The following is a 110019-nucleotide window of genomic DNA, read 5'->3' as shown; positions in this document are numbered from 1 at the left end:
CGGTTTCGCCGACATCCTGCCGTCCGGCTGCACGCTGCTTGCCGAATCGGCGGTTCATGTGAACGACATCGACCGCGCCGACCTTGCCCGCCGCATCCAGGACGCCAAGGAAGACGCCGCCGACGCCAAGGACGACGTGGCGCGCAGCCGCGCCGAGCAGTTCCTGAGCCAGCTCACCACGCTGGAAGGCGCGCTGCTGCCGGGCTGATTGCGGCATCTGACATGAGATTGAGAAAGCGGGGCTTGCCCCGCTTTTTTGTTTGCCCGCTTTTCCCGTTTGCGTGACAGTCCGCCCGGCCTGTCAGAGCGGTTAGCCGTTTAGCCGCTCCTTCTTCTCGTTCGGCAAGGCGGTGCGCCTGTTCTGGAATTCGAACGAAGTCGACCATGCCGCGCGGCAGGTCGTGAACGGTTCGGCCGGCGAGTAATGTGAAGTCGCGCCAACCCGCTTTTTGACGAATGCCAGGCGGAAAACCGCTATTCGGCCGTTCCGCTCTTGTTGCCGATACCGAGCGCGGCGAACGCAAGCGCTGGACCGCCCTGCTTGAAATGGACGAGGTGAGCCGCCACAAAGTCGATCAGTTCCTGTCGCTCCGGATGATCCTTGGCAAAGCCGGCGAGATCGAACACGGTCGCCGCCATCTCTGCCGCCGGCAGGTTGCGGCCGAACAGGTCGCTGAGGGTGGCATCGAGCGGATCGGTGAAGTGGCCCTCTGGCAAGGTTCTGCCACGCGCGGCGCATGCGGCAATCCAGGCGGCGATAACCAGCGACAAATGTTCCGGCAGCAGGCCCGCCTCCAGCCGGGCGAGGGCGGAGGCTATGACGCGTTGTGGTAGCTTCTGGCTGCCGTCATTGGCGATCTGCGCCGTGCGGTGGGCAAGTGCGGTGTTGGAAAAGCGCGCGGCGAGCTCGACCGTGTAGGCGCTTGTGTCGAGCCCGGCATCCTGCGGCAGCGTTGGAATGGCCTCGGCCCACAGCCGGTCCACGAATTGTCTTATCGCCGGGTCGGCAAAGGCGCGGTCGACGGTGGCGTGGCTGCTGAGTAGGCCGAGATAGGCGATGCCCGAATGCGCGCCGTTGAGCAGTCTGAGCTTCATGTCCTCGAACGGCCGCACATCCTCGACCATGGTGACGCCGAATTTCTCCCAGGCCGGCCGCCCCTCCGGAAAGCGGTCCTCGATCACCCATTGCCGGAACGGCTCGGTCATCACCGGCCAGGCGTCCTTGATCCCGAGCTGTTGCGCAACACGCGCCCGGTCGGCATCCGTGGTCGCCGGCACGATGCGGTCGACCATGCTCGATGGGAAAGCCACATCGTCGGCGACATAGCCGGCTAATGGCGGATCGCCTGCTTTGGCATAGGCGGCATCGCCCTGGCGGGCGGCCTCGCCATCGCCCTGGTGGGCGAGCCCACCATCATCCTTGCGGATGAGCCGTTGATCGCGCAGCTTCGCGAACTCGATCAGCAGCCGGTGCAGGGTGGCGCCGTTGGCCGGCAGATTATCGCAGCAAAGCACGGTGAAAGGCGGCGTGCCGGCCGCGCGTCGGCGCGCGAGCGCTTCGACAAGAAATCCATGCGCCGTCTTCGGCGATGCGTGGTTGGCGAGGTCGTGGGCGATATCGGGGTGTGCGCTGTCGAGTGTGCCATCGGCGGCCCGCAGATAAGCCTTTTCCGTAATTGTCAGCGTGACGATGCGGATGCGCGGATCGGTCAGCGCAGCGAGCACCGCGCCGGGGTCCTCCGGCGCCACCAGCAGCGACAGGATCGAGCCGACGACCTGCAATCGTTCGCCGGCGCTGTCCCTGATTGCCAGCGTGTAGAGCCCGTCCTGCGGCGCCAGCGCATCACGCGTGTCGGGGCTGCGCAGCGAGACGCCGACGATGCCCCAGTCGGTCTCGCCATCCGTCAGGCAGGCGTCGACATAGTCGGCCTGGTGGGCGCGGTGAAAGGCGCCGACCCCGAGATGGACGATGCCGGGCGTGACCGCGCCGCGGTCATAGCGCGGCGCCGAAACTTCACCCGGCAAGTTCGTGACGGTGGCGTTGGACAGGCGGCCGCTCATTGTAGGCAAGGTCTCCGATCAAGCCGCCCGTCGATCACGGGCAAGGGACAGTCACCCGGGCGTAGCACCCCGGCGCCACCACAGACAATGGCCGTGCTGGGTTCAAAAGTCATCATACAACTAGATAATTTTTGTATGTTGACTTTATCTCCGGTCGATCTACCAATAGCGCAGCCTGGGAGGAGCCAAGTGGCATTGACCGATCCGGACCTGCTGTTCGCGCCGGAAACGCGATCCTTGGCGCGCGCCCTTCATGCGAGTGTGAAGGATCTGCCGATCGTCAGCCCGCACGGCCATACCGACCCGCGCTGGTATGCGCTGAACGAGCCTTTCCCCGATCCGGCGCAATTGCTGATCGTGCCGGACCATTACATTTTGCGCATGCTGTTCAGCCAGGGCGTGCGGCTGGAAGAACTCGGCGTGCCGACACTCGCCGATCCCACCTTTGATCGGGCGCCGGCCGAAACCGATGGCCGAACGATCTGGCGGCGCTTCGCCGAGCATTATTATCTGTTTCGCGGCACGCCGACGCGGCTCTGGCTCGATCATGTGTTCGAGCACCTGTTCGGCATCGGCGAGCCGCTCAATGCCAAAACGGCCGATGCCCACTACGACACCATCGCCACGCTGCTCCAGCGCGACGACTATCGCCCGCGGGCGCTGTTCGAGCGCTTCAACATCGAGGTGATCGCCACCACCGAAGGCGCGCTCGACGACCTCAAATGGCACCGGGCGATCCGCGACAGCGGCTGGAACGGCCGGGTCGTCACCGCCTACCGGCCGGATGCCGTGGTCGATCCCGATTTCGAAGGTTTCTCGGCCAATCTCGATCGCCTCGGCGAAATCACCGGATGCGATACCGGCACATGGGCCGGCTATCTCGACGCGCATCGAAAGCGGCGCGCCTATTTCAAGGAGTTTGGCGCGACATCATCCGACCATGGCCATCCGACCGCCGAGACCGCCAATCTGTCGGACGCGGCGGCGCAAGAGTTGTTCAACCGCATCCGCGCCGGCTCCGACGAGGAGCGCGAACGGCGCATGTTCCGCGCCCAGATGCTGACCGAGATGGCCAAGATGAGCCGCGACGACGGCCTGGTGCTGCAGATCCATCCGGGCTCCTGGCGCAATCATTCGCCGGCTGTCTTTCGACGTTTCGGCCGTGACAAGGGTTTCGATATCCCGACCAGGACCGACTATGTGACGGCGCTGAAGCCGCTGCTCGATTGCGTCGGGCTGGAGCGCGATCTCACAATCATCCTGTTCACGCTCGACGAGACGAGCTACGCGCGCGAGCTGGCGCCGCTCGCCGGCGTCTATCCGGCGCTGAAGCTCGGGCCGGCCTGGTGGTTCCACGACAGCCCGGAAGGCATGCGCCGCTTCCGTGAGATGACCACCGAGACGGCGGGCTTCTACAACACCGTCGGCTTCAACGACGACACACGCGCTTTCCCGTCGATACCGGCACGCTACGACGTCGCGCGCCGCGTCGACTGCGCGTTCCTGGCGCGGCTGGTCGCCGAGCATCGCCTCCGGGAGGAGGAGGCGCATGAGCTGGCGCGCGAGCTTGCCTACACACTTGCCAAGAAGGCGTACCGGCTCTGAGCCGGGCGCCATGATTTTAAAAGGGAGGAAGTCATGTTGCGTATTTCGAAATTGATCGCGGCGACATTCGCCGTCGGATCCCTGATGGCGGGTGCGGCCACGGCCGAAACCGTGCTGCGGTCGTCGGACACTCATCCCGACGGCTATCCGACCGTCGAGGCGGTCAAATATATGGGCGAGCTGATCAAGCAGCGGACCAGTGGCCGCTATTCGGTCGAGGTCTATCACTCGGCGCAGCTCGGCGAAGAGAAGGACACGATCGAGCAGACGCAGTCCGGCGTCATCGATCTCGACCGGGTGTCGATGGGACCGTTCAACGGCATCGTGCCGGAGACGGCCGTGCCGTCGCTGCCTTACATGTTCCGCTCGGTCGACCATATGCGCCATGTCATGGACGGGCCGATAGGCGACCAGATACTCAAGGCGTTCGGGGCGCATGACCTCGTTGGCCTCGCCTTCTACGATTCCGGCGCGCGCTCCTTCTACAACACCAAGAAAGACATCACCTCGATGGCCGACATGAAGGGCATGAAGTTCCGCGTCATCCAGTCGGACGTGTTCGTCGACATGGTCAACGCGCTCGGCGCCAACGCCACGCCCATGGCCTATGGCGAGGTCTATTCCGCCTTGCAGACCGGGGTCATCGACGGTGCCGAGAACAACTGGCCAAGCTTCGAATCCGCCAAGCACTACGAAGTCGCCAAGCATTATACCCTGGATCAGCACCAGATCGTGCCGGAGGTGCTGGTGATGTCGAAGGCGAGCTGGGACAAGCTGTCGCCGGAAGACCAGGCGATCGTGCGCCAGGCGGCCAAGGACAGCGTCGTCAAGATGCGCGAGCTCTGGGACGCGCAGGAGAAGAAGTCGCGCGACATCGTCGAGACGGCCGGCGTCAAGGTCAGCGAGATCGACAAGCAGCCGCTGATCGACGCCATGAAGCCGGTCTACGAGAAGTATCTATCGACGCCGGAGCTCAAGGATCTGGCGGCGCGGATACAGGCCACGAAATGACCGGAACGGGCAGTACACCTGGCGGCGCGGGGACTTCCGCGCTGCCTTCGGGGCAATCGGCTTCGACGCGGTTCTGGCTGGGCGTGGAACGGCTGCTCTCGGGCGTCGCCCGCCTGGCGTTGTGGGTCAGCGGCGCCGGGCTGACATTGATGACGATCATCATCGCCTGGCAAGTGTTCTCGCGTTATGTGCTCAACCGCTCGCCAAGCTGGACCGAAGCCTCCGCCGTGCTGCTGATGGGCTGGTTCATCTTTCTCGGAGCCGCGGTCGGCGTGCGCGAGCGCACGCATCTCGGGTTCGACGTGCTGCTCTATTTTCTACCGAAGCCGGCCAAGGCGGTGCTGCGGACAATTTCCGATATCGTCGTGCTCGCTTTTGGCGGCGGGATGATCGTCTACGGGATCCAGCTCGCGAGGCTGACCTGGAAGACGGTCATGCCCTCGCTGCTTCTGCCCGGCGGCGTGAGCTTCCTGCCGGTCATCCTGGGCGGCGCGCTGGTCTGCCTGTTCTCACTCGAGCGGCTTGCGGGGCGCTTTGCCGGGCTGCCCGTCGATGCCGACATCCATGCAACCGGCGAGGAGATGTGAGCCGTGGCGCTGACCGTTCTTTTCGGCACCTTCGTCTTCTTGCTGATCATCGGCACGCCAATTGCTTTCTGTCTTGGCGTGGCGAGCTTTGCGACGATCATCGCGCTTGGCTTGCCGCCGTTGGTCGTGTTCCAGCGGCTCAACTCGGGCGTTAGCGTCTTTTCGCTCATGGCCATCCCGTTCTTCATCTTCGCCGGCGACCTGATGGTGCGCGGCGGCATCGCCGCCCGCCTGGTGGCGCTTGCCGGATCGTTGGTCGGGCATCTGCGCGGCGGGCTCGGGCAGGTCAACATCGCGGCATCGACCATGTTCGGCGGCATCTCCGGCTCGGCCGTGGCCGATGCATCCGCCGTCGGCGGGCTGATGATCCCGCAGATGAAGGCGCGCGGCTACGGCATCGACTATGCCGTCAACATCACCTCGGTCGGCGCCATCATCGCGCTCTTGATACCGCCCTCGCACAACATGATCATCTATTCGATCTCGGCCGGTGGCCGTATCTCGATCGCCGACCTTTTCACCGCCGGCGTCATACCTGGCCTGCTCCTGGCGCTCGCGCTGATGATCACCGCCTATTGGGTGGCGAGCCGGCGCGGCTATCCGACGGAGCCCTTTGCCGGCTTCGGGCGGGCGCTGCAACTGCTCGTCGCCGCCATTCCCGGCCTCATCCTGATCGCCATCATCTTCGGCGGCGTGCGCTCCGGCATCTTCACCGCCACGGAAAGCTCCTGCATCGCCATCGTCTACGCGTTCCTGGTGACGCTCATCATCTACCGGTCGATGAGCTGGAACGACTTCGTCGCAGCCACCACCGCCGCGGTACGCACGACGGCGATGGTGCTTATGATCATCGGCTGTGCGGCGGCCTTCGGCTGGCTGCTTGCCTATCTGCGCGTGCCGGCGGCGCTGGTCGCTTTCCTGCAGGCGATCTCCAGCGACAAGCTCGTCATCCTGCTGCTGATCAATGTGGTGCTTTTGATCCTCGGCACGTTCATGGACATGTCGCCGCTCATCATCATCACCACGCCCATCTTCCTGCCGGTGGTGATGGCTTACGGCGTCGATCCGGTGCATTTCGGCGTCATCCTGATCCTCAACCTCGGCATCGGCCTTTGCACGCCGCCGGTGGGAGCGGTGCTGTTCGTCAGCTGTGCCATCGGCCGCATTCCGATCTGGACCGCAATGCGCTCTATCTGGCCATTCTACGGCGCGGCTTTCGCGGTGCTGATGCTTGTCACCTACGTGCCGGAAATTTCGCTGTGGCTGCCAAGCCTGTTCCACTAGGAGGTCACACCAGGTGTCCGATACCGCAAACGACCTCAGGGTCGAGAGAAAACCCAAGCTGTCGGAAACTGTCGTGGTGGCAATCCGCAGGCAGCTTCAGGCGGGCGAGATCATGCCCGGGCACAAACTGCCGACCGAGGGCCAGCTGACCGAAACCTTCGGCGTCAGCCGCACGGTCATCCGCGAGGCGCTGGCCAAGCTTGCCGCCGACGGCCTGGTCGAGCCCCGGCAAGGCGCCGGGGTCTTCGTCATCGAGCACATCTCGACCATGTTCGGAGCCCTTGCCGCCGACATGGGCAGCAAGGATTCCATCGCGCTCAACGTGCTCGAGGTGCGGCTCGCCATCGAGATCGAATCGGCCGGGCTTGCCGCCATCCGCCGCAACGCGGCGCAGGAGGCGGCGATCCAGGAGGCTTTCTTCGAGTTCGAGCGGCTTCTGCTCGCCAGTCAGCCGACCGGACCGGCCGACCTCGCCTTCCACCGGGCGATCGCCAGCGCCACCAACAACCCCTTCTATGTCGAGATGCTCGACGTGCTTGGACGCCGCGCCATTCCCTGCGACGTGACCTCGCCCTGGTCGACCGAGCTCGTCCAGTCGGACGACTACCAGCGCGGGCTGCAGCGAGAGCATCTCGTCATCCTCAATGCGATTTCGGCCGGAGATGCCGGTGCCGCGCGCGAGGCGATGCGCGCGCATCTGACCCGCAGCCAGCAGCGCTATCGCGAGCGGCTGCAGGCAAGGCAGGCCTACTATGCCAATTCGCTGAAAGCCGCATCGACCGACTGACCATTTGGGCAAGGGCAGAAATGGACCAGAGACATACCGAGTTTTCGTCGCGCTTCGCCATCGATCCGGCTGCTGCCGCGGCCATGGGAACTGATGAGCTGCGCCATCATTTCCATATCGAGGGGCTTTTCCAGCCCGGCCTCGTCAGCCTGACCTACACGCATTACGACCGCATGATCGTCGGCGGCGCCATGCCGGTCGACAAAATCCTGCCGCTCGAAGCAATCAAGCCGACCGGCACCAACGCATTCCTCGACCGCCGCGAGCTGATCGCCGTCAATGTCGGCGGTGCCGGAACCGTTGCGGCCGACGGCCTGCCCTATGAGATGGCGGCGCGCGACATGGTCTATCTCGGCATGGGCACGCAGGAAGTGTCGTTCGCCTCGGCGGACCCCGATAAGCCGGCGAAGTTCTACCTGCTGAGCGCGCCGGCGCATCGGACCTATCCCAGTCAGCTGATCCGCATCGGCGACGCCCGGCGGCTCGATCTCGGCAGCCAGGCGACAAGCAACGAGCGTTCGATCTTCCAGTTCATCCATGCCGATGGCGTCAAGACCTGCCAGCTCGTCGTCGGCATGACGCAGCTCGCGCCCGGATCGGTGTGGAACACCATGCCTTGCCATGTGCATGACCGGCGCATGGAAGCCTATCTCTATTTCGACCTGGCCGAGGGCCAGCGGGTCTTCCATTTCATGGGCGAGCCGGACGAGACGCGCCACATCGTCATGCGCACGGAGGAGGCGGTACTGTCGCCGGGCTGGTCGATCCATTCCGGCGCCGGCACATCGAACTACGCCTTCATCTGGGCGATGGCCGGCGACAATGTCGACTATACCGACGTCGACCAGGTGACGATGGATCAGTTGAGGTGAGCGATCTTTCCGCCTTCAGCCTCGCGGGCAAGCGCATCCTCGTCACCGGCGCCAACACGGGCATCGGCCAGGGCATCGCCGTATCGGTCGCGCGCGCCGGCGGCATGGTCATCGGCGTCGGCCGTTCGGCGATGGATGACACGGTACGGAAAGTCGCGGCCGTGGGCGGCAGCTTCGAGGCGGTCAAGGCCGATCTCGGCGATCCGGCCGGGGCCGCCGCCATGCTCGACCGGGCCTGGGAGGAGAGCGGCCCGCTCGATGGACTGGTCAACAATGCCGGCATCATCCGGCGCGCTGACGCGGTCGATCTTACCGAAGCCGATTGGGACGAGGTGATGGACATCAACCTGAAGACGGTCTTTCGCCTCTGCCAGGGTTTTGCAAGACGCGTGCTTGCGGAACCGGAACGGCGCGGCAAGATCGTCAACATCGGCTCGGTGCTCAGCTTCCAGGGCGGCATCCGCGTCGCCTCCTATACGGCCTCGAAGCATGGCGTGCTCGGCCTCACCCGGCTGCTCGCCTGCGAGTGGGCGGCGAAAGGCATCAACGTCAACGGCATCGCGCCGGGCTATATCGAGACCAACAACACCGAAGCCCTGCGCGCCGACCCCGACCGCAGCGCCGCCATCCTCGGACGCATCCCCGCGGCGCGCTGGGGCCGGCCTGACGATATAGGCGACGCAGCCGTGTTCCTGCTGGCGCCGGCGTCGGACTATATGCATGGCGCGGTGGTGCCGGTCGATGGCGGCTGGCTGGCGCGGTGACCTTTCTGCCAATTTCGAACGGAAGCTGAGCGATGAGCGATATCTTTTCCCATGCGGGCGAAAAAGCCTGGGAGCCGACGGCGGACGGCAACAGGCGACGCGTGCTGGTGCACACCGACGAACTGATGATGGTCGAGTTCGCCTTCGACAAGGGCGGCGTCGGCGCGCTGCATTCGCATCCCCACGTCCAGGCAACTATGTCGCCGAGGGCCGCTTCGAGGTCACCATCGACGGCCGGTCGGAGGTCCTCGAGACAGGAGGCAGCTTCATCGTGCCGGCCAATCTCGTGCATGGCGTCAAGGCGCTGGAGGCCGGGCGGCTGGTCGACAGCTTTGCGCCTTGCCGGGCGGATTTCCTCGGCTAGTTGCCCAGCACAGGGACTTTGACCGGTCGGCCCTGTTTGCGTTGGCAGGTGGCATGCCTTGGAGATTGGCCGAAACGCCCACCCCGTCGTCATTCTAGGGCGGAGCGTGAAGCGAAGCGTACCGCGTAGACCCTAGAATCCATGCCGTGGCCTTGATCGAAGGCGCTGCGGAGCAGAATTCTGCACCGCAGCAACGCTTCCAAGTCACGGCATGGATTCTATGGTCTGCGCGCGTCGCTTCGCTCCTTGCTCCGCCATAGAATGACGACGTTGCGGCGGCTTCAACCAATCTCCGGCGTTTGCGCTGATTTCACGGAAATAAACGGAAAATCCTGCATGGCAACCTTTCAAAATCCCTGTGTCAGGGAACTAGGTCAATTTCAGAAAAAGTGCGTAGCGGTTTCCCGTCCGGAATTGCGCAAAAACAAAATGAGATAGGGCAAGTTCACCGTTTCCATGAAACGGTGAACTGCCATAAGGATCAGCTATTCAAAGGAAAACCCGCGCCGTTAAGCGCGGGTTTGTTGCCTGGGCGCTCATCGCGCCGCCGCGGTACTCAAACATCGCCGCAGAAGGGCAACGGTGCCGCAGCAGGGTAAAGATAGGTTTAACATGCCCTCGGAGCCTCCTCTTGCGCCAGCCGCTGTTATAGCACCGGAGAAGGCGCTGGCGGAACTCTGTGGTCGCTGCGTTGCAACGACCGGAATTTTTGCAGTTAGGATTGAGGTCGCCGCAACCGGATTCCTGCAGAGCGCGGTTGTCGTCGGATGACGGCTGCGCTACTCCAGAGCCTCAGTCGGAGAGTCGCTTGACCGGTTTCCACATCCTCTCCAATCCGCAAAGAGGCGCTTCCCGCGCGGTGTCTGCTTGATGCCGGCACAGGCGGCCAGCCTGCGGGCCGATGATCATAAGCGGCGCGTCCTGAAGGACGTGTTCGGTTTCGACGATTTTCGACCCGGACAGGCCACCGTCATCGAGGCGTTGCTGGCCGGGCGCCATGTGCTGGCAGTCATGCCGACGGGTGCGGGCAAGTCGCTCTGCTATCAGGTTCCGGCGCTGGTCAAAGGCGGGCTCACCATCGTGGTTTCGCCGCTGGTGGCGCTGATGCAGGATCAGGTCGCCGCCTTGCGCCTTGCCGGGGTCGCCGCCGATACGATCAATTCCTCGCTCGAGCGCGAGGCTAATGTCGCGGCCTGGCGCCGCGTGGCGTCCGGGCAGACGCGGCTGCTCTATCTGGCGCCGGAGCGGCTGATGACGGAGCGGATGCTCGATGCGCTGTCCCGGCTCGATGTCGGCCTGATCGCCATCGACGAGGCGCATTGCATCTCGCAATGGGGCCCGGCCTTCCGGCGCGAATATGAGGACCTGTCGCGGCTGCGCGGACTGTTTCCCGAAGTGCCCATCATCGCGCTGACGGCGACGGCGGACGAGGCCACGCGCGCCGATATCGAAGCGCGGCTGTTTGCCGGGCGCGCCGAAACCCTGGTGCTGGGCTTCGATCGGCCCAACATCAAGCTGGCAATAGAGGCCAAGCAGGACAGCAAGCGCCAGCTGCTACGCTTCATCGAACGCCACCAGGGCAAGAGCGGCATCATCTACTGCCTGTCGCGCCGCAAGACCGAGGAAATGGCGGCTTTCCTGGAAAAGAACGGCGTGCGGGCGCTCGCCTACCATGCCGGCATGAGCAAGGAGACGCGTGAAGCCAACCAGAACGCGTTCATGAGCCTGTCCGGCGTCGTCATGGTCGCGACGATCGCTTTCGGCATGGGCATCGACAAGCCTGATGTGGCCTATGTCTTTCACACCGATCTGCCCGGCAGCCTGGAGGCCTATTACCAGGAGATCGGCCGTGCCGGGCGCGACGGACGGTCGGCGGAAGCGCACATGCTCTACGGCCTCGGCGACATCCGCACGCGCCGGATGTTCATCGACGACGAGGATACGTCGACCGAGCACAAAAGACGGGCGCATCGCCGGCTCGACACGCTGATCGGCTATTGCGAGACGGCGCAGTGCCGGCGCCAGGTGCTGCTCGGCTATTTCGGCGAGGACGCTCAAGCCTGCGGCAATTGCGACAACTGCCTCGACCAGGCGCCGCGCGCCGATGGCGGGACGGAGGCGCGGATCATCCTGGCGGCGATGGCCCAAAGCGGCGAGCGCTTCGGCGCAGCCCATGTCATCGATATCCTGCTTGGCCATGAGACCGAAAAGGTGCTGGCGCGCAATCATCAGAAGCTCGCCAGTTTCAGGACCGGCATCGCGCACAGGAAGACGGTCTGGATGTCGCTGATCCGGCAACTTGTCGCCGGCGGCTTCCTGGTGCCGGATCCGGACGGCCATGGCGGCCTCGCCATCTCGGAAAGCGGCCGTGCGCTTGGCCGTGGCGAGGTTTCCTTCCAGTACCGCGTCGAGACGCGGGATCCCCTGGCGCGCGGCAGGAAGCGCGCCGCGCAAGGCTCCGCCGCGGGCGGCGATGGCGTGGACGCTTCCTTGCTGGCGGCGCTCAAGACGCTGCGGCTGCGGCTCGCCAAGGAACGCCAGGTGCCGGCCTATGTGGTGTTCTCCGACCGCACCCTGATCGACATGGCCGAGCGCCCGCCGCGCGACCTGGACGAGTTTGCCGAGGTGAATGGCGTTGGTGCCGCGAAGCTCAAGGAGTTCGGCGAGGTTTTTCTGGGCGCGATTGCTGCGCATCGCGCGCAGGATCGGTCGAATACAGTCTCGTTGCCGGACTGAGCAGTGCTGACCAGCAAGGGAAAGGCGGATCAAGGACGTGGCTCGACGCAAACAATGGGTCAGCGCTACGGCAAGACCGGGTATGGTGGACGAGCTGGAGCAAAAGACAATTGTCGCTGCTTGCGAGAAGCTTATCGAGGGCTTCCTGAAGCCCAGGTTCCTGTCCGAGATCCGCCCGACCCAGTGGAACTATACGGTCGATATCCGAGGCGCGTGGGCCGGTGGACGATACCGGTTCATACAGCGCTACCGGTCAGGCATGGACCACAATCGTGGTGAGGAGTTCGACGCGCCCTTCGCCAGGCTCGATCGGATCGGACCAGATCGGTTTGACATCTACTGGATGCGGCATACGGGCAAGTGGTGGCGGCTCCACACGGACGTAACTCTCGCCAAAGCCCTGCGAATCCTTGAAACTGACGGACACCTGCATCCGGTATGAGCGGCAATGAGCGAATATCAATACTATGAATTCCAAGCGATCGACCGGCCGCTTGGCGACACGGATCGCCGGGCTCTGCGCGAGCTGTCGTCACGGGCGCGGATCACGGCCACCAGCTTCACCAATTCCTACGAGTGGGGCGATTTCAAAGGCGATCCGGACGAACTCATGGAGCGCTGGTTCGATCTCCATCTCTATCTGGCGAACTGGGGCTCGCGCCGCCTGATGATGAAGCTGCCGACCCGGTTGGTCGACAGGGATCGCCTCGGTGCATTCCTCGGGAACAACGACTGTTCCATGTTCAGGATCGTTGGTGGGAACGTCATCTTGAGCATCTGGCGCGAGGAGTTGGAGCCCGGCGACTGGGATGACGGCGAGAGTTGGCTGGCGATCCTTTCGCAGCTTCGGACCGACGTGCTGGCGGGCGACCTCAGGTTGTTTTATCTGATATGGCTCATGGACGTCGAAGCCGAAGCGATCGAGCCGGGCGAAACGGAGCCGCTGCCCGGAATCGGACCGTTGACCGACGCGCTCGCAGCCTTCGCCGAATTCTTCTGCATCGACCAGAATCTTCTCCGGGCGGCGGCGGAACGAAGCGCGGCAACGGACGAGGCGCTTCCGGAGATGCCTGGGCGGGTCATCGGGGCGATGAGTGATGCTGAGAAAAGCAACCTGCTTGTGCGGGTTTTCAACGGCGAACCGCATGTGTCTGCCGAGTTGCGGGCCTTGGTTCGGTCGCGCTCCGAGCCCCGGATGGCAACCTCGCCCGTCGCTCCGCGCACAGCTGCCGATCTGCTGACCCGCGCCCGTGAGATCCGCCTTGCCCGGGAGCGCGCCGAGGCGGAACTGGCGGAAGCGCGGCGGCGACTGGAGGCGGAAGCGGCCGAGAAGGCACGTGAAGTACGGCTCGAGGACATTCGCCGACGGGGCGAAAGCGTCTGGACAGACATCGAGGATGAAATCGGGCGGCGCAATCCCGCCGGATATGGCAAGGCGGCGGCCCTCCTTGCCGATCTCCTGGCGCTCGCCGAAAAACAGGATACTGTCGAGATGTTTCGCTTTCGGCTTCAAGCCATTCGGGAGCGTCATGCCGGTAAAGCGCGCTTCATCGAACGTCTAGGCCTGCTGGGATAGAGCGCGCTATCTCGCGGCCGAAGAGTTCCTCAAAGTCGGCGCAGTCGCACTGAAATTTTTACCTTGTCCCCGCCGCCACGGCGAAATTCCGACAAAGCGCGTGCTCGAGAGGCTGTAGGCACGATGCTTCCGGGACTCAGCCCGGATGGACTCCACGAATGACGATAATCATCGACAATGCCGCAAGCTGGCGTGACATCGCGCGCGTTGGCGACGGCGAAATGTTGGCGCTGACCGATGCCGCCTGGGATCGCATCGCGCACGCGAATCGCATCGTGGCAAGCCTCGTCGAAAAGGGTATCCGCGCCTATGGCGTGAACACCGGGGTCGGGGCGCTTGCAAGCCAGGTGGTGGCGCCGGCCTTGCAGGAGAAGCTGTCGCGCAACATCATTCTCAGCCACGCTTGCGGCGTCGGCGAGCTGGTGCCCGAGCGCAGTATCCGCGCCGTCATTGCCGTGCAGGTGGCGAATTTCGCGCATGGCCATTCGGGCGTGCGGCCTCAGATCGTCAGCAACCTGCTCACCTTCCTCGAGCGGGGCTGCATTCCGGATGTTCCGTCCCGGGGATCGGCCGGTTATCTCACGCACAACGCCCATATCGCGCTGGTGCTGATCGGCGAAGGGAGGGCAAGGGTCGCAGGGCGCAGGATGAGCGGCCGCGAGGCGCTGGCCGAGATCGGCCTGGAGCCGCTGGTGCTGGGCGCCAAGGAGGGCTTGAGCCTGGTCAACGGCACGGCATGCGCTACCGGTCTGACGAGCATCGCGCTGGTTCGCGCCGAGCGTCTGCTGTGCTGGGCCGATGCTGCGGCGGCGCTCACGCTGGAAGCCGCCGGCGGGCAGATGGCGGCTTTCGACGAAACCGTTCTGGCCATGCGGCCGTCGCCCGGCATCGCCGCGGTGGGTGCTGCGCTGCGGCGCCTGCTCGACGGCAGCGGGCTGATCGCGGCGGCGCAGGGCAGCCGCACGCAGGATGCGCTCAGCCTTCGCGCGGTGCCGCATGTGCATGGCGCGGCGCGCGAGGTGCTGGAGCGCTCCGCGCAACTGGTCGACCGTGAATTGGCATCGGTAACCGACAATCCCGCCGTGGCCGGCACGCCCGATGAGCCGCAGGTATTTTCGCAGGCGCATCCGGTCGCGCCCGCGCTCGGGCAGACCGCCGACGCCTTGACGATCGCGCTCGCACAGGTCGCGGCCATGAGCGAACGTCGCATCGATCGCCTAGTCAATCCGCTGGTCAACAATCTGCCGGCATTCCTCGCCGCCGAAGGCGGCTGCAATTCGGGCTTCATGATCGCCCAGTACACCGCGACTTCGCTCAGCAACGTCAACCGGCGCCTTGCCGCCCCGGCGGCAACAGACGGCGGTGTCACATCCGGCTTGCAGGAGGATTTCCTCGCTCACCCGACCGTGGCGGCCAACAAGCTTTTGGCCGTCATCGACAACGCCGAATATATTTTGGCAATCGAGCTCATGGCAGCCGCGCAGGCGCATGATTTCCTGGCCGGCAAGGCCGCGCGGGCGCCTGGCACGGACGCCATCTACCGCGCGGTGCGCCAACGCGTCGCGCATTACAGCGACGACCGCCCGCTGTCCTGGGACATGGAAATACTGCGCGATTTCATCCGCGAGGCGGATGCGGGGCGGTGACTGGCGCGATCCTTTCGTCGAATGCTCAGGGTGCGCCGACACTGCTTTGCCAATCCGACCTGTTTTGATCCCTAAGCCAACAAGGCGTTTTGACAAAGATTGCCAAAATATGTCATATCCCTCTTGTATGGAGGTCGATATGGCGACGATGAACGTATCCTTGCCCAAGCCGATGAAGGAGTGGGTGGAGGCGCAAACCGAAACGGGGCGCTACGCCAATGCGAGTGATTATGTACGCGATCTGATCCGCAAGGATCAGGAGCGCAACGACAAGATCGCGGCCATGCAGCGGTTTGTCGATGAGGGCCTTGCAAGCGGCATAAGCAATCGCGGCATGGATGAAATTCTTGCTGATGCGCGCACGGGCTGAAAAGCAAAGCCCAAGCCGGTGACCTACCGGCTATCCCGTGAAGCTGAGACATTGTGCGCATCTACGTCGAGGGTGTGCGCCGCTTCGGGTATGCGCAAGCCGAGACCTATCACGAAGAACTCAAATCCCGTTTCGAGCTTCTGGCGGATAATCCGCGAATAGCCCGGGAGCGGTTTGAGTTGTTGCCGCCGATGCGTATTCATCCGTTCAAGGCGCATCTCATCATATATCGAGTCGAGGAAGGCGGAGATGTCTTCATTGTCCGGGTGCGCCACGGGCACGAGGATTGGGCGGGAACTGCCGCTTAATGCTTCGGAGCGGGCATCCTGCTTCGCGAAGGCGACCAGCCTACTCACCGCTCGATCCGCTTGGAATCGCTCCTGCAATCGCCTTGAGCCGGCTAATGCCAAAGGCACACTCGGACGTCCTTCCCAACATAGCATGCTCCTTCGCGGCGAAGGTCTTCCCATCTTTCGTCGCCGTGGGTTTCGTCAATAGCCGCGTTCGAATAGCCCGCCCAGGAATCACCGTCCTTATAGACAACTGCCCAGTAATCCTTGGACATTTCACCAGCCCCGCTATGAGGGTCGGGATAGTCGATCCCTGCGAAAACCTGGTGAGGTCCCTGGATATTGAAATCGCCGCCCTTCTCGATCTGATAGGAGCATCTTCCGGATATGCGGGTCCCACCCTGAACGACAAGCAGGCAACGGCCCCATTTATAACCGCTCGGTAGACGATGCGGTGCCGCGTGCGAAGGCGAAAAGGAAAATGCAATTGCAAGGACAACCGCAATGGTTCGCCCGGTCAACAGCCAATCCAAAGTGCGGCCGGACACTATTGGATTCTGCCCAGAGTGCATGTCGAATGGCCCTCCGCAGATTGATCCCCTGAGATCATATGACTATCGACCGTGGCAGCGTTTTTGTCACGTAACATGCGGCGGGCCACTCGCTGAAATAGGCCGCCTACGCAGCCACACCGGTGCCTGCGTTTATTGCTGGGGCAGAGGCGACCTTTGTCGCTACGTCCGCTGCGAACATATGACAAGCCTCAAGGCGGACGCTTACTCCGGCGAAGATCGCGAGAAAGAACGAAAACGCCGTGAAGCAGAACGCAAAGCTGCTTCGCGGCCACCGCAGAAACCAAAGGGCGGCAGTTAATAGCTATTCTGGGGCACCGGCACGGGCGTCACCCCTCGAGGATCCGCTAAAAGGGTTTTCTTTTCAGAGGCTTATGGCGCATTCAGATAGCTATGGCGGAGAGGGAGGGATTCGAACCCCCGATACCCTTGCGAGTATGCCGCATTTCGAGTGCGGTGCATTCGACCACTCTGCCACCTCTCCGCGAGGTCATGGTCGGCCGTTGCCGGCGCGGCGCACTAGATAACGGCTGACTGCTCCGGTTACAAGGCCCTATTCGACCGATTTCCGGCTTCTTCGAAAAGGGCCTGCGGCGCGACGGCCAGGCCTCGCCTGCGTGGAGCATAACCGCGATCCTGCCACTCATCGGCGCAATGCCAGCGGACGACCAATGTCGCCGCCTCGCAGGTGGCGCGGTTCGCGACGCACCAACAACAGCTCAGGCAACAGCGCTTGTCTTGACTCCAACGCAACCTTCGGTTAGGGACAGCCCGCATTCGGCGTGGAGGCTCTTCCGCGCCGCTTGTTTTTTGAACCCGCAGACTGACAAAAAGACGGCCGAACCGCCTGACGCGGTTCATCGAGGCCGACCGAACAGCGAAAGGCAAAAAATGTTCGCAGTCATTAAAACGGGCGGCAAGCAGTATCGCGTCGCCGCCAACGATCTCCTGAAGATCGAAAAAGTCGAAGCCAAGGTCGGCGATATCGTCGAGATCGGCAATGTGCTCGCGCATGGCGAGGGCGAGAATGTCACCTTCGGCGCGCCGTTCGTCGATGGCGCTCTGGTCACGGCGGAAGTCGTCGAGCAGGGCAAGAACCGCACCGTCATCGCTTTCAAGAAGCGCCGCCGCCAGAATTCGCGCCGCAAGATCGGCCACCGCCAGCTTTTGACCACCGTCAGGATCGCCGAGATCCTGCTGGGTGGCGCCAAGCCGTCGAAGAGGGCGGCCGCGAAGCCGGAAGCCAAGGCTGAGGCAAAGGCGCCCGAAGCCAAGGCGGAAGTCGCCGCCGAGGCGAAGGCCGAGACCGCTCCGAAGGAGCCCAAGGCCAAGAAGGAAACCAAGGCAGAGGCCGCTGCCGCCGAAGAGGCGAAGGCTGCGCCGCTGTTCAAGGCGCCGAAGGGCGAAGCGGATGACCTGACCGTGATCAAGGGCATCGGCCCGGTCGCGGCGAAGGATCTCGCCGAGCAGGGCATCATCACCTTCGCGCAGCTCGCCAAGCTCAGCGACAAGGATGTCGCCAAGATCGACGAGCACATGCCGTTCAGCGCCGACCAGATCAAGGACTGGCGCGAGCAGGCCAAGGAACTGGCGAAGAAGTAATTCGAGCCGACGCAAACGTCGCCGGATCAGACTTGAAACGGAACGCGAACGCGTTCATAAGACCATTCAAGCGCCCCCAGGGCGCATCGGAGTTAGTTAGATGGCACACAAGAAAGCTGGCGGTTCGTCGCGCAACGGTCGCGATTCGCACTCCAAGCGTCTCGGCGTGAAGAAGTTCGGCGGCGAAGCCGTCATTGCCGGCAACATCATCATCCGTCAACGCGGCACGACCTGGCATCCGGGCACCAATGTTGGCATGGGCACGGACCACACCCTTTTTGCGCTCGAAGCCGGCGCAGTCACCTTCAACAAAAAAGCCAACGGCCGAACCTACGTATCGGTGAACCCGATTACCAAAGCAGCGGAGTAGCCGGTTCCGCACCATAACACCGGCGCCCATCTCGGGAACCGGTGTCTGGCCAGGCCAGGAAAAGGATCAGGAGAGATGGGCTTGCCCTCTCTCCTTTTTCATTTTTTCTTGCCCTGGAGGACTAAAATGGTTGCCGAAGCGGAAGATACCGACGACGAAAGTTACGCGATCGATTGCCCGGTGCTCGCCACCGAGCGGCTGGTCATGCGCGCCCCGCGCGACAGCGATCTCGAGCAGCTCGTTGCTCTGGCCGACAACCGACATGTCGCCGAAATGCTGGCCCGCATGCCGCATCCCTACGGCGAAACCGAGGGCCGCGCCTTCCTCGCCATGGCGGCTTCGCGCCGCGCCGGCATCGTCTATGCGCTCACCCTTGCCGGCACCGGCACCTTCGTCGGCTGCGCCGGCCTGAACACCACCGATCGCGGGCTGGAGCTCGGCTACTGGATCGGCGAGCCATACTGGAAGCGCGGCTATGCCACCGAGGCGGCGCACGCCCTTGTCGACCTCGCCTTCCAGAACACCTCGATCCAGGTGCTGCATGCCTCGACCAGGGTGATCAATCCGGCCTCGCGCCGCGTCATCCACAAATGCGGCTTCCAGTATGCCGGCCAAGGCATGCTGAACTCGATCGTCGCCGGCCAGGTGCCGGTCGAGCGCTACCGGTTGGATAGGAAGACGTGGACGAGTCTCAGGAACTGGGTGCATTTTTGACGACTGCTTCCGAGGAAGCGCCCCCTCACCCGGATTGCCGACCGAATTGCGAAGAGCAATTCGGGGCAATCCGACCTCTCCCCGAGGGGAGAGGAGCTCGTCAGCGCCGACGCCAAGCTCTTCTCCCCTCGGGGAGAAGGTGGCCGCGAAGCGGCCGGATGAGGGGGCCTCCTAAAGCGAGGACTCAGCTCAGCTCAGCCCAGAGCGGAAGGTGGTCGGAGCCGACAGCCTGGCGGTCGGACCACAGGCGCTGCAGCGACCTGGCAAGCGAAGCGCTGGTGAAGATGTAGTCGATGCATTTGTAGCGGCTTTTGTTTTCGGGGCGGTCGGGATCGACCCAGGTGACCAGATCGGCGACGGCGAGACGCTGGGCGATATCGACGGCGAGATCGGCGGTCAGCGGCATGCCGAACTCATGGTCCGGGCGGCCGGCGAGTTCGACATATTCGGGTGAGCCCGGCAGCATGTTGAAGTCGCCCATGACGATAAAGGCTTCCGGATAAGGCAGGTCCGGCAGGCCGATTTCGGGAATGCCCGACAGGCCGCCGCCTTCCAGCGTGTAATTCAGAAGGCGCTGGCGCAGGAAACGGATCTGGTTTTGGCGCTCGACCGGGCTGCGGTGGTCGAGATGGGTGGAATAGAAGCGGATGAAGCCGAGCGGCGTCTCGATCAGCGCTTCGAGCGCGCCGCGCTGGAAGTTCATCGTCTCGAGGCTGCGGCTGCGCGGCAAAAGGAGATTGCGCGACAAATGAATGGGCGTCTTCGACAGCACCATGTTGCCGAGTTGGAAACTGGTCGAGATGGCGCGGCCGTTCTCCAGGCGCGAGCCGATGTTGACCTCGAAATTACTGCCATAGGCGGCAAAATAGTCGGGCAGCGCCTCGCCGATCTCGGCGACCATGTCGCGACCGCCATTCCTCGGATTGTTGCGGGTCACCTCCTGCAGCGCGATCACATCGGCGCCGCGCACGGCATCGGCGATACGGCCGACATCATATTTGCCGTCGAGGCCGATGCCATATTGGATGTTGTAGGAAACGATCTTCATTACGCGCCCCTCCAGTCACGTCCCCGTAACAGTGCTACCGCGTCCTCGGCAAAAGGGCATCCGGCGCTTTAGTCGCAAATCGGCCTCGCCCTAGGCCCCGCCTTGGTTTAAGGCATGTCGGGATTCAGGTGATGCCGGTCTGCAAATGCCGATCTCCTGCGCTTCTCAACATGCCTTAAAGCAATCGCTCAAGGCCATCGGCAGAAACTCGAAACGACGATGAAATTCCTCGACCAGGCCAAGGTTTATATCCGCTCCGGCGACGGCGGCGCCGGTTCGGTGTCGTTCCGGCGCGAGAAATTCATTGAGTTCGGCGGTCCGGATGGCGGCGACGGCGGCCGCGGCGGCGATGTCTGGGCCGAAGCGGTCGACGGGCTGAACACGCTGATCGACTACCGCTACCAGCAGCATTTCAAGGCCAAGACCGGCATGCACGGCATGGGCCGCAACATGACCGGCGCCAAGGGCGCCGACATCACGCTGAAAGTGCCGGCCGGCACCCAGATCTTTGCCGAGGACAATGAGACGCTGATCTGCGACCTGACAATTGTCGGCCAGCGCTTCCTGCTTGCCAAGGGCGGCAATGGCGGGTTCGGCAACCAGCATTTCAAGACCTCGACCAACCAGGCGCCGCGGCGCGCCAATCCCGGCCTGCCGGGCGAGGAGCTGAGCATCTGGCTGAGATTGAAGCTGATCGCGGATGCCGGTCTGGTCGGGCTGCCCAATGCCGGCAAGTCGACCTTCCTTGCCGCCGTGACCGCCGCCAAGCCGAAGATCGCCGATTATCCGTTCACGACGCTCTATCCGGGTCTCGGCGTTGCCCGCATCGACGGCCGCGAATTCGTGCTTGCCGACATACCCGGCCTGATCGAGGGCGCGCATGAGGGGGTGGGCATCGGGGACCGCTTCCTCGGTCATGTCGAGCGCACGCGCGTGCTGCTGCATCTGGTCTCGGCGCAGGAGGAAAATCCGGGCAAGGCCTACAAGACCGTGCGTGCCGAATTGGACGCCTATGGCAATGGGCTGACCGACAAGGTCGAGATCGTCGCGCTCAGCCAGATCGACATCCTCGACGCGGATCAGCGCAAGAAGAAGGCCGCTTCGCTGAAGCGTGCCGCCGGCCGCGCGCCGATGCTGGTGTCGGCCGTCACCGGTGAAGGCGTGGAAGCCGTGCAGCGCGCGCTGATGGCGGTGGTGGCTGAAGCCCGCGATGCCGTGCCCGCTCCTGTCGAGACGCGTTGGCAGCAATGACGACTTCGCTGAAATCATACCGGCGCATCACCGTGAAGATCGGCTCGGCGCTGCTCGTCGATCGCGCGACCGGCCTGAAACGCGACTGGCTGAGCTCTCTGGCCGACGACATCGCGATGCTCGCCAATGCCGGTGCCGAAGTGCTGGTCGTATCTTCGGGCGCCATCGCGCTCGGCCGTACTATCCTCGGCCTCGGCAAGCGCGCGCTGAAGCTCGAGGAAAGCCAGGCGGCGGCGGCCGTCGGCCAGATCGCGCTCGCCGGCGCCTGGTCGGACGCGCTCGGCAAGGACGGGCTGAAATCCGGCCAGATCCTTTTGACACTTGGCGATACCGAGGAACGCCGCCGCTACCTCAATGCCCGCGCGACGATCTCGACCCTGCTCAAGATGAAGGCGGTGCCGGTCATCAACGAGAACGACACGGTGGCGACGTCGGAAATCCGCTATGGCGACAATGACCGGCTGGCGGCGCGGGTGGCGACGATGATGGGCGCCGATCTTCTGGTGCTGCTCTCCGACATCGACGGACTCTATACGGCGCCGCCGGCCAAGGACCCGCAGGCCAAGTTCATCCCGGTGGTCGACCGCATCACGCCCGACATCGAGGCGATGGCGGGGGCGGCGGCTTCAGAGCTGTCGCGCGGCGGCATGCGCACGAAGCTCGATGCCGGCAAGATCGCCAACGCCGCAGGCACCGCCATGATCATCACGTCGGGCACCAGGCTCTCGCCGCTGATGGCGATCGAACGCGGCGAACGCGCGACCTTCTTCAAGCCCAGCGCCAGTCCGGTGAAGGGTTACAAGACCTGGATCGCCGGGCAGCTCGAGCCGGCCGGTCGGCTCACCGTCGATGCCGGCGCCATCGGGGCGCTGAAATCGGGCAAGTCGCTGCTGCCGGCCGGCGTCAAGTTGGTCAGCGGCAATTTCTCGCGCGGCGACACTGTGGCGATCCTGTCGCCCGAAGGCCGCGAGATCGCGCGTGGCCTTGTTGCCTATGATGCCGCCGATGCCGTAAGGATCGCTGGCCTGAAGACGGCCGAGATCGAAAATGTGCTCGGCTACGAGGCGCGCTCGGCGATGATCCATCGCGACGACCTTGTGGTAAGCGTCGCCGGCGACCAAGTATTGGCCGACGGCTAGAGTATTGGCCGACGACTAAGCGGAGGATGACCATGCTGAAGCTGCATGAAAGATCCGGGGAAGACATGGTGGCGCTGATGGCCGATATCGGCCGCCGCGCCCGCGCTGCCGCCCGACCGCTTGCCGTCGCTTCCACCAAAGCCAAGAACGACGCTTTGGCCGCCATGGCCGACGCCATCCTGCGCAACGAGCAGGCCATCCTCGACGCCAATGCCATCGACATGTCGAACGGCGAGGAAACCGGTTTGTCAGGCTCTTTCATGGATCGGCTGAAGCTTGACGCGTCGCGGATCAAGGCGATGGCCGACGGCATTCGCGAGATCGCCGCGCTTAAGGACCCGGTCGGCGATGTCATTGCCGCATGGGACAGGCCGAACGGCCTCAATATCGAGCGTGTGCGCACGCCGCTCGGCATCATTGGCGTCATCTACGAAAGCCGGCCGAATGTAACGGCGGACGCCGGCGCGCTTTGCCTGAAAGCGGGTAATCCGGTGATCCTGCGCGGCGGCTCGGATTCGATCAATTCATCATCGGCGATCCATGCCTGCATGGTCGAAGGGCTGAAGGCGGCCGGCCTGCCGCCGGATGCCATCCAGCTGGTGCCGACCACCGACCGCGCCGCTGTCGGCGAGATGCTGAAAGGGCTTGGCGGCAATCTCGACGTCATCATTCCGCGCGGCGGCAAAAGCCTGGTCGGGCGCGTGCAGACCGAGGCGCGGGTGCCGGTCTTCGCGCATCTCGAAGGCATCTGCCATCTCTATGTCGACCGCTCGGCAAAGCTCGACATGGCGGTGGCGATCGCCGTCAACGCCAAGATGCGGCGCACCGGCGTCTGCGGTGCCGCCGAGACCTTGCTGATCGACCGCGCGGTCGCCGCCACGCATCTGGTGCCGATCCTGGAGGCGCTGCGCGCTGCCGGCTGTGAAATCCATGCCGACGCCGAGGTGATGAAAGCTTTCACCGACGCCAGCCCGGCGACCGATGCCGACTGGGTGACGGAATATCTCGACGCCATCATCGCGGTGAGGCTGGTCGACGGCGTCACCGGGGCGATCGAGCATATCGAGAGGTTTTCCTCGCACCATACCGAGGCGATCATCGCGGAGGATGCGAGGGCGGTTGAGCGCTTCTTCAACGAGATCGATTCGGCGATCCTCCTGCACAACGCCTCGACACAATTCGCCGATGGCGGCGAGTTCGGCATGGGCGCCGAGATCGGCATCGCCACCGGCAAGATGCATGCGCGCGGGCCGGTCGGCGTCGAGCAGCTCACCTCGTTCAAATACCGCGTGCGCGGGTCGGGACAGGTGAGGCCTTGACGTTTTTCGCCAGAGCGTGAGCCTTTGCGCCAAGGCACCCCCCTCTGTCCTGCCGGACCCGGCCCTTCGCTTTCGCTCCGGGCGTTCGTCGTTCGGAAAGCCAAGCAATTGGCTTCCCGTCCGCTTCGCGGACCACTCCTCACCCCCCTCAAGGGGGGAGATTGGCGGCTTGGGCGCCGCCGCTCGGCTTGCAACGCTAGCGATTGGCGAAAGTCGCGGCGACATCTGATCTCCCCCCTTGAGGGGGAGATGCCCGGCGGGGCAGAGGGGGGCGCCTAACACCATGCTTTCCCAACCTGAACAGCCGGTACCCGCCCGCTACGTCCGTATGCCGCACGCCGCCAAGGGCCTGACAGTTGGTCTCTTCGGTGGCTCGTTCAATCCGCCGCATGCCGGTCATGCGCTGGTCGCGGAGATCGCGCTCAGACGGCTTGCGCTCGACCAGCTGTGGTGGATGGTGACGCCGGGCAATCCGCTCAAAAGCGTGCGGGAGCTGGCGCCGCTCGCGGAGCGGATAGAACTCTCCGAAAAGATCGCCAGGAACCCCAAGATCAAGGTCACCGCCTTCGAGGCGGCGCAGCACGTGCGCTACACCGCCGACACGCTGGCCCTGGTCAAGGCGCGCAACCCGGGCGTCGATTTCGTCTGGATCATGGGCGCGGACAGCTTGCGCGATTTTCACCGCTGGCAGCGCTGGCGCGAGATCGTGCTGACCTTCCCGATCGCGGTCATCGATCGCCCCGGCGCCACGCTCTCCTTCCTGTCTTCTGTGGTCGCCAAGACCTTCGACTATGCCCGTGTCGATGAAGGCGATGCTCCGCTGCTTGCCCGCATGCAAGCGCCGGCCTGGACTTTCATCCACGGGCCACGATCCTCGCTCTCGTCCACCGCGATCCGCAAGGCGAAGGGGTAGCTTCCACCTTCCCCCACAAGGGGGGAAGGGAAGGCGCGCCATGTCGCTTTTGAGGCGGCTTTTGGCCGGCCGGTAAGCGAAGCTGCGAACGCATGCTGGAGAAGAATCCCACCAAGACCGATCCGGGCGGCGCCGCGCAAACGTCGCCGCTGATTGCCATTGCCAGCGTCATCGTGTCGATGGCGCTGATTGCGATCGGCAATGGGCTGATGTTCGCCTATATCCCGGTGCGCCTCGGCGCCGACGGTTTCGACCCCACCTGGGCCGGGCTGATCGTCACCGGGCTTTCGGCCGGCGGGCTGGCGGGCTGCATCCTGACCGGGCCGCTCGTCCGGCGCGTCGGTCACGCCCGCGCCTTCATGGTGCTTTCGGCGCTGATCGCGCTTTCCAACGCGGCGATCGGCTCCGGGCCGATCCCACTGCTGTGGATCGCCGCGCGCGCGCTTTACGGCTTCGCCATTTGCGGCCTGTTCATCGTCGCGCAGAGCTGGCTGAACGACGCCTTGCCGAATGCGATCCGCGGCCGGGTGATGGCAGTATTTTATGTTGCTTACATCGCCGGGCTGGGTGTCGGCTACGCGATGCTGGCCGTGGTCGACATCCACACGGCCGCCGCCTCGCTGATCGGCATCACCTTCACCGCGCTGTCGATTTTGCCGGTGGGCATGACGCGGCTTGCGCAGCCGCCCGCGCCGCAGGCCGCATCGGTAGCGCTTCGCCGCGCCTGGCGGATCTCGCCGGTCGGCGTCGCCGGCATGCTGGCGGTCGGAGGCCTTTCGATGATCGTTTCCGGCTTCGCACCGATCCACGCCACCGCCAAGGGCTACAGCCAGGCCGATGTGGCGCTGCTGTTGTCGGCAATGCCGGTCGGCACCCTGATCCTGCAGATCCCGCTCGGCTGGATCTCGGACCGCACCGACCGCCGCTACGTGCTGGCGGGCGCGGCGGCGCTCGCGACCTTTGCCAGCGTGCTCGCCATCGTCTTCGACGGCGGCGCGCTGATGGTGCTGGTGGTGATCTACCTGATCTGGGACGGGGCGTCGGAATCGATCTATGCGCTCTCCAGCGCGCATGCCGCCGACCGCGCCGCCAAGGACGAGCTTTTGGCGCTTTCGAGCTCGATGCTGTTTGCCTGGTCGCTGGCCGGCTTCATCGTGCCGGGCATCGTGACGGCGCTTTCCGCCGTCTTCGGTACCGCGACCTTCATCTATGTCGGCATCGTCATCGCTTCGGCCTTCTGCCTGTTCGTGCTGTGGCGCGTGATGGCGGGGCGGCCGACTCCAGCTCCAACAAGCGGCAGCTTCGCGCCGATGAGCGCGCAGACGCCTTTGCCGGTGGAGCTTGCCTTCGCGCCGGACGAGACGACTGCTCCCAAGTGAAGAGCCGATGGGCTTACTGCCTGCGTGCCTCAGGCGCCGGCACTTCCGGCGGCGGCAGCGGGATCGAGATGCCCTCGCTGTCAAAGGCCTGCTTGGCGCGCTTGGTCGTGTCGATCTGGGTGGAGAAGTAGTCGGCGGCCGAGGTCCAGTAGCGCAAAGTGAGCGAAACCGTCGTGTCGCCGAGATTGGCCACGAAGGCGATCGGCGCCGGCTCGCGCCGAATGCGCTTTTCGGCACCGGCGATGACAAGCAGCGTCTTTTGCGCGCGGTCGATATCGTTCCAGGAGCCGATGCTCAAGGTGACGTCGGTGCGCCGCACGCCGTTGCGTGTGAAGTTGCGCACCGGCTGGTTCCACAGCGTCGAATTGGGCGCCAGCACATAGACGCCGTCGACGGAGCGCAGCTTGGTGGCGAAGAGGCCGATCTCCTCTATGGTACCTGAGATCGAGCCGACCTCGACATATTCGCCGATGCGGAAGGGTCTGAGCGCCAGAAGCATGATGCCGGCGGCAATGTTCTGCAGCGTGCCCTGCAGCGCCAGTCCGATAGCGAGACCGATGGCGCCGATGGCGGCGATGATGGAGGCGGTCTGCACCCCGAACTGGCCGAGCACCATAATGGTGACCAGGATCAGGATGGCGTAGCGGACGATCTTGGAGAAGAAATGCCGCAAGGTGGCGTCGAAGCCGTGGATATGGCCCAGGGCGGCACGGATCGAGCGCTCGGCAAGGCCGGCGACGAAATAGCCGACAACCAGAAGGATGACGGCGCCGATGGCCGAGAAGGAATAGGAAACGATCAAGGCGCTGAGTTGCGCAACTGCCGCCTGGATGGTGACAAGGACGGTTTGCGGGTCGGTGGGCATGGCGGAATCTCGTTGGTCGGAGTGCCGATAACCCATGCGCCGGAGATCAGTTCCCGCCTTTTGCCCCCATCTGACAGCCCTCTGGATCGGCGCGCGGACGCGGGCGACCGGGGCCGCGTCTTGAAACTGCAACGGAACTCTGCCTATCTAAGTGGTGTCACCTGATTTGCCTGGTGATTTGGTTGTTCTTGTTGGGAAAGGAAACACACTGAGAACAGCACTGCGGAAGAAGGCTGACGTCATGCCTTCGCCGGCAGGGATCAGCGGAAACGCTGCCGCGTCCCTTGCCATCGACACAGTCCTTGCCAGTCTGGAAGACTCCAAGGCCGAAAACATCGTCTCAATCGACATCCAGGGAAAATCGAGCCTCGGGGACTTTATGGTCATCGCCTCGGGCCGGTCGCACCGTCATGTCTCGGCTGTCGCCGATCATCTTCTCAAGGCGCTGAAGGATGCCGGTCTCGGCACGGCGCGTGTCGAGGGGCTGGCTGGCGCCGACTGGGTCCTGATCGATTCGGGCGACATCATCGTCCATGTCTTCCGCCCCGAAGTCCGCGAATTCTACAATCTCGAAAAGATGTGGCAGGCGCCGGATCTCGAGGAAGAGACCTTGCACTGAGCCTTGATCCGCGTGCCGTGAAACGTCACGGTATGCGTTAGGACAAGCTCGCCGGGGCGAGGATGAAGATCACCGTTCATGCCGTGGGCCGGATGAAGACCGGCCCCGAGAGAGAACTCGCCGACCGCTATTTCGAGCGCTTCGCCAAAAGCGGGCCCGCGGTCGGGCTGGAGTTTGCCGGTATCGTCGAAGTTCCCGAAAGCCGCGGACAGAGCGCCGACGAGCGGCGCCGCGAGGAAGCCCAGAAGCTGCAGGCGCAGTTGCAGTCCGGCGCTGTCCTCATCCTGCTCGACGAACGCGGCAAGTCGCTCTCCTCAGAGGATCTGGCCGCCCGCATCGGCCAGTTGCGCGACGGCGGCCGCAAGGCGCTGGTCGTCGCCATCGGCGGCGCCGACGGTCATGACAAACCCTTGCGCGAGCAGGCGGACCTGGTGCTGTCGTTCGGCACGCTGACCTGGCCGCACCAGCTGGTGCGCGTGATGCTGGGCGAGCAACTCTACCGGATCGCGACCATCTTGGCAGGTCATCCCTACCATCGGTCGTGAGGGGGCGCTCAAAGACCGGAACCTGGACGGGCCTCGGCCTCGGGTGCCACAGCATAGGACTTTGATCGACTGTAGCAGATATTGACAATATTTGCGACGCTTCCATAATGTGAGGCGAGCAGGATCTTTGGTTTATGGCAGCAGATAACAGCATTCATGTTCGTGTCGGCGGTAAACTCCAGGCGCATCTGCAACAGCAGATCGGCGAGAACGGCCTTTACGAAAATGCCAGCGAGTATATCCGCGCCTTGATCCGTCGCGATTTGCAGACCCGCGACGAAGCGTGGGACTGGTTGAAGAGGCAGCTTGAGCCAGGTCTGAGGGCTGAAGAGAGCGAATTCCGGTCCGTATCGGCTGAGGATGTTATTCGGCGCAATCAACGCCGAAGCCTCTAGCCATGGCAGGGTATCTGTTCTATCCGCCAGCGGACGCAGCGCAGGACCGAATCTGGAACGATACCGTCGAGAAATGGGGCGAGGCGCAGGCCATCCGCTATGTCACGGGCCTGCATCAGCACTTGCAGATCCTTTTCGAAACACCTCCTCTCTGGCGAAAGCTCCCCGGCAATTTGGCGATTGCCGCCGATTTGAAGGTGGACGTCTATTTCAGCCACTATGGCCGCCACTACGTGTTCTTCCGCAAGCTTTCCGGCGACCGGATTGGCGTCGTGAGCATCCTGCATGATCGAATGGATGTGCCGGTACGGCTGGCCGAGGATCTGCAGGTCGTAGAAGCGCGATCGGAAGACACGTAGCTATCCGGATTTCCGCCTCAATAACTCGACATTACGATCACAGCGGCGCTTCCAACATGGTTGATGGTTCGTTAACGAAGCGGCGGATAGAGTCGAGGCCTGATGTCTGAAGGCTGGAATTCGAGAACGCGCGCCTGGCGCAGCCGCTGCGGTTTGACCCTTGTCGCCGCCCTGGTTGTGCTCGGCCCGGTGCGGGCGGCCGAAAATTCGCTCGCCCTCGCGCCCGATCCGGATCAGAGCCGGGCCGAATACGAGCAGGTTTCCAAGGAGATCACCCTGTCGTCGGAGCGGCTGGCCAAGCTTGCCGCCGACATCGCCTCGGTCCGCAAGGATTATGCCTCGATCACCGCGGCGCTCATCCAGTCGGCGATGACGGAACAGAAGCTCGGCCAGGACATCGAGGACATCGGCGCCAAGCTCGAAGGGCTGAAGGCCGAGGAAAAGAAGCTGCGCGCCTCGCTCGCGGCACGGCGCGACGTGCTGGCCGAAGTGCTCGGCGCGCTACAGCGCATGGGGCTCAATCCGCCGCCGGCGATCCTGGTCAAGCCGGAGGATGCGCTGTCGTCGGTGCGCAGCGCCATCCTGCTTGGCGCCGTGGTGCCGGAACTGCGCCAGCAGACCGACAGGCTGATGGCCGATCTCAAGGAACAGACGCGGGTGACGGCCTCGATCGAGGCCGAACGGGCCAGGCTCACCACCGCCGTCACGGACCAGACGGCGGAGAAGAAGCGGCTCACCATGCTGCTCGAGGCCAAGAAAAAGCTGCAGGCCGATACCCAAACGGCGATCGCGGCCGAGCAGCAGCGCTCGCAGCAGCTGGCGGCAAAGGCCAGCAGCCTCAAGGACCTGATCGCCTCGCTCGAAGCCGACAAGGCGCGCAAGGCGCAGGACCAGGCTAAGGCGGGCGAGCGGAAATCGACCGACAGCGACACGACGGCCTCGACGACCGAACTTGCCGCGCTGCCGGTGCCGGAGGCTAACCGCCTCACGGGATCGGCACCGTTTTCGGCATTGCAAGGCCAGATCGCGCTGCCGGTCATCGGCAGGATCAAACGGCGTTTCGGCACCGATGACGGCAACGGCGCACCGATGCAGGGCGACATGGTTGCGACACAATCGGGGGCCATCGTCACCGCGCCGGCGGATGGAAACGTGCTTTATGCGGGGCCGTTTCGCTCCTATGGACAACTCTTGATCCTCAATGCGGGTGATGGGTATCATGTCGTCCTGGCTGGGATGAGCAGAATCAGCGTCGCGACGGGACAGTCGGTGCTCGCGGGAGAGCCGATCGGCGCGATGGGAGAGGCCCGGGTGGCAAGCACCTCGGCCTCGCGGAATGAGAATTCGACGTCGGAACTCTATGTCGAGTTCCGCAAGGATGGAAAACCCGTCGATCCGGCCCCATGGTGGGCGGACCGATTTTCTGGAAGGACGTGAAATGATGCGGAAACTGTCGCTTCTGTTTGCCGGCGCGCTGATGGGCGCATCGGCAATGAGCCTGGTCTACGGCGCACCGGGTTCGGCGGCGAACGCTGCGGGTTCGGAAACCTACAAGCAGCTGGCGATCTTCGGCGACATCTTCGAGCGCGTGCGCGCGAACTATGTGACGCCGCCGGACGACAAGTCGCTGGTCGAGAACGCCATCAACGGCATGCTGGCCTCGCTTGACCCGCACTCCTCCTACATGAACGCCGAGCAGGCGCAGGACATGCGCGTGCAGACCAAGGGCGAGTTCGGCGGCCTCGGCATCGAGGTCACCATGGAGAACGACCTCGTCAAGGTGATCACGCCGATCGACGACACGCCGGCCGCCAAGGCGGGCGTGCTTGCCGGCGACTACATCGCCAAGATCGACGGCGAAGAGGTGCGCGGCCTGACCCTCAATGACGCGGTCGAGAAGATGCGCGGGCCGGTCAACACGCCGATCAAGCTCACCATCCTGCGCCAGGGCGCCGACAAGCCGATCGAGCTGACGGTGGTGCGCGACATCATCAAGGTCAAGGCGGTGAAGTACCGGGTCGAGAACGACATCGGCTACATGAAGATCACCTCCTTCACCGAAAAGACCTATGACGATCTCGAGAACGCCATCGAGACCATCAAGAAGCAGGTGCCGGACGACAAGCTGAAGGGCTATGTGCTCGACCTGCGCCTCAATCCGGGCGGCCTGCTCGACCAGGCGGTGAGCGTGTCGGACGCTTTCCTCAAGCGCGGCGAAATCGTTTCGACCCGCGGCCGCGACCCGAAGGACGTCACCCGCTTCGACGCCAAGCCGAAGCAGGTCGACGAGATCAACGGCAAGCCGATGATCGTGCTGGTCAATGGCGGTTCGGCGAGCGCCTCGGAAATCGTCGCCGGCGCGCTGCAGGATCTGCGCCGCGTCACCGTGGTCGGCACGCAGTCCTTCGGCAAGGGCTCGGTGCAGACCATCATCCCGCTCGGCGAGAATGGCGCGCTCAGGCTGACGACGGCGCTCTATTACACGCCGTCCGGCAAGTCGATCCAGGGCAAGGGCATCACGCCCGACATCAAGGTCGACCAGCCGTTGCCGCCGGATCTGCAGGGCCGTGACCTGACCCGCGGCGAATCCGATCTCAAGGGTCACATCAAGGGCGCCGACGAGAGCTCCACCGGTTCGGGCTCGGCTGCCTATGTGCCGCCGGATCCGAAGGACGACCTGCAGCTGATCTATGCCGAGCAGCTTCTGCGCGGCCAAAAGACCGATCCGTCGTTCCCGCCGAACCCGGACAAGGCCGTGATGAACCAGTAGCGCAGTCCGGCTCTGGCCGGCTGAGCCAAGCAATGCAATGCTGCCGGGACCGCGAGGTTCCGGCAGTTTGATTCGGGGATTGCGGTTGGGGCGCCACGCGTCTGGGGTATCGCGCCAGCGATTGCGAAGTTTGCGCGAGATGTCACGAAGATCGTGACATTCACTAAAGCGGCATGCTTCCGGGGAACACAACTTGGCTGACACCGGCAAGGACATAGAACGCCCGCTTGGACAGTCGCTCCAGCCAAAGCGGCCTGCCTCGCGTGGCATCGGCTCGGGCTCGCTTGTCGCTGTGCTGGCCGTGCTTGCCGCAATCGGCGTTTCCGGCGCGATTGCCTTGCGGGAAAAGCCGTTCCGCAAACCGCAAGAAGTAGCCGTGTCGACACCGAAGGTCATTGCAGCTCCCGTGGCAGCACCTGCGCCGGCTCCGGTTGCGGCGGCCGCGCCGCGGGCCGGAACGCCGATGAAGAGCGGCGGCCCGCAGATTATCCATGTCCAGACCGAGGAGGGCGACGGCCCGCCGAAAGCGGCGATCGTCATCCGCGATCCGTCGACGCTCGGCCAGAACCTGAAGGTCGCCCACATCCCCGACAGGGCGTTGATCGAGGCCAGCGACACCGGTCCGCTGCCGATGCGCTCCGCCGATGGAAGGCGGCCGTTCGACGTTTATGCGCGGCCGTGGTCGGGTGCGCGCGGCGCGCGCGTGGCGATCGTCATCGGCGGGCTCGCCGTCTCGCAGACCGGCACGCAGGCGGCGATCGCCAAGCTGCCGGCCGAAGTGACACTGGCGTTCGCGCCGCAAGGCAACAGCATCGGCCGCTGGATGCAAGCGGCGAGGCAGAGCGGGCATGAGATCGTCATGCAGGTGCCGCTCGAGCCGTTCGACTATCCGAATGTCAATCCCGGCCGCAACACGCTGACGGTCTCGGCCAGCCCGGACGAAAACCTGAAGAGCCTGCACTGGGCGCTGTCGCGCACGACCAACTATACCGGGATCATGAACTATATGGGCGCGCGCTTCTCGGCCGACCCATCGGCGATGGGACCATTCATGGCCGAGCTCGGCAAGCGGGGGCTTGCCTATATCGATGACGGCTCATCCTCGCGCAGCGTGGCGCCTGACCTGGCGCTGAAGGACGGCGTGCCCTTCGTCGCCGGCGACATGGCGATCGATGCCGTGCAGGACCGCGGCGAGATCCTGAAGAAGCTGGATAGCCTGGAAGCGACGGCGCGGGCCAAGGGCAGCGCGGTCGGCATCGGTTCGGCTTTCGATATCACCGTCGACACGGTGACGTCCTGGATCGCCGAGGCGAAGAAGCGCGGTATCGAGATCGTGCCGATCTCGGCGGTGGCGATCGATCCGCAAAAGGGATAACCCTACCCGCCTCGCCGAAGTCCATTCTCAAAGACGGCTGGAACCCTTGCCCATGGCCAAGACAATCGATCCTGAAACGCTGCCTTACCGTCCCTGCGTCGGGCTGATGATCCTCAACCGAGCAGGCCTGGTCTGGGTCGGGCACCGCATTGCCGAACCGGACAGCGAGTTTGCCGGCACGACGCAGCTTTGGCAGATGCCGCAAGGCGGCATCGACAAGGACGAAGAGCCGATCGAGGCTGCCGGGCGCGAGCTCTATGAGGAAACCGGCATGCGCAGCGTGTCGTTGCTCGCCGAGGCGCCGCGCTGGATCAATTACGATCTGCCGCCGCATCTGGTCGGCGTAGCCTTCAAAGGCCGCTATCGCGGCCAGACGCAGAAATGGTTCGCCTACCGGTTCGAGGGCGACGAGGGCGAGATCGAGATCAATCCGCCGCCCGGCGGCCACACGGCCGAGTTCGATCAATGGGCCTGGCGGCCGATGCAGGATCTGCCGGAGCTGATCGTGCCGTTCAAGCGCACGGTCTACGAGCAGGTTGTCGCGGCATTCCAGCACCTGGCTCGCTGACCGGCATCATCCGTCCGGTTGTCGAGGCGGCCCCGTGGCCGTATTGATTGCCGATGTCATCAACGGGGGTCGCCATGAACGACGGCACCGGACGCGGGTTTCCGGCAAATGATGCGGGCGGCTGTTCGACGGTGAGCGAGGCAGCCGCCGGCGCGATCCTGACGATCGATCTCGGCGCCATACGGGAAAACTATCGCCGGCTGAAGGCGCGAATGAACGGTGTCGGCTGCGCCGGCGTGCTCAAGGCCGACGGCTATGGGCTTGGCGCCGCTCAGGTGGCGGCGGCGCTGGCGAAAGAGGGCTGCGATATCTTCTTCGTCGCGCTGCTTGCCGAGGGCATCGCGCTGCGCAAGGCGATCGGCCCGAGGCCGGACATCTTCGTGCTGAACGGGCTGCCTCCGGGTTCGGAGCCGGAAGCCGCAGCGGCCGGGCTTTGCCCGGTCGTCAACAGCGCCATCCAGCTGAAGGCTTGGCGCGAGACCGCGCGAAGCATGGGCCAGGGTCTGCCTGCCGCCATCCAGGTCGACAGCGGCATGGCCCGGCTTGGCATGGCGGCGGCGGAAGTCGAGGCGGTCGCGGGCGAGACCGGCGCCTTCGATGGCATCGACATCCGTTTGGTGATGAGCCATCTCGCCCGCGCCGACGAGCCGCTTCAGGCGGCGAACGGGAAGCAGCGGCTCGAATTCGACCGGCTGCGCAAGATGCTGCCCGCAGCACCCGCCTCTTTAGCCAACTCCTCCGGTATCTTTCTCGGGCCGGCCTATCACTACGACCTTGCCCGCCCGGGTGCCGCACTCTACGGCGTCAACCCGACGCCCAACGCACCCAACCCGATGCAGCCGGTCATACGGCTGCAAGCCAAGGTGGCGCAGACGCGGCAGGTCGGCGCCGGCGCCGGCATCGGCTATGGTCACGCCCACAATGCGGTCGAGCCGCTTAGCCTGGCGACCATTTCGCTGGGCTATGGCGACGGCTGGCACCGGCGCGCGGCTTCAGCCGCCTGGTTCGAGGGCGTGCGGTTGCCGTTCATCGGGCGCGTGTCGATGGACTCCATCATCCTCGACATCTCGGCGCTTCCTGCCGGCAGGCTCAGCGAGGGCGACCTCGTCGAGCTCATCGGTCCGTCGCAAAGCGTCGACGACGCGGCCGGCCACGCCGGCACCATCGGCTACGAGATATTGACCAGCCTGGGTGCGCGCTTTCACCGCCGATACATCGGCGCCTGAGGCTGGCGCCTTGCTTGACAAGCCGGCGCTTCTCGGCAAGGTTCGGGGCATGAGCAACCTCGCTTATACCAAAACCTGCTTCAGGGTTTGCCCCATCGCGGGAGCGTAGCCCCGGCGTGGCCGCCAATGCTGGCGGCCGCGTGAACCGGGGCGTTTGAATTCCAGACATTTTCATCGAGCCGGCAGCCCTTGCGGCCCGGTTTGTTCGCCGCCTCTATCCCTGGACAAGATTGGGAGCCGGCGGCTTGCGCGCATTCGCTTCGCCGATGCGCCAGCATATGAGGTATGCCATGCATGCAGCAACGCAATCGCGTTCCCGAAACACGATCCTTGTCAGCGCCGCGGATCACGACCGGCTGAGCAATCTTGCCAGGGCCTTTCTCGACCGTGTGCCCGATATGGCCGAGGACCTGCTTGCCGAGATGGACCGCGCCGGGGTGTGCGCCGAGGCGGCGATGCCCGCCGACGTGGTGCGGATGGGCTCGACGGTAACGCTTCACGACCCAGAGGGAAGCGTCCAGAGGGTGACGCTGGTCTATCCGGCCGAGGCCGATATCGCGGAAAAACGCGTATCGGTGCTGACGCCGCTTGGAACGGCGCTGATCGGCGCCCGCGCCGGCAGCACGGTTTCCTGGCGAAGCCGCGATAGCCGGGTTCTTTCGGCAGCGATCGACGCGGTCGAGCTAACGTCACCGCGGAGGGCGCCATGACCGGAACCGTCTATCGCTTGACCGCCAAGGACTTCGCGGTGCTCGAGGCGATGCTGATGCGCCGTCGCGCATTTGCCGATCCGATCGCGCCGATGCTCGAACGCAAGCTTGCCGCGAGCAGCGTCATTGCGACCGCGGCTGTCGAGCCCGACCTTGCCACGCTCGACAGCCGGGTGATTTTCCGCGTCGGCGGAGGCTCGTCCGAGACGCGAACGCTGGTGCGAGCCGAAGCATCGGCTCCTGTCGGGTCCGGCCTGCCGGTCGGCACCTGGCGCGGCCTCTGCCTGCTCGGCATGAGCGCAGGCCAATCCACGCTGGCCGAGCGGCCCGACGGCCGCACTGAGCCGATCCTTCTCGAGGACGTGGCCTACCAGCCGGAGGCCGCGCGGCGGGCGGCGCAGGACCGCGCCGCCGGATGGAGAGGCCACGGTCTCAAGCTGGTCTACAGCGCCCCCGCCGATGACTGGCCTCTTGGCGGGCGCGGCAAAATCCGGCAGACAGAAGGGGACGATCCAGGCCCTTCGGCGGCATGATCGGCGTTTGAGGGAGCATAGAATGAAAGTCATCGTTTTGGGCGGTGGTGTGATCGGGGTCACCACCGCTTACTTCCTTGCCGAGGCCGGCCATGAAGTGACCGTCTACGACCGCCAGTCGGGGCCGGCGCTCGAAACCAGCTTCGCCAATGCCGGCGAAGTATCGCCGGGCTACGCCTCGCCCTGGGCCGGGCCTGGCATCCCGGTCAAAGCCGTCAAATGGCTGTTGATGAAATACGGCCCGCTGGTCGTGCGACCGGCCTTCGACCCGAATATGTGGACGTGGCTCCTCAAGATGCTGCGCAACTGCACGGCCGAGCGCTATGCGCTCAACAAGTCGCGCATGGTGCCGCTTGCCGAATACAGCCGCGACACGCTGAAGGCGCTGCGCGAGGCGACCGGCATCACTTACGACGAACGGACCAAGGGCACGCTGCAGCTCTTCCGCAAACAGAAGCAGCTCGACGGCACCGGCGGCGACGTCGAGGTGCTGAAGAAATACGGCGTGCCTTACGAGCTCCTCGACCGCGACGGCTGTATTGCCGCCGAGCCGGCGCTTGCGGCGGTGCGCGAGAAATTCGTCGGCGGCCTCAGGCTTCCCGGCGACGAGACCGGTGACTGCAAGATGTTCACCGACAAGCTCGCCGAACTCTGCGTGGCGCGCGGCGTCACCTTCGAATACGGCTCGACCATCAGGCGCATCGTCAGGAACCGCAATCGCCTCACCAGCGTCCTTACGGATACCGGGTGGAAGTCCGCTGACGCCTACGTGATGGCGATGGGCAGCCATTCGGCGCAATTCATGCGTGAGTTGGGGCGGCCGATTCCGGTCTATCCGGTGAAGGGATATTCGATCACGGTGCCGATCGGCAATGCCGACGCGGCGCCGGTATCGACCGTCATGGACGAGACCTACAAGGTGGCGATCACACGGCTCGGCGACCGGATCCGTGTCGGCGGCACCGCGGAGATTTCAGGCTATGATCTCCGCCTGCACGAATCGCGCCGCCGCACCCTCGAACATTCGGTCGGCGATCTCTTCCCCGGCAGCGGCGATCTCAGGGCGGCGAGTTTCTGGTGCGGCTTGCGGCCGATGACGCCGGACGGACCGCCTTTGGTCGGGCTAAGCGAGGTTGCCAACCTCTACCTCAATACCGGCCACGGCACGCTCGGCTGGACCATGGCCTGCGGCTCGGCCAAGGTGCTGGCCCACATCATGTCCAACCGCGTGCCGGAGATCAACGCGCGCGACCTCAGCCCGGAACGCTATTTGAAGCCTGTTTGATACGCGTTTGAGACACTTTGGGAAACGCGTTTAGAATGCCTGCCGGACCCAGGTATCGCTGAATAGCAGCCTGTAGGCCCAGCCGATCGTGACATTGGCGGTGACCGGGCGCGAATGGGCGAGGTAATCGTCATAGACCGGCTTCATGCTGCGGTAGAAAGCCGGATCGAGCACGACCATGCCGTTCTCTGAGTCATGGAAAAAGCTGCGGTTGTTGAGGTTGACCGAGGAGATGGCGACCAGCCTTTCGTCGATCATCATGATCTTGGAATGCAGCACGACATCCGGCGCCTTGAATTCGCGGATGTTGATGCGGTCGCCGTATTTCTCGACGAACAGCTTGTTGAGCGCGGTGAGGAACCGGCCGCCGATATCGCCCTTGAGATCGATGCGGCCGACGACGTCGATCTTCACGCCCCTGGCCAGTGCCCGGTCGAAGGCCCGGGCGATAGCGGGCGTCAGGTTGAGGTAGGGATTGACAATCTGGATGCGATGCTCGGCGGTGTCGATCAGCTCGACGAAATAGGCCTCCAGCGCATGTCCGTCCTCATAGGGCACGGAAATGAAATGCCGCGCCACGCCGCGCGGGCTTCCGCCGGGAACCGGAATGGAAAACGGCCGCGACAAATTGGTGTCGGCGTCGCGCAGCCAGATGGTCGACAGATGCGCTGCCAGCGTCTCGGCGGTCGCCTGGTCGGCGATCTCGATGTCGAAGTCGCTCCAGTTGGAATAGTAGTTCAGCGAGAAGCCATCGGTCTTGCCGTATTGCTCCAGGTCCGGATAGCGGGTCAGGTCGACCGGCTTGTGGAACAGAAAGCCATCATGGATGTTGCGGCCGCCGATGATGACGCGCGAGCGTCCAGGCTCTTGCGCCAGCGTCGCCAGCATCTTGATGTGATGGGTCTTGTGCAGCTGTGAGATCTGCTCGTCGAATGGCGCGCCGTGATCGGCCTGCCAGCGATATTCCTGCAATTCGACATTGGGGAATTCGGATGCCAGCCGGTGCAGCATGGCGTCGTCCTTCTCCCGCTCCAGCACGTCGGTTACCAGGATGCGCACCTTGGTGCCAAGTGCTGCGTGATGGCGGATCAATCGCTCCATGACGCGGCCTGAGAAATCCGCCTTGAACTCCAACGACGACAGGTAGATCAGCCTGAGGTTCGGGGCGTTCGAGAAATCGAGCGGCAGTTCGGGATCCGCCTTGTCGAAGGCGCTGTCCGGCAGCGTCCTGCCGAGCAGGGCCTCGACCTTGGCGTTGAAGCCGTCGCGCGATTTGCGCAGCAGGGTCGGCGATCCCAGCGGCAGCGCGCAGGTCTGCGACAGCCAGCGGCTGGCATAAAAGACGCGGTCGAGTTCCTCCATCCCAGCCGGGTTGGGCACCGGGCAGCGGTCGTAGCGGCTGTCGAGCGCCGCGATCCAGGGATCGGCGGTCTCCTCGCGCAGCAAGGTCAGCGGCACGCCGGCCGGCGCCAGGGTCGAACCGATGCGCAAATCGCAGCGGCTGAGCGCCTGGTCCGGAAACAGGCTGACGGAGGTTTCGGCGACTGGCAGGTTCAGATGGAATGGCGAAGCCCTGGCGACGGTGGTGGATCGGTCCGATGCGCGGATCGCGAGCACGCCGTCGCAGGTGCCGCTGATATCGACAGGCTGCTGCCCCGCCTGGCGCAGCACGATCTCGACCGAGCGCGCCTGCAGGCCGGAAAAGCTGAAGGTCTTGGGTGCCGAGGGCCGCGCGGCGGCATCGAGATAGAGGGTCTGCCGCGACATGCGCCAACGGCCAGTGAAATGACCTTCGCCCGGCTTGCCATGCGCCGGTGCCAGCTCAGTGTTATCGAGCGGTTTCGCCAACCGTTGCAGCGCCTCGTAGGTGGCGTGGAAGCCGCTGTTCTGGACATCGCGCCAGTCGCGGCCGAAGCGGCCGGTGCCATTGGCGCGGTCGAGCGCATCGACGCGGCTTTGGGCGAGCAGCGCCTGGAACTGCTTCTCATAGGCGCTGTCGCCATCGCTCGCGAAGTAATGCGCCGTGGCTATCTCGGCGCCGGTGCTATCCGCCGAGACGGGCAGGTCGCCGCAGGCCTCGTCGCCCGGAAAGAAGGCGCAGGCCGAATGTCCGGGCATGCCGGCGCAACCGGCAAGTGCTGCCAGCGCCAGTCCAAGCAGCGCCTTCGCGACGGCTGGCCCGACGGTCATCCGGTCGCTCCGTTCATAGCCTTGAGCTCGGCCGGGTCGCGCGGCGGCATGAAGCCCTGCGGAAAGATCCTGCAAACGGGAACCGCGAAGGTTGCGATCAGCAATTCGGCTTCGCTGCGCATTTTGCGCGGCGCCGTCCTGTCGTCGCGAATCTTCCTCGCAGAGGCGACCAGCGCGCCGTCGCAGTCGCAATGGTCGTGCCGGGCAATGTAGCAGGCGTCATGCACCTTGCAGGCGGCATCGAGACGGTCGACCGGCCTTGCCGAGAGATCGCCGGTGCGCGTGCCCGGGCCGCAATAATTGCCAATGACGAAAGGCGAGGGGCGCGACAAGGCATAGCGGATCGGCTTCGGCAGGTCCGCTTCCGGAACCTTCGTCCAGGGATTGGCGCAGTCCGACAGAAACAGCAACGGCAGAATGGCAAGAACGGCTCGCATGTTTCCGCCGGCATTCCGAAAGATTGTCCCCTCGCGCTCTGTCATGGCATGGCAAGCGCGCGGCTGCCACACTCGCCGAATTTGTGGCGGAGGCAAGGCGGCAACGACCAACTGCCTGTGATAAGACCGGCCGCAGCGAGGGGATTTTGGGATCCGTCTGCTTCTTTTGGCGACCGCGTATCTGGTCGGCGCTTCGCCTGGATCGTGTTCTAGACAAAAAGGCCCCGTTCCCGCTCCACCGCCCTGGTGATGAAGTTGGCGACGAGCTGGACGCGGCGCAGCGGCCTCACCGATTCATGATAGACCAGCCAGTAGGCGCGGCGGATGGGTGCCACCATGTCGACGGGCACAAGCTCAGGCATCGAACGGGCGACGAAAGTGTGCAGGATGCCGATGCCGGCGCCGGAGCGCACCGCTTCTGCCTGGCCGAGCGCCGAGGAGATGGCGAAGCTGGTGCGCCAGTCAGGGCTGAACTCGGCGGCGTAGTCGAGCGAGGGGCTGACGATGAGGTCCGGCACATAGCCGATCAGCGTGTGCCGGCCGAGCTCGGCCGGCGCTTTCGGCAGGCCGTTGGCTTCGGCATAGGCGCGGGACGCGAACAGGCCGAGCGTGTAGTCGACCAGCTTGCCCGCCACCAGGCGGCCTTCGGTCGGCCGCTCGACGGTGATCGCGATATCGGCCTCGCGCCGCGACAAAGAGAAGGAGCGCGGCACCGGCACCAGCTGGATGGTGAGCTCGCGATGCAGCGCGGTCAGTTCACCGAGCCGCTTTGCCAGGAAAGCGACGCCAAAGCCGTCGGGCGCGCCGATGCGCACCGTGCCTGAGACATCGTCGCCCTCGCCGGCAATGGTCGCGCGCGCGGCGATCATGTCGCCTTCCATGCGCTCGGCTATGTCGAGGAAGCGCTCGCCGGCGGGCGTCAATTCGCTGCCGGTGGTCAGGCGGCGGAAAAGCTTCGTTCTCAGCGCCTCCTCGAGCGCGGCGATGCGGCGCGACACGGTCGCGTGATTGAGCTCCAGGCGTTTCGCCGCGCCGAGGATCTGCCCGGCGCGCGCCACGGCGAGAAAGATGCGGACGTCATCCCAGTTCATGGGGATGGTCCGGATTGGTGACGGGCGTCGTGTTCCCGCCCACCCCCCTCTGTCCTGCCGGACATCTCCCCCGCAAGGGTGGAGATTGGCAGCTTCCTTGACGGCGCCTCTTCTCAAGCGCCGGTGATTGGCGAAGGCTGGCGTGACGTCTGATCTCCCCCCTTGCGGGGGAGATGGCCGGCAGGCCAGAGGGGGGTGTGAAGAAACGCAAGCCTCAGCGCTTTCAGCAATCCATCATTTGCGGCAATTAATGCACGCCCAATCGCCGTTGTCTATTTTCCGCACAACGGTTGCGATCTTCCTCGCGTTGCCATCGCCGCCGCAAAGGCGGACAATGGCATCATCACCAAGACAGGGAGAGAAAGCATGATCGAATACGGTCATTTCATCGGCGGCAAGCGTGTCGCCGGCACCAGCGGCCGCAAGCAGGATGTGATGCAGCCGATGGACGGTTCCGTGCGCGGTACGGTGGCTTTGGCCTCGCAGGCGGAACTTCGCGCCGCGGTCGAGAACGCCAAGGCGGCGCAGCCCAAGTGGGCGGCCACCAACCCGCAGCGCCGCGTGCGCGTGCTGATGAAATTTCTCGAGCTGGTCGCCCGCGACTATGACGAACTGGCCGACATGCTCGCGCGCGAGCACGGCAAGACGATCGCCGACGCCAAGGGCGACATCCAGCGCGGCCTCGAAGTGGTCGAGGTCTGCATCGGCGCTCCGCATATGATGAAGGGCGAGTTCACCGACGGCGCCGGCCCCGGCATCGACGTCTATTCGATGCGCCAGCCGCTCGGCGTCGTCGCCGGCATCACGCCGTTCAACTTTCCGGCCATGATCCCGCTGTGGAAAATCGCGCCGGCCATCGCCTGCGGCAACGCCTTCATCCTGAAGCCGTCGGAGCGCGATCCGGGCGTGCCGATCCGCATCGCGGAATTGTTCATCGAGGCCGGCCTGCCTGCCGGCATCCTCAATGTCGTCAACGGCGACAAGGAAGTCGTCGACGCCATCCTCGACGATCCGGACATCAAAGCCATTGGCTTCGTCGGCTCGACGCCGATCGCCCACTACATCTATTCGCGCGGCACCGCGGCGGGAAAACGCGTGCAGTGTTTTGGCGGCGCCAAGAACCACATGATCATCATGCCCGACGCCGATATGGACCAGACCGTCGACGCGCTGATCGGCGCCGGCTACGGCTCGGCCGGCGAGCGCTGCATGGCGATCTCTGTGGCCGTGCCGGTCGGCAACGACACCGCCAACCGGCTGATGGAAAAGCTGGTGCCGCGCGTCGAAAGCCTGAAGGTCGGTCCGTCGACCGATTCTGCCGCGGATTTCGGCCCGCTGGTGACCGCTCAGGCGCTGGAGCGCGTCAAGGGTTACGTCGATATCGGCGTCAAGGAAGGCGCCAAGCTCGTCGTCGACGGCCGCGGCTTCAAGATGCAGGGCTATGAGAACGGCTACTATATGGGCGGCTGCCTGTTCGACAACGTGACCGCCGACATGCGTATCTACAAGGAAGAAATTTTTGGGCCGGTGCTCTCGGTGGTGCGTGCGCCGCGCTACGAGGATGCCATCAAGCTCGCCAACGACCACGAGATGGGCAACGGCGTCGCCATCTTCACCCGCGACGGCGACGCCGCGCGCGACTTCGCCAGCCGCGTTCAGGTCGGCATGGTCGGCATCAACGTGCCGATCCCGGTTCCGATCGCCTACTACACCTTCGGCGGCTGGAAGGCGTCGTCCTTCGGCGACCTCAACCAGCACGGCCCGGACGCCTTCCGCTTCTACACCAAGACCAAGACCGTCACCTCGCGCTGGCCGTCCGGCATCAAGGACGGCGCGGAATTCGTCATCCCGACGATGAATTGACCGGACGGTTTCTTGGCTGCGCGTCCTCGCCGCGTTGCGGCTGCGGGCGCGCGGCGAGCATCAAGGACGGCGCGGAATTCGTCATCCCGACGATGAACTGAGCGGACGGTCCCCTAAACCGAAATCAAGGAAGCGCGGTGCAAACCGCGCTTCCTTTTACATGGGTGCCGGGGAATGCGAAGGCTTTCGTCCGCCCAGCCTTGCGCGGTCCAGTTCGCACCACCAAAGGCGAAGCGCAACTTCAGGTGCATGAATCCCCGACACAGCGCGCCCGGCGAGCATCTGCATCTTCTAATAATTCCGTCGCCGTGTGATGGAACCAACAGACCACCATCCGCCTTAGGCTGTATTCCTGCCATGCGTGCAGGCAATCAAGCAGCGCCGGTGGCAGCCGGGGTTCTCGTCTGGCGCGAGGAGGTGTCGGATGACACGATTTCTTTTGGCGACAATGTTGGTGGCAGCGGCTGCGGCTAGCGGAGCCGCGCCGGCGAACGCGGGCGCGCAATGCGCGGCGCGCGCCGACATCATCAAGGCGCTTGGCGACAAGTTCCACGAAAGCGAGGCCGGACGGGGCCTGATCAATCCGAACGTCGTGCTCGAGATATTTGTCTCCGACCAGGGAAGCTGGACCGTGCTTGCCTCCGACACCAAAGGCCAGAGTTGCGTCCTGTCTGTCGGCGAGGGCTGGGACAGCCCGACGATCGCGGCAGCGATGCCGGGTGCCTGAACTGCCAGGGAACCGAGCTGAGCGGCGCCATGGCTCCCGCGGTCGAGACCGGGTTGCACTAAGGCGCTTTCCACGGCACCGCTTGTTTACCGAGCGAAGCTTCACCACATCGAATCCAGGGAGTCATGATCTCCCTGGGACAGACCGGAAACCAGAAGGAGCGACGTGATGAAGACGTCCAATCCGGCCTGGAGCCTTCCGGCATACTGAGGCGGCCGAATGTGCCTCCCTTGCCGGAATGCGAAGGCGAAGGAGGTGCCGCCATGGCACACGGATTTTCGTTTCGATGGGTCAAGCTTGCGGCCGTTGGCGCCATAATGGCACTGCCGGCAGCACCGGCGCGGGCGCAAGTCATCTGCGGCGGCCATGACTATCTGGTCGCGAGGCTGGCGGAGGCATTCGAGGAGAAGCGACTGGGCTACGGCGTGGCCGGGCAAGCCGCCATCTTCGAAGTGTTCGTCTCGGCAAGCGGAACCTGGACCATCCTGATGACCGACGTTAAGGGCCAGAGCTGCATCCTGGCGGCGGGCGACGGATGGGAAGACACCCGGGCCACCGCGGTCGGTCAGCCGGGCGGCTGAATGCGAAGCCAGATGCGGGCCGACTATCCAGGCGTCGTGCTTGAGATCTTTGTGCCCAACGGTGCGGCAGTTGGACCGGGCTTGCCTCCGGCAAGAGCGGTCAGACCGTCGGTATTGTTCCGCCATCGATGACGTATTCGGCGCCGTGGATTGCTCCCGCGCGATCCGAAACGAGGAAAGCCACCAGCTCCGCGATCTCTTGCGGCCATGCCGGCCGGCCGATCGGGATGCCGCCCAACGCGTCCATGATGCCTTGGCGGGCGGTTTCCTCGTCTGAGCCCGAATGGGCCGCCAGTCGCTTCACCATTGCCTCCGAGGCGGTGGTGTGGATCCAGCCCGGCGCCACTGTGTTCACGCGAATGCCTTGTGGACCGAGCTCCTTGGACAGCGCCTTGCTGTAGCTCGAAAGGGCTGCTTTCGCCGCCGCATAGGCGATGGTGGATTCGTGCAGCGGCAGCCGGCGCTGGATCGACGATATGTGAAGGATCGTGCCGGAGCCCTGCTCGATCATCCGCGGGACAAGCAGGCGGTCGAGCCGCACCGCGGCAAGCAGATTGAGACTGAGCTCATCCTGCCAGATCTGCTCCGTCAGTCCAGCAAATCCGCCACCGGGACTTTTCGAACCGCCAACATTGTGGACGATGATGTCTATGCCGCCAAGCTGTTCCAGGGCACTTGCGGCTACCGTCTCGGCGCCAGCCAAGGTGCCCAGGTCGGCCTGCACGAACAGTTGCGGCGATAAGGTTTCGGGGATCGCCGAGCGCGCAGTCGTGAGAACGGTGGCGCCCGCCGCGGAAAGCCGTTGAACAATGGCCTCGCCCGCGCCCTTGGTGCCGCCGGTGACCAAGACGCGCTTGCCGGCAAATTCCTCGTCGTCGAGCGTGACTTTCTGCAAGATGGTCATGCGCCGATCTCCAGCCGCGCGATCCGCTCGCCGGCCAGCGTGAAGTTGTAGTGGAGCGTCGCCGGACTGCCCGGGAAATTACCCGACACGATGCCGGCCACTCGCCATGCGTGGCCATTGGCCGTTGCGTCGGCGACCTCGACCGTCACCCGGTATTTGCGTGTCGTTGCTTCCATCCAGTCGCGGATGGCGGCCGAGCCCTGGTGGATATTGCCTTCGTCCCGGACTGCGGCGTCCGACGCGAAAGGGATGAGCATGCCATCGATGTCGTGCCGGTTCTTGGCAGCAAAATACTGCGCGAGCGGTCGAGGAAGTGTCACGGTCATGGTTTCGTCTCCGGTTGCTGCTGCCGCCCCCTGTCAGTCGCCGTCTTGTCCGGTCACTAGATTGCGATATGCTGGAGAAATGACAAGAACCGACGAAAAAGTAAGGTACTTACCCGAAAGTAAGGTTGAGACGCTGACGCCGCTGTCGGCGGCGAGCGGTGTGGAAAACGTGCTGCGCATCCTTGAGGGCCGTTGGAAACTGGTGATCCTGTTCCATCTGTTCGGCGGCAAGGTGCTGCGCTTTTCCGACCTCGAGCGGGCGATACCGGCAATTTCGCAGAAAATGCTGATCCAACAGCTTCGGCAGATGGAGGCCGACGGCGTTGTCCGCCGTATCGTCCACCATCAAGTACCCCCAAAGGTCGAGTATTGCCTGACCGATTGGGGCCAGGCCCTGTGCCCGGCACTCGATGCCCTGCTGAAATGGGCGGCGCAAAAGGAACCCGCCGGAAGCTGACGTCTATCGCGTGGCGGCCACCTCGGCATGGCCGCGCAGCAGCGCCATCAATTTCTTGGCGTCCTTGGCGGCGCCTTCCTCGTCGCCGTCGAGGATGGAACGGATCAGCGCGACGTGATGCTCGGCCGATTCGGCAAGCCCGGTGTCGGCTTTGTAGCGATACCAGAAGCGGCGGCTGTGCGTCTGCAAGGGGGCGGCCACACGCGCCGCGAAGGGGTTGTCGGCGGCGATCGCGAGCGCTTCGTCGAGCGCCTTGTCGGCCTGGATGAAAGCAAGCACGTTGCCGGAGATGACCGCCTTCTGCATGGCCAAAGCCGCCTCGTGGAACAGGTCGGCGGCCTCGCGGGTGACGAAGCGGGCGGCCGAGCGGGCGAGCACCACTTCGATGCCGCGCCTGGCATCCAGCACCCGCAGCCAGTCGCCGGCGTGAAGCGGCGCGACCGCGATGCCGGCACGCGGCCTGATATCCAGCAGACCTTCCCAGGCGAGCCGCTGGATCGCCTCACGCACGGGGGTGCGTCCGAGACTGAGTCGCTCGATCAGCGCACCTTCGGTGACGAAGCTCGATGGCGCCAGCTCGAGCGTGACGATCATGTGCTCCAGCGCGCGATAGGCCTTGGTCGCCGCCGGCTCGAAGGTCGCGTTCGTCTCAATGGATATCAGTGGGGAGATCAACAGCAGGCTCCTGATATATTTTCCATATATCATAACGGATTCAGCGTTGACACGCCAACTCTTAATAGATATACGGCTAATATATCAGAGGAGCGATAGCCATGTGGACCGGAGTTTTCCCCGCCGTCACGACCAAATTCACCGCCGACGACCGCCTCGACCATGCCGAGATGGAGCGCTGCTATGGGCTGCAGATGGAGGCCGGCTGCGACGGCATCATCGTCTGCGGTTCGCTCGGCGAAGGGCCGATGCTGTCGCATGACGAGAAGATCGAGGTGCTGCAGACGGCGCAGAAAGTCGCCGGCAAGAAGCCGGTGCTTTTGACCGTCAACGAGCCCGGCACCCGCGAGGCGGCAAGCATCGCCAAGCGCGCCGCCAAGGAAGGCGCCGATGGCCTGATGGTGGTGCCGAGCCCGATCTACCACACCGATCCGCAAGAGACGGTCGCCGCTCTTCGTGCTGTCGCGGAAGCCGCCGACCTGCCGGTGATGATCTATTCAAACCGGCTGGCCTATCGCGTCGACGTCAGCGTCGAGCTGATGGAGGAGCTCGCCTCGGACAATCGCTTCGTCGCCATCAAGGAATCTTCCGACGACATCCGCCGCTCGACCGAGATCATCAACCGGTTCGGCGACCGCTACGACCTCTTCACCGGCGTCGACAACCTCGCCTTCGAGGCGCTGTCGGTCGGCGCCATCGGCTGGGTGGCCGGCCTGGTCACCGCCTTCCCGCGCGAGACGGTCGCGATCTATCAGCTGATGAAGCAGGGCCGCCGTGAAGAGGCGCTGGCAATCTATCGCTGGTTCCGGCCGTTGCTCGACCTCGATGTGTCCACTTATCTGGTCCAAAACATCAAGCTTGCCGAAGTGCTGGCGATTGGTACCAATGACCGCGTGCGCATGCCGCGCCAGCCGCTCTCCGGCGACCGCCGCACGGCAGTGGAGAAGATCATCCGCGATGCGCTGGCGGTGCGCCCGAAGCTGCCGTCGTTCCAGAGTTCTCCTCGATCGACGGAGAAGACGGTGGCAGCCGAATAAGGGACAGCATTCGCGTGCAGCAAAATTCCGAGGAGGGGCGCCGCCCCTCATCCGTCCTTCGGGCACCTTCTCCGCGTGAGCGGGGAGAGGGGGAAGACATCGCAATCATCGGTGGCGGCATCATCGGTATCTGCGCTGCGACGCTGCTCTCGGAGGCGGGGCGCAGCGTCACCGTCTTCGACCGCAGCGGCATCTGCGAGGAAACGAGCTCCGGCAATGCCGCCGCCTTTGCCTTCACCGATGTGCTGCCCCTGGCGCATAAGGGCATGGTGAAGCAATTGCCGAAATGGCTCGCCGATCCGCTCGGTCCTTTGACCATCCCGCCGGCCTATCTGCCCAAGCTGCTGCCCTGGCTGATCCGCTTCTGGCGGGCGGGTGCGCCGAAGCATTACCAGGCGAGCCTCGCCACGCAGGCCGGCATGATGAGATTGGCCGAAGCCGAATGGATGGGCCTGCTCGACCGCTCCGGCACGCGGCCGATGCTGCATGAGGACGGCTCGCTAGAGCTTTATGAAAGCGAAGCCGAGTTTCGCGCCTCGCTGTCGGGTTGGGCGGCGCGCAAGCGCTTCGGCATCGGTTTTCGCCATGTCGAGGGCGAAGAGATAGCGGCGCTGCAGCCGGGTCTGGCGCCGCGCTTCGTCAAGGGCACGTTCGTGCCGGGCTGGAAAACGGTCGCCGACCCCAAGTTGCTCGGCAAGGCGGTCTGGGCCTATGCGGAAAAACTCGGTGCCCGTTTCGAGCATGCGCGGGTCGAGCGCATAGAAGCGGATGCAAGGGGCGCCACGATCGTTCTGGCCGACGGGACCAGGCGGACGGCAAAAAAGCTTGTGATCGCCGCGGGCGCCTGGTCGCATCTCCTGGCAAGGAATCTCGGCGACCGTATCCCGCTCGAAGCCGAGCGCGGCTACAACACGACGCTGCCGGTGTCCGCCTTCGACGTGAAGCGGCAGCTGATCTTTTCCGGACATGGCTTCGTCATCACGCCGCTGGAAACGGGCGTGCGCGTCGGCGGCGCCGTGGAGCTCGGCGGCATCGACCGGCCGCCGAATTTCGCGCGCTCGAAGGCGATGCTGGAAAAGGCAAAACGTTTCCTGCCGGGGCTCGATCCGTCAGGCGGCCGCGAGTGGATGGGCTATCGCCCGTCGCTGCCGGATTCGCTGCCGGTCATCGGCGCGGCGCGCGCGCCGAATGTCTTCTACGCGTTCGGTCACGGCCATCTCGGCCTGACCCAGGCGGCGGCGACCGGCCGCTTGATCCGCGATCTCGTTCTCGGGCAGACTCCGCCCATCGACCTCATCCCATTCCGCGCACAACGGTTCTGACAGTTCAGGAAGCATCATGGCCAAGAAATCCTTCTTCTGCATCGACGGCCACACCTGCGGCAATCCGGTGCGTCTTGTCGCCGGCGGCGGGCCGTTGCTCGAAGGCTCGACGATGATGGAGCGGCGGGCGCATTTCCTCGCCGAATATGACTGGATCCGCACCGGGCTGATGTTCGAGCCGCGCGGCCATGACGTGATGTCGGGCTCGATCCTCTATCCGCCGACACGCGAGGACTGCGACATCGCTATTCTGTTCATCGAGACATCGGGCTGCCTGCCGATGTGCGGCCATGGCACGATCGGCACGGTGACTTTTGCCATCGAGCACGGGCTGGTGAAGCCGAAGACGCCGGGCGTGCTCAGGCTCGACACCCCGGCAGGCCTGGTCATCGCCGAATACAAACAGGTCGGCGAATATGTCGAGGAGGTGCGCATCACCAATGTGCCGTCCTTCCTCTATGCCGAAGGCCTGACGGTGGAATGCCCGGTGCTCGGCGAGATCAGCGTCGACGTCGCCTATGGCGGCAATTTCTACGCCATCGTCGAGCCGCAGGAGAATTACCAGGACATGGCCGATCATTCGGCCGGCGACCTCATTGCCTGGAGCCCGGTGGTGCGGCGGCGCCTCAACGAGAAATATTCCTTCGTCCATCCGGAGAACGCCGGCATCAACCGGCTGTCGCACATGCTGTGGACCGGCAAGCCCCGGCATGCCGAGGCCGATGCCCGCAACGCTGTGTTCTACGGCGACAAGGCGATCGATCGCAGCCCTTGCGGCACCGGCACCTCGGCTCGCATGGCGCAGCTCCACGCCAAGGGCAAGCTCAAGGCCGGCGACAGCTTCGTGCATGAATCGATCATCGGCTCGCTGTTCAAGGGCAGGGTCGAAAAAGAGGTCAGCGTGGCGGGCAAGCCGGCGATCATCCCTTCGATCGGCGGCTGGGCGCGCATGACCGGATTGAACACCATCTTCATCGACGATCGTGATCCGTTCGCGCACGGATTCATTGTCACATAAGCGTCACGGCCTCACGCGGCGGAGGTTGTTCCGGGTAGAACGGGCAACCTCGGTTGACGCAAGGAATCTCCTCATCAACTTATTTTGACGCTGATTCCTTCGACAGGAGGCCCATCATAGGGTTCAATCGTCAAAGACATTGCGTTGTGCCAATGGTAGGGTCCGCGATAGTCCAGGGTCGGGTGCGAAAAAAACGGGCAATCGGACGGCGTGCTTCCAAACCACGCGGAGCGATTGAAAAATCACGTTGCAATCCGGGCTCGAAACTTTACGACTAGGGGAAATACGAAAAGGAATGCGTCCGCAAAGGCGACATTCCAGGGGAGCCGCGTAAATATGCAGTACTTCGTCCAGCAGCTTATCAATGGGCTGACGCTGGGATCTATCTATGGGCTGATCGCGATCGGCTACACGATGGTCTACGGCATCATCGGCATGATCAATTTCGCCCATGGCGACATTTTCATGGTCGGCGCGTTCACCGCGCTCATCGTCTTCCTGATCCTCGGCGCGCTGTTCTATTCGGTGCCGGTGGTCGTCGCCCTGCTGATCATGATGATCGTGGCGATGCTTCTGACCAGCCTCTACAACTGGACGATCGAGAAGGTGGCCTACCGGCCGCTGCGCGGCTCGTTCCGGCTGGCGCCGCTGATCACCGCCATCGGCATGTCGATCGCGCTTTCCAACTTCGTGCAAGTCACGCAAGGGCCACGCAACAAGCCGATCCCGCCGATGGTCAGCCAGGTCTACACGATCGACGGCATCAGCATCTCGCTGAAGCAGATCATCATCGTGCTGGTGACGGCGGCTCTGCTGGCGGTCTTCTGGTACCTCGTCAACAGAACGGCGCTTGGCCGTGCCCAGCGCGCCTGCGAGCAGGACCGCAAGATGGCCGCGCTGCTCGGCATCGATGTCGACCGCACCATCTCCATCACCTTCATCATGGGCGCAGCACTTGCCGCGGTCGCCGGCACGCTGTTCCTGATGTATTACGGCGTCGTGGTGTTCTCCGACGGCTTCGTGCCGGGCGTGAAGGCCTTCACGGCGGCAGTGCTGGGCGGCATCGGCTCGCTTCCCGGTGCCGTGCTCGGCGGGCTCTTGATCGGCTTCATCGAGAGCATGTGGTCGGCGTATTTCTCCATCGACTACAAGGACGTCGCCGCCTTCTCGATCCTGGCGATCGTGCTGATCTTCCTGCCCTCCGGCATCCTGGGCCGGCCTGAAGTCGAAAAGGTCTGATCCTCATGGCCGCTACAGCGTCCTCGGAGCGCGACACCGTCGCTACTCCCATCCAGCGCGCTTTTCGCGAAGCCCTCTATGCCGGCGCCATCTCGTTTGGCCTGTTCGTGCTGATCATTGGTCTGAGGACCGACCAGAACATCAGCAACGAATTGATCCTGGTGAAGCGCTGGGGCCTGCTCGCCCTTGTGGTCGGCCTCGTTGCCGTGGGCCGTTTCCTCTATGTCGCCTACGCGGTTCCGGCGATGGAACGGTCCAAGGCCGAAAAGGCAAAAGCGCCGGCGGTGGCTGTGACGGAGCCTGGCTTCGTGCGCCGCAACTTCAACAAGATCGGCGTCGGCGTGCTGTTGCTGTACCCGGTGGCAATCGTGCTTTTGTTCGGGTTCCAGGGCTCGCTGAAATGGGTCGACAATTTCGGCATCCAGATCCTGATCTATGTGATGCTGGCCTGGGGGCTGAACATCGTGGTCGGTCTGGCCGGCCTGCTCGATCTCGGCTACGTCGCCTTCTACGCGGTCGGCGCCTATGCCTACGCGTTGCTCGGCACACATTTCGGCCTGTCGTTCTGGATCCTTTTGCCGGCCGCCGGCTGCATGGCCGCCTTCTGGGGCGTCATGCTCGGCTTCCCGGTGCTGAGGCTGCGCGGCGACTATCTTGCGATCGTGACGCTTGCCTTCGGCGAGATCATCCGCCTGGTGCTGATCAACTGGCGCGAGGTGACCAACGGCTCGGCCGGCGTTTCCGGCATCCCGAAAGTGTCGTTCTTCGGCCTGATGTCGTTCAACGTCTCGGACCCGAATTATATTGCCAAGGTGCTGGGCATCGCCCAGTCGGGCGCCTATTACAAGATCTTCCTCTACTACCTGATCCTGGGGCTCTGCTTCCTCACCGCCTTCGTTACCATCAGGCTTCGCCGGTTGCCCGTCGGCCGTGCCTGGGAAGCACTGCGCGAGGACGAGATCGCCTGCCGCTCGCTCGGCATCAACACCACCACCACCAAGCTGACGGCGTTCGCCACCGGCGCCATGTTCGGCGGTTTCGCCGGCTCGTTCTTCGCTGCCCGGCAAGGCTTCGTCAGCCCTGAATCCTTCGTCTTCCTGGAATCGGCGATCATCCTTGCCATCGTCGTGCTGGGCGGCATGGGCTCGCTCGGCGGAATCGCGGTGGCGGCGCTGGTGATGATCGGCGGCACCGAAATCCTGCGCGAGCTCGACTTCCTCAAAGCCGTGTTCGGTCCCGATTTCACCCCTGAACTCTACCGCATGCTGCTCTTCGGCATGGCCATGGTGATCGTCATGCTGTGGAAGCCGCGCGGCTTCGTCGGCAGTCGTGAGCCGACAGCCTTCCTGAAGGAGCGAAGAGCGGTCTCAGGCTCCTTCACCAAGGAGGGCCACGGCTGATGAACGCGCAAGCTTCCATGAGCAACTTCATCCTGCAGGTCGAACACCTGTCGATGAAATTTGGCGGCCTGGTCGCCATCGGCGACCTGTCCTTCCAGGCCAGGCGCGGCGAGATCACCGCGCTGATCGGCCCGAACGGCGCCGGCAAGACGACGGTGTTCAACTGCATCACCGGCTTCTACAAGCCGACCGAGGGCATGATCACGCTCAACAAACGTGACGGCTCGACCTATCTGCTCGAGCGCCTGCCCAACCACGAGATTCCGGCGCGCGCCAACGTGGCGCGCACGTTCCAGAACATCCGCCTGTTCTCCGGCATGACGCTCTTGGAGAACCTTCTGGTCGCGCAGCACAACAAGCTGATGAAGGCCTCGGGTTACACTTTCCTCGGCCTGTTCGGCTTCCCGAGCTATCGCCAGGCCTCGGCCGAATCGATCGAGCTTGCCAGGCACTGGCTGGAGAAGGCAGACCTCGTCGACCGCGCCGACGATCCGGCGGGCGACCTGCCCTATGGCGCGCAGCGGCGACTGGAAATCGCGCGCGCCATGTGCACGGGGCCGGAGCTCCTGTGCCTCGACGAGCCGGCCGCCGGCCTCAATCCGAAGGAATCGGCGGCGCTCAACGAGCTGTTGATGGGCATCAAGAGCACCGGTACCTCGATCCTGCTCATCGAGCACGACATGTCGGTGGTGATGAAGATTTCCGACCATGTCGTCGTGCTCGAATACGGCCGCAAGATCTCCGACGGCAACCCGCAATCGGTCAGGACGGATCCGCGCGTCATCGCCGCCTATCTCGGCGTCGACGACGAGGAGGTCGAGACGGTGCTGACCGAAGTCGGCGACGAGGACGTCATCGAACAGCTCGATACGGGCCCCGATTCCGCGCATGGCCCAGGCAACTCCGCGTCGATGATGGCGGGGCCGGTTTCCGATACCGTCGAACACGCGGATGAGGGCGAGCGGGTCACGGTGTCCAAGGGCGCCTCGAAAGCGGCGCAGGTAGATGCCCGCGCCGCATCGATCGCCAGCAAGCCGGCGGCAAAAGCTCCGGCGAAGAAGGCAACCGGCAAGGCGCCGGTGAAAGCCGTAGGCATCTCCAATCGCCTCGACGCGCCGCGCGGCGGCAAGGCGGACAGCCTGATCCGCATCAAGGGCATCGGTCCGGTCAACGAGAAGAAGCTGAACGAGCACGGCATCTTCCATTTCGACCAGATCGCGGCCTGGAAGAAGGCCGACATCGAAGCGGCGGAAGCCTATCTCGCGTTCGACGGGCGCATCGCCCGCGAGGACTGGATCGGCCAGGCGAAGATGCTGGCGAAGGAAGTGGCGGCCAAGCCCGCGACGCGTGGAGGGCGTAAATAATGGCCGGCGCAACGCTGCTCGACGTCAAGGGCGTCGAGACCTACTACGGCAACATCAGGGCGCTGAACGGCGTCAATGTCAGCGTCAACCAGGGTGAGATCGTGGCACTTATCGGCGCCAACGGCGCCGGCAAGTCGACATTGATGATGACCATTTTCGGCGCGCCGCGCGCCCGCACCGGCACCATCACCTTCGCCGGCACCGACATCACCCGGATGCCGACGCACGAGATCGCCCGCCTGCGCATCGCCCAGTCGCCGGAAGGACGCCGCATCTTTCCGCGCATGACGGTGATGGAGAACCTGCAGATGGGCGCCAGCCTCGACAACCTCAAGCATTATGACGAGGACGTCGAAAAGGTGTTCACGCTGTTTCCGCGGCTGAAGGAGCGCATCGCCCAGCGCGGCGGCACGCTGTCAGGCGGCGAGCAGCAGATGCTGTCCATCGGGCGCGCGCTGATGGCCCGGCCGAAGCTGCTGTTGCTGGACGAGCCGTCGCTGGGGCTCGCGCCGCTGATCGTCAAGCAGATCTTCGACGCCATCCGTGAGCTCAACAGGACGCAGGGGCTGACCGTGTTCCTGGTCGAGCAGAACGCCTTCGGCGCGCTCAAGCTCGCCACGCGGGGCTATGTCATGGTCAACGGCAATGTGACGATGAGCGGCACCGGCAAGGAACTGCTCGCCAATCCGGAAGTGCGCGCCGCCTATCTCGAAGGCGGACATCACTGAGAGAGGACTTCACCATGCAGGGTATTCTCTACGAAGAAGCCTCGATCTGGCATTTTCTGTTCGTTACTGGGCTGCTTGGCGGCGGCGCGGCATGGATGACCGGCAAAGCCGTGGCGCAGACCTGGGGCACTCACATCCGGCTGTTCTTCTTCATGCTCGGCCTCGGCATCGGCATCCGGTTCATCCATCACGCTTTGTTCGACGGCACGATGTTCTCGCTGCATTACTATGTCGTCGACACCATCGTGCTGATGATAATGGGCTTCCTCGGCTATCAATACACGCGCACCAACCAGATGGTCACACAGTATAACTGGCTCTACGAAAGAGCTTCCTTGTTAAGCTGGAAGCCGAAAGGTTGACGTTCACCATTACGCCGTTTCGGGGATGAATCGGCGTGACAAGTGCCTGAAAATCGGCATTCTGTGCTTTCTGCGATAAGAGTGGGCATCGCATGAAAGTATCATCCACGCCCACTCCGTAAATGGGAGCGTTTCAATGAAAAAATCACTCTTGTCCGCCGTTGCGCTGACCGCGTTCATCGCGTTCAGCGGCAGCGCGTGGGCCGCGGATATCCTGATCGGCGTCGCCGGTCCGATCACCGGCCCGAATGCCGCCTTCGGCGCACAGTTGCAGAAGGGCGCGGAACAGGCGGTCGCCGACATCAACGCTGCGGGCGGTGTCAATGGCCAGCAGCTCAAGCTCGAGATCGGCGACGACGTCTCCGACCCCAAGCAGGGCATTTCGGTTGCCAACAAGTTCGTCGCCGACGGCGTCAAGTTCGTCGACGGCCACTTCAACTCGGGCGTGACCATTCCGGCTTCGGAAGTCTATGCGGAAAACGGCATCCTCGTCATGACGCCGGCCGCGACCAACCCGAAGCTCACCGAGCGCGGCCTGTGGAACACCTTCCGTACCTGCGGTCGCGACGACCAGCAGGGCAAGGTGGCCGGAGACTACATCGCCAAGAACTTCAAGGACGCCAAGATCGCCATCATCCACGACAAGACGCCTTACGGTCAGGGCCTCGCGGACGAAACCAAGAAGAACCTGAACGCCGACGGCATCAAGGAAGTGCTGTATGAAGGCGTGAATGTCGGCGACAAGGACTTCTCGGCCCTCATCGCCAAGATGAAGGAAAACGGCGTCACCCTGATCTACTGGGGCGGCCTGCATACGGAAGCCGGCCTGATCATCCGTCAGTCGGCGGACCAGGGCCTGAAGGCGCCGCTGTTCTCGGGCGACGGTATCGTCTCCAACGAACTGGCCTCGATCGCCGGCGACGCCGTTGCCGGCACGCTCAACACCTTCGCTCCGGATCCGCGCAAGAATCCGGCCGCCAAGGAAGTGGTGGAGAAGTTCCGCGCCGCCGGCTTCGAGCCGGAAGCCTACACGCTCTACTCCTATGCCGCGGTGCAGATCATCTCGCAGGCCATCGCCAAGGTCGGCTCCGCTGACGATGCGCAGAAGGTTGCCGAAGTGATCAAGTCCGGCGGCCCGTGGAAGACGGCCATCGGCGAGATCGGCTACGACGCCAAGGGCGACATCACCCGTCCGGACTATGTCATCTACGAATGGAAGAAGGGTGACGACGGCAAGTATAGCTACTTCGAGAAATAAGCCGGCAAACTCAAGCCGACTTGCAATGGATGCCCGGCGCTTGCGCCGGGCATTTTTCGTTTGCGGGTTCGCGGCCCGGTCGGAAAGCTCCGCGCTGCGCCTCCCAACACGCTTTCGCCGCACCGTCGCCGGCGTTGGAAGAACAACTGCGGCAGGTTTGCCGCAAACAAACGATTTAAATCGTTTTAGATGTCGTGCAAATTCGTTTGCACTGCAGCATTTTCGCGCTAATCATTGCGCCGGTTCAACGTCCCTTCCGCTGCTGGAGCCCAGTCCTTGGCAATCACGAAGATCCTCGTCGCCAATCGGTCCGAAATCGCCATCCGCGTGTTCCGCGCGGCCAACGAGCTCGGCCTCAAAACCGTGGCGATCTGGGCGGAGGAGGACAAATATTCGCTGCACCGCTTCAAGGCCGACGAAAGCTACCAGGTCGGGCGCGGACCACATCTTGCCAAGGATATGGGTCCGATCGAGAGCTATCTGTCGATCGAGGAGGTGATCCGGGTCGCCAGATTGTCCGGCGCCGACGCCATCCACCCAGGCTACGGCCTGCTGTCGGAAAGCCCGGAATTCGCCGAGGCGTGCGCCGAGGCCGGCATCACCTTCATCGGTCCGAAGCCGGAGACGATGCGCAGGCTGGGCAACAAGGTCGCCGCGCGCAATCTGGCGATCGAGGTCGGCGTGCCGGTCGTGCCGGCAACCGACCCGCTGCCGGACGACATGGATGCGGTGAAGACGCTCGCGGCGCAAATAGGCTATCCGGTGATGCTCAAGGCCTCGTGGGGCGGCGGCGGCCGCGGCATGCGCGCCATCCGCGCCGAGGCCGATCTCGCGCGCGAGGTGATGGAAGGCAAGCGCGAGGCGAAAGCCGCTTTCGGCAAGGACGAGGTCTATCTCGAAAAGCTGATCGAACGCGCCCGCCATGTCGAAGTCCAGGTGCTGGGCGACACCCACGGCAATGCGGTGCATCTGTTCGAGCGCGACTGCTCGATCCAGCGCCGCAACCAGAAGGTCGTGGAGCGGGCGCCGGCGCCGTATCTCGGCGAAGAGCTGCGCCAGGAGCTTTGCGGCTATGCGCTCAAGATCGCGCACGAGACCAGCTATATCGGCGCCGGCACGGTCGAGTTCCTGCAGGACGCCGACACCGGCAAATTCTACTTCATCGAGGTCAATCCGCGCATCCAGGTCGAGCACACCGTCACCGAGCAGGTGACCGGCATCGACATCGTCAAGGCGCAGATCCATATCCTCGACGGCTTCGCCATCGGCACGAAGCAATCGGGGGTGCCGGCGCAGAAGGACATCAGGCTCAACGGCCACGCCTTGCAGTGCCGCATCACCACCGAGGATCCGGAGCACAATTTCATCCCGGACTATGGCCGCATCACCGCCTATCGCGAGGCGGCCGGCTTCGGCATCCGCCTCGACGGCGGCACCGCCTATTCGGGCGCGGTGATCACCCGCTTCTACGATCCGCTGCTCGAAAAGGTGACGGCCTGGGCGCCGACGCCCGGTGAGGCGATTTCGCGCATGAACCGGGCGCTGCGCGAGTTCCGCATCCGCGGCGTGGCCACCAACCTCACCTTCCTCGAAGCGATCATCAACCACCCGCGCTTCGCCGACAACTCCTACACGACCCGGTTCATCGACACGACGCCCGAACTGTTCGAGCAGGTGAAGCGGCAGGACCGCGCCACCAAGCTGCTCACCTATCTGGCCGATGTCAGCGTCAACGGCCACCCCGAGACACGCGGCCGGCCGATGCCGAAGGCGAATGCGGCGGCTCCCGTCGTGCCTTATCTCAACGGGCATGTTCCGGATGGCAGCAAGCAGAGGCTCGATACGCTCGGCCCGGAGAAATTCTCGGCCTGGATGCGGGAGCAGCGCCAGGTGCTGGTCACCGACACGACGATGCGCGACGGCCACCAGTCGCTGCTGGCCACGCGCATGCGCACGCATGACATTGTCGGCATCGCCGGCACCTATGCGCGGGCGCTGCCGCAGCTGCTGTCGCTGGAATGCTGGGGCGGCGCCACCTTCGACGTCGCCATGCGCTTCCTCACCGAGGATCCGTGGGAGCGGCTGAGCAAAGTGCGCGAGGCGGCGCCCAACCTTCTGCTGCAGATGCTGCTGCGCGGCGCCAACGGCGTCGGCTACACCAACTATCCCGACAATGTCGTCCAGCACTTCGTCCGCCAGGCAGCAAGCGGCGGCGTCGATCTGTTCCGCGTCTTCGACTGCCTGAACTGGGTCGAGAACATGCGCGTCGCCATGGACGCGGTCGGCGCCGAGGGCAAGCTGGTCGAAGCGGCGATGTGCTACACCGGCGACATCCTCGATCCGGCGCGGGCCAAATACGATCTCAACTATTATGTCGGGCTCGCCAAGGAGCTGGAAGCCGCCGGGGCGCATATCATCGCCGTGAAGGATATGGCCGGGTTGCTGAAGCCGAGTGCGGCGCGCGTGCTGTTCAAGGCGCTGCGCGAGGCGACCGACCTGCCGATCCATTTCCACACGCACGACACGTCGGGCCTCTCGGCGGCGACGGTGCTTGCGGCGGTCGAAAGCGGGGCCGACGCCATCGACGCGGCGATGGATTCCTTCTCCGGCAACACCTCGCAGCCCTGCCTGGGCTCGATCGTCGAGGCATTGAAGGGCACCGAGCGCGACCCCGGTCTCGATCCGCAATGGATCCGCCGCATTTCCTTCTACTGGGAAGCGGTGCGCAACCAGTACGTCGCCTTCGAGAGCGACCTCAAGGGGCCTGCCTCGGAAGTCTACCTGCACGAGATGCCAGGCGGCCAGTTCACCAACCTCAAGGAACAGGCGCGCTCGCTCGGCCTCGAGACGCGCTGGCACGAGGTGGCGCAGGCCTATCACGACGTCAATTTGATGTTCGGCGATATCGTCAAGGTGACCCCGTCGTCCAAGGTGGTCGGCGACATGGCGCTGATGATGATCAGCCAGGATCTGACCGTCGCCGATGTCGAGAACCCGGCCAAGGACATCGCCTTCCCGGACTCGGTCGTGTCGATGCTGCGCGGCGATCTCGGCCAGTCGCCCGGCGGTTGGCCGGCGGCGCTGCAGAAGAAGGCGCTGAAGGGCGAGAAGGCAATCACCGTGCGGCCGGGCTCGCTGCTGAAAGCAGCCGACCTGAAGGCCAGCCGCAAGGAGATCGAGGGCAAGCTCGATCGCAAGCTCTCGGAGTATGAATTTGCCTCATGGCTGATGTATCCGAAGGTGTTCACCGACTTCGCCGCCGCGCAGGAGACCTACGGGCCGGTGAGCGTGCTGCCGACGCCGACCTATTTCTACGGCATGAAGTCGGAAGACGAGATCTTCCTCGACATCGAGAAGGGCAAGACCCTGGTGGTTCGCTGCCAGGCGTTCGGCGATGTCGACGACAAGGGCATGGTCACCGTCTTCTTCGAGCTCAACGGCCAGCCGCGCCGCATCAAGGTGCCGGACAGGGCGCATGGCGCTTCCGCCGCCAAGGCGCGCCGCAAGGCCGAGCCCGGTAACGAGGCGCATGTCGGCGCGCCGATGCCGGGCGTGGTGTCGGCGCTTGCCGTGGCGGCTGGACAGGCGGTCAAGGCGGGCGATGTGCTGCTGTCGATCGAGGCGATGAAGATGGAAACCGCGCTCCACGCCGAACGCGACGGCGAGATCGCCGAAGTGCTGGTCAAGGCCGGCGACCAGATCGATGCCAAGGATCTGCTCATCGCTTTTAAGTGACGAGCAAAGCGCGGCACGAAACGAACGGCTGGCAGCAGCCGTCCACAACGGCTCGATAGTATCTTGACCCGCCGCGCCCGCTCGGGCAGGGAACCCGCTCCAATTTGCCGTGGCGGGAATCGCCCTGGCTTCAAGAAGACGCGGAGAGAAAAATGGCCGACGAAATCACCGAGACCAGCCAGACTGTAGCCGCCGGCCAGCTGCGCACCATCATCGAGCGCATCGAGCGGCTCGAGGAAGAGAAGAAGACGATCTCCGACGACATCAAGGATGTCTATGCCGAGGCCAAGGGCACCGGCTTCGACACCAAGGCGATCCGCACCATCGTGCGGCTGCGCAAGAAGGACCAGGCCGAGCGCCAGGAAGAGGAGTCGATCCTGGACCTCTACAAGGCCGCTCTCGGCATGGCCTGAGTTTCGTGGCCGGAGCCCGGCCATGAACGAGTTCGACTTCGGCGGCCGCCGCGCTTCGGAGTTCCGCCAACGCGGCTTCTGGGCGCTGTTTGCCGAGCGGCACCCGGAGGAACGGGCCAGGCTGGCACGACGCGGGCCTTGGTTCTGGCAGCGCGGAATGCCGGATTTCGCCTTGGTGCTTTCGATGTATGTCGCGCCAGCGCAGAACCATGTCGGCGTCTTCTTCGGGCGCAATGAAAAGTTCGGCGCCACGGAGTCATGGTCGCGGCTGAGGCCGTTCCAGCCGGCGATCGAGGCGAGGCTGAAGCTCAAGCCGGAGCAGAGCTGTGAGGGGCTGGGCATCAACTCGATGTGGCGGGTGAACTGCTACGCCGAGGATAACTGGCCTGCCATGGCCGACTGGCTGGTGACGGAGTGCTCGCGCTTCGAACAGGCGGTTCTCGCCGTGCTGGGCGAAGCCCGGCCGTAAAGCCGGGGCTTAAAAGCGCGTCGCGCTGAACCGGATTCAGCCGACGCGCTTTAAGTCTTTGTTTTGATGCATGTCGTTGTCCCAGAACCGCTGCACACTTCTGGGCGACATGCATCAGCCCGGGGCCGGGGTTCAGTTTGCTCGCGGCTTGTCGCGGCCGATATCTTCGAGATGCTGCTGCAGCGCCATTTGATCGAGCGCGTGTATCGGCAGGTTCGTGAACAAGCCTATGCGATTGCTCATCATGCGATAGGCTTCGGCGAAGGCCAGATGCTGTTCGGCATCCGTGCCGCCGGCCTTGGAAGGATCCGGCACCGCCCAAAGCGCCGTCATCGGATGGCCGGGCCAGACCGGGCAGCTTTCGTTCGCCGTGCTGTCGCAGAGGGTGAAGACGAAATTCATCTCGGGCGCGTCCGGTCCGGAAAATTCGTCCCAGCTCTTCGAGCGGGCGAAGGCCGTGTCGTAGTTCAGGCCTTCCAGGAGCTGCAGAGCGTAGGGATTGACGGCGCCCTTGGGCTTCGCACCGGCGGAATAAGCCTTGAAGCGGCCGGCGCCGAGCCGGTTGAGAATGGCTTCGCCCATGATCGAACGGGCCGAGTTGGCGTTGCAGAGAAAGAGAACATTGTAGACGTGACCGGTCATTCCGAATCCCTCCGTGTTTGCCATGCAAAAGACAGAATGCGATGCGGATCACAGATTTGTGATGGTACACGTTTTCGCGGTCGATTTCTGCACCTCCCGGCGTCCGATTTTGCGATTTCGTCGGCGCTTTTCGAGACTTCAGCGGTTGGCTACGAGGCCCGATTGATGGACAGCCCAGCTCCGGCAACGAACGAGAATACCGGCTTCTTCCGAACACGCTGGAGAGGTGTAGCGCCACTCGACCGGCTGTTCTGGCGCGACATGCTGCTGGTCGGGACAATCTTGAGCATCGCCTCTTCGGCGCTGGCGTTGATCCTGCTGGGATTGAAGCTGTCGCTCTGGCTGGTGCTGACGGTGCATTTCCTGCCGGTGCCCTACAACATCTTCCTGACGATCGCCGTCTGGCGGACGGCTGAGAAGGCCGGCGGCTTCAGGGCGCAGCTGATGATGCTGGGCTCGGCGCTCTGGTTGATCGCGACAGCTGTCGCCTGAGGATCTACTCTATTGAACAATTCCTGACGGAAACCGCGTCACACTTTTCCTGGAATTGCTCCACGCGAAAAAGGGCGGCCGAAGCCGCCCTTTGCGAAGTCATGTCCGAGATCGTTCAGGCCGCAGGCTCGAAGCGCAACGCCACGCCATTGATGCAATAGCGCAGGCCCGTCGGCGGCGGGCCGTCCTCGAAGACATGGCCGAGATGGCTGCCGCAGCGCGCGCAATGGCATTCGGTGCGGACCATGCCATAGCTGCGGTCGACGGTGTTCTCGATCGAGCCCGCGACCGGGTCGTTGAAGCTCGGCCAGCCGGTGCCGCTCTCGAATTTGAGCTTTGATTCGAACAGCGGCTGGTCGCAGCCGACGCAGAAGAAGGTGCCGGCCCGCTTCTCATAGAGCAGGGCGCAGCTGCCGGGGCGCTCGGTGCCGTGGTTACGCATGACGGCATATTGCTCCGGCGTCAGCCGGGCGCGCCACTCGGCATCGGTGCGGGTGACGGGATAGGCGTGGGTGTCCATGAATGGGGTTCTCCTTGGCCTTGGCGGCTCATTGTTGGATGCAACGAATATTCGCTCCAACATAGGCATTTGTTACAGGCCTGCCCACCCCGACGGAACGTCAGTGCTTGCGCGACAACTGCCTCGTCGCGGCTTCCAGCCCAGCCAATGTCAGCGGGAACATGCGGCCGCCGAAGATGTCGCTGATCAACTGGATCGAATGCGTATAGCGCCAGTTCTTCTCAGCTTCCGGATTCAGCCAGATCGCATTCGGCCATTGCTGCAACAGGCGCGCCAGCCACACACTTCCGGCCTCCGGATTCCAGTGCTCGACCGAGCCGCCGGTATGGGCGATCTCGTAAGGGCTCATCGAGGCATCGCCGACGACGATCACCTTATAGTCCGACCCGTATTTGTGGATGAGGTCGAAGGTCGGGATCGTCTCGGCAAGCCGCCGTCGATTGTCCTTCCAGACGCGCTCGTAGAGGCAGTTGTGGAAGTAGAAATATTCGAGCTGGCGGAATTCGGCACGCGCGGCCGAGAACAGTTCCTCGACGCCGCGGATATGGTCGTCCATCGAGCCGCCGACATCGAAAAACATCAGCAACTTCACGGCATTGCGCCGCTCGGGCCGGGTTTTCACGTCGAGATAGCCGTGCTCGGCGGTAGCATGGATGGTGCCGGGCAGGTCGAACTCCTCCTCGGCGCCCTCGCGCACCCAGCGGCGCAGCCGCTTCAGCGCCACCTTGATGTTGCGAGTGCCGAGCTCGACCGTATCGTCGAAATTCTTGAACTCGCGCCTGTCCCAGACTTTCACCGCGCGGCGATGCCGGCTCTCGTGCTGCCCGATGCGAACGCCTTCCGGGTTGTAGCCATAGGCGCCGAAGGGCGAGGTGCCGCCGGTTCCGATCCATTTCGAGCCGCCCTGGTGGCGGCCCTTCTGCTCCTCGAGCCGCTTCTTCAGCGTCTCCATCAGCTTGTCGAAGCCACCAAGCGCCTCGACCAGCTTTTTCTCCTCCTCGGTCAGGTGCCTTTCGGCGAGCCGGCGCAGCCATTCCTCCGGGATATTGGCGACATCGACGGCATTCGGGCCGCCGAGCGCCTCGACGCCCTTGAAGACATGCGCGAACACCTGGTCGAAACGGTCGATGTGGCGCTCGTCCTTCACCAGGGCCGCGCGCGCGAGGTAATAAAAACCCTCGACGTCATAGTCGACGAGCCCGGCCTCCAGCCCTTCCAGCAGCGACAGATATTCCCGCAGCGATACGGGAACGCGCGCTGCCTTCAGCTCGAGGAAGAAGGGGATGAACATGGCAGGATTGCTATCGGTGCCCTTCGATCTTCTCTCTTGCAGCGCTTGCTATGAAGGCGGAGCGGGTAAGGCCGCGCCGGCTGGCCTCCTCGTCGATCGCAGCCAGAAGGCCGGCATCGAGGGATAGATTGGCCCGTACGGGCCGGCCGGAATCGATCAATACCGGAATCATCACGGCGGACTCCCCAGTGGAGCTGTCGATCTCACCCTGCCTCAGCAGTTCGGCGATCGTATTCGGTACAGGCAATGGCAGACGTTTCGCCAGGCGTGCTTCGACCCATTCACGGACGGCGGACGTCGCATCCGCGATGGCCTCTTCAGGATTTTTGCCGCCGCCGTGGCAACCGGCAAGATCAGGGATCCGTACCCCCCAGGTATCGTCGGCGCCGTCGAGAATTCCGACATAATGTGCCATGCGTTCGATCCTCAAATCCATCCAGCCATCCGGGCGATCGACCGGGGGATTGCTCACGATGTTATTTCAACTGCGTGGTCGTCATAGCAGATCGTACTCGATGAAGCCCGTGCGCCGGGCGACGTAATCGTAGAGCTTGCGCGCCGTGGTGTTGGTTTCGTGCGTCATCCAGTAGACGTTTTTCACCCCGATCTTGCCGGCCTCGTCCTGCACGGCTTTGATGAGCGCGGCGCCCACGCCTTTGCCGCGCGCCTTCGGGTCGGCGAACAGGTCCTGCAGATAGCAGTTGTTTTTCTCCGACCAGCCGGAGCGGTGGTAGAGATAGTGGGTGAGGCCGACGGCCTTGCCGTCGAGCGTGGCAATGAACCCCTTTGGCTCGAACTCGCCGTCCGTGAACAGCCGCTTCCAGGTGATCGCGTAAACTTCTTCCGGCAGCTTCGTTTCATAGAAGGTCAGATAGTCGGTCCACAGGCGGCGCCAGTCGGCGTGATCGGACTGCGCGAGCGGCCGGATGGTGATCTCGGACATTTTTTCCTCCAATGTTGACCGGAAACTGCGGCAGAGACCGCTTACCGGCAACGGTCCACGGACGGGGAAAGCGCTATTGCTGACGGGCTGAAGCGCGACGCGCTTTAGCCCTTAGTTTTGTGCATGTCGTTGTCCCAAAACCGCTCCGCACTTCAGGGCGACATGCGCTATTGCTGCCGTCTCGCCATGAAGGCCAGCCGCTCGAACAGGTGCACGTCCTGCTCGTTCTTCAGCAGCGCGCCATGCAATTTGGGCAGCATGTTCTTCGGGTCGGCGCGCAGGTCCTCAGGCGCAATGTCGTCGGCGACCAAAAGGCGGATCCAGTCGAGCGCTTCGGAGGTCGACGGCTTCTTCTTCAGGCCCGGCACCTCGCGGATCTCGTAGAACTGGGTGAGTGCCGCCCGCACCAGGTTCTGCTTGATGCCGGGATAATGCACCTCGACGATGCGGTGCAGCGTGTCGATGTCGGGGAAGCGGATATAGTGGAAGAAGCAGCGGCGCAGGAAGGCGTCCGGCAGTTCCTTCTCATTGTTCGAGGTGATGATGACGATCGGCCGGAATTCGGCGCGGATCGTCTCGCCGGTTTCGTAGACGAAGAACTCCATCCGATCGAGTTCCTGGAGAAGGTCGTTGGGAAACTCGATGTCGGCCTTGTCGATCTCGTCGATCAAAAGCACGACTTTCTTCTGCGCCGCGAAGGCGTCCCACAGCTTGCCGCGCTTGATGTAGTTGGCGATGTCGTTGAAGCGCTCGTCGCCGAGCTGGCTGTCGCGCAGCCGCGAGACGGCGTCATACTCGTAGAGGCCCTGCTGCGCCCTGGTGGTCGACTTGACGTTCCATTCGATGAACTCCAGCCCGAGTGCCGAGGCCACCTGGCGGGCAAGCTCGGTCTTGCCGGTGCCGGGCTCCCCCTTGACCAGCAAGGGCCGCTCCAGCGCGATGGCGGCGTTGACCGCGACCATCAGATCCTTGTCCGCGACATAGGCCGCTGTGCCTTCAAAACGCATCTTTTCTCCTGTCCGTGCGGCCGGACCGTAAGGAGCCGTGCGCATGCGCGCAAGGCCGAGATATCGAGAGTGAGAATAACGTCAGCCGCGATGCCGGTATCTCTGGCGCTCGGCTAACCATCGGCCTATATTTGCTGTCGGCGGTCTGCGCTTCCCGGCAGGAGACACTTTTCCCCGGGGCCTTATCGATCCTTAGGGAGCTGTCCCTGGGAAGACCCGTGGGTTTTCTCACACGGCGCCCACCTACTTTGTAGGCACCCGGGATCGACCTCTCCACCGGTTGTGTGGATCGTCACTTCTCCCAATTTTGGGAGACTTGCACCTACCCTCCGTTTTGACGCGATTCCGGACGGAAAACCGCTGTGCACTTTTCCTGGAATTGCGCTAGGAAACGTCGTTCCTGCGACTCCATCCAATATCCGGCCTTTTCTAGCGTCACAGCATGTCACCTTCCAAAGATCTGAAAAAACAACTTCGCAAGGAAGCGCTGGCGCGACGTGATGCGCTCGACGAATTCTGGCGCGTGGAAATCGCGCTCGAAATGGCCGAGACCGCCAAGGAAAAAATCGACTTCGAACCCGGCCGCGTCGTCTCCGGCTTCTGGCCGATGCGCTCGGAGGTCGATGTGCGGCCGCTGATGTTCGCGCTGCGCGAGAAGGGCGCCAGGCTCTGCCTGCCGGCGATCCTCGACAAGACCACGATCGTCTTTCGCGAGCTGGTGCGCGGCGCGCCCATGGTTGAGATGGGGTTCGGCACTGTCGGGCCGCATCCCGAGGCGGAAGTGCTCGATCCCACGCTGATGCTGGTGCCGCTTGCCGCCTTCGACGGCCGGGGCCATCGCATCGGCTATGGCGCCGGCTATTACGACCGCGCCATCGCCAAGCTTGCCGACAAGGGCATCACGCCGCGGCTGATCGGCATCGCCTTCGACTGCCAGGAAGTCGAGCGGGTGCCGGAAGAGAACCATGACGTCATCATTACGGAAATACTGACCGAAAGCGGGCTGCGGCGCTTCGATATTGCTTAAACTATCGCCACCCGCTTAACGCGTTTCCAACACACGTCGAATAATGTTCCCGTACAATAGTCCGAGCCGACGGGGGTCTTGGTGTTTGTCCTTGCACGCTATTTGCTGATGCCAGTCGCCCTCATCGCGGCGATACTGTTTTTGATGGCATTGCACATCATAGGAACTGCCCTGCATCACCAGGCCGCCTGGCAGCGAACGGTCGCCACCGTGACGGATGTCAGTCCCTACAGCGAAATGCAGGCGAACGGTCTCAAAACGGACGGCATCAATGTCGCGGTGGCTTACGTCGCTAACGACGCGCCGATGACATGGTCCGGCAGGGGAAAGGATGTCGGTCTCTACAAGGCGGCCAAGGGCGACAGGATAGAATTCTACTACGATCCCGCCGATCCATCGAGTCTCGATACCGCGGCGATGAAGGGCTGGCGTGGCGGATTGTTGATGCTTGCCGTCACCGGCGGGTTCACCGCGTTCTATGTCTGGTTCTTCTGGCTGCGCGGACGCCGCGTCACGGCTTGACGTCTGTGCCCGTGTGACCAATACTACTGAATTCCAGTAGGTCGGCATGCTTGAATTCGAATGGGGCGATGAGAAAGCAGCGAGCAATCTAGCCAAGCACGGCGTGGCATTTTCCGATGCCAAACGCCTGTTCGACGACATTCATGCGCTGCATTATTCGGATCGCTCCATGGAATACGAAGAGGAGCGCTTCATCGGCATCGGTATCGTCAATGGGTTGGTGCTGACGGTGGTTTACACCGAACGCGGGGACCGAATAAGACTGATCTCCGCCAGAAAGGCGACGCGCCATGAGCAGAAAGCATATGACCAAGCACGCCAAGACTGAATCCGGAACCGATTGGAACCGTCTGCGCACCATGAGTGATGCGGATGCGGAAGCCGGGGCTTTGGCGGACAGGGACAATCCTCCGATCAACACGGATCGGCCGGGTATGGCGGCTGTTGCGCGCGTCAAGGTGATCCGCCGGGCTTTGCATCTCACCCAGGAGGAGTTTTCAGTCCGCTATCGCATTCCGCTCGGCACGCTAAGGGACTGGGAGCAAGGCAGAACCGAGCCGGACCAGGCGGCGCAGGCTTATTTGCAGGTTATCGCCAAGGAGCCGGAAACGGTGTCGCGGGCGCTTGGCACGCGTAGCGCCGCATGAGACTCCTCTTCCTCGGCGACATGGTCGGCAAGACGGGACGCACGGCGGTGTGGGAACAGCTGCCAGGGCTGATTTCCGACTTCAAGCTCGATTTCGTCATCGTCAATGGCGAGAATGCCGCCGGCGGTTTCGGCATCACCGAAGAGATCTTTCGCGAGACGCTTGCGGCGGGTGCGGATGTCGTCACCACCGGCAACCATGTCTGGGACCAGCGCGATGCGCTGATCTTCGCGCCGCGCGAGGAGCGCTTCCTGCGGCCTTCCAATTTTCCCAAGGGCACACCGGGACGCGGTTCCGGCGTCTATATCGCCCGCAACGGCGCGCGCGTGCTGGTCGCCAACATCATGGGCCGGGTCTTCATGCATCCCGAGCTCGACGATCCGTTCCAGGCCGGCGAGCGCGAGCTGGCCGCCTGTCCGCTCGGCGAGCAGGCCGATGCGGCCATCGTCGATTTCCATGCCGAGGCGACGTCGGAGAAGATGTGCTTCGCGCATTTCGTCGACGGCCGCGCCAGCCTCGTGGTCGGCACGCATACGCATCAGCCGACCGCCGACCATCAGATCCTCAATGGCGGCACCGCCTATATTTCGGATGCCGGCATGTGCGGCGACTATGATTCCTCGCTTGGCATGGACAAGGAAGAGCCGCTCAACCGCTTCCTGTCGAAAGTGCCGAAGGGCCGCTTCGAAGCAGCGAACGGGCCGGCGACCTTGTGCGGCGTCGGCGTCACTATCTCAGACCGCACCGGGCTTGCCGAAAAAATCGCGCCGTTTCGTCGCGGGCCGCGGCTGGAAGAAACGGCGCCGTCCTTCTGGTCGTGACATTGATATAGGTGTGCAAAGTACCTAATTGCCGGCAACACTGCTCTAGATCGTAGAGGGACGACCTCCATGCAGCTTGTCGAATTCCTGGCGCCGCACTTTCATTTTGTTTCCGATCCGACCGCATGGGTCGCGCTTTTGACCCTGGTGGTGCTCGAGGTCGTGCTCGGCATCGACAATCTGATCTTCATCTCGATCCTGACCAACAAGCTGCCGGAAGCGCAGCGCGTCCGCGCGCGCCGGCTTGGCATCTCGGCCGCGCTGGTCATGCGCCTCATCCTGCTCGCCACGATCTCGATCATCGTGCAACTGACGACGCCGGTGTTCACGGCGTTCGGTCGCGGCTTCTCCTGGCGCGACCAGATCCTGATCGCCGGCGGCCTGTTCCTGGTCTGGAAGGCGACCAAGGAAATCCATCACACGGTCGACCCGCAGGACCATCAGGACACGATGGTGGGCACGCTGCAGATGAGCCTTGCCGGCGCCATCTTCCAGATCCTCGTGCTCGACCTCGTCTTCTCGATCGATTCCATCATCACCGCCGTCGGCATGACCGACGAGATCGCCATCATGTATATCGCGGTGATCGCTGCGGTGAGCGTGATGATGCTGGCGGCGACACCGCTCGCCAATTTCATCGCCAAGAACCCCAGCATCGTCATGCTGGCGCTGGGCTTCCTGCTGATGATCGGCATGACGCTGATCGCCGACGGCATGGGCTATCATGTGCCCAAGGGCTACATCTACGCCGCCATGGGTTTTTCGGCCCTGGTGGAGAGCCTCAACATGCTGGCGCGGAACCGCAAGAAACAGGGATCGGGCGGCGGGCATTGAGGCTCGCACACCTTCGTCCATACATGACGATGCGATAGGCGTTTCGGCCATTCGCCAAAGCATCTGCCAACGCAAACACCGCCCGACCTGGTGACCTAATCGCTCGTGGCCCCAGCCGAAATGCCCTTCGGGTGGCGGTCGCCGATCAGGCCGAGCGTCAGGCCCTGTTCCAGCCATGCCTTGGCGCCGGCCAAAACCAGCGCAAAGCCGCCGGTGGATTCGACTGCCTGCTTTACCTGCTCGTCGCCGGAACCGGCGAAGCCGAAATTGCGCACTTCGAGGAAAGTGGTGTCGTCCGGCAATTCGGTGAACGACCATTCGACGGTGGTCGGCGGGTCGCTCCACTGCATGACGATCTTTTCGTTGGGAACGATCTGGCTGACCTCGACCTTGGTCGAGACGCCATACATGCGCCACTCCCACTCGACCGGCTTGCCTTCATCCAGCCGGCCGCTGGAATGCGTGAACCAGAATTTCGTGGTGATTGCCGGATCGACGATCGCCTCGAAGACTTCAGCGACCGGCCGCCGGATCAGCATGGCGGTCTCGGCGGTGGGAGCTTGTTTAAGTTCCACGGTAATCCTCCTCAATTGCCGAGTTGCTATAGGCATGTGTGGTCATGCAATTCCGGGCGGATAAACGCTGCGCGTTTTTCCTGGAATTGCACTGTTCACGGCAGGTTGATCTGCCAGGAGACGCCGAAGCGGTCGTTGAGCCAGGCGAAACGCTGGCTGAAGCCGTAGTTGCCGGGCGGCATCAGGAAGCCGCCGTCCTTGGAAAGAACGTCGACGATCCGCTCCAGTTCCTCCCCGGAAGTGCAGTCGACGAAGAAGGAGATGGACGGCGTGAAGGTGAAGGCGTGGTGCACGGGGCTGTTGTAGATCCTGACCTCGACGCTGCCGATCGAGGCCCGCGCCAATTTGAGTGTTCCCTCCGCTCCGTCCTCGCCTGGGCCGTAGCGCGTGACGTCGATGACCCGGCTCCCCGGGATGGTCTCGCAATAGAGGGTCATGGCCTCTTCGGCCTTTCCCTCAAACATCAGGAACGGCGTTGCTTTCGTCATCGGGCGGCCTCCGTTTCTTGAAACTGGACTGAAGATATCGGCTCAGACGTTATTCTCGTTGGCCGGCTCGCCCCGCAGCTCGCTGCGGTAATAGCCGTCGCGCAGGTTGATGCCATATTCGAGATAGGCCTTCATGCAGGCCAGCATCTGCGACCAGCCTTCGCAGTTGAGGTAGGATTTTTTCAGGCCGACCTCGCCTTCGGGCCAGCCGGCCTCGGCGATGGTGACGAAGGTGCCGCCGTCCTCCAGCGGTTCGAAATTCATCTCTATGCGGGTCTTGTAGGTGGGCCTGCCGTCCACGTCGGTCGCGTCCCAGCGCAGCACGATGCGCTTGTCCTTGGTCACTTCGTCGACCTCGACCGGCACCATCTTCCACCAGGTTACGGTGGTGCCCGCGACCAGCGGCGCCGAAGCGCCGCCGATGGTGGTGAAATAGCCGCTGAGCTTCGTCGGATTGACGACGGCGTCGAAGACTTCGGCGACCGGTTTGCCGATGCGTCCGGAAATCCTGAATCCAAGCGACATATCCACAGCTCCTTCCTTGCTCGTCAGGACGATATGTTATAGAAACATAACATGTCAAGACAAACTGCGGACGATCATGTTTTCAAGGCCTTGGCGCATCCGCGCCGGCGTGAATTGCTGGATCGCCTGAAGGATCAGCCGCAGACCACCGGCGCGCTTTGCGAGTCCTTTCCGGACATGGACCGCTGCACGGTGATGATGCATCTGAAAGTGCTGCAGGAGGCCGACCTGGTGGTTGCGAAGCGCGAGGGGCGTGAGCGCTGGAACCATCTCAATGCCTTGCCGATCCGGCAGATCCACGATCGCTGGATCAGCCAGTATGCCGGCCATGCGATCAGCATTCTCGACCGGCTGAAGTCGGATCTGGAGAGATGAGCGATCCTCTTCGGCGCTCTAAGCTCTTGTTCTTGCGCAAATCCGAACGGAAGGCTACGGCGAAGGCGCCGAGCCCAACCGCTACGCACTTTTCCTGGAATTGCTCTGGACGCCACGGCGCGGCTGGACGAATTGAGCCGATTTATCTATAAGCCGGCCATTCCGACAAAGAGCGCCGCGTGCCTTCGCAGGCATGCACGAGACGTTCTGAGAATTTGAATTCGAGCATTTTGCGGAAGACAAGGTGATGCCACCTCGCTTCGGGATGCTCTAGCCGAACACGACAGGGGTGCCATGGCTGGCCATTCGCAGTTTAAGAACATCATGCACCGCAAGGGCCGCCAGGACGCGGTGCGATCGAAAATGTTTTCCAAGCTGGCGCGCGAAATCACCGTCGCCGCCAAGAGCGGGACGCCCGATGTATCGATGAACCCGCGCCTGCGCCTTGCCGTGCAGAACGCCAAGGCCGTATCGATGCCGAAGGACAACATCCAGCGCGCCATCAACAAGGCGTCCGCGGGCGATGGTGAAAACTACGAAGCTGTGCGCTACGAGGGCTATGGCCCCGGCGGCGTGGCGCTGATCGTCGAGGCGCTGACCGACAACCGCAACCGCTCGGCCTCCAATGTGCGGGCCGCCTTCACCAAGGCTGGAGGGGCGCTCGGCGAAACCGGCTCGGTGTCGTTCATGTGGAACCGCGCCGGCGAAATCTATTACCCGGCCTCGGCCGGCAGCGCGGACAAGGTGATGGAAGCCGCAATCGAGGCCGGCGCCGATGACGTCGAGTCCGATGAGGAGGGCCACACCATCTATTGCGGCTTCGAAAATCTCGGTGAAGTGTCGAAGTCGCTCGAAACCGCGCTCGGCGAGGCGGAATCGGTCAAGCCGATCTGGCAGCCGCAGAACAACGTCCCGGTCGACGAAGAGCGGGCGCAGTCGCTGATGAAGCTGGTCGCCACCCTCGAGGACGATGACGACGTGCAGAGCGTCTACGCCAATTTCGAGGTCGACGACGAGACCATGGCGAAGCTCAGCGCGGCCTGACCGGTGAGGATATGAGCGGAGCTCAATCCGATATGAGCGGAGCTCAATCTGGCATCGGCGAGAAGCCGCTTCCCGCCATCCGCATCACCTACTGCACGCAATGCCAGTGGCTGTTGCGTGCAGGCTGGATGGCGCAGGAGCTCTTGTCCACCTTCGGCACCGATCTCGGCGGGGTGACGCTGGTGCCTGGCACCGGCGGCATCTTCACCATCTCCTGCGACGGCCTGCTTATCTGGGACCGCAAGCGTGACGGCGGCTTTCCTGATGCGGCAAAGCTCAAGCAGCTGGTCCGCGACGTGATCGACCCGGACCGCGATCTGGGACACTCCGATCGAAAGTCTCATAAAAAGGACCCCGCCTGAGGGAGGTCCTTTGCGTTCGCGAACTGCTTATCCTCAGATCAATGCCATGATGAAGCAGGCCATCGCCACGATTGCGGTGATGGTCCGCACATGGTTCCACATCACCCACTCGCTCAGATAGTTCGTCCACACGGCGGCGCCGTTGGCGCTTGCCGGATCGACGGCGGCCAGCGCGTCGTTGAGCGGGACGTTGAAGACCATGGTCACGATCGGGTTGCCGATCAGATAGATCACGGCGCCGGCGAGCAGCCAGTAGGAACCTGGCTGGCTCCAGCCGAAGAGAGCTGCGGCGATGAGCACGAGGCAGATGAGGCCGGTGCCGAATAGCGCCGTCATGAAGGTCGGCGTGATCACCGTAATGCTGATCGAGTTCATGGCCGCGATGCCGCTCGGGACGGGCAGCCGGGCGAGCGCGGCCATGACGAAATTGGAAAAGGCGAAGAACACGCCGCCGACGATGCCGGAGCCGATCGCGGCGATGAAGGTGAGGGTGGGAAGAAGTTTCATCATCTCAGTTGCTCCAGATGCCGGTTTCGGTGATTCAGAATGTGAGGGTTTATCACATTTGCAAAACGTGATAAACCCTCGTATTTTTCGAGTCAAGCAAGTTTTCGAAGAATCGGCCGGAGAGAGCCATGGATGAAAAAGTCGCCGCGAAGCCGGACCAGGCCGCCATTGCTTCGCCGCGCCGCTCGCCGAGCCAGCAGCGGAGCCGCGAGCGGGTCGAGCGCATGCTTGCGGCCGCCTCGGCGCTGATTGCCGAGCAGGGCAGCGATGCCATGCGCATGGGCGAGGTGGCGGAACGGGCAGGGGTGTCGATCGGCTCGCTCTACCAGTTCTTCCCGGACAAGCGGGCGATCGTCTGGGCGCTAGCCGAGCGTTACACGGCCGAAAGCCAGGCCTGCATTGCGGCGGCGCTGAAGGATGTCGGCGACGCCGAAGGTCTGAGGCGAGCGTTTTCGGAGTTGGTCGATATCTATTACCGGCTGTTCCTCGCTGAACCGGTGATGCGCGACATCTGGTCGGGCACGCAGGCCGACAAGGCGCTGCGCGAACTCGAGCTGGCCGACAGCCGGGCGAATGCCGAGTTCCTGGTCGCGGTGCTGAAGCGGCTGCGGCCGGCCGCCGACCCGGTCCAACTGGAGACGACGGCGTTTCTCGTCTGGCAGATGGGCGAGGCCGCCATGCGGCTGGCGATCTCCGTCGATCGCGAAGAGGGCGGTAGGTTGGTCGAAGCTTACAAACGCATGGCGCTGAGGGAACTGGTGGGGGAGTAGTGGCTATGGCGATTGACGAAATCGCCGGCGGGAGCGCCCCTCGCCCCGTCACTATACGGGGAGAGGCTGCCGGCAGGCAGGTGAGGGGCGGCGCCGGCCTATGAAATTAGACGCCTTAAAAAGTGCACTGTCAGCGAATTCGAGTTCTTTAGCCAATCGTGCAGGCTGGCGCTGCCCCTCATCCGCCCTTCGGGCACCTTCTCCCCGCAAAAACGGGGAGAAGGAAGGAATGCGCCCAACAAAAAAACCCGCCTCGAAGGCGGGTTTTTCAAATCCTGCGGGCGTATCCGGCTTAGAGGCCGAAACCCTCGAAACGCTTCTTGAACTTCGACAGGCGGCCGCCGCGGTCGAGCAGGGTCTGCTGGCCGCCGGTCCAGGCCGGGTGCGTGGTCGGGTCGATGTCGAGGTTCATCGTGTCGCCTTCCTTGCCCCAGGTCGAACGGGTCTGGTATTCGGTGCCATCGGTCATGACGACCTTGATGGTGTGGTAGTCGGGATGGATATCGGCCTTCATTGTCGTGTTTCCTGGCTGCCGGCGCTGGTGACGGGCCTAAGGCCTGCGTCGATGCGCCCCTTTTTAAAACTCGAAGCCGCAGCTAATGGAAAGCCACGGCTTCTAAAACGGTCGGCGAGCCTATACATCAGCCGGAATTGAATCACAAGGCCGTGGCTCGCGCATATTGAAGCGCAGCAAAGCCAAGCGGCCAGAGGGAACGCCCATGGCGGATATCGGTGTCAGTGCAGGCGAGCGCAGGCGCTCGGTCCGGCCGCTCAGAAGCCTTTTTCCCTATGTATTCCGCTACCGGAAGCTCGTCATCGGCGCCATCATCTCGCTGATCGTGGCGGCGGTGACCACGCTGGCTTTGCCGATGGCCGTGCGGCGCATGATCGACCACGGTTTCCAGGCGGCGGGCTCCAGCTTCATCGCGGAGTATTTCGCGGCACTGGTCCTGATGGCGGCTTTGCTGGCGGCCGCCTCGGCCAGCCGCTACTATTTCGTCATCACGCTTGGCGAGCGCGTCGTCGCCGACATCCGCCGCGACGTTTTCTCCCATGTCACGACGCTGTCGCCGGCGTTTTTCGATCGCTCGCATTCGGGCGAGATCGTGTCGCGGCTGGCCGCCGATACCACGCAGGTGAAGTCGGCGGTCGGCGCCACCGCCTCGGTCGCGCTGCGCAATGTCATCCTCGGCCTCGGCGCGGTGGCGATGATGGTCGTCACCAGCCCGAAGCTTTCGAGCCTGGTGATCGCGGCCATCCCGTTGATCGTGCTGCCACTGGTCGCCTTCGGCCGCTCGGTGCGGCGCAAGTCTCGGCAAGCGCAGGATACGCTTGCCGAAGCCACTGCCTATGCCAGCGAGCAGATCGGCGCGGTGCGCACGCTGCAGGCCTTCACCAACGAGAAGCTGGTCACCGGCCGCTTCGCAGGCGCCGTCGACGCTGCCTTCGAAGCGGCGCGGGCCTCGGTGTTCGCACGCTCGTTCCTCACCTTCTTCGCCATCTTCATGATCTTTTCCTCGGTGGTCGCGGTGCTGTGGTTCGGCTCGCGCGACGTGCTTGCCGGGACGCTGTCGGCAGGCACGCTCAGCCAGTTCCTGCTCTATTCGGTGTTTGCCGCCGGCGCGCTCGGCGCGCTGTCTGAGGTGTGGAGCGAGCTGTCGCAGGCGGCGGGCGCCGCCGAGCGGCTGACGGAGATCCTGGCCGAGACGCCGGCGATCCAGTCGCCTGCCGATCCGCTTCCCTTGCCGGCCATCGCCAAGGGCGCGATCAGCTTCGACGACGTCTCCTTCTCCTATCCGGCGCGGCCGGACCGCGCCGCCGTGCATGGCCTGAGCTTCCAGGTGAAGCCCGGCGAGACGGTGGCGATCGTCGGGCCTTCGGGCGCCGGCAAGAGCACCGTCTTCTCGCTGATCCTGCGTTTCTACGATCCCGAGACCGGCCGCATCGTCATCGACGGGGTCGACGTGCGCGAGGCCGATCCGGCGGCTGTGCGCCAACGCATCGCGATCGTGCCGCAGGACGTCACCATCTTCGCCGCCAGCGTCCGCGACAATATCGGCTTCGGCCGGCAGGGCGCCAGCGATGCCGACATCGAGGCCGCGGCCAAGGCCGCCCTTGCCGACGAGTTCATCGCCAGGCTCGACAAGGGCTATGACAGCCAGGTCGGCGAGCGCGGCGTGACGCTGTCCGGCGGCCAGCGCCAGCGCATCGCGATTGCCCGCGCCATCCTGCGCGACGCGCCGATCCTCTTGCTCGACGAAGCGACCTCGGCGCTCGATGCCGAAAGCGAGACGCTGGTGCAAACGGCGCTGGAGCGGCTGATGCGCGGCCGCACCACCATCGTCATCGCCCACCGGCTGGCGACGGTGCTCAAGGCCGACCGCATCCTCGTCATGGAAGGCGGACGCATCGTCGAGGAAGGCACGCATCAGAGCCTGGTCGCCACGGGCGGCATTTACGCGCGGCTTGCCAAGCTGCAGTTCGAGACGGGGGCCGGCGCCTTCAGGGGCGCGGCGGAGTGAAGGGGAGATCAGCTGGGTTGCCAATCCGCCAGCAGCACAACACTGCCAAACTGCCCAGCCTTTGGCGATGTGGCGCTGGTCGGCGGTGACAAAAGTGCCGCCACGTTCAAGCGCCATCGCATGATAGATACTGTCGAATAGAGTAGGATAACCGTTTCCGGGTGTGGTTGACGTTGCGATTTTCTCGGCCGTTGCCAAATCCCGCGTGGTGGGTTCTTCGATCACCAGCCCCAGTTCTCGAAATTGATCGAAAAGCTGGCCTACCGTAGCGAGCGGCAATTCGACATGCAGGGCGGCTGAAAGAGCTTCATACAGAACTATCGATGGAGCGAGAAAGCCTTCTCCCTGATCCAGCATGCGATCGACCAAGTTGCGCGCCGCCTCGCTGCCTTCTTCTTGCTTTGAAAAGCTTCACGAAAATCGACGCATCAACGACGATCATTCCTTGCTGCCCTCGAGCACGTCGAGCGGCCGACCATCCCATTTCATACGTTGGGCACGTAGAAAATCAGTGGTGCTTTCGCCCTGGACACCGGAATTGCGCGGCAATTCATCCAGCATTTTTTTAAGGCGGTTCACGGCAGTCGCGCGCAATGCCTGATCGATTGCCTTTTCCACGAAACGCGACCTTTCGCTTTTCGGCACTTCTTCTTCCAGCCGACTCTTTATGTCCGCTGCGATCGAAAAGGTGGCACGTTCTTTAGAAACTGAAATTCCCACGGTGCGCTCCCGAAATCATACGAAAATGCATGCTCCGAAAGTATGAAAAGCAATTTACGCTTTGTCGGAGTTTATCCGTATCGCCGCCGCAAGTGCTCCGTGAAGTAAGCGGCGTTGAGCTTCTCGCCGGTGGCGCGCTCCAGCAGGTCCGGCGTCGACCAGCGCGAGCCCTGCGACCAGATCCTGTCGCGCCGCCATCCGTTCACGGCGCTGAAATCGCCCTCGGTGAGATCCTCGTCGGCGGACGGATGCTCCCTGGTCAAAGCCGCCCATTGCTGCGCCGCCATCATCGCGCCAAGCGTGTAAGACGGGAAATAACCGAAGGCCGCGCCCGGCCAATGCACGTCCTGCATCGGCCCATCGGCCGGGTTGTCGATGGTCGAGAGTCCGAGATAGTCGTGCATCTTGGCATCCCAGGCCTCCGGCAGGTCGGCGACCTCCAGCCGGCCGGACACGAGCTCCTGCTCGAGTTCGTAGCGCAGGATGACGTGCAGCGGGTAGGTCACCTCGTCGGCGTCGACGCGGATCAGGCCGCGCTCGACATGGTGGACATGCGGCAGGATGTCGTCGAGCGACCAGGCTTCGCCGAGATGCTTCTCGACCACCGGCAGCGCCCAGCGCCAGAAGGCGGGATTACGGCCGATCTGCTTTTCGACGAAAAGGCTCTGGCTCTCATGCACGGCCATGCCGCGCGCCTTGCCGAGCGGCCAATGCGACCAGGCTTTCGGCAGGTTCTGCTCGTAGAGCGCGTGGCCGGTCTCGTGCAGCACGCCCATCAGCGCCGACAGGAAGTCGGACGTCTTGTAGCGGGTGGTGATGCGCACGTCCGTCGGCACGCCGCCGCAGAAGGGATGATGCGATACCGAGAGCGAGCCGTGGGTGAGGTCGAAGCCGACGGCCGCCATCATGGCAAGGCCGAGCTCGCGCTGCCTGTCGACGGCATAGCTGCCCGACAGCGGCTTCAAGGGATGCCTTGCCAGCCGCGCGTCCTGCACGGCCAGCGCATGCGGCAGGAAATCCTTGAGAAAGGCCTTCAGCTCGGTAAACACCGGTGTGATATCGGCGGCGCGGTTGCCGGGATCGTACTGTTCCATCAGTGCGTCATAGGGGGCGAGGCGAAGTGCGTCGGCGCGCAGGGCGGCTTCTTCGCGCACCAGGGTCACGACGCCTTCCAGCGCCGGCAGGAAGCCGGCCCAGTCGTTCTTGGCGCGCAGGTCGCGCCAGAGCTGCTCGGAACGCATGCGCGCCACCGTCTGGCGCTCGACGAATTCGGCCGGCAGGCAGGTGAGGTTGGTGTATTGGCGGCGCAATTCCCTGACTGCCGCCTGCTGCTCCTCGCCGAGCGGCTCGGCTTCGGCGGCCGAAATCCAGTCGCCGATCTCGGGCGCTGTGGCCTGGCGGTGCAGCATGCCGGCAAGCGAGGACATCGCCTCGGCGCGCTTTTCGCCACCGCCGACCGCCATATGCGTCGCTTCGTCGGCGCCGAGGATTGCCAGCGCATGCTCGAGCGCTTCGAGCTTGTGACCGAGTTCGTCGAGTTTTTGGAAGGACATGGGTACACCGGGCTGCGAGTTGGCTGGCGCGAAAAGATACCATGACGCCGAGCTTGGCAACCCTGATCGGCCGGCCCAGCGTCAACCTGTCTTGCCTATGGACGGCAGTGCGTGATCAATGCTGGGACGGATGGTTGGAGGCGACAATGATCGGCAATATCCTGGTCGGGCTGGTGGCGCTGATTCACTGCTACATCGTCTATCTGGAGATGGTGCTGTGGGACACGCCAAGCGGCCACAAGGCATTCAAGCTGACGCCGGAATTCGCCAGTGCCTCGAAGGTACTTGCCGCCAATCAGGGGCTCTATAACGGCTTTCTTGCCGCAGGCCTGATCTGGGGGCTCTATCTTGGCGCCGGCGGGTCTCAGATCAGGATGTTCTTCCTGCTGTGCGTCACTATTGCCGGCCTCTACGGTGCCGCGACCGTCGGCCGCAAGATACTCTTCATACAGACGGTGCCGGCGGTGCTCGCCATCGTCGTGCTCTGGCTCGGCCTTTGAGCCAAAAAGGACGCCCTCGGGACGGAGGTCCCGTGGGCGCCAGGTAGTCCCTTCCTCTAAAGCGCGTCGCGCTGAACCGGATTCAGGCGACGCGCTTTAAGTCTTTGTTTTGATGCATGTCGTTGTCCCCGAACCGCTGCACACTTCTGGGCGACATGCATTAGGGTCAACCGTTCGGGTAATTCCCGCCGTCAGAGCCGTCACCTATCATGAAGCCGCTGCCGGTGTCGTTCATCAGCCTCTGGTCGACATTGTCGAGCCTGCGCAGCAGGTCATGGTATTGCGCGGACGATATCCTGCCATGATCCGAAGCGGCGACATGCTGCGCAGCCTGGCTGATATGCGCAGCGCGCATATGAAGTTGCCGCGCTTCCGAGGCCGAGATGCTGTTCGCTTGCCGGGCCTCGGCGATGCCCTGATCCACGCCCTGGATCTGTTCGGTGAGGGTGGTCACGCGGGGGCCGGTGAAATCGGTTGGAGCGGTCGCGTCGAGAAGCCCCTTGTGGTGCCCGGCGGCATAAGCGCCGGTGAGCGGGGCTGCCATCAGTGCGGCAGCCAGAGTTACAGTCTTGAGAGATATTGAAGCGCGCATGACGGCGCATCCTCCTGCCAAGGAAGGAAGCGGTCGCGCCGCGCCTTCCGACGTTCCGGGGCCGTCCAGTTCCGTCGCGTCGCGATGGGAGGCATCGCCGGCGGTCCCCGGCCCCTGCTCGGCAAGCTAGGAGCGTCAATCTGCCATGTGTAATTAAAAAAAGATAATGTTTTCAGGCCTTGCCGCCGGACTTTTGCGTCCTAGTAATGAGCCGGCGAACAATTTCACGTGACTTTGCGTGATCTTGGATCAACGTTCGGTGAGCTTGAGTTCAATGCGGCGGTTCTTGCCGCGCGCCTCGTCGGTATCGGCAGGGTCAAGCGGCTGGAACTCACCGAAACCCGCGGCGACCAGCCGGTTGGCCGGCACGCCGTTCTCGATCAGGAACTTCACCACCGATGTCGCGCGCGCCGTCGACAATTCCCAATTATCGCGATAGCGCCCGGTGCCGGACAGCGGCTTGTTGTCGGTGTGGCCGTCGACGCGCAGCACCCAGCTGATCTCAGGCGGGATTTCCTTCTGCAATTCGATGATGGCGTCGGCGAGCTTCTTCATCTCGACCTTGCCGGCATCGTTGATCTCGTCGGAGCCGGTCGGAAACAACACCTCCGACTGAAAGACGAAGCGGTCGCCGACGATACGGATGTTCTCGCGGTCGGCAAGGATCTCGCGCAGGCGGCCGAAGAAGTCGGAACGGTAGCGGTTGAGTTCCTGGACGCGCTGCGCCAGGGCGACGTTAAGGCGGCGGCCGAGATCCGCGATCTTGGTGTTGGAGTCGTGGTCGCGCTGCTCGGAGACGTTGAGCGCGTCTTCCAGCGCGCCGATCTGCTTGCGAAGTGCGGCGATCTGCTGGTTGAGGATCTCGACCTGGCTCAGCGCCTGCTGGCTGATCTGGCGCTGGTTGCTGAGCTCGCCGGTAAGCTGGTCGGCGCGCTTGTTGGCCGCGTCGCCGGCGCCGGCGCCCTGCGCCAGCAATTGTTCGAGGCGGCTCTTTTCGGCTTCCGTGGCCGACAGCGAAGCCTGCAGGTTGGTGAGCGTATCTTCCTTGTCCTGGCTGTTCGAGCGCTCCAGCGCAAGCAGCTGGGTCAGTTCGTTGATCTGCGAGTTAAGGCGGTTGAGCACCGTGTCCTTGCCGGAGATTTCGCGGCTGAGCAGGAACTGCGCAAGCACGAAGACGGTGAGCAGGAACATGATCGCCAGAAGCAGCGTCGACAGCGCGTCGACGAAACCCGGCCAGTAGTCGATGCGGCGATCGACGCGCCGTCTTGCCAGCGCCACGTCAGTGGACCCCTTGCTTCTTCAGCGCGTCGGCGATCTTTTCCAGCGTGTTGCGCATGGCCTTCTGCTCATCGGACTGGGCCTCGACCCAGTCGCGCATGATCTGCTGCTCGGAGCGCATGTTCTTCACCAGCCCCGAGATGCCGTCGGCAAGGTTGGCCATGGCGGTGGCGACGCGCGGATTGGAGCCGCCGCCATTCTCCTGCAGGCTGCGCAGGCGCTCCGACAGCAGGCGGATGTCCTCGGAGGATTCGGTTGTCTTCGACGTCTCGGAGACGACGATGTCGGACGACAGATCGGTGACCGACGACAGCCAGTTCTCGAGCTCGGTGTAGAAGCGGGTCTGGGCGCGGCCGGCCTGCAGGTCGAGGAAGCCGAGCACCAGCGAGCCGGACAGGCCGAACAGCGAGGACGAGAACGCGGTGCCCATGCCGGCGAGCGGCGCCGACAGGCCCTGCTTCAGCGCATCGAGGACAGCCGCCGCATCGCCGGTGCCAGGGTCCAGCGCCTCGATCGTCTCGCGGATCGAGGCGATGGTGTTGAGCAGGCCCCAGAAGGTGCCGAGCAGGCCGAGGAACACCAGGAGGCCGACCAGATAGCGCGAGGTGTCGCGGCTTTCGTCGAGGCGGGTAGCGATGGAATCGAGCATCGTGCGCATCGAAGAGGTCGAGAAGGCCATCGATGACGAGCGGCCGATCATCGCCTTCATCGGCGCCAAAAGAACCGGCTCGGTGGTTTCGGAGCCGGCGCGGAAGGAATTGACCCAGCGCACCTCGCGGAACAGCCGCCCGACCTGGACGAAGGCAAGCAGGATGCCGATCACCAGCACGCCGACGATCAATCCGTTGAGGCCCGGATTAGAGGAGAAGGCGGTGGAGATCTGACGGGTGAGGATGGCGGCGATGAAAGCGACGATGATCAGGAAGATCACCATGGTGAGCAGGAAGACCTGCGGGCTCGACAGCTTGTGCGGATCATAGACCAGGACGTCCGATCGCCTGCCGAAGGATCTGAGAAAAGCCATCCGTGCCCCGTTTCCGATGCCACCGCCGCAGAATTGCCGCGACTCTAAACGGAATTGTGACCAAATTGAATGGCGCTTGGCAATATGGCCCGCTTAAAGCGCGTCGCGCCAACGCGCTTTAAGCCTTGGTTTCGATGCATGTCGTTCTCCCAAAGCCGCTGCGCGCTTTGGGCGACATGCATTGGGTTCAGAACCGGTTGACGACCAGGCAGTCGACCATGGCGGCCAGGTGCAGGCCGGCGCCGGTGACGACGAAGCCGTGCCAGACGGCATTGTGGAAGCGCAAGCCCTTCCAGGCGAAGAAGATGACACCGCAGGAATAGACGACGCCGCCGGCGATAAGCAGCGCGACCGAGGTTGTCGGCAGCGTCTCGACCAGCGGTCCGGCCAGCACCACGCCGCTCCAGCCGATGGCGAGGTAGAAGACGATGGCCAGCCGGTCGTAGCGGCCGGGCAGGAACATCTTGATGGCGATGCCGGTCGCTGCTGCGCTCCACACGACGACGATCATGGGCAGCGCCAGCGGCGAGTTGTCGAGCTGGGCGAGGAAGGGCGTGTAGGTGGCGGCGATCAGGAGATAGATCGCGGCATGATCGAAGCGCCGCAGGATCCATTTCGCCGGCCACGAGACCGGCCACAGATTATAGGCAAGCGATACCGAGAGCACCGTGAGCAGCGAAACGACATAGAAAACCGCGGCGACATACTCACCTGGCCCGGAGTGGACCGCCGCGAGCGCCAGGAAAGTCGAGCCGGCAGCGATCGCCAGCACGATGCCTACCGCATGGACGATGCCGTCGGCGATCATTTCGGCGCGCGAATAATGCCAGCGCCCCATGAAGGGGATTTCAAGCTTGGTATCTGGCCGCGTGTCGTTCATCAAATGGTCCTGCTACCCTAATCTGGGCTGTTGCAGGTCAGTATTTCAAGATTCGGTTGCGGTTTTGCGACTACCGCGCCGCGCGTCCTTTCGACGCGCGAAGGACGCTGCAGCACTTTGATATGCGCCAGGGGCGCAGCGGTGCGCCGCGCAGTCAACGCGGCTTGCGTGTCAGCGAGAGGACAGCGGCTTCTTCACGGTCTTGAGCAAAGCGCGCTGGATAAGCTCATTGCCGGCAACGACTTCGCCGCTGTCGAGCATGCCCTGTCCGCCATCCATGTCGGAGACGAATCCGCCGGCTTCGCGCACCAAAAGGATGCCGGCGGCGATGTCCCAGGACGACAGGCCTGTTTCCCAGAAACCGTCCATGCGCCCGGCCGCGACATAGGCGAGATCAAGCGCGGCGGAGCCCAGGCGGCGAACGCCGGAGACTTCGGCCATGACATTGCGCAGCTCGATCAGGAAATTGCCGTGCTGGCCGCGACCGAGATGAGGCACGCCGCAGCCGATCACGGTATCGGTCAGCTTGGAGCGCCCGGCAACGCGCAGCCGGCGATCGTTCATGAAGGCGCCGCCGCCGCGCTCGGCCGTATAGAGCTCGTCCATCGCCGGATTGTAGACGACGCCGGCGACGATCTGGCCCTGGCGCTCGAGCGCGATCGACACCGAGAAGATCGGGATGCCGTGCAGGAAGTTGGTGGTGCCGTCGAGCGGATCGACGATCCAGCGGTGCTGGGCGTCCTCGCCTTCGACCGCGCCGCGCTCCTCCATCAGGAAGGCATAGCCCGGCCGCGCCTTCGACAGCTCGGCAAAGACGATCTCTTCCGCCTTGCGGTCGGCCTGGCTGACATAGTCGCCGGGTCCCTTCATCGAGACCTGCAGGTTCTGGACCTCGCCGAAGTCGCGTGACAGCGAGCGGCCGGCCTTCATCGCGGCCTGGACCATGACGTTGAGGAGAGCGGAACGCGCCATTTTTGTTCTTTCTGCTGTTTCTACTAGTCCGCGCGGCGCACGTAAGTGATTTCGTTGGTGTCCACGATGATGCGCTCGCCGGCCGAGATGAAGGGCGGCACCAGCACGCGGATGCCGTTCTCCAGCACCGCCGGCTTGTAGGAAGAGGCCGCCGTCTGGCCCCGCACCACCGGATCGGCCTCGGTGATGGTCAGCGTCACCTGGTCGGGCAGCGAAATGCCGATCGGCCGTTCCTCATAGAGCTGCACCGTCACCATCATGCCGTCCTGCAGGAAGGCGGCGCGGTCGCCGACGAAGTCCTTGGCCAGCTCGAGCTGCTCGTAGCTTTCGGTGTCCATGAACACCAGCGCCTCGCCCTGCTCGTAGAGGAAGGAGAAATCCTTCAGGTCGAGCCGGATCTGCTCGACGGTTTCGGCCGAGCGGAAGCGCTCGTTGAGCTTGGTGCCGTTGATCAGGTTCTTCAACTCGACCTGGTTGTAGGCGCCGCCCTTGCCCGGCTTGACGGTGTTGGTCTTGACCGCCACCCAAAGCCCGCCATCGTGCTCGATGACATAGCCGGGACGGATTTCGTTGCCACTGATCTTGGCCATGATGAACTGATCCGAATGAGATTTTTCTGGCGCGGGCCGCGCTTTGGCGCCTCCAAGACCACAAATTGCCAGGGGAGGCAAGGGAGTGGGTAAGACGGTGCCGCCATGGTGTCGCGTGCTACGGCAGGCGATTTGCCTTTTGCAGCGCCTGCTTGGTCTGGTCGTCGTCGAGGCCTTGCAGGAAATCGTCCATCTGCGGGTCGATCAGTCCGGCGCGGCGGGCGACGATATACCAGGCGCCGGCGAGGATCAGGTCCGGGTCGGTGCCGATGCCGCCCATATAGAGCTTGGCGAGACGGTTCTGGGCGGCGACATTGCCGCCTTCCGCCGCCCGCTTCATCCAGGCAAAGCCCGATTTCAGGTCGCGCCCGCCGCCACGTCCCTCGATCATCCAGGCGGCGAGGTCAATCTGCGCGGTGTCGTAGTTCTGCCTTGCCGCCTGCGCCAGCAGGAGGCGCGCCTGGGCGTCGTCATGCGGCTTGCCGCCGACGCCATTGGCATAGAGCTGCGCCATCGCATATTGCGCGTCGGCAAGGCCGGTGGCGGCCGCGCGCTCGTAATAGACGGCGGCCTTTGCAAGGCCGTCATTGCCCGGATCCTGCTGGACGAGCAACTGCGCGAAGTTGAATTGGGCGAGCCGGTTGCCGGCCTCGGCCGAGGCCTGCATCAGCGCGAAGGCGGCCTTTTCATCCTTCTTCACATAGCGCCCGTCGAGCAATATCAGCGCGTATTGGAACTGCGCCTCCGGCACGCCTTGTTCGGCGGCCAGCGCATACCACTTGCCGGCCTCGGCCGGATTGAGCGGCACCCCCAGCCCGCGCGACAGGATTTCGGCCACCAGCGTCTCGGCCGCCGGATCGCCATTCTTGGCGCGCTCCATGGCGAGGTTGTAGGCGGTCTTGTAGAGCCCGCGCTGGAAAGCGCCATAGGCGGCGTCCGGCTGCTTGGCGCCGAAGCGGTCGGGATTGACAGCATCGGCCGATGGCGGCGTCATCGTGGCCGGCTGCGGCAAGGTGTTTTGGATCGGCTTGTCGATAGGCGCGGCGGCGGGCTTGCCCGCATCCAGCTTGCCTGCATCTGAATTGCCAGCATTTGAATTGCTTATATCCGTTGCGCTCTTGTCCGGCGCGCTCGCGTCCGGCCGGGGTTGCGGCAGCGGGACGGTTTCGGCCGCGATCGCCGCTCCAGCCAGCAAGCCGGCCAGGACAGCCAGAGGAAGCACACGCAAGCGCATGTCAGTCCTCGAAGCGCGGCGCGGTTTCATCGAGCAGCGCGTTGGCGGCGGCGATCGCCGCCCGCGGATCGCGCCCGTCGGCAAACACGGCGCTGGAAAGCGCCACGAACTCGGCGCCGGTCGCGGCCACCGTCTCCACGGAAGCAAGCTCGGAACCGGCCATGACGATGCAAGGGATCGAAATCATCTCCGCCCACCATTCGCCGAGAGCGAGGTTGCGGTGGTGCGGCTCCGGCTTGTTGTCATAGCCGAAGCGGCCGAAGAACATGTAATCGGGCCGCGCTTCGCCGAGTTCCAGTGCCTCGTCGCGCGTCTTGGCGCCGCCGACGCCGACCATCATCTTGCCGGCCAGGCGCTCGATCGTCTCGGCGAGATCCTGGGGCCTCACGTCGACATGGATGCCGTCGGCCTGGACGCGCCCGGCGATGCGGCTGTCGCCGGCGATGATGACCGCGACCCCGGCGGCTTGTGCGATCGGCACGATCCTTTCGGCGAAGGCCTGGAAGGAGGCATCGTCCATGCCGTTGTCGGGCAGGATCAGCGAGGCGACGTCGCCACCCTCGAATGCCGCGCAGATATGCTCAGCCGGTACAAGCGGCGGCGCGATCAGCACGATGCGGCAGCGGTTGGGCGGGGTTGCTTCGTTCATTGGCCTTCGATCCCGGTTTCGCCTATGCCGGGCGAAGATGGTTGCATTGCGGCATAGAGCAAAGCGCCCGGTTTGAACAGGCGGGCGAAGCAGGATCGTTGGGCACCGGGGCCGCCGCGGGCGGCGCCCCTCGGTCTAGTGGGGTTCACCGTTTCATGAAACGCCGAACCGCTTTAGGGTCACCCGACCGGTAGGCCGAAGACGGCGCACGATCTGGCGATTCCGCGCAATTGATGTTCGCCGAGCGGGACCAAAGGCGTTGATACTTCCGCCGCGACAGCCCCCGAGATCAGGACACTCCGTCCAAGCGGCCGGCACAGGCCTTCGAGCCTGCTGACGAGATTTACGGCCGGGCCGATCGCGGTGAAATCCAGCCGGTCAGCTGTGCCGACATTGCCCCACACCATGTCACCCAGATGCAGCGCCATGCCGAACTGCAGTTCGGGCATGCCCTGTCTGGTACGGACCTGATTGAGCTGCGTCATTCCCGCCCGCGCCGCTCCGATCGCGCGCAACGCTGCCTCGCAAGCCCCTGAAGCCGAGCGCTCGCCGACAGGAAAGATCGCCAGCACTCCGTCGCCGATAAATTTCAGCACCTCGCCGCCAAAAGCGTGAACGGCGCCAGCGATGCGGTCGAAGCTGGCGTTAAGCGCCGCCACGACCTGTTCGGCGTCCGTCTCCTCCGACAGGGCGGTAAAGTCGCGCAAATCGCTGTAGAGCAGGACGGCGCGGATCGTCTCACCAACCTCGCGCCGAGAACGGCCGGCCAACACCTGCGCCGCGCTTCGCTGCCCGAGATAGGCCTCGAGCAGGGCCGACAGCGCCGACCTGGCGGCGAGCGCGGCAAGCGGTGCGGCGGCAAAGCGCGCCACCTGGTCCAGTGTGTTCGATTCGTGCTCCGCGAGAGGGCGGGCCGCGACCCAATTCAGTTTTGGATTCTCGGATTGCGCATCCTCACGCTCAGGCCCAACCGTGTTATCGTGCACAACACCGGTTCCCAGTCCCGCCAGCCATTCGCGTCCGAGATCGCCCTCCCAGGCTCCAGGCATCGTGACGGCGCCAAAACCCAGCGCCTCCATGACGACGCCTGTCTCAGCCCGCCACAGCCAGGCGCGGCGTGTTATGATGGGATGCGGCGCGGCGAGCGTCAGGACTCCACCGGCGAGCGGCAGCCCGTCGTCAACCAGCCGCGCGCCGAGCGTAGCCAGAAAATCATCCGGTTGGACGGCGCCGCCGGCGCTGTCGACGAGCCAGGCGAGAGTTGAAGAAAGCCGCATCGACACGATCATGCTTCGGCGTTCCGTTGCTGTCACCAACGCGAATCAACCCAAGGAGATTTTTTGTTGAACGGAAGGGCGATTTAGCGTCGAATCGAAAGCGCTGGTCCGGCGCCGGCTGTCGGGCGAGCGATGTTGCCGCACGCATACCTGGGAGATTTCGATGGCTGAACCCTTGATCGTTCGTCGTGAGGTGCAGATCGCGGCGCCGCCGGCGACGGTCTTCGCCTTCCTGACAGATCCCGACAAGATCGTGCGCTGGATGGGAACGGAGGCAACGGCAGAGGCCAAGCCCGGCGGTCTTTACTTGCTGAATTTGGCGGGAAGAGCCACGGCACGCGGCCAATTCACCGAGGTTGTACCCGTCCACCGCCTTGCCTACAGGTTCGGCTGGGAGGGCAACGACCGGACACCGCCCGGTTCGAGCCTTGTCGAAATCGATCTGGTCGAAGAGTCAGGCGGAACGCGGGTCAAGCTCACCCATAGCGGCCTTGCCGACCGAGAGATTTGCGACAGCCATGAGAAGGGCTGGACGCACTATCTGAGCCGGCTCGCAATCACCGCCGCCGGTGGCGACCCGGGACCGGACAAGATGTAGGGCTGCGGCTGCTGTTGCCGACAGCCAACGGCACCAACCGCTAATGCAGGTCGCCCAGAAGTGCGCAGCGGTTCTGGGACATGCATCAAAACAAAGACTTAAAGCGCGTCGCCTGAATCCGGTTCAGCGCGACGCGCTTTAGAGCTCCAGCTTGTAGCCGATGTGGCTGGCCTTGAAGCCGAGGCGCTCGTAGAAGCGGTGCGCGTCGAGCCGGCTCTTATCGGTCGTCAGTTGGACGACCCGGCAGCCGCGCTCGCGGCATTTATCGATCGCCCATTCGAACAAGCGCTGTCCTAGCCCCTCGCCGCGCCGGCTCGACGCGACGCGCACTGCCTCGATCTGGCCGCGCCGGGCGCCGCGCAGCGACAGTCCGGCGAGGAAGGTGATCTGCAGCGTGCCGATGACATGGTCGCCGTCGGTCATCACCGCGAGCACCTGGTTCGGATCGCTGTCTATGGCCGCGAAGGCGTCCAGATAGGCTTGCGCCAGCGGCAGGCTGGCGTCTTCGCGGGCCTGCCCGAGCGCATCGTCGGCAAGCATCGCGACGATCGCCGGAATGTCCGTTGCGCAGGCTCGGCGAATGCTGATGGCGCTCATTCCCACACCTTAAAGATTGCGAGCCGACCGAATGACGAAGCATTGCAGCACGGCCGCTCGTCGATGCCGGGCGGCAATAGCGGATGCCGGCATTAATGACTTATCCCGACGGCGGTATTCTGCGCTATGGCTGAATTCCCGCCTTCTTCAACCTTCCATTGCCGATGTCAGGCCTGCTCAGCGATCCGTGGGTTCTATGCCGCCGCCATTCCGGCGGTGATCCTTGTCGGCCTGTCGAAAGGCGGCTTCGGCGGCGCTGTCGGCTTCGTCGGCGTGCCGCTGATGGCGCTGACCGTGCCGCCGGTTCAGGCGGCCGCCATCCTGCTGCCGATCCTGTGCCTGATGGACGTTGTTTCGGTGTGGACCTGGTGGGGCGTCTACGACCGCAGGATGCTGGTCGACATGATGCCCGGCGCCGTTATCGGCATTGGCTTGGGCTGGCTGACGGCGGCTCTGGTCACCGAGGGGATGGTGCGGCTGATCGTCGGCGCCGTCGCGCTGGTCTTCGTGCTGCGCTGGCTATACCTGCAGTTCCGCCACGGCGCCGACCATGCGGCGGAGCCGAACCGCATTGCCGCCGCCTTCTGGGGCACGGTCGCCGGGTTCACCAGCTTTGTCGCCCATGTCGGCGGTCCGCCCTTCCAGGTCTATGCGCTGCCGATCCGGCTCGACCCGAAAGTGCTGTCGGGAACGGCGGCGATCTTTTTTGCCGCCACCAATGCGCTGAAGCTCGTCCCCTATTTCGCGCTCGGCCAGTTCGACACCACCAACCTGACCGCCTCGGCGGTGCTGATGCCATTGGCACCGCTGTCGACCATCGCCGGCGCCTGGCTGGTGCGCCGCATGCGGCCGGAAATCTTCTATCCGTTCACCTACGCGACGGTTGCGGTGGTGGCGGTCAAGCTGCTGTGGGACGGCATTATCGGTCTCATGTGAGGGTGGCTACCAAGCCACCCTCACGAAAGGCTCAGGCGGCGCTCGGCACCATCTGGCGGCTGCCGCCGAAAGCGAGCACAGCACCCAGAGCGACCACCATCGCCATGCCGGCAAGAATGCCGATGTCGTGCAAGGTCGGCTTCAGCACCATGTCGGCGATGATCACCAGCATCACCGCATAATCGAGGCGCGCCCAGTTCATCATGCGCTGGCCGATGGCAAGAACCTCCGGCGTCACGCCTTCCTTGGCGATCATGGCGCCCATGCGCTCGCCGGTCGGTTTGAAGATCAACATGCCGATCGAGAAGGTCGTGGCGTAGCCGACAAGGCCGATGACGATCCACAGTTCGGCAAAGCCGACCCAGAAGCCGCACATGACGAGGCCAAAGACCAGCGTTAGCATCGACATCGGCGCGAAGAACTTGCCGCCGAGCTGTCCGCTGGCGCGCATCGCCTGCAGCTTGTCCTCGATGCTGCCGGCGCGCTCGGCGAGCATGCCGAGCAGGAAAAGCACGAAGCCGCCGCCGACCCACAAGATGGCCGAAACGATGTGGAGGAATTTGACGATCGAATACCAATCCATGGTTTGCTCCTGGATATCCTGCTTGATTTTGCGGCAGCGCGGATTTGCGCACCGCTCGGGAGGAGCGGCCTTTTGCGGGGCGTGTGTTTCGGAACGATGCCGCGGCAGCAGCCGGCATGTTTCGGAGCCGCGATCGGCATGCGAATTCCGGCCTTCGCACGGACTTAAGCGGCGAAGCCGGCTGTGCTGTTCCGGCACAGGAAAGCGCGTTCGGCTAAAAAAATCTGCGCTGCGTTAAGGGTTCATTAAGCTTTACAGGCGTTTACTATGCGCATCCAGTTTTGCTGGATTCTTACCGAGTGGTTGGAGCCACTTTGTTTGACGCCTCCCTGTTAAACTCCTGAGAGCCGCCTTATCCGCGGCTCTTTTTTTGTCCGCGGGTGGCCGGCTGCAACGCGATCGGCGTTAACCGTTTGTTAAACATGTGCTTGCCTTCATGGGCGTCGAAGCGCATTTTCAAGCCTCAGTCATTTAGGGTGCGGGCCGCGTCGGCAAGGATTGGCGAATCGGCTTGCGGCAGTGCAGGGGCGTATCGATGAACGAGCCTTCGAAGGGCAGCGCGAAGACCATCAAATTGGCGGAGCGCAGGGTTTTCTCCCAATCCTTCAAGCCGCTCTACCAGGAAGGCATGGGGCTGGTCGAACAGGCCGCCGAATATCTCGATGGCAAGGGCCGGCTCGAAGCCAAGAAATTGTCGCGCACGGCGGCCACGCTCTATGCGGCCGAATCGATGCGGCTGACCACAAGGCTGATGCAGGTTGCCTCCTGGCTTCTGCTGCAGCGGGCGGCGAATTCCGGCGAGATGACGCGCGACCAGGTGGCCTCCGAGAAATCCAAGGTGCGGCTCGACACCGCGTCCGCGCATGACGAGGCGCTTGGCTGGAACGAACTGCCCAAGGATTTCCTGGAACTTGTGACGCACTCGCTGCGCCTGCAGGCGCTGGTGCGGCGCATGGATGAGGAAATCTACGGCGGCGTCATCAACGACACGCGCACGTCCGGCCGCAGGGCCAACCCGGTTTCCGACCAGATCAGCCTCTTGAATACGGCTTTCGCACGCGGCTGAAACCGCGTTTGCAACGGACGCCGCGCAGGGAACGGGAACCCGGCATACCTTCGATCGAACCGTGATTTGGCGAGCCGCGATTTGGCCGCAAGTCGAACGCCTGCGACCCGACCGCTCTTCGATTATTGCGGTAGCCGTCTCGCATTGAAGGCCATGCCGGGCTTCGCGAGAAGCATCACCCTTGCCGAGAAGCATCACCCTTGCCCTGAAGCGATTGGCCTCTAGTTGGAGCCGTTCGCCGCGACCGGGTCGACCCCGGTTTTGCAACAAATCACCGTCACCGTGACCAAAGCAGATTGCGAGGCTCGATCCCGTGCATTCGTCATTGGACCGCATTTCAGTATCGATCATCATCCCCAATTATAACTACGAACAGTTTCTAGGACGCGCCATCGACAGCGCGTTGGAACAGGACCATCGAAATGTCGAGGTCGTGGTCGTCGACGACGCATCGACCGATGCGTCGGTGGCCGTCATCGAAGCCTACGGCGACAAAATCCGCCCGTGCTTGAGGCACAGGAATGGCGGGCATGCCGCCGCATTCAATACCGGGTTCGAGGCGAGTACCGGGGAGATCATTCTTTTCCTCGACGCCGACGATTATCTCTATCCGAACGCCATCTCCGAGGTCTTGGGCGAGTGGGACGCGGCTGTCGCGCAGGCGCAATTCAGATTGCACCTCGTTGATGAGGACCAGCATATCAACGATGTTTTTCCACCTCCGGAACAACCGTTCGATTCTGGGGACGTCGTCCCGGAACTGTTGCGCAAGGGGCGGTACCATACGACAGTGACAAGCGGGTTGGCGTTTGACCGTGAGGCGCTGGAAACGATAATGCCCGTGCCGGAAAGCGACTTCCGGCAAGGCGCCGATGGCTATCTCGCGACGCTCGCGCCACTTCACGGAGAGGTGAAATCCATCGACGCCTGCCTCGGCGCCTACCGCATCCACGGCTCCAACCATTCGGTCTTTGCCGAAAAGCTTGCCGAGCGAGCGCGTTGGCGCGTGCAGCATGATTTCCGGCGTCTTGAAGCTTTGTCCGGCCGGGCGGCAGAGATCGGTCTGACAGTGCCACAGGATGTCGGCCTTCACGACCCGGTTCATCTGGAAGAGCGACTGGCTTCGCTCTGTGTCGACGAGCCCCAGCATCCAGTTACGACCGACTCCCGGCTGGGACTGGCAAGAGCGGGCGTCGCCGCCAGTCTGGAAATGAACGCATCCTGGCGTCGGCGGGCGGCTCTGGCGGCCTGGTTCCTTTGCATCGGAATCCTCCCGCGGCGCATGGGCAATGCAGTCCTGGCATGGAAGCTGGTCGCATCGTCCAGGCCGGCATTTCTCACGCAATTGTCGAAAACTATCCGTCGCATGACGAACTAAGAGCGCGTCGCGCTGAAAAGGCGCTCTTAGGATCGCGGTTGTTTCTGGTTTGTTCACATTTTACTGGCATCGCTCGTCGCCACGGCTAAACTTGGCGCATGGGGGAAGCGATTCGCATCATCGGCATCGATCCGGGCTTGAGGCGCACCGGCTGGGGCGTCGTCGACAGCCTCGGCAATTCGCTGCGCTTCGTCGCTTCCGGCACCGTGCGTTCGGACGACAAGGCGCCGCTGTCGACGCGGCTCTGCCAATTGCATGACGGGCTGGTCGAAATCCTGCATAAGGCCATGCCGCAAGAGGCGGCGGTCGAGCAGACTTTCGTCAACAAGGATGCGACGGCGACGCTGAAGCTCGGCCAGGCGCGCGGCATCGCCATGCTGGTGCCGGCGCGCGCCGGGCTGGTGGTCGCCGAATATGCTCCCAATGCAGTCAAGAAAGCGGTGATTGGCGTCGGCCACGGCGAAAAGAAGCAGATCCATATGATGGTCAAGGTGCTGATGCCGAAGGCGATCTTCGATACAGACGACGCCGCCGACGCTTTGGCCATCGCCATCTGCCATGCACATCACCGCCAGAGCGTCGCTTACCGGATGGCGGTGGCGGGATGAGATGTTCTTGACTTGTTCTAGGAGATGCATTAGTAATACCTCGGAGGTATTACTATGCGTGTGACCACCAAGGGACAAGTCACGATCCCCAAGCAAATAAGGGATCATCTGGGTATCGGTCCGGGCTCCGAGGTGGAGTTCGTAGCGACCGACGAGGGGGCTCGGCTTGTCGCCGTCAACGAAAACCTCTCCGAGGAAGATGCATCCCGCAAGTTCAGGAAAACTCTGGCCAGCATGGCGGGCACCTTGGACCTCAAGGGCATGAGCGCCGACGAGTATGTCGAGTGGTTACGGGGGCCGCGTGAACAGCTCGACGTTGATTGACACGAATGTGCTGATCGATGTCTGGGGGCCAAGCGCGGCCTCGACGGAGTGGTCGGCCAACGCCATCGCTTCCTGCCACCGTGAGGGTGCGTTGATTATCAACCAAGTCATCTGGGCCGAGCTGGCTCCGCTGATCGCCACAGAGGCGCAGCTCAAAAGAGCGACCGACATGCTGAAGATCGATCGTGAGCCCTTGCTTTGGGAAGCTGCATTTCTGGCCGGTGTCGCGCATTCCCGCTACCGTCGCGCCGGCGGTGTGCGGGAGCGGACTCTCCCCGATTTTTTCATTGGCGCTCACGCGGCCGTTGCCGGACACCGTCTCTTGACGCGCGACGCGCCTCGCTATCGCAGCTACTTCCCCGACCTCGAAATCATTTCGCCGGAAACGCATCCATGAAGGCCAGGCCATGATCGGCAAGCTGAAAGGCACGCTGGACGAGATCGACGAAGATACCTGTCTCGTCGACGTGCACGGCGTCGGCTATGTCGCCCATTGCTCGACGCGCACGCTGGCATCGCTGCCGTCGCCCGGCGAGGCGGTGGTGTTGTTCATCGAGACCTATGTGCGCGAGGACATGATCCGGCTCTACGGCTTCCAGACCGGGCTGGAACGCGAGTGGTTTCGCCTGTTGATGAGCAATGTGCAGGGCGTGGGCGCCAAGGTGGCGCTGGCGGTGCTGTCGACGCTGGCGCCGGCCGATCTGGCCAACGCAATCGCCCTGCGCGACATCGCCATGGTTTCCCGCGCACCCGGCGTCGGCAAGAAAGTGGCCGAGCGCATCGTCACCGAGTTGCGCACCAAGGCGCCGGCCTATGCTGGTGCTGCCACCGGCACGATCGGCCTCAAGCAGGAGCTTGGCGAAGGGGTTGCCGCCGCGCCGATCACCGATGCCGTCTCGGCGCTCGTCAATCTCGGCTATTCGCGCGACATCGCGGCCAACGCGGTTGCCGCCGCGCTGAAGTCGGCCGGCGAGGGTGCCGACGCCTCCAAGCTGATCCGCTTCGGGCTGAGGGAACTGGCGCGGTGAGATGATTGCTGGAAATCAAATTTCCGACTACCATATGAAGTGTAGGAAATTTCTTAGAAAGTAAGAAAATGGGCGCGTATGCCAGTCTAACCTCGAAGGGACAGCTTACCATTCCCAAAGACGTGCGGGATGCGCTGTCGCTAAAGGCTGGAGATATGATCGCTTGGACGGTCGTGGACGGCTATCTCGTTGGAACACCGCGCAATCTCGATTTCGCCGACCTCGCCGGTTTTCTGGGAGACCCTCCCGGCGGTCCTGCTTCTCTGGAAGAAATTGATGCTGCCGTTCGAGATGCCGTGGGCAGGCACGTGGCGGGAGATAAGTCACGCGACGGACAAGAGGGTGGCGCGTGACATCGATCGGCATCGACACGAACGTTCTGCTTCGAATGGTGCTGAACGACGATGCTGAACAGCGGACAAAGGCTCTTGCCTTTGGCGAGAGCCTCAGTGAAGACAAGCCCGGCTTTGTCAGCCTGGTGGTGTTAGTCGAATTCAGCTGGTCGCTTATCTCGCGTTACAGGCTGCCGAAGGAGCAGGTGCAGGCGGCAATCCAAAGATTGCTCAAAATCAAGACGCTCATGTTCGAAGATTTCGATGCCATCGTTGTCGCGCTCGAACGGTCTAGCTCGCCACAGGTCGATTTTGCCGACGCATTGATCGCCGAGCACAATCGAAATTTGGGTTGTTCGTATACGGTTACGTTCGATCAGCGTGCCGCTAAATCAATCGCGGGCATGGAGCTGCTGGCATGAACCTTTCGCCCCGCCTCATTGCCCCCGACAAGCGCGGCGAGGATGCCGACCAGACGCTGCGGCCGCAGTCGCTCGACGAGTTCGTCGGCCAGGCGGCGGTGCGCGCCAATCTCAAAGTCTTCGTCGATGCCGCCAAGGGCCGCGGCGAAGCGCTCGACCATGTGCTGTTCGTCGGCCCGCCGGGGCTCGGCAAGACGACGCTGGCGCAGATCATGGCGCGCGAGCTCGGCGTCAATTTCCGCTCCACCTCCGGCCCGGTCATCGCCAAGGCAGGCGACCTTGCGGCGCTGCTGACCAATCTCGAAGAGCGCGACGTCCTCTTCATCGACGAGATCCACCGCCTCAATCCGGCGGTCGAGGAAATCCTCTATCCGGCAATGGAGGATTTCCAGCTCGATCTGATCATCGGCGAGGGGCCGGCGGCGCGTTCGGTCAAGATCGACCTTGCCAGGTTTACCCTCGTCGCGGCGACGACCCGGCTTGGGCTTCTGACCAATCCGCTGCGGGACCGTTTCGGCATCCCGGTCCGGCTCAATTTCTATACGGTCGAAGAGCTGGAGCAGATCGTGCGGCGCGGCGCCCGCATCCTTTCGATGCCGCTCGGCGACGATGGCGCGCTGGAGATCGCTCGGCGTGCGCGCGGCACGCCGCGCATCGCCGGCAGGCTGCTGCGCCGGGTGCGCGATTTTGCTTCCGTCGCCGGGGACGGTCATGTCGACAGGAAGATCGCCGACGAGGCGCTGACAAGGCTGGAGGTCGACGCGCTCGGCCTCGACGCGCTCGACCGCCGCTATCTGTCGATGATCGCGCGCAATTTCGGCGGCGGGCCGGTCGGCATCGAAACGATCGCGGCCGGGCTTTCCGAGCCGCGCGACGCTATCGAGGACATCATCGAGCCCTATCTCATCCAGCAGGGCTTCATCCAGCGCACGCCGCGCGGCCGCGTGCTCACCGCCAACGCCTGGCGGCATCTCGGGCTCGATCCGCCGAAGGATATTGCCCAGCAGCAGATCAGCCTGTTCCAGGAAGAGTAACGCAGATTTGTTCGCCGTTTGGCCGCGCAACGGCCCGTCTGCGCAGAATCTGCGCGCCTCGGCCTAGCTGAGGGCGCAATTGCCGCCTTTAAGGCAAAGCTCGCTTATGGAATCCCCCGGGGCTTGGGCTGACTGATGATCACCAGACGTGGCTTCCTGCGCCTCATCGGCGGCTCGTTCCTGTCGATGGTGTCGCTCAGTGCCTATGCGGTCGGCATCGAGCCGATGCTGCTCGCCCATGTGAAGCGTTACGCCCTGACGCCGCCTCGCTGGCCGGCAGGCCTCAAGCTGCGTGTCGCAGCACTGGCCGACATCCATGCCTGCCGGCCCTGGATGACACCGGAGCGGATCGCCTCGCTCGTCGAAAAGACAAATGCCTTGCAGCCGGACCTGATCGTGCTGCTTGGCGACTATGTCGACGGAATGCGCCTGGTGACGGCCGACGTGTCCGCACCGGATTGGGCCTCCGCCCTTTCAGGGCTGAGGGCGCCGCTCGGCGTGCTCTCGATCCTCGGCAATCACGACTGGTGGCACGATCATGCAGCGCAGCGGGCCGAAGCCGGGCCGACGGCTGCGCGCAAGGCACTGGAGAGCGTCGGCATCCCGGTGCTGGAAAACGACGTCGTGCGGCTGGAGAAAGACGGGCATGGCTTCTGGATCGCCGGACTCGCGGACCAGTTGGCAATCCGGCCAAGCAAAGCACTGGGCCGCCACGGCTTCAAGGGTATGGATGATCTCGACGGCACGCTCGCCAAGGTCTCCGACACGACGCCCGTCATCCTGCTCGCGCATGAGCCCGACATCTTCCCGAAAGTGCCCGGGCGGGTTTCGCTGACGCTGTCCGGCCACACTCATGGCGGACAGGTGCGGCTGTTCGGCTATTCGCCGGTCGTGCCGTCCGACTTCGGCAACCGCTACGCTTACGGCCATGTCGTCGAAAACAACCGCAACCTGATTGTCTCAGGCGGACTGGGCTTCAGCATTGCCCCGATACGTTTCGGGGTGCGGCCGGAAATCCTGCAGATCGATCTCGGCTAAAGCGCGTCGCGCTGAACCGGCTTCAGGCGACGCGCTTTTAAGTCTATGTTTTGATGCATGTCGTTGTCCAGAACCGCTGCACACTGCTGGGCGACATGCATTGGCGCTGTTCAGCTTCAGCGAAGCGCACGGATCGCGTTCATCACGTCGGGTTCCGCTTTCTGGCCGTCGAACGCGTCGACGACGCCGAAGGCGCCGCCATAGCTCCACACCGACCAGGAAAAGCCATGCGCCTCGGCGCGGGCGATCATGTCGCGCACATAGGCCGCGCGGTCTGCGGCCGGCATGACAAAGCCGTTGCCATATTCCTTGCGGATCATGCCGAATTCGCCAAGCGTGATATCCTGCGGCTTGATGCCGTTGGCCTTCGCCCATGCGTCGACCGTCTTGAATGGCGCCTCCATGAGGGCGAGCAGCTTTTCGGGACGGTCCATCGTCGCCACCTGCTCGTCGAGATAGGCGAGCATGCCGCGTTGCCGCGCCCAGGGCGCCTCGGCCCTGATGCGGCCGCGGATCGTGTCCAGCGCCATGTCCAGCTGCGCCTTCGAAATGGCTGTCAGCGGGTAGGGCAAGCCGGTGACGTATTGGATGAAATCGCCGGCCCAGGTCGCGCCCTGATGCGTCAGAAGGAACGGATCGTAGGAATGGAAGGCCCAGATGATGTTGTCGTCCGGGATCGCTTTCGGATCGACCTTGGCCAAGGATGCCGCGTTCGAATAGCAGCCGCCGGTGAGCACAAGCGTGAGCCTGGTGGCCGAGGCGCGCGCGGCCGCGAACAGCTGCTTTTGGCGTTCGGGCCAAAGATCGGTGCCGTTCTCGTCGCAATCGACGATCGGCTCGTTCATCAGTTCCAGCGCGACAAGCTGCGGGTCTTCCCCGGCAAGTGTCTTCGCCATGTCGCGCACGATTTCGACATAGGCGTCGAACGTCGCGGGGTTATCCATCACCTCGCTCATGCCGATCTTGCGGTTGCCGCCGGCCGGGATCAGATGCAGGTCGACGATCACCTTCAGGCCGGCGCGATTGATCATGCGCGCCGAGTCCAGGACGCCGGCATAGAGGTCGTCGCGCAGAGCCGTGGTCTGGTCCGAAAGAAAGGGCGACGGGTCGACCGGCATGCGCAGGAAGTCGAGGCCCGCATCCTTGAGCGCCTCGAGGTCGTCCTCCTTGAGGAATTTACGCCACTCCGGATAAGGCAGGATCGTCTCGCGGTCGCCCCATTTGTCCTCTGTCGGCCAGGTCACCCACTGGTCTAGATTGAGGCCGCGCTTCATCGAGAACGTCGCCGCTTCGGCCGGCAGCGCCAGCGAACCAAGCGCAAGCAGCGCCACCATCAAGGTCTTGATCATCGTGCCCAACAGTGCCATCCGGGTTCCCGCGCGAAAACACCTGCCCCCTCAGGTCAGAAAAGGAAAGCGCGATGGACGATCATGGTGAATCGGCGGCGCTCAGCGCCGGGCTTTCCGGAGCCCTGACGGATTTCGGCCACCGGCTGATGGCCAGGGTCTACTATGCCGACACCGATTTTTCCGGCGTCGTCTATCATGCCCGCTATCTCGAGTTCCTCGAACGCGGCCGCTCCGATTACCTGAGGCTCGCCGGCGTCCATCACACCGAACTTTTGGACGGCAAGCATGGCGAGCGCATCGTCTGGGTGGTGCGGCGCATGGAGATCGACTTCCGCGCGCCGGCGCGCATGGATGATATCCTCACCATCGACACGCGCACCGACGACATTTCCGGCGCCCGCATCTTCATGGGGCAGCAATTGAAGCGCGGCGGCGACGTCCTGGTCGAGGCCAGGGTCGAAGCGGCGATCGTCGGCGAAAGCGGCCGGCCAAAGCGCTTCCCGAAGGAATGGATCGCTGCATTCATACCGAAGGCAAAGGCCTGACCCGCTCGCTCCCCGGCACAATCTCGTGCGCGTCAACCAGGCGGCTCCGGCTACCGGCCGGCCAAGCCAAGCGCGGCAATGCGCCGCGCCTGATATCCTAACCCATCCTTAACCATAACGGTTCATGAAGGAATTGGCGAAGATTGGCGCAATTCGCGCGCCTTCCTTTCACCAATATTTGCCTCGAAAAGGCCGCGGAACGGTGCATTCGGGGCTAGTCCCGCAAGCTTCAAGCTTCGCGCGATCGGACCAAAGGGATGCCCATGGGTCAGCCGCCAGCGATACCCGGAAAATCTTAAGGACGTAGTCATGGAAAACATCGCACTCGCCGAACCGGGCGCGCATCTGTCGATTTGGGCCCTGTTCATGCAGGCCGGTTGGGTGGTCAAGCTGGTCATGATCGGCCTGCTCTGCGCCTCGATCTGGACCTGGGCGATCATCATCGACAAGCTCGTCGCCTATAGCCGCATGCGGCTGGCGCTCAACCGCTTCGAGCAGATTTTCTGGTCTGGGCAGTCGCTGGAGGATCTCTACCGGACGCTCTCCGACCGCAAGACCACCGGCATGGGCGCGATCTTCGTCGCCGCCATGCGCGAGTGGAAGAAGAGTTTCGAGAAGGGCGCGAAATCGGCGCTGGCGCTGCAGACCCGCATCGACAAGGCGATGGACCTGGCGCTGACGCGCGAGATGGAGAAGTTGGAGGGACGCCTCGGCTTCCTCGCCACCACCGGTTCTGCCGCCCCCTTCATCGGCCTGTTCGGTACCGTCATCGGCATCATGACATCGTTCCAGGCGATCGCCGCCTCGAAGAACACCAGCCTGTCGGTGGTGGCGCCCGGCATCGCCGAGGCGCTGCTGGCGACCGCGATCGGCCTGCTCGCGGCCATCCCCGCGGTCATCGCCTACAACAAATTGTCATCGGATGCGAACAAACTCGGCGTGCGCATGGAAGGGTTCGCGGATGAGTTCTCCGCCATACTCTCGCGCCAAATCGATGAAAAAGTAGCGCAGAAGGCCTGAGGAACGATCATGGGGATGTCTGCAGGCGCAAGTGGCATGGGGCGAGGCGGACGCGGCCATAGGCGGCGTGGCCGCCACCATGCCCTGATGTCCGAAATCAACGTCACGCCGATGGTGGACGTGATGCTGGTGCTGCTGATCATCTTCATGGTCGCGGCGCCGCTCTTGACCGTGGGTGTGCCGATCGACCTGCCGGACACGCAGGCCAAGGCGATGAATGTCGACACGCAGCCGATCACCGTGTCGATCAACGCCGCCGGCCAGATCTACCTGCAGGAAACCGAGATTCCGATCGAGGAGCTGGTGGCCAAGCTGCAGGCGATTTCCAAGACCGGCTATGACGAGCGCATCTTCATCCGCGGCGACAAGTTGACCGACTATGGCACCGCGATGAAGGTCATGGCCCGCATTTCGGCGGCCGGCTACAAGAATATCGGCCTGGTCTCGCTGCAGGAACAGGATCAGTAGACGCCAAATGCGGACCGGCCTCACCTCATCGGTGATCTTGCATACGGTGGCGCTGGCCTTCGGGCTGTTCACGCTGTCTTCGCCGCCGGCCATGCCGGCCGCGGACGTCGAGTCCGTGGCGGTCGACATCGTGCCGATGGAGGCCGTGCCGCAGACGCTGCAGGGCGACAAGAAGTCGGTGATGCATGAAAAGCCGGCGCCGCTGCCGACCAAGCGGCCGGACGTCGTGCCCATTGCGCAGAAGGTCGGCGAGAACACCGTCGATACCGACAAGCCGGTGACGGACGAAGCCAAGCCGAAGCCGGTCGAGAAGACGGCTGCGCCGCCGCCCGCGCCGACGCCGACCGAGAAGCCGGCGGTCGAGGACGTGCCGAAGCCGCAGGAGAAGCCGAAGCCGACCCCGGCGACCGAAGTCGCTCCGAAGCCGACGCCGAAGGAAGAGGTCAAGCCCGAGCCGGTCAAGCAGACGGAGCCCAAGCCGACCCCGGCCAAGGAACCGACGCCCGCGCCGCAGCCGGACAAGACCGCGGCTATCCAAAAGGAAGAGGTCAAGCCGGACGCCGTCGCCGAGGCGATCTCACAGGACCAGCCGGCGGAAGAAGCAAAGCTTCCCGACTCGGCTCCCGCGCCGGAAGCTCGGCCGAAGCCACAGCCGGCCCAGGCCGAGAGCGCCAAGGCGCCGGACCGCAAGGATGCCGAGCAGCCGGTGAAGGAAGCGTCTTCCAAGCCGAAGTCGGACGACAAGCAGTTCAATGCCGATGAGATTTCCGCTTTGCTGGACAAGCAGAAGCCGTCCGGCGGAGGCGCCAAGCGCTCGACCCAGCAGGCATCGCTCGGCGGCGAGAAGGACCAGGGCCAGAAGCTGTCGAAGTCAGAGGAAGGGGCTCTGCGCGACCAGCTTGCGGGTTGCTGGACCTTCCCGGCGGGCATGGAGGCCACGGACGACCTCATTGCCGTGATTTCGTTCAATCTCGACGCCTCGGGCAAGCTGGACGGCCGGCCTGTCGTCGAGAAATCGAGCGGAAACCGCCAGGTCGACGAAAGCGCGGTGCGCGCTATCCAGAAATGCAACATGGCCGGTCTGCAGGTTCCTGCCGGAAAGCAGGACATCTGGGGACAGATCAAGGTCACTTTCGATCCGAGGGAAATGCTTGGCCTGTGAGGCCTGCCCTCCGCCCAATCAGTGAAGAGAAGCGAGAAGACATGAAATTCATCCTCAAGCCGCTCCTGATGGTCGCGACAATAGCATTGGGTTCAGTCGTTGGCGCGGCCGCGCCGGCATGGGCTCTCGTCGAGATCAACGTCAACAAGGGCAATGTCGAACCGCTGCCGATCGCCATCACGGATTTCCAGTCCAATGATGCGCTCGGCGCCCAGATCACGGAGATCGTCACCGCCGACCTGAAGCGGTCCGGCCTTTTCGCTCCGATCGACAAGAGCGCTTTTATTGAAAAGATATCCGGTCCGGACGCCACGCCGCGCTTCGACGACTGGAAGGTGATCAATGCGCAGGCGCTGGTCACCGGCAGCGTCGGCAAGGAAGCCGACGGCCGCATCCGCGCCCAGTACCGGCTGTGGGATACGTTTGCGGGCCAGCAGATGGCCGGCGAGCAGTTCTTCGCCAACGACGCCAACACCCGCCGCGTCGCCCATATCATCGCCGACGCCATTTATGAGCGGATCACCGGCGAGAAGGGGTATTTCGATACGCGCGTCGTCTTCGTCGACGAATCCGGCGCCAAGAACGCCCGCAAGAAGCGGTTGGCCATCATGGACCAGGACGGCGCCAATGTGCGCTATCTGTCCGACGGCCGCGCGATCGTTCTGACGCCGCGTTTTTCGCCGAACCGGCAGGAAATCACCTACATGTCCTATGAAAGCGGGCAGCCCAAGGTCTATCTGCTGCAGATCGAAACCGGCCAGCGCGAGCTGGTGGGCAACTTCCCAGGCATGACGTTCGCGCCACGCTTTTCGCCCGACGGCCAGAAGGTGATCATGAGCCTGCTGCGCGATGACGGCAATTCCAACATCTTCGCCATGGATCTGAGAAGCCGCTCGACGACGCGGCTCACCGATTCGACCGCGATCGACACCTCGCCATCCTATTCGCCGGACGGCTCGCAGGTCGTCTTCACCTCCGACCGCGGCGGCGGCAGCGGCCGTTCGCAGATCTACGTCATGGGCGCGGACGGCTCCAATCCGCACCGCATCTCTTTCGGCGACGGCGTCTATTCGACGCCTGTCTGGTCGCCGCGCGGCGATCTGATCGCCTTCACCAAGCAGAGCGGCGGCGAGTTCCAGATCGGCGTCATGAAGACCGACGGGTCGGGCGAGCGCATCCTTTCCTCAGGCTTCCAGCAGGAGGGTCCGACCTGGGCGCCGAACGGTCGCGTGCTGATGTTCTTCCGTGACTCCGCCGGCGGACCCAAGCTGGTCTCGGTCGATCTCACCGGCCGCAACGAGCAGCAGATTCCGACCGCGAACTATGCTTCGGACCCGGCGTGGTCGCCGTTGCTGGAGTAGGTACAGGAATTGAAGAACTGAAGAATTGAAGAACTGAGGAAAAGTCGGATTCCTTGTCGCTTCAATTCCCCCTTTTCTACTCCTCGTCGCGTTTTGGCCGTATTTCCGCCTACGGTCCGCGCGCATTGTCGATCTTGGTAAATGCGTGCATGCGTAACGGCCGAGGACGGCGGCCGAAACCAAATATTAACCGTGTTTCTTGAACGCCGGTTAACCCAAACGTGGTTACTGGGGGATCAACGAAATCACTCGAATGCGAAGGAGAGGCGGCATGGGCCGTATCGCAGCACTTACCCGAAACCCAGCCATGATCGCGCTGGTGGCAGCGCTTGCCATCACCGGTTGCGCCTCGAAGAAGACCCCGAACAGCGCGGCCGATCTCGGCCTCAACGGCGCCGGTGCGGCCACGCCGGGTTCGGCGCAGGATTTCACCGTCAACATCGGCGACCGCATCTTCTTCGACACCGACTCCGCGTCGATCCGCGCCGATGCGCAGACCACGCTGGCGCGCCAGGCGCAGTGGCTGAACCAGTACAAGCAGTATGCCATCGTCGTAGAGGGCCATGCCGACGAGCGCGGCACGCGTGAGTACAATCTGGCGCTGGGCGCCCGCCGCGCCGCCGCCACCCGCGACTTCCTGGTTTCCAAGGGCGTCTCCGGCAGCCGCCTGAAGACGATTTCGTACGGCAAGGAGCGTCCTGTCGCTGTCTGCGACGACATCTCCTGCTGGTCGCAGAACCGCCGCGCCGTCACCACGCTGTCGGGCGCCGGTTCCTAAGACCAACCGCTGCAACGTCGGTTCCGGCAGGCTGCGGGCGGCAAAAATACAACATCCCAAAATGAAAGGCGGCCTCAGGGCCGCCTTTTTCATTTGCGACGCATGGAAACAAAATTTGGCCGAAGTCTCGCGCCCTGCTATGAGCGCGAGGGCGCTTCCTCCCACTGTTTTGATTTGGAAAGGCGCATCAGGCCAACACACCCACCGCGAGAGACAGAATGCATTTCAGAACGGTCCTGAGCGGCACGCTTGCGCTGCTGCTCGTATCAAGCCTCCCAAGCCTTGCCGCGCCGGCCGACGGCTCCGGGCAGGCCTCCAACAGCGGGTTCACCTTCCATCTGCCGACACTCGGCATCTTCGGCGACAAGAAGAAGCCGGAACAGGCACAGGTCGCGCAGCAGGATGGCGGCGCCGGCATGACCGGCCTGGAAGATCAGCTTCGCCAGATGAACGGCAAGATCGAGGAGCTCAACTTCCAGATCCTGCAGATGCAGGAGCAGATGCGAAAGCAGCAGGAAGACAACGAGTTCCGCTTCCAGCAGCTCGAGGGCGGTTCGCAAGGAGCCAAACCGGCCGGGCAGAAGAAATCGGAAGCCGCGCCCCAGGATGGGAATAGCAACGGCAACACCAACCTCGGCGATGCCGGCACCGGTCAATCCGGTACCGGCATCGCCAGAACCGACAGCGGCGTCGCCCAGGCTCCAGCGACCCAGGCGCCGGCCGACGCCGGAGCCCAGAATGGTGGCGGCAAGAGTGTCGGCGACGTCATCGTGGAATCGCAGACCGGCGATCCCGGCAAGCTGATCACCGGCGCGCCGCCGAAGAATTTCGGCACCATCACCGTCGACAAGAACGGCAATGTCGTCAATGCCGAGACCGGCCCGCAGGCCAGCGCGCCGGCGGAAGCTCCCGCGGCCACGGCAAGCGCGCCTTCCGCCGAAACACCGGCCAGGAAGGGCAAGTCCGGCGGCACCGAGGTCGCGGCCCTGCCGTCGACCAACGATCCTGACGAGCTCTACCGCAATTCCTACCAGTTCATCCTGTCGGGCGACTATCCGACCGCCGAGCAGGGGTTTCGCGACCATATTTCCCGCTTCCCGAAGGACGCCAAGGCGGCGGACGCGCATTACTGGCTGGGCGAGTCGCTGCTGGGTGAGCAGAAATACCGTGACGCGGCCGAAGTCTTCCTCGCCGCCAGCAAGGAGTACCCGAAGGCCAAGAAAGCCCCCGACATGCTGCTCAAGCTCGGCGTTTCGCTGGTCGGCCTGAAGCAGAACGACGTCGCCTGCGCCACCTTCAATGAAATCGGCAAGCGCTATCCCGATGTTTCCGGCACGCTCAAGGAGCGCATCAAGCAGGAAAAGGCGCTGGCGGCGTGCTGACGCCCGATACCAAACCTGACCTTTCCGACCGTCTTTTCTCCGACCTAGACTTTTCGACCGGCGCCGTTGCAGCCGTGTCCGGCGGCAGCGACTCGACCGCCCTTCTCCTCCTCCTCAAAGATCACCTCGACCGGACCGCATCGGCCGCCAGGCTGCTCGCGGTGACAGTCGATCATGGCTTGCGGCCGGATTCAGCCGCCGAAGCGCGGCTCGTCGCCCGCTTCTGCGCCGAGCGCGGCATTGCGCATCGCATTGTCGCTTGGGGTGGCGACAAGCCGGCGAGCGGGCTGGCGGCTGCCGCGCGCGAGGCGCGCTACAATTTGCTTGCGGCGGCGGCCGACGCCGAAGGCATCGAGCTGATCCTGACCGGCCACACCGCCGACGACCAAGCGGAGACGGTGCTGATGCGGCAGGCGCGCGACGATGACGGCCGCGGTCTCGCCGGCATGGCGCCCGCCACGCTTCACGACTGGCGGACATGGATCGTCCGACCGCTGCTCGGCACCCGGCGCGCGGCACTGCGCGAGATGTTGCGGCGCCGCGACATCGGCTGGATCGAGGACCCGACCAATATCGACGTCCGCTTCGAGCGGCCGCGCGTGCGGGCGGCGCTCGCGCAGGGCGAGGGCGAACAGCGCATTGCGGAAGCACTGGCGCGGGCTGGCCAGGCGGCCGCCGAACGCGAGGACGTCGGTCATCGCGCAGCTCTCCTGATCGACGCCATTGCCGGCAGGCCGGTTCCCGGCCTTGTCCGCCTCGATCGCGATTTTGCCGCGCATGAGGACGGCCAGGCCGCCATCTATGCGCTGCGCATCCTGCTGGCCACCGTCGGCGGGGTGTCGTTTCTGGCCGATGAGGCGCGTTGCGCTGCGCTGTTTTCCCGCCTGCGGTCCGCGCCGCTTTGTGCCACATTGTCGCGGACGGTGATCGACGCGCGGCGAACCGGCATTTTCCTTCGCCGCGAAAGCCGCGACCTGCCCGCCGCCGCGCCACCGGTGGACAACCGGCTCTGGGACAACCGGCGACGCGTCACTTTGAACGGACGCATCACTTTGAACGACGGGCCGGGCGATTTGGTGATCGCGCCGCTGGGGCCTGCCGCCGCCAGGTGCGCATCTTTGAGCGAGGATATTCCACCAGGCCTTTCACGCGCCGCACTTGCCGCGGAGCCCTCGCTGTGGGCCGGAGGCAAATGCCTTGATTTTGCTGGCGGCAATGCCGGCCCGCAATCGGTCTCGATCGTTCCGGCGGTGGCCCCTTTCCAGCGCTTCCTGCCGTCCTTCGACCTCGAGCCCGCCACTGCGGTCGCGGCGCTTGTCGGCGCGCCGCCGCTGCCGGCGCCGCCATTTCGCGGCCATGATGTCGGGCGAGGGTGGGCGAAAGCTTAACCGATACGTGCTGTTCTGCTTGGCAAGGGGAGGCGCTCTCCCTATGTTAGGCCCAAGCTCCTCCACCATCGCGGGTCCGAACGCGGGCCCCAACGGGACAATAGATGAATCCGAATTATCGCAACCTCGCGCTCTGGGCGATCATAGCGGTCCTGCTCATAGCCCTGTTCAACCTTTTCCAGACGCCGCAGACGCGCGGCGCTACCAGCGAGATTGCCTATTCGCAGTTCCTGCAGGATGTCGCCTCGGGCCGGGTCAAGACCGTGACCATCGCCGGCGCCCGCATCTTCGGCACCTACGCGGACAACACCAACGGCTTCCAGACCTATTCGCCCGGCGATCCGTCGCTGGTCTCCAGGCTGCAGGACAAGAACGTCACCATCACCGCCAAGCCGGAAACCGACGGCTCCAATTCGCTGTTCGGCTATCTGATCTCGTGGCTGCCGATGATCCTGATCCTCGGCGTGTGGATATTCTTCATGCGCCAGATGCAATCCGGCTCCGGCCGCGCCATGGGCTTCGGCAAGTCGAAGGCCAAGCTTCTGACGGAGGCGCATGGCCGCGTCACCTTCCAGGACGTCGCCGGCGTCGACGAGGCCAAGGAAGATCTGGAAGAGATCGTCGAGTTCCTGCGCGACCCGCAGAAGTTCCAGCGCCTCGGCGGCAAGATTCCGCGCGGCGTGCTGCTCGTCGGTCCGCCCGGCACCGGCAAGACGCTGCTCGCCCGTTCGGTCGCCGGCGAAGCCAACGTGCCGTTCTTCACCATTTCCGGTTCGGACTTCGTCGAGATGTTCGTCGGCGTCGGCGCGAGCCGTGTGCGCGACATGTTCGACCAGGCCAAGAAGAACGCGCCCTGCATCATCTTCATCGACGAAATCGACGCGGTCGGCCGTCATCGCGGCGCCGGCCTCGGCGGCGGCAATGACGAGCGCGAGCAGACGCTGAACCAGCTGCTGGTCGAAATGGACGGCTTCGAGTCCAACGAGAGCATCATCCTGATCGCCGCCACCAACCGCCCCGACGTGCTTGATCCCGCGCTGCTGCGTCCGGGCCGTTTCGACCGCCAGGTGGTGGTGCCGAACCCCGACATCGTTGGCCGCGAGAAGATCCTCAAGGTGCATGTGCGCAACGTCCCGCTGGCGCCCAATGTCGACCTCAAGGTCGTCGCCCGCGGCACGCCGGGCTTCTCCGGCGCCGACCTGATGAACCTCGTCAACGAATCCGCTTTGATGGCGGCGCGCCGCAACAAGCGCCTCGTCACCATGGCCGAGTTCGAGGACGCCAAGGACAAGATCATGATGGGCGCGGAGCGCCGCTCGTCGGCCATGACACAGGCCGAGAAGGAGCTGACCGCCTATCACGAGGCCGGCCACGCCATCCTGGCGCTCAACGTGCCGTCGGCCGATCCGCTGCACAAGGCGACCATCATCCCGCGCGGCCGCGCGCTCGGCATGGTCATGCAGCTGCCCGAAGGCGACCGCTATTCGATGAGCTACAAATACATGGTCTCGCGCCTCGCGATCATGATGGGCGGCCGCGTCGCCGAGGAGTTCAAGTTCGGCAAGGAGAACATCACGTCGGGTGCCTCCTCCGACATCGAGCAGGCGACCAAGCTGGCGCGCGCCATGGTCACGCGCTGGGGCTTCTCCGACAAGCTCGGCCATGTCGCCTATGGCGACAACCAGGAAGAGGTCTTCCTTGGCCATTCGGTGGCGCGCACGCAAAACATCTCGGAAGAGACGGCGCAGATCATCGATGCGGAAGTGCGCCGGCTGATCGACGACGCCTATTCGACCGCCAAGGCCATCCTGACCAAGAAGAAGAAGGAATGGATAGCGCTGGCCGAGGGGCTGCTCGAATACGAGACGCTGTCCGGCGAGGAGATCAAGCAGCTGATCGCCGGCAACAAGCCCGCCCGCGACCTTGGCGACGATACCCCGCCCAGCCGTGGCTCGGCCGTGCCGAAGGCCGGCAGCGGCGGCCGCCGCAAGAAAGGCTCCGAGCCCGAAGGCGGCATGGAGCCGCAGCCACAGGGCTGAGGACGAGCGAACGCCTTACAACAAACGCCGCGGATCGAACCGCGGCGTTTTTTTGTTTGGGAGGATCGAAAGCGACCTGTCCGATCTCTCGGGTGGCCTCGCCTACACTCCATCTTCAAGGTCGGCGCTGCCCCTCATTGCCCTGCCGGGCATTTCTCCCCGTAAACGGCAGGGCTATCGCATATGAGTTATCGCCTGGATGAGATAGGCGTCATTCCAGGCGCATTTTTTGATGCGGTGGCTGATTGGAACTTTGTCGGCATCTGCGGCCTGAAGGATATTTCTGGCGATTCG

The 110019-nt window shown here is 63.8% G+C and carries 117 protein-coding genes, 1 tRNA gene, 1 other RNA gene and 2 pseudogenes (1 of these 121 only partly in view); 86 read left to right on the top strand and 35 right to left on the bottom strand.

Annotated elements, in window-relative coordinates:
- On the top strand, window positions 1-208 hold the 3' portion of the coding sequence (locus RFM98_RS11870; RefSeq protein WP_320309044.1) for a F0F1 ATP synthase subunit epsilon. Its footprint begins 200 nt before the window's first position; 208 of the gene's 408 nt are visible here — the last part of the coding sequence; the start codon falls outside the window, past its left edge; it ends in the stop codon at window positions 206-208.
- A gap of 266 nt (window positions 209-474) precedes the next feature.
- Here the strand turns inward: RFM98_RS11870 and RFM98_RS11865 are convergent, their stop codons facing one another.
- On the bottom strand, window positions 475-2061 hold the full coding sequence (locus RFM98_RS11865; RefSeq protein ID WP_320309043.1) for a mannitol dehydrogenase family protein: 1587 nt from the start codon (window positions 2059-2061) through the stop codon (window positions 475-477).
- Between the two features lie 189 nt (window positions 2062-2250).
- Between RFM98_RS11865 and uxaC the strand changes: the two genes are divergently transcribed.
- The 14 genes and pseudogenes from uxaC to RFM98_RS11795 all read left to right on the top strand — a co-directional run bounded on the left by uxaC (window position 2251) and on the right by RFM98_RS11795 (window position 15971).
- Window positions 2251-3666, top strand: coding sequence for a glucuronate isomerase (gene uxaC, locus RFM98_RS11860; protein WP_320309042.1), 1416 nt, complete (start codon window positions 2251-2253; stop codon window positions 3664-3666).
- Window positions 3667-3699: 33 nt separating this feature from the next.
- The gene (locus RFM98_RS11855) at window positions 3700-4677 is read left to right on the top strand and encodes a TRAP transporter substrate-binding protein (RefSeq protein ID WP_320309041.1); all 978 of its coding nucleotides are present in this window, start codon (window positions 3700-3702) and stop codon (window positions 4675-4677) included.
- Window positions 4674-5264, top strand: a complete 591-nt coding sequence (locus RFM98_RS11850) for a TRAP transporter small permease (protein WP_320309040.1) — start codon at window positions 4674-4676, stop codon at window positions 5262-5264. The genes RFM98_RS11855 and RFM98_RS11850 overlap by 4 nt, the downstream gene beginning before the upstream one ends.
- Before the next feature lie 3 nt (window positions 5265-5267).
- Window positions 5268-6548, top strand: a complete 1281-nt coding sequence (locus RFM98_RS11845) for a TRAP transporter large permease (protein ID WP_320309039.1) — start codon at window positions 5268-5270, stop codon at window positions 6546-6548.
- A 13-nt stretch (window positions 6549-6561) separates the two neighbouring features.
- Window positions 6562-7335, top strand: coding sequence for a FadR/GntR family transcriptional regulator (locus RFM98_RS11840; protein ID WP_320309038.1), 774 nt, complete (start codon window positions 6562-6564; stop codon window positions 7333-7335).
- A 20-nt stretch (window positions 7336-7355) separates the two neighbouring features.
- Entirely contained in the window at window positions 7356-8207 is an 852-nt protein-coding gene (kduI, locus tag RFM98_RS11835) for a 5-dehydro-4-deoxy-D-glucuronate isomerase (protein WP_320309037.1), read from the top strand.
- On the top strand, window positions 8204-8971 hold the full coding sequence (gene kduD, locus RFM98_RS11830; protein ID WP_320309036.1) for a 2-dehydro-3-deoxy-D-gluconate 5-dehydrogenase KduD: 768 nt from the start codon (window positions 8204-8206) through the stop codon (window positions 8969-8971). Before kduI ends, kduD begins: the two co-directional genes overlap by 4 nt.
- 32 nt (window positions 8972-9003) lie before the next feature.
- Window positions 9004-9335 (top strand): annotated as a pseudogene (locus RFM98_RS11825) (cupin domain-containing protein).
- Between the two features lie 870 nt (window positions 9336-10205).
- Entirely contained in the window at window positions 10206-12071 is a 1866-nt protein-coding gene (gene recQ, locus RFM98_RS11820; protein ID WP_320309035.1) for a DNA helicase RecQ, read from the top strand.
- 82 nt (window positions 12072-12153) lie between these two features.
- Window positions 12154-12513: a DUF3024 domain-containing protein gene (locus RFM98_RS11815; protein ID WP_320309034.1), complete on the top strand. Its 360-nt coding sequence runs from the start codon at window positions 12154-12156 to the stop codon at window positions 12511-12513.
- 6 nt (window positions 12514-12519) lie between these two features.
- Window positions 12520-13647 carry a hypothetical protein gene (locus RFM98_RS11810; RefSeq protein ID WP_320309033.1) on the top strand — a complete coding sequence of 376 codons (1128 nt, stop codon included), beginning with the start codon at window positions 12520-12522 and terminating at the stop codon, window positions 13645-13647.
- Window positions 13648-13805: 158 nt separating this feature from the next.
- Window positions 13806-15293 carry an HAL/PAL/TAL family ammonia-lyase gene (locus RFM98_RS11805; protein WP_320309032.1) on the top strand — a complete coding sequence of 496 codons (1488 nt, stop codon included), beginning with the start codon at window positions 13806-13808 and terminating at the stop codon, window positions 15291-15293.
- A gap of 139 nt (window positions 15294-15432) precedes the next feature.
- Window positions 15433-15663 carry a type II toxin-antitoxin system ParD family antitoxin gene (locus RFM98_RS11800; protein WP_320309031.1) on the top strand — a complete coding sequence of 77 codons (231 nt, stop codon included), beginning with the start codon at window positions 15433-15435 and terminating at the stop codon, window positions 15661-15663.
- 53 nt (window positions 15664-15716) lie between these two features.
- The gene (locus RFM98_RS11795; protein ID WP_320309030.1) at window positions 15717-15971 is read left to right on the top strand and encodes a type II toxin-antitoxin system RelE/ParE family toxin; all 255 of its coding nucleotides are present in this window, start codon (window positions 15717-15719) and stop codon (window positions 15969-15971) included.
- 948 nt (window positions 15972-16919) lie between these two features.
- On the opposite strand, the gene RFM98_RS11790 is transcribed toward RFM98_RS11795, so the two are convergent.
- Window positions 16920-17009: transfer RNA gene (locus tag RFM98_RS11790), tRNA-Ser, on the bottom strand.
- Window positions 17010-17416: 407 nt separating this feature from the next.
- Between RFM98_RS11790 and rplU the strand changes: the two genes are divergently transcribed.
- From rplU to RFM98_RS11775, 3 genes are all read left to right on the top strand, one after another.
- Window positions 17417-18127: a 50S ribosomal protein L21 gene (gene rplU, locus RFM98_RS11785; protein WP_320309029.1), complete on the top strand. Its 711-nt coding sequence runs from the start codon at window positions 17417-17419 to the stop codon at window positions 18125-18127.
- Between the two features lie 100 nt (window positions 18128-18227).
- Window positions 18228-18497, top strand: coding sequence for a 50S ribosomal protein L27 (gene rpmA / locus RFM98_RS11780; protein WP_140801833.1), 270 nt, complete (start codon window positions 18228-18230; stop codon window positions 18495-18497).
- A gap of 126 nt (window positions 18498-18623) precedes the next feature.
- Complete coding sequence (locus RFM98_RS11775) at window positions 18624-19211, top strand: GNAT family N-acetyltransferase (RefSeq protein WP_320309028.1); 588 nt, start codon at window positions 18624-18626, stop codon at window positions 19209-19211.
- 184 nt (window positions 19212-19395) lie between these two features.
- On the opposite strand, the gene RFM98_RS11770 is transcribed toward RFM98_RS11775, so the two are convergent.
- The gene (locus tag RFM98_RS11770; protein WP_320309027.1) at window positions 19396-20259 is read right to left on the bottom strand and encodes an endonuclease/exonuclease/phosphatase family protein; all 864 of its coding nucleotides are present in this window, start codon (window positions 20257-20259) and stop codon (window positions 19396-19398) included.
- 219 nt (window positions 20260-20478) lie between these two features.
- Here RFM98_RS11770 and obgE point away from each other — a divergent pair, with 219 nt between their 5' ends.
- The 5 genes from obgE to RFM98_RS11745 all read left to right on the top strand — a co-directional run bounded on the left by obgE (window position 20479) and on the right by RFM98_RS11745 (window position 26260).
- The gene (gene obgE / locus RFM98_RS11765) at window positions 20479-21510 is read left to right on the top strand and encodes a GTPase ObgE (RefSeq protein ID WP_320309026.1); all 1032 of its coding nucleotides are present in this window, start codon (window positions 20479-20481) and stop codon (window positions 21508-21510) included.
- Window positions 21507-22649 carry a glutamate 5-kinase gene (gene proB, locus RFM98_RS11760; protein WP_320309025.1) on the top strand — a complete coding sequence of 381 codons (1143 nt, stop codon included), beginning with the start codon at window positions 21507-21509 and terminating at the stop codon, window positions 22647-22649. The genes obgE and proB overlap by 4 nt, the downstream gene beginning before the upstream one ends.
- Before the next feature lie 32 nt (window positions 22650-22681).
- The gene (locus tag RFM98_RS11755) at window positions 22682-23968 is read left to right on the top strand and encodes a glutamate-5-semialdehyde dehydrogenase (protein WP_320309024.1); all 1287 of its coding nucleotides are present in this window, start codon (window positions 22682-22684) and stop codon (window positions 23966-23968) included.
- A gap of 328 nt (window positions 23969-24296) precedes the next feature.
- Complete coding sequence (locus RFM98_RS11750; protein ID WP_320309281.1) at window positions 24297-24881, top strand: nicotinate-nucleotide adenylyltransferase; 585 nt, start codon at window positions 24297-24299, stop codon at window positions 24879-24881.
- A 92-nt stretch (window positions 24882-24973) separates the two neighbouring features.
- Complete coding sequence (locus tag RFM98_RS11745) at window positions 24974-26260, top strand: MFS transporter (protein ID WP_320309023.1); 1287 nt, start codon at window positions 24974-24976, stop codon at window positions 26258-26260.
- Window positions 26261-26273: 13 nt separating this feature from the next.
- Here the strand turns inward: RFM98_RS11745 and RFM98_RS11740 are convergent, their stop codons facing one another.
- A complete protein-coding gene (locus RFM98_RS11740; protein ID WP_320309022.1) occupies window positions 26274-27125 on the bottom strand; it encodes a mechanosensitive ion channel family protein in 852 nt (283 codons plus the stop codon).
- Between the two features lie 241 nt (window positions 27126-27366).
- Between RFM98_RS11740 and rsfS the strand changes: the two genes are divergently transcribed.
- From rsfS to RFM98_RS11680, 12 genes are all read left to right on the top strand, one after another.
- Window positions 27367-27744 (top strand): ribosome silencing factor, encoded by a 378-nt coding sequence (rsfS, locus tag RFM98_RS11735; RefSeq protein WP_320215178.1) that lies wholly within the window; start codon window positions 27367-27369, stop codon window positions 27742-27744.
- Between the two features lie 62 nt (window positions 27745-27806).
- Window positions 27807-28289 (top strand): 23S rRNA (pseudouridine(1915)-N(3))-methyltransferase RlmH, encoded by a 483-nt coding sequence (rlmH, locus tag RFM98_RS11730; protein ID WP_320309021.1) that lies wholly within the window; start codon window positions 27807-27809, stop codon window positions 28287-28289.
- 134 nt (window positions 28290-28423) lie between these two features.
- On the top strand, window positions 28424-28684 hold the full coding sequence (locus RFM98_RS11725) for a ribbon-helix-helix domain-containing protein (protein ID WP_040991618.1): 261 nt from the start codon (window positions 28424-28426) through the stop codon (window positions 28682-28684).
- A 2-nt stretch (window positions 28685-28686) separates the two neighbouring features.
- Window positions 28687-29043, top strand: coding sequence for a type II toxin-antitoxin system RelE/ParE family toxin (locus RFM98_RS11720; protein WP_320309020.1), 357 nt, complete (start codon window positions 28687-28689; stop codon window positions 29041-29043).
- A 102-nt stretch (window positions 29044-29145) separates the two neighbouring features.
- Window positions 29146-30480 (top strand): murein hydrolase activator EnvC family protein, encoded by a 1335-nt coding sequence (locus RFM98_RS11715; protein ID WP_320309019.1) that lies wholly within the window; start codon window positions 29146-29148, stop codon window positions 30478-30480.
- 1 nt (window position 30481) lies between these two features.
- On the top strand, window positions 30482-31813 hold the full coding sequence (locus tag RFM98_RS11710; protein WP_320309018.1) for a S41 family peptidase: 1332 nt from the start codon (window positions 30482-30484) through the stop codon (window positions 31811-31813).
- Window positions 31814-32006: 193 nt separating this feature from the next.
- The gene (locus RFM98_RS11705; RefSeq protein WP_320309017.1) at window positions 32007-33188 is read left to right on the top strand and encodes a divergent polysaccharide deacetylase family protein; all 1182 of its coding nucleotides are present in this window, start codon (window positions 32007-32009) and stop codon (window positions 33186-33188) included.
- Between the two features lie 52 nt (window positions 33189-33240).
- The gene (locus tag RFM98_RS11700; RefSeq protein ID WP_320309016.1) at window positions 33241-33756 is read left to right on the top strand and encodes an RNA pyrophosphohydrolase; all 516 of its coding nucleotides are present in this window, start codon (window positions 33241-33243) and stop codon (window positions 33754-33756) included.
- Between the two features lie 74 nt (window positions 33757-33830).
- A complete protein-coding gene (gene alr / locus RFM98_RS11695) occupies window positions 33831-34982 on the top strand; it encodes an alanine racemase (RefSeq protein WP_320309015.1) in 1152 nt (383 codons plus the stop codon).
- 290 nt (window positions 34983-35272) lie between these two features.
- Window positions 35273-35692 (top strand): nucleoside diphosphate kinase regulator, encoded by a 420-nt coding sequence (rnk, locus tag RFM98_RS11690; RefSeq protein ID WP_320309014.1) that lies wholly within the window; start codon window positions 35273-35275, stop codon window positions 35690-35692.
- The gene (locus RFM98_RS11685; protein WP_320309013.1) at window positions 35689-36225 is read left to right on the top strand and encodes a GreA/GreB family elongation factor; all 537 of its coding nucleotides are present in this window, start codon (window positions 35689-35691) and stop codon (window positions 36223-36225) included. Before rnk ends, RFM98_RS11685 begins: the two co-directional genes overlap by 4 nt.
- Window positions 36152-37510 carry a D-amino acid dehydrogenase gene (locus tag RFM98_RS11680; RefSeq protein ID WP_347349891.1) on the top strand — a complete coding sequence of 453 codons (1359 nt, stop codon included), beginning with the start codon at window positions 36152-36154 and terminating at the stop codon, window positions 37508-37510. Before RFM98_RS11685 ends, RFM98_RS11680 begins: the two co-directional genes overlap by 74 nt.
- 30 nt (window positions 37511-37540) lie before the next feature.
- On the opposite strand, the gene RFM98_RS11675 is transcribed toward RFM98_RS11680, so the two are convergent.
- The 3 genes from RFM98_RS11675 to RFM98_RS11665 all read right to left on the bottom strand — a co-directional run bounded on the left by RFM98_RS11675 (window position 37541) and on the right by RFM98_RS11665 (window position 41228).
- A complete protein-coding gene (locus RFM98_RS11675; protein WP_320309011.1) occupies window positions 37541-39700 on the bottom strand; it encodes a phospholipase D-like domain-containing protein in 2160 nt (719 codons plus the stop codon).
- Window positions 39697-40137: a phospholipase A2 family protein gene (locus RFM98_RS11670; protein WP_320309010.1), complete on the bottom strand. Its 441-nt coding sequence runs from the start codon at window positions 40135-40137 to the stop codon at window positions 39697-39699. The genes RFM98_RS11675 and RFM98_RS11670 overlap by 4 nt, the downstream gene beginning before the upstream one ends.
- A gap of 209 nt (window positions 40138-40346) precedes the next feature.
- Window positions 40347-41228 (bottom strand): LysR family transcriptional regulator, encoded by an 882-nt coding sequence (locus RFM98_RS11665; RefSeq protein ID WP_320215165.1) that lies wholly within the window; start codon window positions 41226-41228, stop codon window positions 40347-40349.
- 366 nt (window positions 41229-41594) lie between these two features.
- On the opposite strand from RFM98_RS11665, the gene RFM98_RS11660 reads away from it, so the two are divergent.
- From RFM98_RS11660 to RFM98_RS11650, 3 genes are all read left to right on the top strand, one after another.
- The gene (locus RFM98_RS11660) at window positions 41595-43091 is read left to right on the top strand and encodes a CoA-acylating methylmalonate-semialdehyde dehydrogenase (RefSeq protein ID WP_320309009.1); all 1497 of its coding nucleotides are present in this window, start codon (window positions 41595-41597) and stop codon (window positions 43089-43091) included.
- Between the two features lie 424 nt (window positions 43092-43515).
- The gene (locus RFM98_RS11655; RefSeq protein ID WP_320309008.1) at window positions 43516-43818 is read left to right on the top strand and encodes a hypothetical protein; all 303 of its coding nucleotides are present in this window, start codon (window positions 43516-43518) and stop codon (window positions 43816-43818) included.
- A gap of 263 nt (window positions 43819-44081) precedes the next feature.
- On the top strand, window positions 44082-44399 hold the full coding sequence (locus RFM98_RS11650; RefSeq protein WP_320309007.1) for a hypothetical protein: 318 nt from the start codon (window positions 44082-44084) through the stop codon (window positions 44397-44399).
- Between the two features lie 100 nt (window positions 44400-44499).
- On the opposite strand, the gene RFM98_RS11645 is transcribed toward RFM98_RS11650, so the two are convergent.
- Together RFM98_RS11645 and RFM98_RS11640 are read right to left on the bottom strand one after the other, a co-directional pair.
- Window positions 44500-45303, bottom strand: a complete 804-nt coding sequence (locus tag RFM98_RS11645; protein WP_320309006.1) for an SDR family oxidoreductase — start codon at window positions 45301-45303, stop codon at window positions 44500-44502.
- Window positions 45300-45629, bottom strand: coding sequence for a nuclear transport factor 2 family protein (locus tag RFM98_RS11640; RefSeq protein WP_320215159.1), 330 nt, complete (start codon window positions 45627-45629; stop codon window positions 45300-45302). Before RFM98_RS11640 ends, RFM98_RS11645 begins: the two co-directional genes overlap by 4 nt.
- Before the next feature lie 79 nt (window positions 45630-45708).
- Here RFM98_RS11640 and RFM98_RS11635 point away from each other — a divergent pair, with 79 nt between their 5' ends.
- Window positions 45709-46086 carry a winged helix-turn-helix transcriptional regulator gene (locus RFM98_RS11635; protein ID WP_320309005.1) on the top strand — a complete coding sequence of 126 codons (378 nt, stop codon included), beginning with the start codon at window positions 45709-45711 and terminating at the stop codon, window positions 46084-46086.
- Between the two features lie 3 nt (window positions 46087-46089).
- On the opposite strand, the gene RFM98_RS11630 is transcribed toward RFM98_RS11635, so the two are convergent.
- On the bottom strand, window positions 46090-46794 hold the full coding sequence (locus RFM98_RS11630) for a GntR family transcriptional regulator (RefSeq protein WP_320309004.1): 705 nt from the start codon (window positions 46792-46794) through the stop codon (window positions 46090-46092).
- A 68-nt stretch (window positions 46795-46862) separates the two neighbouring features.
- On the opposite strand from RFM98_RS11630, the gene RFM98_RS11625 reads away from it, so the two are divergent.
- The 12 genes from RFM98_RS11625 to RFM98_RS11570 all read left to right on the top strand — a co-directional run bounded on the left by RFM98_RS11625 (window position 46863) and on the right by RFM98_RS11570 (window position 61106).
- Entirely contained in the window at window positions 46863-47798 is a 936-nt protein-coding gene (locus tag RFM98_RS11625) for a dihydrodipicolinate synthase family protein (protein WP_320309003.1), read from the top strand.
- 14 nt (window positions 47799-47812) lie between these two features.
- Entirely contained in the window at window positions 47813-49120 is a 1308-nt protein-coding gene (locus tag RFM98_RS11620; RefSeq protein WP_320309002.1) for an NAD(P)/FAD-dependent oxidoreductase, read from the top strand.
- Window positions 49121-49136: 16 nt separating this feature from the next.
- The gene (locus RFM98_RS11615) at window positions 49137-50138 is read left to right on the top strand and encodes a 4-hydroxyproline epimerase (RefSeq protein ID WP_320309001.1); all 1002 of its coding nucleotides are present in this window, start codon (window positions 49137-49139) and stop codon (window positions 50136-50138) included.
- A gap of 336 nt (window positions 50139-50474) precedes the next feature.
- Window positions 50475-51377 (top strand): branched-chain amino acid ABC transporter permease, encoded by a 903-nt coding sequence (locus RFM98_RS11610; protein WP_320215153.1) that lies wholly within the window; start codon window positions 50475-50477, stop codon window positions 51375-51377.
- Between the two features lie 5 nt (window positions 51378-51382).
- On the top strand, window positions 51383-52777 hold the full coding sequence (gene livM, locus RFM98_RS11605) for a high-affinity branched-chain amino acid ABC transporter permease LivM (RefSeq protein WP_320309000.1): 1395 nt from the start codon (window positions 51383-51385) through the stop codon (window positions 52775-52777).
- Window positions 52777-54141: an ATP-binding cassette domain-containing protein gene (locus RFM98_RS11600; RefSeq protein ID WP_320308999.1), complete on the top strand. Its 1365-nt coding sequence runs from the start codon at window positions 52777-52779 to the stop codon at window positions 54139-54141. The genes livM and RFM98_RS11600 overlap by 1 nt, the downstream gene beginning before the upstream one ends.
- Window positions 54141-54869 (top strand): ABC transporter ATP-binding protein, encoded by a 729-nt coding sequence (locus RFM98_RS11595; RefSeq protein ID WP_320308998.1) that lies wholly within the window; start codon window positions 54141-54143, stop codon window positions 54867-54869. Before RFM98_RS11600 ends, RFM98_RS11595 begins: the two co-directional genes overlap by 1 nt.
- 14 nt (window positions 54870-54883) lie before the next feature.
- A complete protein-coding gene (locus RFM98_RS11590) occupies window positions 54884-55231 on the top strand; it encodes a DUF6867 family protein (protein ID WP_320308997.1) in 348 nt (115 codons plus the stop codon).
- 136 nt (window positions 55232-55367) lie between these two features.
- Window positions 55368-56489, top strand: a complete 1122-nt coding sequence (locus tag RFM98_RS11585) for a branched-chain amino acid ABC transporter substrate-binding protein (protein WP_320215148.1) — start codon at window positions 55368-55370, stop codon at window positions 56487-56489.
- A 276-nt stretch (window positions 56490-56765) separates the two neighbouring features.
- Window positions 56766-60224, top strand: a complete 3459-nt coding sequence (gene pyc, locus RFM98_RS11580) for a pyruvate carboxylase (RefSeq protein WP_320308996.1) — start codon at window positions 56766-56768, stop codon at window positions 60222-60224.
- Between the two features lie 152 nt (window positions 60225-60376).
- Entirely contained in the window at window positions 60377-60637 is a 261-nt protein-coding gene (locus RFM98_RS11575; protein ID WP_095767239.1) for a DUF2312 domain-containing protein, read from the top strand.
- A 22-nt stretch (window positions 60638-60659) separates the two neighbouring features.
- Window positions 60660-61106, top strand: coding sequence for a hypothetical protein (locus RFM98_RS11570; protein WP_320308995.1), 447 nt, complete (start codon window positions 60660-60662; stop codon window positions 61104-61106).
- A gap of 132 nt (window positions 61107-61238) precedes the next feature.
- On the opposite strand, the gene RFM98_RS11565 is transcribed toward RFM98_RS11570, so the two are convergent.
- Window positions 61239-61748, bottom strand: a complete 510-nt coding sequence (locus tag RFM98_RS11565) for an arsenate reductase ArsC (RefSeq protein ID WP_320308994.1) — start codon at window positions 61746-61748, stop codon at window positions 61239-61241.
- 165 nt (window positions 61749-61913) lie between these two features.
- On the opposite strand from RFM98_RS11565, the gene RFM98_RS11560 reads away from it, so the two are divergent.
- Window positions 61914-62240: a hypothetical protein gene (locus RFM98_RS11560; RefSeq protein ID WP_320308993.1), complete on the top strand. Its 327-nt coding sequence runs from the start codon at window positions 61914-61916 to the stop codon at window positions 62238-62240.
- 115 nt (window positions 62241-62355) lie between these two features.
- On the opposite strand, the gene msrB is transcribed toward RFM98_RS11560, so the two are convergent.
- The 5 genes from msrB to RFM98_RS11535 form a co-directional block, all read right to left on the bottom strand.
- Window positions 62356-62760 (bottom strand): peptide-methionine (R)-S-oxide reductase MsrB, encoded by a 405-nt coding sequence (gene msrB / locus RFM98_RS11555; RefSeq protein WP_320215142.1) that lies wholly within the window; start codon window positions 62758-62760, stop codon window positions 62356-62358.
- Between the two features lie 100 nt (window positions 62761-62860).
- Window positions 62861-64051, bottom strand: coding sequence for a vWA domain-containing protein (locus RFM98_RS11550; protein ID WP_320308992.1), 1191 nt, complete (start codon window positions 64049-64051; stop codon window positions 62861-62863).
- 10 nt (window positions 64052-64061) lie between these two features.
- On the bottom strand, window positions 64062-64487 hold the full coding sequence (locus RFM98_RS11545) for a type II toxin-antitoxin system HicB family antitoxin (protein ID WP_320308991.1): 426 nt from the start codon (window positions 64485-64487) through the stop codon (window positions 64062-64064).
- A gap of 60 nt (window positions 64488-64547) precedes the next feature.
- A complete protein-coding gene (locus tag RFM98_RS11540) occupies window positions 64548-64994 on the bottom strand; it encodes a GNAT family N-acetyltransferase (RefSeq protein ID WP_320308990.1) in 447 nt (148 codons plus the stop codon).
- Between the two features lie 167 nt (window positions 64995-65161).
- On the bottom strand, window positions 65162-66001 hold the full coding sequence (locus RFM98_RS11535) for an AAA family ATPase (protein ID WP_320308989.1): 840 nt from the start codon (window positions 65999-66001) through the stop codon (window positions 65162-65164).
- A gap of 139 nt (window positions 66002-66140) precedes the next feature.
- Here RFM98_RS11535 and ssrS point away from each other — a divergent pair.
- The 7 genes from ssrS to RFM98_RS11500 all read left to right on the top strand — a co-directional run bounded on the left by ssrS (window position 66141) and on the right by RFM98_RS11500 (window position 69852).
- Window positions 66141-66296, top strand: a non-coding RNA gene (ssrS, locus tag RFM98_RS11530) — 6S RNA.
- Between the two features lie 147 nt (window positions 66297-66443).
- On the top strand, window positions 66444-67028 hold the full coding sequence (locus tag RFM98_RS11525) for a 5-formyltetrahydrofolate cyclo-ligase (RefSeq protein ID WP_320215136.1): 585 nt from the start codon (window positions 66444-66446) through the stop codon (window positions 67026-67028).
- 144 nt (window positions 67029-67172) lie between these two features.
- Window positions 67173-67550, top strand: coding sequence for a hypothetical protein (locus tag RFM98_RS11520; protein ID WP_430682294.1), 378 nt, complete (start codon window positions 67173-67175; stop codon window positions 67548-67550).
- Window positions 67551-67596: 46 nt separating this feature from the next.
- Entirely contained in the window at window positions 67597-67878 is a 282-nt protein-coding gene (locus RFM98_RS11515; protein WP_320308987.1) for a BrnT family toxin, read from the top strand.
- The gene (locus tag RFM98_RS11510; protein WP_320215133.1) at window positions 67856-68197 is read left to right on the top strand and encodes a helix-turn-helix domain-containing protein; all 342 of its coding nucleotides are present in this window, start codon (window positions 67856-67858) and stop codon (window positions 68195-68197) included. The genes RFM98_RS11515 and RFM98_RS11510 overlap by 23 nt, the downstream gene beginning before the upstream one ends.
- Complete coding sequence (locus RFM98_RS11505; protein ID WP_320296411.1) at window positions 68194-69018, top strand: TIGR00282 family metallophosphoesterase; 825 nt, start codon at window positions 68194-68196, stop codon at window positions 69016-69018. Before RFM98_RS11510 ends, RFM98_RS11505 begins: the two co-directional genes overlap by 4 nt.
- A gap of 69 nt (window positions 69019-69087) precedes the next feature.
- Window positions 69088-69852: a TerC family protein gene (locus RFM98_RS11500; protein WP_320308986.1), complete on the top strand. Its 765-nt coding sequence runs from the start codon at window positions 69088-69090 to the stop codon at window positions 69850-69852.
- Window positions 69853-69947: 95 nt separating this feature from the next.
- On the opposite strand, the gene RFM98_RS11495 is transcribed toward RFM98_RS11500, so the two are convergent.
- The 3 genes from RFM98_RS11495 to RFM98_RS11485 all read right to left on the bottom strand — a co-directional run bounded on the left by RFM98_RS11495 (window position 69948) and on the right by RFM98_RS11485 (window position 71440).
- Entirely contained in the window at window positions 69948-70391 is a 444-nt protein-coding gene (locus RFM98_RS11495; protein WP_430682298.1) for an SRPBCC family protein, read from the bottom strand.
- Between the two features lie 131 nt (window positions 70392-70522).
- A complete protein-coding gene (locus RFM98_RS11490) occupies window positions 70523-70915 on the bottom strand; it encodes a VOC family protein (protein WP_320308984.1) in 393 nt (130 codons plus the stop codon).
- Between the two features lie 42 nt (window positions 70916-70957).
- On the bottom strand, window positions 70958-71440 hold the full coding sequence (locus tag RFM98_RS11485; protein ID WP_320308983.1) for an SRPBCC domain-containing protein: 483 nt from the start codon (window positions 71438-71440) through the stop codon (window positions 70958-70960).
- A gap of 51 nt (window positions 71441-71491) precedes the next feature.
- On the opposite strand from RFM98_RS11485, the gene RFM98_RS11480 reads away from it, so the two are divergent.
- The 3 genes from RFM98_RS11480 (at window position 71492) to RFM98_RS11470 (ending at window position 73221) form a co-directional block, all read left to right on the top strand.
- Window positions 71492-71815, top strand: a complete 324-nt coding sequence (locus tag RFM98_RS11480) for an ArsR/SmtB family transcription factor (RefSeq protein WP_320308982.1) — start codon at window positions 71492-71494, stop codon at window positions 71813-71815.
- 294 nt (window positions 71816-72109) lie between these two features.
- Window positions 72110-72859: a YebC/PmpR family DNA-binding transcriptional regulator gene (locus RFM98_RS11475; protein ID WP_320308981.1), complete on the top strand. Its 750-nt coding sequence runs from the start codon at window positions 72110-72112 to the stop codon at window positions 72857-72859.
- Between the two features lie 32 nt (window positions 72860-72891).
- A complete protein-coding gene (locus RFM98_RS11470; protein WP_320308980.1) occupies window positions 72892-73221 on the top strand; it encodes an Rdx family protein in 330 nt (109 codons plus the stop codon).
- A 33-nt stretch (window positions 73222-73254) separates the two neighbouring features.
- Here RFM98_RS11470 and RFM98_RS11465 read toward each other — a convergent pair whose 3' ends face one another.
- Complete coding sequence (locus RFM98_RS11465; protein ID WP_320308979.1) at window positions 73255-73731, bottom strand: anthrone oxygenase family protein; 477 nt, start codon at window positions 73729-73731, stop codon at window positions 73255-73257.
- Between the two features lie 125 nt (window positions 73732-73856).
- Between RFM98_RS11465 and RFM98_RS11460 the strand changes: the two genes are divergently transcribed.
- The gene (locus RFM98_RS11460) at window positions 73857-74498 is read left to right on the top strand and encodes a TetR/AcrR family transcriptional regulator (RefSeq protein ID WP_320308978.1); all 642 of its coding nucleotides are present in this window, start codon (window positions 73857-73859) and stop codon (window positions 74496-74498) included.
- A gap of 292 nt (window positions 74499-74790) precedes the next feature.
- On the opposite strand, the gene rpmE is transcribed toward RFM98_RS11460, so the two are convergent.
- Window positions 74791-75012 (bottom strand): 50S ribosomal protein L31, encoded by a 222-nt coding sequence (gene rpmE / locus RFM98_RS11455; RefSeq protein ID WP_027166741.1) that lies wholly within the window; start codon window positions 75010-75012, stop codon window positions 74791-74793.
- A 205-nt stretch (window positions 75013-75217) separates the two neighbouring features.
- Between rpmE and RFM98_RS11450 the strand changes: the two genes are divergently transcribed.
- On the top strand, window positions 75218-77020 hold the full coding sequence (locus RFM98_RS11450; protein WP_320308977.1) for an ABC transporter transmembrane domain-containing protein: 1803 nt from the start codon (window positions 75218-75220) through the stop codon (window positions 77018-77020).
- A gap of 438 nt (window positions 77021-77458) precedes the next feature.
- Here the strand turns inward: RFM98_RS11450 and RFM98_RS11445 are convergent, their stop codons facing one another.
- Together RFM98_RS11445 and RFM98_RS11440 are read right to left on the bottom strand one after the other, a co-directional pair.
- On the bottom strand, window positions 77459-77740 hold the full coding sequence (locus RFM98_RS11445; protein ID WP_320308976.1) for a hypothetical protein: 282 nt from the start codon (window positions 77738-77740) through the stop codon (window positions 77459-77461).
- Window positions 77741-77811: 71 nt separating this feature from the next.
- Complete coding sequence (locus tag RFM98_RS11440; protein ID WP_320308975.1) at window positions 77812-79293, bottom strand: carboxypeptidase M32; 1482 nt, start codon at window positions 79291-79293, stop codon at window positions 77812-77814.
- A 146-nt stretch (window positions 79294-79439) separates the two neighbouring features.
- Here RFM98_RS11440 and RFM98_RS11435 point away from each other — a divergent pair, with 146 nt between their 5' ends.
- On the top strand, window positions 79440-79793 hold the full coding sequence (locus RFM98_RS11435; protein WP_320308974.1) for a DUF1304 domain-containing protein: 354 nt from the start codon (window positions 79440-79442) through the stop codon (window positions 79791-79793).
- A gap of 166 nt (window positions 79794-79959) precedes the next feature.
- Here the strand turns inward: RFM98_RS11435 and RFM98_RS11430 are convergent, their stop codons facing one another.
- From RFM98_RS11430 to RFM98_RS11390, 9 genes are all read right to left on the bottom strand, one after another.
- On the bottom strand, window positions 79960-80385 hold the full coding sequence (locus RFM98_RS11430; RefSeq protein ID WP_320308973.1) for a hypothetical protein: 426 nt from the start codon (window positions 80383-80385) through the stop codon (window positions 79960-79962).
- A gap of 249 nt (window positions 80386-80634) precedes the next feature.
- A complete protein-coding gene (locus RFM98_RS11425; protein WP_320215500.1) occupies window positions 80635-81663 on the bottom strand; it encodes a peptidoglycan -binding protein in 1029 nt (342 codons plus the stop codon).
- Window position 81664: 1 nt separating this feature from the next.
- A complete protein-coding gene (locus RFM98_RS11420; RefSeq protein WP_320308972.1) occupies window positions 81665-82687 on the bottom strand; it encodes a MotA/TolQ/ExbB proton channel family protein in 1023 nt (340 codons plus the stop codon).
- 187 nt (window positions 82688-82874) lie between these two features.
- Window positions 82875-83567 (bottom strand): PAQR family membrane homeostasis protein TrhA, encoded by a 693-nt coding sequence (gene trhA, locus RFM98_RS11415; RefSeq protein ID WP_320308971.1) that lies wholly within the window; start codon window positions 83565-83567, stop codon window positions 82875-82877.
- A 171-nt stretch (window positions 83568-83738) separates the two neighbouring features.
- Entirely contained in the window at window positions 83739-84539 is an 801-nt protein-coding gene (locus RFM98_RS11410; protein ID WP_320215504.1) for an inositol monophosphatase family protein, read from the bottom strand.
- A gap of 23 nt (window positions 84540-84562) precedes the next feature.
- A complete protein-coding gene (gene efp / locus RFM98_RS11405; RefSeq protein WP_320308970.1) occupies window positions 84563-85129 on the bottom strand; it encodes an elongation factor P in 567 nt (188 codons plus the stop codon).
- Between the two features lie 118 nt (window positions 85130-85247).
- A complete protein-coding gene (locus RFM98_RS11400) occupies window positions 85248-86363 on the bottom strand; it encodes a tetratricopeptide repeat protein (protein WP_320308969.1) in 1116 nt (371 codons plus the stop codon).
- A gap of 1 nt (window position 86364) precedes the next feature.
- On the bottom strand, window positions 86365-87012 hold the full coding sequence (locus tag RFM98_RS11395) for a thiamine phosphate synthase (protein WP_320308968.1): 648 nt from the start codon (window positions 87010-87012) through the stop codon (window positions 86365-86367).
- A gap of 179 nt (window positions 87013-87191) precedes the next feature.
- Window positions 87192-88289: an adenylate/guanylate cyclase domain-containing protein gene (locus tag RFM98_RS11390; RefSeq protein ID WP_320309280.1), complete on the bottom strand. Its 1098-nt coding sequence runs from the start codon at window positions 88287-88289 to the stop codon at window positions 87192-87194.
- A gap of 163 nt (window positions 88290-88452) precedes the next feature.
- On the opposite strand from RFM98_RS11390, the gene RFM98_RS11385 reads away from it, so the two are divergent.
- Complete coding sequence (locus tag RFM98_RS11385) at window positions 88453-88887, top strand: SRPBCC family protein (protein WP_320308967.1); 435 nt, start codon at window positions 88453-88455, stop codon at window positions 88885-88887.
- Window positions 88888-89025: 138 nt separating this feature from the next.
- Here the strand turns inward: RFM98_RS11385 and RFM98_RS11380 are convergent, their stop codons facing one another.
- Complete coding sequence (locus RFM98_RS11380; protein WP_320308966.1) at window positions 89026-89484, bottom strand: GNAT family N-acetyltransferase; 459 nt, start codon at window positions 89482-89484, stop codon at window positions 89026-89028.
- Window positions 89485-89648: 164 nt separating this feature from the next.
- Between RFM98_RS11380 and RFM98_RS11375 the strand changes: the two are divergent.
- A pseudogene (locus RFM98_RS11375) lies at window positions 89649-90420 on the top strand (sulfite exporter TauE/SafE family protein).
- A gap of 31 nt (window positions 90421-90451) precedes the next feature.
- Here RFM98_RS11375 and RFM98_RS11370 read toward each other — a convergent pair.
- Window positions 90452-91003 (bottom strand): DUF2269 family protein, encoded by a 552-nt coding sequence (locus RFM98_RS11370; RefSeq protein WP_320308965.1) that lies wholly within the window; start codon window positions 91001-91003, stop codon window positions 90452-90454.
- Between the two features lie 535 nt (window positions 91004-91538).
- Between RFM98_RS11370 and rcdA the strand changes: the two genes are divergently transcribed.
- The 10 genes from rcdA to RFM98_RS11320 all read left to right on the top strand — a co-directional run bounded on the left by rcdA (window position 91539) and on the right by RFM98_RS11320 (window position 98233).
- Complete coding sequence (gene rcdA, locus RFM98_RS11365; RefSeq protein ID WP_320215513.1) at window positions 91539-92069, top strand: protease adaptor protein RcdA; 531 nt, start codon at window positions 91539-91541, stop codon at window positions 92067-92069.
- 313 nt (window positions 92070-92382) lie between these two features.
- Window positions 92383-93447, top strand: coding sequence for a glycosyltransferase family 2 protein (locus RFM98_RS11360; RefSeq protein WP_320308964.1), 1065 nt, complete (start codon window positions 92383-92385; stop codon window positions 93445-93447).
- Between the two features lie 98 nt (window positions 93448-93545).
- Window positions 93546-94055 (top strand): crossover junction endodeoxyribonuclease RuvC, encoded by a 510-nt coding sequence (gene ruvC / locus RFM98_RS11355; protein ID WP_320308963.1) that lies wholly within the window; start codon window positions 93546-93548, stop codon window positions 94053-94055.
- Between the two features lie 54 nt (window positions 94056-94109).
- Window positions 94110-94379, top strand: coding sequence for an AbrB/MazE/SpoVT family DNA-binding domain-containing protein (locus RFM98_RS11350; RefSeq protein WP_320215516.1), 270 nt, complete (start codon window positions 94110-94112; stop codon window positions 94377-94379).
- On the top strand, window positions 94357-94776 hold the full coding sequence (locus RFM98_RS11345; protein ID WP_320215517.1) for a type II toxin-antitoxin system VapC family toxin: 420 nt from the start codon (window positions 94357-94359) through the stop codon (window positions 94774-94776). Before RFM98_RS11350 ends, RFM98_RS11345 begins: the two co-directional genes overlap by 23 nt.
- A 10-nt stretch (window positions 94777-94786) precedes the next feature.
- Window positions 94787-95407 carry a Holliday junction branch migration protein RuvA gene (ruvA, locus tag RFM98_RS11340; protein WP_320308962.1) on the top strand — a complete coding sequence of 207 codons (621 nt, stop codon included), beginning with the start codon at window positions 94787-94789 and terminating at the stop codon, window positions 95405-95407.
- A gap of 68 nt (window positions 95408-95475) precedes the next feature.
- Entirely contained in the window at window positions 95476-95760 is a 285-nt protein-coding gene (locus RFM98_RS11335; RefSeq protein WP_320308961.1) for an AbrB/MazE/SpoVT family DNA-binding domain-containing protein, read from the top strand.
- Window positions 95757-96161: a type II toxin-antitoxin system VapC family toxin gene (locus RFM98_RS11330; protein ID WP_320308960.1), complete on the top strand. Its 405-nt coding sequence runs from the start codon at window positions 95757-95759 to the stop codon at window positions 96159-96161. Before RFM98_RS11335 ends, RFM98_RS11330 begins: the two co-directional genes overlap by 4 nt.
- Window positions 96158-97195, top strand: coding sequence for a Holliday junction branch migration DNA helicase RuvB (gene ruvB, locus RFM98_RS11325; RefSeq protein ID WP_140678880.1), 1038 nt, complete (start codon window positions 96158-96160; stop codon window positions 97193-97195). The genes RFM98_RS11330 and ruvB overlap by 4 nt, the downstream gene beginning before the upstream one ends.
- A 135-nt stretch (window positions 97196-97330) precedes the next feature.
- Window positions 97331-98233, top strand: a complete 903-nt coding sequence (locus RFM98_RS11320) for a metallophosphoesterase (protein ID WP_320308959.1) — start codon at window positions 97331-97333, stop codon at window positions 98231-98233.
- A gap of 116 nt (window positions 98234-98349) precedes the next feature.
- Here RFM98_RS11320 and RFM98_RS11315 read toward each other — a convergent pair whose 3' ends face one another.
- Window positions 98350-99600, bottom strand: coding sequence for a glycoside hydrolase family 5 protein (locus tag RFM98_RS11315; protein ID WP_320308958.1), 1251 nt, complete (start codon window positions 99598-99600; stop codon window positions 98350-98352).
- A 53-nt stretch (window positions 99601-99653) separates the two neighbouring features.
- Between RFM98_RS11315 and ybgC the strand changes: the two genes are divergently transcribed.
- The 9 genes from ybgC (at window position 99654) to ftsH (ending at window position 109725) form a co-directional block, all read left to right on the top strand.
- On the top strand, window positions 99654-100127 hold the full coding sequence (gene ybgC, locus RFM98_RS11310; protein WP_320308957.1) for a tol-pal system-associated acyl-CoA thioesterase: 474 nt from the start codon (window positions 99654-99656) through the stop codon (window positions 100125-100127).
- Between the two features lie 309 nt (window positions 100128-100436).
- Window positions 100437-101147: a protein TolQ gene (tolQ, locus tag RFM98_RS11305; RefSeq protein WP_320308956.1), complete on the top strand. Its 711-nt coding sequence runs from the start codon at window positions 100437-100439 to the stop codon at window positions 101145-101147.
- 9 nt (window positions 101148-101156) lie between these two features.
- Window positions 101157-101615, top strand: coding sequence for a protein TolR (tolR, locus tag RFM98_RS11300; RefSeq protein ID WP_320308955.1), 459 nt, complete (start codon window positions 101157-101159; stop codon window positions 101613-101615).
- Between the two features lie 7 nt (window positions 101616-101622).
- Window positions 101623-102777: a cell envelope integrity protein TolA gene (gene tolA, locus RFM98_RS11295; protein ID WP_320308954.1), complete on the top strand. Its 1155-nt coding sequence runs from the start codon at window positions 101623-101625 to the stop codon at window positions 102775-102777.
- Window positions 102778-102845: 68 nt separating this feature from the next.
- Window positions 102846-104138 carry a Tol-Pal system beta propeller repeat protein TolB gene (gene tolB, locus RFM98_RS11290; RefSeq protein WP_320215580.1) on the top strand — a complete coding sequence of 431 codons (1293 nt, stop codon included), beginning with the start codon at window positions 102846-102848 and terminating at the stop codon, window positions 104136-104138.
- A 271-nt stretch (window positions 104139-104409) separates the two neighbouring features.
- Entirely contained in the window at window positions 104410-104916 is a 507-nt protein-coding gene (pal, locus tag RFM98_RS11285) for a peptidoglycan-associated lipoprotein Pal (protein WP_320308953.1), read from the top strand.
- A gap of 218 nt (window positions 104917-105134) precedes the next feature.
- Window positions 105135-106298, top strand: a complete 1164-nt coding sequence (ybgF, locus tag RFM98_RS11280; protein WP_320308952.1) for a tol-pal system protein YbgF — start codon at window positions 105135-105137, stop codon at window positions 106296-106298.
- Window positions 106292-107686, top strand: coding sequence for a tRNA lysidine(34) synthetase TilS (tilS, locus tag RFM98_RS11275; protein ID WP_320308951.1), 1395 nt, complete (start codon window positions 106292-106294; stop codon window positions 107684-107686). The genes ybgF and tilS overlap by 7 nt, the downstream gene beginning before the upstream one ends.
- 104 nt (window positions 107687-107790) lie before the next feature.
- Complete coding sequence (gene ftsH / locus RFM98_RS11270) at window positions 107791-109725, top strand: ATP-dependent zinc metalloprotease FtsH (RefSeq protein WP_320308950.1); 1935 nt, start codon at window positions 107791-107793, stop codon at window positions 109723-109725.
- The last annotated feature ends 294 nt before the right edge of the window (window positions 109726-110019 follow it).

Source organism: Mesorhizobium australafricanum (genome assembly GCF_033977265.1).
Taxonomy (GTDB): Bacteria; Pseudomonadota; Alphaproteobacteria; order Rhizobiales; family Rhizobiaceae; genus Mesorhizobium; species Mesorhizobium australafricanum.
Note: the sequence above shows the minus strand (reverse complement) of the source record. Positions and strands in the feature narration are given on the sequence as shown.

What these genes read in the sequence shown, in the direction of transcription:
- RFM98_RS11865 (WP_320309043.1), bottom strand. Translation starts at nt 2,061, where the DNA reads ATGAGCGGCCGCCTGTCCAACGCCACCGTCACGAACTTGCCGGGTGAA.
- RFM98_RS11855 (WP_320309041.1), top strand. Translation starts at nt 3,700, where the DNA reads ATGTTGCGTATTTCGAAATTGATCGCGGCGACATTCGCCGTCGGATCC.
- RFM98_RS11850 (WP_320309040.1), top strand. Translation starts at nt 4,674, where the DNA reads ATGACCGGAACGGGCAGTACACCTGGCGGCGCGGGGACTTCCGCGCTG.
- kduI (WP_320309037.1), top strand. Translation starts at nt 7,356, where the DNA reads ATGGACCAGAGACATACCGAGTTTTCGTCGCGCTTCGCCATCGATCCG.
- recQ (WP_320309035.1), top strand. Translation starts at nt 10,206, where the DNA reads ATGCCGGCACAGGCGGCCAGCCTGCGGGCCGATGATCATAAGCGGCGC.
- RFM98_RS11815 (WP_320309034.1), top strand. Translation starts at nt 12,154, where the DNA reads ATGGTGGACGAGCTGGAGCAAAAGACAATTGTCGCTGCTTGCGAGAAG.
- RFM98_RS11810 (WP_320309033.1), top strand. Translation starts at nt 12,520, where the DNA reads ATGAGCGAATATCAATACTATGAATTCCAAGCGATCGACCGGCCGCTT.
- RFM98_RS11805 (WP_320309032.1), top strand. Translation starts at nt 13,806, where the DNA reads ATGACGATAATCATCGACAATGCCGCAAGCTGGCGTGACATCGCGCGC.
- RFM98_RS11800 (WP_320309031.1), top strand. Translation starts at nt 15,433, where the DNA reads ATGGCGACGATGAACGTATCCTTGCCCAAGCCGATGAAGGAGTGGGTG.
- rplU (WP_320309029.1), top strand. Translation starts at nt 17,417, where the DNA reads ATGTTCGCAGTCATTAAAACGGGCGGCAAGCAGTATCGCGTCGCCGCC.
- rpmA (WP_140801833.1), top strand. Translation starts at nt 18,228, where the DNA reads ATGGCACACAAGAAAGCTGGCGGTTCGTCGCGCAACGGTCGCGATTCG.
- RFM98_RS11775 (WP_320309028.1), top strand. Translation starts at nt 18,624, where the DNA reads ATGGTTGCCGAAGCGGAAGATACCGACGACGAAAGTTACGCGATCGAT.
- RFM98_RS11770 (WP_320309027.1), bottom strand. Translation starts at nt 20,259, where the DNA reads ATGAAGATCGTTTCCTACAACATCCAATATGGCATCGGCCTCGACGGC.
- obgE (WP_320309026.1), top strand. Translation starts at nt 20,479, where the DNA reads ATGAAATTCCTCGACCAGGCCAAGGTTTATATCCGCTCCGGCGACGGC.
- proB (WP_320309025.1), top strand. Translation starts at nt 21,507, where the DNA reads ATGACGACTTCGCTGAAATCATACCGGCGCATCACCGTGAAGATCGGC.
- RFM98_RS11755 (WP_320309024.1), top strand. Translation starts at nt 22,682, where the DNA reads ATGCTGAAGCTGCATGAAAGATCCGGGGAAGACATGGTGGCGCTGATG.
- RFM98_RS11750 (WP_320309281.1), top strand. Translation starts at nt 24,297, where the DNA reads ATGCCGCACGCCGCCAAGGGCCTGACAGTTGGTCTCTTCGGTGGCTCG.
- RFM98_RS11745 (WP_320309023.1), top strand. Translation starts at nt 24,974, where the DNA reads ATGCTGGAGAAGAATCCCACCAAGACCGATCCGGGCGGCGCCGCGCAA.
- RFM98_RS11740 (WP_320309022.1), bottom strand. Translation starts at nt 27,125, where the DNA reads ATGCCCACCGACCCGCAAACCGTCCTTGTCACCATCCAGGCGGCAGTT.
- rsfS (WP_320215178.1), top strand. Translation starts at nt 27,367, where the DNA reads ATGCCTTCGCCGGCAGGGATCAGCGGAAACGCTGCCGCGTCCCTTGCC.
- rlmH (WP_320309021.1), top strand. Translation starts at nt 27,807, where the DNA reads ATGAAGATCACCGTTCATGCCGTGGGCCGGATGAAGACCGGCCCCGAG.
- RFM98_RS11725 (WP_040991618.1), top strand. Translation starts at nt 28,424, where the DNA reads ATGGCAGCAGATAACAGCATTCATGTTCGTGTCGGCGGTAAACTCCAG.
- RFM98_RS11720 (WP_320309020.1), top strand. Translation starts at nt 28,687, where the DNA reads ATGGCAGGGTATCTGTTCTATCCGCCAGCGGACGCAGCGCAGGACCGA.
- RFM98_RS11715 (WP_320309019.1), top strand. Translation starts at nt 29,146, where the DNA reads ATGTCTGAAGGCTGGAATTCGAGAACGCGCGCCTGGCGCAGCCGCTGC.
- RFM98_RS11710 (WP_320309018.1), top strand. Translation starts at nt 30,482, where the DNA reads ATGATGCGGAAACTGTCGCTTCTGTTTGCCGGCGCGCTGATGGGCGCA.
- RFM98_RS11700 (WP_320309016.1), top strand. Translation starts at nt 33,241, where the DNA reads ATGGCCAAGACAATCGATCCTGAAACGCTGCCTTACCGTCCCTGCGTC.
- alr (WP_320309015.1), top strand. Translation starts at nt 33,831, where the DNA reads ATGAACGACGGCACCGGACGCGGGTTTCCGGCAAATGATGCGGGCGGC.
- rnk (WP_320309014.1), top strand. Translation starts at nt 35,273, where the DNA reads ATGCATGCAGCAACGCAATCGCGTTCCCGAAACACGATCCTTGTCAGC.
- RFM98_RS11685 (WP_320309013.1), top strand. Translation starts at nt 35,689, where the DNA reads ATGACCGGAACCGTCTATCGCTTGACCGCCAAGGACTTCGCGGTGCTC.
- RFM98_RS11680 (WP_347349891.1), top strand. Translation starts at nt 36,152, where the DNA reads ATGACTGGCCTCTTGGCGGGCGCGGCAAAATCCGGCAGACAGAAGGGG.
- RFM98_RS11675 (WP_320309011.1), bottom strand. Translation starts at nt 39,700, where the DNA reads ATGACCGTCGGGCCAGCCGTCGCGAAGGCGCTGCTTGGACTGGCGCTG.
- RFM98_RS11670 (WP_320309010.1), bottom strand. Translation starts at nt 40,137, where the DNA reads ATGCGAGCCGTTCTTGCCATTCTGCCGTTGCTGTTTCTGTCGGACTGC.
- RFM98_RS11665 (WP_320215165.1), bottom strand. Translation starts at nt 41,228, where the DNA reads ATGAACTGGGATGACGTCCGCATCTTTCTCGCCGTGGCGCGCGCCGGG.
- RFM98_RS11660 (WP_320309009.1), top strand. Translation starts at nt 41,595, where the DNA reads ATGATCGAATACGGTCATTTCATCGGCGGCAAGCGTGTCGCCGGCACC.
- RFM98_RS11655 (WP_320309008.1), top strand. Translation starts at nt 43,516, where the DNA reads ATGACACGATTTCTTTTGGCGACAATGTTGGTGGCAGCGGCTGCGGCT.
- RFM98_RS11650 (WP_320309007.1), top strand. Translation starts at nt 44,082, where the DNA reads ATGGCACACGGATTTTCGTTTCGATGGGTCAAGCTTGCGGCCGTTGGC.
- RFM98_RS11645 (WP_320309006.1), bottom strand. Translation starts at nt 45,303, where the DNA reads ATGACCATCTTGCAGAAAGTCACGCTCGACGACGAGGAATTTGCCGGC.
- RFM98_RS11640 (WP_320215159.1), bottom strand. Translation starts at nt 45,629, where the DNA reads ATGACCGTGACACTTCCTCGACCGCTCGCGCAGTATTTTGCTGCCAAG.
- RFM98_RS11635 (WP_320309005.1), top strand. Translation starts at nt 45,709, where the DNA reads ATGACAAGAACCGACGAAAAAGTAAGGTACTTACCCGAAAGTAAGGTT.
- RFM98_RS11630 (WP_320309004.1), bottom strand. Translation starts at nt 46,794, where the DNA reads ATGATATATGGAAAATATATCAGGAGCCTGCTGTTGATCTCCCCACTG.
- RFM98_RS11625 (WP_320309003.1), top strand. Translation starts at nt 46,863, where the DNA reads ATGTGGACCGGAGTTTTCCCCGCCGTCACGACCAAATTCACCGCCGAC.
- RFM98_RS11615 (WP_320309001.1), top strand. Translation starts at nt 49,137, where the DNA reads ATGGCCAAGAAATCCTTCTTCTGCATCGACGGCCACACCTGCGGCAAT.
- RFM98_RS11610 (WP_320215153.1), top strand. Translation starts at nt 50,475, where the DNA reads ATGCAGTACTTCGTCCAGCAGCTTATCAATGGGCTGACGCTGGGATCT.
- livM (WP_320309000.1), top strand. Translation starts at nt 51,383, where the DNA reads ATGGCCGCTACAGCGTCCTCGGAGCGCGACACCGTCGCTACTCCCATC.
- RFM98_RS11600 (WP_320308999.1), top strand. Translation starts at nt 52,777, where the DNA reads ATGAACGCGCAAGCTTCCATGAGCAACTTCATCCTGCAGGTCGAACAC.
- RFM98_RS11595 (WP_320308998.1), top strand. Translation starts at nt 54,141, where the DNA reads ATGGCCGGCGCAACGCTGCTCGACGTCAAGGGCGTCGAGACCTACTAC.
- RFM98_RS11590 (WP_320308997.1), top strand. Translation starts at nt 54,884, where the DNA reads ATGCAGGGTATTCTCTACGAAGAAGCCTCGATCTGGCATTTTCTGTTC.
- RFM98_RS11585 (WP_320215148.1), top strand. Translation starts at nt 55,368, where the DNA reads ATGAAAAAATCACTCTTGTCCGCCGTTGCGCTGACCGCGTTCATCGCG.
- RFM98_RS11575 (WP_095767239.1), top strand. Translation starts at nt 60,377, where the DNA reads ATGGCCGACGAAATCACCGAGACCAGCCAGACTGTAGCCGCCGGCCAG.
- RFM98_RS11570 (WP_320308995.1), top strand. Translation starts at nt 60,660, where the DNA reads ATGAACGAGTTCGACTTCGGCGGCCGCCGCGCTTCGGAGTTCCGCCAA.
- RFM98_RS11565 (WP_320308994.1), bottom strand. Translation starts at nt 61,748, where the DNA reads ATGACCGGTCACGTCTACAATGTTCTCTTTCTCTGCAACGCCAACTCG.
- RFM98_RS11560 (WP_320308993.1), top strand. Translation starts at nt 61,914, where the DNA reads ATGGACAGCCCAGCTCCGGCAACGAACGAGAATACCGGCTTCTTCCGA.
- msrB (WP_320215142.1), bottom strand. Translation starts at nt 62,760, where the DNA reads ATGGACACCCACGCCTATCCCGTCACCCGCACCGATGCCGAGTGGCGC.
- RFM98_RS11550 (WP_320308992.1), bottom strand. Translation starts at nt 64,051, where the DNA reads ATGTTCATCCCCTTCTTCCTCGAGCTGAAGGCAGCGCGCGTTCCCGTA.
- RFM98_RS11545 (WP_320308991.1), bottom strand. Translation starts at nt 64,487, where the DNA reads ATGGATTTGAGGATCGAACGCATGGCACATTATGTCGGAATTCTCGAC.
- RFM98_RS11540 (WP_320308990.1), bottom strand. Translation starts at nt 64,994, where the DNA reads ATGTCCGAGATCACCATCCGGCCGCTCGCGCAGTCCGATCACGCCGAC.
- RFM98_RS11535 (WP_320308989.1), bottom strand. Translation starts at nt 66,001, where the DNA reads ATGCGTTTTGAAGGCACAGCGGCCTATGTCGCGGACAAGGATCTGATG.
- RFM98_RS11525 (WP_320215136.1), top strand. Translation starts at nt 66,444, where the DNA reads ATGTCACCTTCCAAAGATCTGAAAAAACAACTTCGCAAGGAAGCGCTG.
- RFM98_RS11520 (WP_430682294.1), top strand. Translation starts at nt 67,173, where the DNA reads ATGGCATTGCACATCATAGGAACTGCCCTGCATCACCAGGCCGCCTGG.
- RFM98_RS11515 (WP_320308987.1), top strand. Translation starts at nt 67,597, where the DNA reads ATGCTTGAATTCGAATGGGGCGATGAGAAAGCAGCGAGCAATCTAGCC.
- RFM98_RS11510 (WP_320215133.1), top strand. Translation starts at nt 67,856, where the DNA reads ATGACCAAGCACGCCAAGACTGAATCCGGAACCGATTGGAACCGTCTG.
- RFM98_RS11505 (WP_320296411.1), top strand. Translation starts at nt 68,194, where the DNA reads ATGAGACTCCTCTTCCTCGGCGACATGGTCGGCAAGACGGGACGCACG.
- RFM98_RS11500 (WP_320308986.1), top strand. Translation starts at nt 69,088, where the DNA reads ATGCAGCTTGTCGAATTCCTGGCGCCGCACTTTCATTTTGTTTCCGAT.
- RFM98_RS11495 (WP_430682298.1), bottom strand. Translation starts at nt 70,391, where the DNA reads ATGCTGATCCGGCGGCCGGTCGCTGAAGTCTTCGAGGCGATCGTCGAT.
- RFM98_RS11490 (WP_320308984.1), bottom strand. Translation starts at nt 70,915, where the DNA reads ATGACGAAAGCAACGCCGTTCCTGATGTTTGAGGGAAAGGCCGAAGAG.
- RFM98_RS11485 (WP_320308983.1), bottom strand. Translation starts at nt 71,440, where the DNA reads ATGTCGCTTGGATTCAGGATTTCCGGACGCATCGGCAAACCGGTCGCC.
- RFM98_RS11480 (WP_320308982.1), top strand. Translation starts at nt 71,492, where the DNA reads ATGTCAAGACAAACTGCGGACGATCATGTTTTCAAGGCCTTGGCGCAT.
- RFM98_RS11475 (WP_320308981.1), top strand. Translation starts at nt 72,110, where the DNA reads ATGGCTGGCCATTCGCAGTTTAAGAACATCATGCACCGCAAGGGCCGC.
- RFM98_RS11470 (WP_320308980.1), top strand. Translation starts at nt 72,892, where the DNA reads ATGAGCGGAGCTCAATCTGGCATCGGCGAGAAGCCGCTTCCCGCCATC.
- RFM98_RS11465 (WP_320308979.1), bottom strand. Translation starts at nt 73,731, where the DNA reads ATGATGAAACTTCTTCCCACCCTCACCTTCATCGCCGCGATCGGCTCC.
- RFM98_RS11460 (WP_320308978.1), top strand. Translation starts at nt 73,857, where the DNA reads ATGGATGAAAAAGTCGCCGCGAAGCCGGACCAGGCCGCCATTGCTTCG.
- rpmE (WP_027166741.1), bottom strand. Translation starts at nt 75,012, where the DNA reads ATGAAGGCCGATATCCATCCCGACTACCACACCATCAAGGTCGTCATG.
- RFM98_RS11450 (WP_320308977.1), top strand. Translation starts at nt 75,218, where the DNA reads ATGGCGGATATCGGTGTCAGTGCAGGCGAGCGCAGGCGCTCGGTCCGG.
- RFM98_RS11440 (WP_320308975.1), bottom strand. Translation starts at nt 79,293, where the DNA reads ATGTCCTTCCAAAAACTCGACGAACTCGGTCACAAGCTCGAAGCGCTC.
- RFM98_RS11435 (WP_320308974.1), top strand. Translation starts at nt 79,440, where the DNA reads ATGATCGGCAATATCCTGGTCGGGCTGGTGGCGCTGATTCACTGCTAC.
- RFM98_RS11430 (WP_320308973.1), bottom strand. Translation starts at nt 80,385, where the DNA reads ATGCGCGCTTCAATATCTCTCAAGACTGTAACTCTGGCTGCCGCACTG.
- RFM98_RS11420 (WP_320308972.1), bottom strand. Translation starts at nt 82,687, where the DNA reads ATGGCTTTTCTCAGATCCTTCGGCAGGCGATCGGACGTCCTGGTCTAT.
- trhA (WP_320308971.1), bottom strand. Translation starts at nt 83,567, where the DNA reads ATGAACGACACGCGGCCAGATACCAAGCTTGAAATCCCCTTCATGGGG.
- RFM98_RS11410 (WP_320215504.1), bottom strand. Translation starts at nt 84,539, where the DNA reads ATGGCGCGTTCCGCTCTCCTCAACGTCATGGTCCAGGCCGCGATGAAG.
- efp (WP_320308970.1), bottom strand. Translation starts at nt 85,129, where the DNA reads ATGGCCAAGATCAGTGGCAACGAAATCCGTCCCGGCTATGTCATCGAG.
- RFM98_RS11400 (WP_320308969.1), bottom strand. Translation starts at nt 86,363, where the DNA reads ATGCGCTTGCGTGTGCTTCCTCTGGCTGTCCTGGCCGGCTTGCTGGCT.
- RFM98_RS11395 (WP_320308968.1), bottom strand. Translation starts at nt 87,012, where the DNA reads ATGAACGAAGCAACCCCGCCCAACCGCTGCCGCATCGTGCTGATCGCG.
- RFM98_RS11390 (WP_320309280.1), bottom strand. Translation starts at nt 88,289, where the DNA reads ATGCGGCTTTCTTCAACTCTCGCCTGGCTCGTCGACAGCGCCGGCGGC.
- RFM98_RS11385 (WP_320308967.1), top strand. Translation starts at nt 88,453, where the DNA reads ATGGCTGAACCCTTGATCGTTCGTCGTGAGGTGCAGATCGCGGCGCCG.
- RFM98_RS11380 (WP_320308966.1), bottom strand. Translation starts at nt 89,484, where the DNA reads ATGAGCGCCATCAGCATTCGCCGAGCCTGCGCAACGGACATTCCGGCG.
- RFM98_RS11370 (WP_320308965.1), bottom strand. Translation starts at nt 91,003, where the DNA reads ATGGATTGGTATTCGATCGTCAAATTCCTCCACATCGTTTCGGCCATC.
- rcdA (WP_320215513.1), top strand. Translation starts at nt 91,539, where the DNA reads ATGAACGAGCCTTCGAAGGGCAGCGCGAAGACCATCAAATTGGCGGAG.
- ruvC (WP_320308963.1), top strand. Translation starts at nt 93,546, where the DNA reads ATGGGGGAAGCGATTCGCATCATCGGCATCGATCCGGGCTTGAGGCGC.
- RFM98_RS11350 (WP_320215516.1), top strand. Translation starts at nt 94,110, where the DNA reads ATGCGTGTGACCACCAAGGGACAAGTCACGATCCCCAAGCAAATAAGG.
- ruvA (WP_320308962.1), top strand. Translation starts at nt 94,787, where the DNA reads ATGATCGGCAAGCTGAAAGGCACGCTGGACGAGATCGACGAAGATACC.
- RFM98_RS11335 (WP_320308961.1), top strand. Translation starts at nt 95,476, where the DNA reads ATGGGCGCGTATGCCAGTCTAACCTCGAAGGGACAGCTTACCATTCCC.
- ruvB (WP_140678880.1), top strand. Translation starts at nt 96,158, where the DNA reads ATGAACCTTTCGCCCCGCCTCATTGCCCCCGACAAGCGCGGCGAGGAT.
- RFM98_RS11320 (WP_320308959.1), top strand. Translation starts at nt 97,331, where the DNA reads ATGATCACCAGACGTGGCTTCCTGCGCCTCATCGGCGGCTCGTTCCTG.
- RFM98_RS11315 (WP_320308958.1), bottom strand. Translation starts at nt 99,600, where the DNA reads ATGGCACTGTTGGGCACGATGATCAAGACCTTGATGGTGGCGCTGCTT.
- ybgC (WP_320308957.1), top strand. Translation starts at nt 99,654, where the DNA reads ATGGACGATCATGGTGAATCGGCGGCGCTCAGCGCCGGGCTTTCCGGA.
- tolQ (WP_320308956.1), top strand. Translation starts at nt 100,437, where the DNA reads ATGGAAAACATCGCACTCGCCGAACCGGGCGCGCATCTGTCGATTTGG.
- tolR (WP_320308955.1), top strand. Translation starts at nt 101,157, where the DNA reads ATGGGGATGTCTGCAGGCGCAAGTGGCATGGGGCGAGGCGGACGCGGC.
- tolA (WP_320308954.1), top strand. Translation starts at nt 101,623, where the DNA reads ATGCGGACCGGCCTCACCTCATCGGTGATCTTGCATACGGTGGCGCTG.
- tolB (WP_320215580.1), top strand. Translation starts at nt 102,846, where the DNA reads ATGGTCGCGACAATAGCATTGGGTTCAGTCGTTGGCGCGGCCGCGCCG.
- pal (WP_320308953.1), top strand. Translation starts at nt 104,410, where the DNA reads ATGGGCCGTATCGCAGCACTTACCCGAAACCCAGCCATGATCGCGCTG.
- ybgF (WP_320308952.1), top strand. Translation starts at nt 105,135, where the DNA reads ATGCATTTCAGAACGGTCCTGAGCGGCACGCTTGCGCTGCTGCTCGTA.
- ftsH (WP_320308950.1), top strand. Translation starts at nt 107,791, where the DNA reads ATGAATCCGAATTATCGCAACCTCGCGCTCTGGGCGATCATAGCGGTC.